The sequence below is a fragment of the Spirochaetota bacterium genome, from assembly GCA_035477215.1.
Classification (GTDB): domain Bacteria; phylum Spirochaetota; class UBA4802; order UBA4802; family UBA5368; genus MVZN01.
In genome coordinates this window covers 1-115,343 of the sequence record DATIKU010000030.1, presented here as the reverse complement: position 1 = coordinate 115,343, position 115,343 = coordinate 1, and the positions used below count along the sequence as shown (strand labels likewise).

General features: G+C 55.0%; 90 protein-coding genes, 5 tRNA genes and 1 pseudogene. 64 read left to right on the top strand and 32 right to left on the bottom strand.

Going from position 1 to position 115,343, the window contains the following annotated elements:
* Positions 1-284 precede the first annotated feature (284 nt).
* Positions 285-1,619 (bottom strand): MFS transporter, encoded by a 1,335-nt coding sequence (locus tag VLM75_06485; protein ID HSV96565.1) that lies wholly within the window; start codon positions 1,617-1,619, stop codon positions 285-287.
* Positions 1,620-1,712: 93 nt separating this feature from the next.
* Here VLM75_06485 and VLM75_06480 point away from each other — a divergent pair, with 93 nt between their 5' ends.
* Positions 1,713-2,669: a hypothetical protein gene (locus VLM75_06480; GenBank protein ID HSV96564.1), complete on the top strand. Its 957-nt coding sequence runs from the start codon at positions 1,713-1,715 to the stop codon at positions 2,667-2,669.
* A gap of 71 nt (positions 2,670-2,740) precedes the next feature.
* Here VLM75_06480 and VLM75_06475 read toward each other — a convergent pair whose 3' ends face one another.
* A complete protein-coding gene (locus tag VLM75_06475; GenBank protein HSV96563.1) occupies positions 2,741-4,414 on the bottom strand; it encodes a long-chain fatty acid--CoA ligase in 1,674 nt (557 codons plus the stop codon).
* Between the two features lie 277 nt (positions 4,415-4,691).
* On the opposite strand from VLM75_06475, the gene VLM75_06470 reads away from it, so the two are divergent.
* The 4 genes from VLM75_06470 (at position 4,692) to VLM75_06455 (ending at position 8,933) form a co-directional block, all read left to right on the top strand.
* A complete protein-coding gene (locus tag VLM75_06470; GenBank protein HSV96562.1) occupies positions 4,692-5,252 on the top strand; it encodes a DUF2889 domain-containing protein in 561 nt (186 codons plus the stop codon).
* 7 nt (positions 5,253-5,259) lie between these two features.
* Entirely contained in the window at positions 5,260-6,588 is a 1,329-nt protein-coding gene (locus tag VLM75_06465) for a radical SAM protein (protein ID HSV96561.1), read from the top strand.
* A gap of 259 nt (positions 6,589-6,847) precedes the next feature.
* Complete coding sequence (locus VLM75_06460) at positions 6,848-8,083, top strand: OFA family MFS transporter (protein HSV96560.1); 1,236 nt, start codon at positions 6,848-6,850, stop codon at positions 8,081-8,083.
* A gap of 475 nt (positions 8,084-8,558) precedes the next feature.
* Complete coding sequence (locus tag VLM75_06455; GenBank protein ID HSV96559.1) at positions 8,559-8,933, top strand: response regulator; 375 nt, start codon at positions 8,559-8,561, stop codon at positions 8,931-8,933.
* A 247-nt stretch (positions 8,934-9,180) separates the two neighbouring features.
* On the opposite strand, the gene VLM75_06450 is transcribed toward VLM75_06455, so the two are convergent.
* Both VLM75_06450 and VLM75_06445 read right to left on the bottom strand, forming a co-directional pair.
* Positions 9,181-9,254: transfer RNA gene (locus tag VLM75_06450), tRNA-Met, on the bottom strand.
* Positions 9,255-9,259: 5 nt separating this feature from the next.
* A tRNA-Met gene (locus VLM75_06445) sits at positions 9,260-9,332 on the bottom strand.
* 170 nt (positions 9,333-9,502) lie between these two features.
* On the opposite strand from VLM75_06445, the gene VLM75_06440 reads away from it, so the two are divergent.
* From VLM75_06440 to VLM75_06430, 3 genes and pseudogenes are all read left to right on the top strand, one after another.
* Positions 9,503-10,474 (top strand): patatin-like phospholipase family protein, encoded by a 972-nt coding sequence (locus tag VLM75_06440; protein HSV96558.1) that lies wholly within the window; start codon positions 9,503-9,505, stop codon positions 10,472-10,474.
* A gap of 4 nt (positions 10,475-10,478) precedes the next feature.
* Positions 10,479-11,066, top strand: a pseudogene (locus VLM75_06435) (uracil-DNA glycosylase).
* Positions 11,067-11,421: 355 nt separating this feature from the next.
* Positions 11,422-12,552 (top strand): hypothetical protein, encoded by a 1,131-nt coding sequence (locus VLM75_06430; protein ID HSV96557.1) that lies wholly within the window; start codon positions 11,422-11,424, stop codon positions 12,550-12,552.
* A 45-nt stretch (positions 12,553-12,597) separates the two neighbouring features.
* On the opposite strand, the gene VLM75_06425 is transcribed toward VLM75_06430, so the two are convergent.
* Positions 12,598-13,536 (bottom strand): phosphatase PAP2 family protein, encoded by a 939-nt coding sequence (locus VLM75_06425; GenBank protein HSV96556.1) that lies wholly within the window; start codon positions 13,534-13,536, stop codon positions 12,598-12,600.
* 507 nt (positions 13,537-14,043) lie between these two features.
* On the opposite strand from VLM75_06425, the gene VLM75_06420 reads away from it, so the two are divergent.
* From VLM75_06420 to VLM75_06405, 4 genes are all read left to right on the top strand, one after another.
* Entirely contained in the window at positions 14,044-15,138 is a 1,095-nt protein-coding gene (locus VLM75_06420) for a CoA-transferase (protein HSV96555.1), read from the top strand.
* Between the two features lie 50 nt (positions 15,139-15,188).
* Positions 15,189-15,977, top strand: a complete 789-nt coding sequence (locus tag VLM75_06415) for a CoA-transferase (GenBank protein HSV96554.1) — start codon at positions 15,189-15,191, stop codon at positions 15,975-15,977.
* 204 nt (positions 15,978-16,181) lie between these two features.
* Positions 16,182-17,252 carry a hypothetical protein gene (locus VLM75_06410; GenBank protein HSV96553.1) on the top strand — a complete coding sequence of 357 codons (1,071 nt, stop codon included), beginning with the start codon at positions 16,182-16,184 and terminating at the stop codon, positions 17,250-17,252.
* A gap of 367 nt (positions 17,253-17,619) precedes the next feature.
* Positions 17,620-18,987, top strand: a complete 1,368-nt coding sequence (locus VLM75_06405; protein HSV96552.1) for an amino acid permease — start codon at positions 17,620-17,622, stop codon at positions 18,985-18,987.
* Here VLM75_06405 and VLM75_06400 read toward each other — a convergent pair.
* Positions 18,976-19,875, bottom strand: coding sequence for a prolyl oligopeptidase family serine peptidase (locus VLM75_06400; protein HSV96551.1), 900 nt, complete (start codon positions 19,873-19,875; stop codon positions 18,976-18,978). The two genes, VLM75_06405 and VLM75_06400, sit on opposite strands and share 12 nt — an antisense overlap.
* Positions 19,876-19,877: 2 nt before the next feature.
* The gene (locus VLM75_06395) at positions 19,878-21,074 is read right to left on the bottom strand and encodes a hypothetical protein (GenBank protein ID HSV96550.1); all 1,197 of its coding nucleotides are present in this window, start codon (positions 21,072-21,074) and stop codon (positions 19,878-19,880) included.
* A 206-nt stretch (positions 21,075-21,280) separates the two neighbouring features.
* Here VLM75_06395 and VLM75_06390 point away from each other — a divergent pair, with 206 nt between their 5' ends.
* The 3 genes from VLM75_06390 (at position 21,281) to VLM75_06380 (ending at position 24,438) form a co-directional block, all read left to right on the top strand.
* Complete coding sequence (locus tag VLM75_06390) at positions 21,281-21,805, top strand: 2-isopropylmalate synthase (GenBank protein ID HSV96549.1); 525 nt, start codon at positions 21,281-21,283, stop codon at positions 21,803-21,805.
* A 156-nt stretch (positions 21,806-21,961) separates the two neighbouring features.
* Positions 21,962-23,170: a DNA polymerase IV gene (gene dinB, locus VLM75_06385; protein HSV96548.1), complete on the top strand. Its 1,209-nt coding sequence runs from the start codon at positions 21,962-21,964 to the stop codon at positions 23,168-23,170.
* Positions 23,171-23,274: 104 nt separating this feature from the next.
* Positions 23,275-24,438 (top strand): aromatic amino acid transport family protein, encoded by a 1,164-nt coding sequence (locus VLM75_06380; protein HSV96547.1) that lies wholly within the window; start codon positions 23,275-23,277, stop codon positions 24,436-24,438.
* Between the two features lie 118 nt (positions 24,439-24,556).
* Here VLM75_06380 and VLM75_06375 read toward each other — a convergent pair whose 3' ends face one another.
* Both VLM75_06375 and VLM75_06370 read right to left on the bottom strand, forming a co-directional pair.
* Positions 24,557-26,164, bottom strand: a complete 1,608-nt coding sequence (locus VLM75_06375) for an amidohydrolase family protein (protein HSV96546.1) — start codon at positions 26,162-26,164, stop codon at positions 24,557-24,559.
* Positions 26,165-26,170: 6 nt separating this feature from the next.
* Positions 26,171-27,343 carry a mandelate racemase/muconate lactonizing enzyme family protein gene (locus VLM75_06370; protein HSV96545.1) on the bottom strand — a complete coding sequence of 391 codons (1,173 nt, stop codon included), beginning with the start codon at positions 27,341-27,343 and terminating at the stop codon, positions 26,171-26,173.
* Positions 27,344-27,627: 284 nt separating this feature from the next.
* Here VLM75_06370 and VLM75_06365 point away from each other — a divergent pair, with 284 nt between their 5' ends.
* Together VLM75_06365 and VLM75_06360 are read left to right on the top strand one after the other, a co-directional pair.
* Positions 27,628-29,124: a Gfo/Idh/MocA family oxidoreductase gene (locus VLM75_06365; GenBank protein ID HSV96544.1), complete on the top strand. Its 1,497-nt coding sequence runs from the start codon at positions 27,628-27,630 to the stop codon at positions 29,122-29,124.
* Positions 29,125-29,561: 437 nt separating this feature from the next.
* Positions 29,562-31,802 carry a PAS domain S-box protein gene (locus VLM75_06360; GenBank protein HSV96543.1) on the top strand — a complete coding sequence of 747 codons (2,241 nt, stop codon included), beginning with the start codon at positions 29,562-29,564 and terminating at the stop codon, positions 31,800-31,802.
* A 45-nt stretch (positions 31,803-31,847) separates the two neighbouring features.
* Here VLM75_06360 and VLM75_06355 read toward each other — a convergent pair whose 3' ends face one another.
* Positions 31,848-32,606 (bottom strand): IclR family transcriptional regulator, encoded by a 759-nt coding sequence (locus tag VLM75_06355; protein HSV96542.1) that lies wholly within the window; start codon positions 32,604-32,606, stop codon positions 31,848-31,850.
* A gap of 222 nt (positions 32,607-32,828) precedes the next feature.
* Between VLM75_06355 and VLM75_06350 the strand changes: the two genes are divergently transcribed.
* From VLM75_06350 to VLM75_06315, 8 genes are all read left to right on the top strand, one after another.
* A complete protein-coding gene (locus VLM75_06350) occupies positions 32,829-33,239 on the top strand; it encodes a cupin domain-containing protein (protein ID HSV96541.1) in 411 nt (136 codons plus the stop codon).
* Positions 33,232-35,355, top strand: a complete 2,124-nt coding sequence (locus VLM75_06345) for an acetate--CoA ligase family protein (protein ID HSV96540.1) — start codon at positions 33,232-33,234, stop codon at positions 35,353-35,355. Before VLM75_06350 ends, VLM75_06345 begins: the two co-directional genes overlap by 8 nt.
* A gap of 41 nt (positions 35,356-35,396) precedes the next feature.
* Positions 35,397-36,227, top strand: a complete 831-nt coding sequence (locus VLM75_06340) for a 3-keto-5-aminohexanoate cleavage protein (protein ID HSV96539.1) — start codon at positions 35,397-35,399, stop codon at positions 36,225-36,227.
* Positions 36,228-36,320: 93 nt separating this feature from the next.
* The gene (locus VLM75_06335) at positions 36,321-36,947 is read left to right on the top strand and encodes an RpiB/LacA/LacB family sugar-phosphate isomerase (protein HSV96538.1); all 627 of its coding nucleotides are present in this window, start codon (positions 36,321-36,323) and stop codon (positions 36,945-36,947) included.
* A 68-nt stretch (positions 36,948-37,015) separates the two neighbouring features.
* The gene (locus tag VLM75_06330; protein ID HSV96537.1) at positions 37,016-38,887 is read left to right on the top strand and encodes a thiamine pyrophosphate-dependent enzyme; all 1,872 of its coding nucleotides are present in this window, start codon (positions 37,016-37,018) and stop codon (positions 38,885-38,887) included.
* A 125-nt stretch (positions 38,888-39,012) separates the two neighbouring features.
* Positions 39,013-39,085: transfer RNA gene (locus VLM75_06325), tRNA-Lys, on the top strand.
* An 81-nt stretch (positions 39,086-39,166) separates the two neighbouring features.
* Positions 39,167-39,248: transfer RNA gene (locus VLM75_06320), tRNA-Leu, on the top strand.
* Positions 39,249-39,254: 6 nt separating this feature from the next.
* Positions 39,255-39,326: transfer RNA gene (locus tag VLM75_06315), tRNA-Gly, on the top strand.
* 30 nt (positions 39,327-39,356) lie between these two features.
* Here the strand turns inward: VLM75_06315 and VLM75_06310 are convergent.
* A complete protein-coding gene (locus VLM75_06310; GenBank protein ID HSV96536.1) occupies positions 39,357-39,614 on the bottom strand; it encodes a hypothetical protein in 258 nt (85 codons plus the stop codon).
* Between the two features lie 268 nt (positions 39,615-39,882).
* Here VLM75_06310 and tig point away from each other — a divergent pair, with 268 nt between their 5' ends.
* The 4 genes from tig (at position 39,883) to lon (ending at position 45,797) form a co-directional block, all read left to right on the top strand.
* Entirely contained in the window at positions 39,883-41,223 is a 1,341-nt protein-coding gene (gene tig, locus VLM75_06305) for a trigger factor (protein HSV96535.1), read from the top strand.
* 134 nt (positions 41,224-41,357) lie between these two features.
* Positions 41,358-41,945: an ATP-dependent Clp endopeptidase proteolytic subunit ClpP gene (gene clpP, locus VLM75_06300; protein ID HSV96534.1), complete on the top strand. Its 588-nt coding sequence runs from the start codon at positions 41,358-41,360 to the stop codon at positions 41,943-41,945.
* A gap of 45 nt (positions 41,946-41,990) precedes the next feature.
* Positions 41,991-43,253, top strand: a complete 1,263-nt coding sequence (gene clpX / locus VLM75_06295) for an ATP-dependent Clp protease ATP-binding subunit ClpX (GenBank protein ID HSV96533.1) — start codon at positions 41,991-41,993, stop codon at positions 43,251-43,253.
* A 90-nt stretch (positions 43,254-43,343) separates the two neighbouring features.
* Positions 43,344-45,797 carry an endopeptidase La gene (lon, locus tag VLM75_06290; GenBank protein ID HSV96532.1) on the top strand — a complete coding sequence of 818 codons (2,454 nt, stop codon included), beginning with the start codon at positions 43,344-43,346 and terminating at the stop codon, positions 45,795-45,797.
* A 65-nt stretch (positions 45,798-45,862) separates the two neighbouring features.
* Here the strand turns inward: lon and VLM75_06285 are convergent, their stop codons facing one another.
* Positions 45,863-46,615 carry a methyltransferase domain-containing protein gene (locus tag VLM75_06285; GenBank protein HSV96531.1) on the bottom strand — a complete coding sequence of 251 codons (753 nt, stop codon included), beginning with the start codon at positions 46,613-46,615 and terminating at the stop codon, positions 45,863-45,865.
* 9 nt (positions 46,616-46,624) lie between these two features.
* Positions 46,625-48,367, bottom strand: a complete 1,743-nt coding sequence (gene ptsP, locus VLM75_06280; GenBank protein ID HSV96530.1) for a phosphoenolpyruvate--protein phosphotransferase — start codon at positions 48,365-48,367, stop codon at positions 46,625-46,627.
* A gap of 429 nt (positions 48,368-48,796) precedes the next feature.
* On the opposite strand from ptsP, the gene VLM75_06275 reads away from it, so the two are divergent.
* The gene (locus tag VLM75_06275) at positions 48,797-49,525 is read left to right on the top strand and encodes a protein-L-isoaspartate(D-aspartate) O-methyltransferase (protein HSV96529.1); all 729 of its coding nucleotides are present in this window, start codon (positions 48,797-48,799) and stop codon (positions 49,523-49,525) included.
* The gene (locus VLM75_06270; protein HSV96528.1) at positions 49,526-50,617 is read left to right on the top strand and encodes a DUF4185 domain-containing protein; all 1,092 of its coding nucleotides are present in this window, start codon (positions 49,526-49,528) and stop codon (positions 50,615-50,617) included. It begins immediately after the preceding gene.
* Here the strand turns inward: VLM75_06270 and VLM75_06265 are convergent.
* Together VLM75_06265 and VLM75_06260 are read right to left on the bottom strand one after the other, a co-directional pair.
* Positions 50,614-51,063, bottom strand: coding sequence for a cytidine/deoxycytidylate deaminase family protein (locus VLM75_06265; GenBank protein HSV96527.1), 450 nt, complete (start codon positions 51,061-51,063; stop codon positions 50,614-50,616). The genes VLM75_06270 and VLM75_06265 overlap by 4 nt on opposite strands.
* The gene (locus VLM75_06260) at positions 51,060-51,656 is read right to left on the bottom strand and encodes a hypothetical protein (GenBank protein HSV96526.1); all 597 of its coding nucleotides are present in this window, start codon (positions 51,654-51,656) and stop codon (positions 51,060-51,062) included. Before VLM75_06260 ends, VLM75_06265 begins: the two co-directional genes overlap by 4 nt.
* 230 nt (positions 51,657-51,886) lie before the next feature.
* Between VLM75_06260 and eno the strand changes: the two genes are divergently transcribed.
* Genes eno through VLM75_06240 form a run of 4 tightly spaced genes read left to right on the top strand, consistent with a single transcriptional unit; the run spans position 51,887 to position 54,800 of the window.
* Entirely contained in the window at positions 51,887-53,185 is a 1,299-nt protein-coding gene (eno, locus tag VLM75_06255) for a phosphopyruvate hydratase (GenBank protein ID HSV96525.1), read from the top strand.
* The gene (locus tag VLM75_06250; GenBank protein ID HSV96524.1) at positions 53,172-53,594 is read left to right on the top strand and encodes a hypothetical protein; all 423 of its coding nucleotides are present in this window, start codon (positions 53,172-53,174) and stop codon (positions 53,592-53,594) included. Before eno ends, VLM75_06250 begins: the two co-directional genes overlap by 14 nt.
* Positions 53,595-53,596: 2 nt before the next feature.
* Positions 53,597-54,145 carry a DUF501 domain-containing protein gene (locus tag VLM75_06245; protein ID HSV96523.1) on the top strand — a complete coding sequence of 183 codons (549 nt, stop codon included), beginning with the start codon at positions 53,597-53,599 and terminating at the stop codon, positions 54,143-54,145.
* A complete protein-coding gene (locus tag VLM75_06240) occupies positions 54,135-54,800 on the top strand; it encodes a Sua5/YciO/YrdC/YwlC family protein (protein HSV96522.1) in 666 nt (221 codons plus the stop codon). The genes VLM75_06245 and VLM75_06240 overlap by 11 nt, the downstream gene beginning before the upstream one ends.
* Here the strand turns inward: VLM75_06240 and VLM75_06235 are convergent.
* Positions 54,797-55,624 carry a hypothetical protein gene (locus VLM75_06235; GenBank protein ID HSV96521.1) on the bottom strand — a complete coding sequence of 276 codons (828 nt, stop codon included), beginning with the start codon at positions 55,622-55,624 and terminating at the stop codon, positions 54,797-54,799. The two genes, VLM75_06240 and VLM75_06235, sit on opposite strands and share 4 nt — an antisense overlap.
* A 494-nt stretch (positions 55,625-56,118) precedes the next feature.
* Between VLM75_06235 and nifJ the strand changes: the two genes are divergently transcribed.
* From nifJ to VLM75_06220, 3 genes are all read left to right on the top strand, one after another.
* Positions 56,119-59,652, top strand: coding sequence for a pyruvate:ferredoxin (flavodoxin) oxidoreductase (nifJ, locus tag VLM75_06230; GenBank protein HSV96520.1), 3,534 nt, complete (start codon positions 56,119-56,121; stop codon positions 59,650-59,652).
* Between the two features lie 438 nt (positions 59,653-60,090).
* Positions 60,091-61,056 carry a class II fructose-bisphosphate aldolase gene (locus tag VLM75_06225; GenBank protein ID HSV96519.1) on the top strand — a complete coding sequence of 322 codons (966 nt, stop codon included), beginning with the start codon at positions 60,091-60,093 and terminating at the stop codon, positions 61,054-61,056.
* The gene (locus tag VLM75_06220) at positions 61,056-62,702 is read left to right on the top strand and encodes a response regulator (protein HSV96518.1); all 1,647 of its coding nucleotides are present in this window, start codon (positions 61,056-61,058) and stop codon (positions 62,700-62,702) included. The genes VLM75_06225 and VLM75_06220 overlap by 1 nt, the downstream gene beginning before the upstream one ends.
* Before the next feature lie 2 nt (positions 62,703-62,704).
* Here VLM75_06220 and VLM75_06215 read toward each other — a convergent pair whose 3' ends face one another.
* Both VLM75_06215 and glpK read right to left on the bottom strand, forming a co-directional pair.
* Complete coding sequence (locus VLM75_06215; protein HSV96517.1) at positions 62,705-62,902, bottom strand: hypothetical protein; 198 nt, start codon at positions 62,900-62,902, stop codon at positions 62,705-62,707.
* Positions 62,903-62,925: 23 nt separating this feature from the next.
* Positions 62,926-64,410, bottom strand: a complete 1,485-nt coding sequence (glpK, locus tag VLM75_06210; GenBank protein ID HSV96516.1) for a glycerol kinase GlpK — start codon at positions 64,408-64,410, stop codon at positions 62,926-62,928.
* 200 nt (positions 64,411-64,610) lie between these two features.
* On the opposite strand from glpK, the gene VLM75_06205 reads away from it, so the two are divergent.
* Positions 64,611-65,639 (top strand): N-acetylneuraminate synthase family protein, encoded by a 1,029-nt coding sequence (locus tag VLM75_06205; GenBank protein ID HSV96515.1) that lies wholly within the window; start codon positions 64,611-64,613, stop codon positions 65,637-65,639.
* 77 nt (positions 65,640-65,716) lie between these two features.
* Positions 65,717-66,199 (top strand): hypothetical protein, encoded by a 483-nt coding sequence (locus tag VLM75_06200; GenBank protein ID HSV96514.1) that lies wholly within the window; start codon positions 65,717-65,719, stop codon positions 66,197-66,199.
* Between the two features lie 235 nt (positions 66,200-66,434).
* Here the strand turns inward: VLM75_06200 and VLM75_06195 are convergent, their stop codons facing one another.
* Positions 66,435-67,205: an IclR family transcriptional regulator gene (locus VLM75_06195; protein ID HSV96513.1), complete on the bottom strand. Its 771-nt coding sequence runs from the start codon at positions 67,203-67,205 to the stop codon at positions 66,435-66,437.
* A 212-nt stretch (positions 67,206-67,417) separates the two neighbouring features.
* On the opposite strand from VLM75_06195, the gene VLM75_06190 reads away from it, so the two are divergent.
* From VLM75_06190 to VLM75_06180, 3 genes are all read left to right on the top strand, one after another.
* Positions 67,418-68,539 (top strand): 2-hydroxyacyl-CoA dehydratase family protein, encoded by a 1,122-nt coding sequence (locus tag VLM75_06190; GenBank protein HSV96512.1) that lies wholly within the window; start codon positions 67,418-67,420, stop codon positions 68,537-68,539.
* A 70-nt stretch (positions 68,540-68,609) separates the two neighbouring features.
* A complete protein-coding gene (locus VLM75_06185) occupies positions 68,610-69,857 on the top strand; it encodes a 2-hydroxyacyl-CoA dehydratase family protein (GenBank protein HSV96511.1) in 1,248 nt (415 codons plus the stop codon).
* 61 nt (positions 69,858-69,918) lie between these two features.
* Entirely contained in the window at positions 69,919-71,637 is a 1,719-nt protein-coding gene (locus VLM75_06180; protein HSV96510.1) for an AMP-binding protein, read from the top strand.
* A 29-nt stretch (positions 71,638-71,666) separates the two neighbouring features.
* Here VLM75_06180 and VLM75_06175 read toward each other — a convergent pair whose 3' ends face one another.
* On the bottom strand, positions 71,667-73,610 hold the full coding sequence (locus VLM75_06175; GenBank protein HSV96509.1) for a SpoIIE family protein phosphatase: 1,944 nt from the start codon (positions 73,608-73,610) through the stop codon (positions 71,667-71,669).
* A gap of 208 nt (positions 73,611-73,818) precedes the next feature.
* On the opposite strand from VLM75_06175, the gene VLM75_06170 reads away from it, so the two are divergent.
* Both VLM75_06170 and VLM75_06165 read left to right on the top strand, forming a co-directional pair.
* The gene (locus tag VLM75_06170; protein ID HSV96508.1) at positions 73,819-75,495 is read left to right on the top strand and encodes a hydantoinase/oxoprolinase family protein; all 1,677 of its coding nucleotides are present in this window, start codon (positions 73,819-73,821) and stop codon (positions 75,493-75,495) included.
* Entirely contained in the window at positions 75,489-76,799 is a 1,311-nt protein-coding gene (locus tag VLM75_06165; protein HSV96507.1) for a histone deacetylase, read from the top strand. Before VLM75_06170 ends, VLM75_06165 begins: the two co-directional genes overlap by 7 nt.
* Positions 76,800-76,876: 77 nt before the next feature.
* Here VLM75_06165 and VLM75_06160 read toward each other — a convergent pair whose 3' ends face one another.
* Positions 76,877-79,045 carry a glutamine synthetase III gene (locus VLM75_06160; GenBank protein ID HSV96506.1) on the bottom strand — a complete coding sequence of 723 codons (2,169 nt, stop codon included), beginning with the start codon at positions 79,043-79,045 and terminating at the stop codon, positions 76,877-76,879.
* 430 nt (positions 79,046-79,475) lie between these two features.
* On the opposite strand from VLM75_06160, the gene rsmA reads away from it, so the two are divergent.
* The 3 genes from rsmA to VLM75_06145 all read left to right on the top strand — a co-directional run bounded on the left by rsmA (position 79,476) and on the right by VLM75_06145 (position 83,610).
* Positions 79,476-80,315, top strand: a complete 840-nt coding sequence (rsmA, locus tag VLM75_06155) for a 16S rRNA (adenine(1518)-N(6)/adenine(1519)-N(6))-dimethyltransferase RsmA (GenBank protein HSV96505.1) — start codon at positions 79,476-79,478, stop codon at positions 80,313-80,315.
* A complete protein-coding gene (locus VLM75_06150; GenBank protein HSV96504.1) occupies positions 80,302-82,752 on the top strand; it encodes a TIGR03960 family B12-binding radical SAM protein in 2,451 nt (816 codons plus the stop codon). The genes rsmA and VLM75_06150 overlap by 14 nt, the downstream gene beginning before the upstream one ends.
* 66 nt (positions 82,753-82,818) lie before the next feature.
* Entirely contained in the window at positions 82,819-83,610 is a 792-nt protein-coding gene (locus tag VLM75_06145; protein ID HSV96503.1) for an SDR family oxidoreductase, read from the top strand.
* A gap of 229 nt (positions 83,611-83,839) precedes the next feature.
* Here the strand turns inward: VLM75_06145 and VLM75_06140 are convergent, their stop codons facing one another.
* Both VLM75_06140 and VLM75_06135 read right to left on the bottom strand, forming a co-directional pair.
* The gene (locus VLM75_06140; GenBank protein ID HSV96502.1) at positions 83,840-86,206 is read right to left on the bottom strand and encodes a pyruvate formate lyase family protein; all 2,367 of its coding nucleotides are present in this window, start codon (positions 86,204-86,206) and stop codon (positions 83,840-83,842) included.
* 161 nt (positions 86,207-86,367) lie between these two features.
* The gene (locus tag VLM75_06135; GenBank protein HSV96501.1) at positions 86,368-87,171 is read right to left on the bottom strand and encodes a hypothetical protein; all 804 of its coding nucleotides are present in this window, start codon (positions 87,169-87,171) and stop codon (positions 86,368-86,370) included.
* A gap of 298 nt (positions 87,172-87,469) precedes the next feature.
* Here VLM75_06135 and VLM75_06130 point away from each other — a divergent pair, with 298 nt between their 5' ends.
* From VLM75_06130 to dnaJ, 8 genes are all read left to right on the top strand, one after another.
* Positions 87,470-88,039, top strand: a complete 570-nt coding sequence (locus VLM75_06130) for a VOC family protein (protein HSV96500.1) — start codon at positions 87,470-87,472, stop codon at positions 88,037-88,039.
* A gap of 84 nt (positions 88,040-88,123) precedes the next feature.
* Positions 88,124-88,408 (top strand): hypothetical protein, encoded by a 285-nt coding sequence (locus tag VLM75_06125; protein HSV96499.1) that lies wholly within the window; start codon positions 88,124-88,126, stop codon positions 88,406-88,408.
* A gap of 138 nt (positions 88,409-88,546) precedes the next feature.
* Complete coding sequence (locus VLM75_06120) at positions 88,547-89,308, top strand: SDR family oxidoreductase (GenBank protein ID HSV96498.1); 762 nt, start codon at positions 88,547-88,549, stop codon at positions 89,306-89,308.
* Positions 89,309-89,561: 253 nt separating this feature from the next.
* The gene (locus VLM75_06115) at positions 89,562-90,383 is read left to right on the top strand and encodes a hypothetical protein (GenBank protein HSV96497.1); all 822 of its coding nucleotides are present in this window, start codon (positions 89,562-89,564) and stop codon (positions 90,381-90,383) included.
* 111 nt (positions 90,384-90,494) lie between these two features.
* Positions 90,495-91,550, top strand: coding sequence for a heat-inducible transcriptional repressor HrcA (hrcA, locus tag VLM75_06110; GenBank protein HSV96496.1), 1,056 nt, complete (start codon positions 90,495-90,497; stop codon positions 91,548-91,550).
* Positions 91,551-91,599: 49 nt separating this feature from the next.
* Complete coding sequence (locus VLM75_06105; protein HSV96495.1) at positions 91,600-92,370, top strand: nucleotide exchange factor GrpE; 771 nt, start codon at positions 91,600-91,602, stop codon at positions 92,368-92,370.
* Between the two features lie 75 nt (positions 92,371-92,445).
* Positions 92,446-94,395, top strand: a complete 1,950-nt coding sequence (gene dnaK / locus VLM75_06100) for a molecular chaperone DnaK (protein ID HSV96494.1) — start codon at positions 92,446-92,448, stop codon at positions 94,393-94,395.
* 93 nt (positions 94,396-94,488) lie between these two features.
* Positions 94,489-95,598: a molecular chaperone DnaJ gene (gene dnaJ / locus VLM75_06095; GenBank protein HSV96493.1), complete on the top strand. Its 1,110-nt coding sequence runs from the start codon at positions 94,489-94,491 to the stop codon at positions 95,596-95,598.
* Between the two features lie 57 nt (positions 95,599-95,655).
* Here dnaJ and VLM75_06090 read toward each other — a convergent pair whose 3' ends face one another.
* The 5 genes from VLM75_06090 to VLM75_06070 form a co-directional block, all read right to left on the bottom strand.
* Positions 95,656-96,141, bottom strand: a complete 486-nt coding sequence (locus tag VLM75_06090) for a ferritin family protein (protein HSV96492.1) — start codon at positions 96,139-96,141, stop codon at positions 95,656-95,658.
* Positions 96,142-96,184: 43 nt separating this feature from the next.
* Positions 96,185-97,660 carry a leucyl aminopeptidase gene (locus VLM75_06085; GenBank protein ID HSV96491.1) on the bottom strand — a complete coding sequence of 492 codons (1,476 nt, stop codon included), beginning with the start codon at positions 97,658-97,660 and terminating at the stop codon, positions 96,185-96,187.
* Positions 97,661-97,843: 183 nt separating this feature from the next.
* Positions 97,844-99,937 (bottom strand): VacB/RNase II family 3'-5' exoribonuclease, encoded by a 2,094-nt coding sequence (locus tag VLM75_06080; GenBank protein HSV96490.1) that lies wholly within the window; start codon positions 99,935-99,937, stop codon positions 97,844-97,846.
* A 30-nt stretch (positions 99,938-99,967) separates the two neighbouring features.
* Positions 99,968-100,306, bottom strand: coding sequence for a hypothetical protein (locus VLM75_06075; protein ID HSV96489.1), 339 nt, complete (start codon positions 100,304-100,306; stop codon positions 99,968-99,970).
* A 76-nt stretch (positions 100,307-100,382) separates the two neighbouring features.
* Positions 100,383-101,123 carry an RluA family pseudouridine synthase gene (locus tag VLM75_06070; protein ID HSV96488.1) on the bottom strand — a complete coding sequence of 247 codons (741 nt, stop codon included), beginning with the start codon at positions 101,121-101,123 and terminating at the stop codon, positions 100,383-100,385.
* A 445-nt stretch (positions 101,124-101,568) separates the two neighbouring features.
* Between VLM75_06070 and VLM75_06065 the strand changes: the two genes are divergently transcribed.
* The 6 genes from VLM75_06065 to VLM75_06040 all read left to right on the top strand — a co-directional run bounded on the left by VLM75_06065 (position 101,569) and on the right by VLM75_06040 (position 107,406).
* Positions 101,569-103,368 (top strand): PAS domain S-box protein, encoded by a 1,800-nt coding sequence (locus VLM75_06065; protein HSV96487.1) that lies wholly within the window; start codon positions 101,569-101,571, stop codon positions 103,366-103,368.
* A gap of 11 nt (positions 103,369-103,379) precedes the next feature.
* Positions 103,380-104,048 carry a response regulator transcription factor gene (locus VLM75_06060; GenBank protein HSV96486.1) on the top strand — a complete coding sequence of 223 codons (669 nt, stop codon included), beginning with the start codon at positions 103,380-103,382 and terminating at the stop codon, positions 104,046-104,048.
* A 117-nt stretch (positions 104,049-104,165) separates the two neighbouring features.
* Complete coding sequence (locus tag VLM75_06055; protein ID HSV96485.1) at positions 104,166-104,486, top strand: hypothetical protein; 321 nt, start codon at positions 104,166-104,168, stop codon at positions 104,484-104,486.
* Complete coding sequence (locus tag VLM75_06050) at positions 104,467-105,321, top strand: phosphatidylglycerol lysyltransferase domain-containing protein (GenBank protein HSV96484.1); 855 nt, start codon at positions 104,467-104,469, stop codon at positions 105,319-105,321. Before VLM75_06055 ends, VLM75_06050 begins: the two co-directional genes overlap by 20 nt.
* Before the next feature lie 268 nt (positions 105,322-105,589).
* Positions 105,590-105,769, top strand: a complete 180-nt coding sequence (locus VLM75_06045; GenBank protein HSV96483.1) for a hypothetical protein — start codon at positions 105,590-105,592, stop codon at positions 105,767-105,769.
* 11 nt (positions 105,770-105,780) lie between these two features.
* The gene (locus VLM75_06040) at positions 105,781-107,406 is read left to right on the top strand and encodes a sodium:solute symporter family protein (protein ID HSV96482.1); all 1,626 of its coding nucleotides are present in this window, start codon (positions 105,781-105,783) and stop codon (positions 107,404-107,406) included.
* Positions 107,407-107,508: 102 nt separating this feature from the next.
* On the opposite strand, the gene VLM75_06035 is transcribed toward VLM75_06040, so the two are convergent.
* Entirely contained in the window at positions 107,509-108,315 is an 807-nt protein-coding gene (locus VLM75_06035) for an SDR family oxidoreductase (GenBank protein HSV96481.1), read from the bottom strand.
* Positions 108,316-108,548: 233 nt separating this feature from the next.
* On the opposite strand from VLM75_06035, the gene VLM75_06030 reads away from it, so the two are divergent.
* On the top strand, positions 108,549-109,925 hold the full coding sequence (locus tag VLM75_06030) for an MFS transporter (protein HSV96480.1): 1,377 nt from the start codon (positions 108,549-108,551) through the stop codon (positions 109,923-109,925).
* Between the two features lie 236 nt (positions 109,926-110,161).
* Here VLM75_06030 and VLM75_06025 read toward each other — a convergent pair whose 3' ends face one another.
* The 3 genes from VLM75_06025 to VLM75_06015 are packed head-to-tail and all read right to left on the bottom strand — an operon-like array spanning position 110,162 to position 112,934.
* On the bottom strand, positions 110,162-111,388 hold the full coding sequence (locus VLM75_06025; protein ID HSV96479.1) for a 2-hydroxyacyl-CoA dehydratase family protein: 1,227 nt from the start codon (positions 111,386-111,388) through the stop codon (positions 110,162-110,164).
* 5 nt (positions 111,389-111,393) lie between these two features.
* Positions 111,394-112,437: a 2-hydroxyacyl-CoA dehydratase family protein gene (locus VLM75_06020; GenBank protein HSV96478.1), complete on the bottom strand. Its 1,044-nt coding sequence runs from the start codon at positions 112,435-112,437 to the stop codon at positions 111,394-111,396.
* Positions 112,434-112,934 (bottom strand): MarR family transcriptional regulator, encoded by a 501-nt coding sequence (locus VLM75_06015; GenBank protein ID HSV96477.1) that lies wholly within the window; start codon positions 112,932-112,934, stop codon positions 112,434-112,436. Before VLM75_06015 ends, VLM75_06020 begins: the two co-directional genes overlap by 4 nt.
* Positions 112,935-113,182: 248 nt before the next feature.
* Between VLM75_06015 and VLM75_06010 the strand changes: the two genes are divergently transcribed.
* Positions 113,183-115,114: a S8 family peptidase gene (locus tag VLM75_06010; GenBank protein HSV96476.1), complete on the top strand. Its 1,932-nt coding sequence runs from the start codon at positions 113,183-113,185 to the stop codon at positions 115,112-115,114.
* Positions 115,115-115,343 lie beyond the last annotated feature (229 nt).

The window sequence follows — 115,343 nt, the reverse complement described above, 5'->3', positions numbered from 1 at the left end:
GGCTATACAGGCTGACATCCAGTGGAAACGCAATGAATATTATTCATATAATGAACTTAGTTCATTATATGTATTCCTGTCAATAAAATTTTATTTTACGCCCGCATTAATAAAGATTTTTACTAAAACTGCACGTCTATCATTAAAAAAAAAGAGGGTGCCCTTTGGTGCCCCCTTTTTTGAATCGCTGAGGTAATCAGCGTATTATCACAATACGCAAGAGTATTCGTTTCCCTGGAGCCGGTGAATGTGAACCAGGAACCAGATGATGTAATCGAGAAGCGTCAATTCCTCATCTCGCGCGCTCGTTGCTTTAACAGATTGTTGAGGGACTCTTCGTCTTTGGGGAAAGTCCATATCATGACGAGCAGCAGCACCCCGCACACCAGCCAGAAGAGGTTCGCGATATTGAACGCCCACAACCTGCCGAAAGCGACGATGAGCAGGCTGATAATTACGGGACCGAAACCCTTCCCGAGGTCATCGGCCAGGTTGAAAAGAGAAAAGATGGACCCCCTGGTCTCGGGCGAATTGACGTTGAGTATAATCGCCTTAACATTTGGCCCGGTAATGGTGATGGTGAAGCCCGTTATGAATCCGATGGCCAGCGGCAGTATCATACTGGGATTCTCAACACCGATCTGCGAAGGGTAGTTAAGCAGAAGGGCCATGGGTATGATGCCGAGCAGGGTCGTTGAGCCGCACAACAGCGGCAGAAGGCGGGGATTGATATTGTACAGCTTGTTGCCCCACAAACCGCCCACAAAAGCCCCGATTATCGCGGCGCCGCCGACCGTCATCACGATTAGCGTTGCGACCTCCACCGAGAAGCCTTTGTCCTGCGAATAAAAGTCGTTGAGAAATATAAAGAACACGCCCCAGGGGACTGTGCCGGGAATACCCTGTAAAAAGACCAGAATGTTTGTCTTGATCTTGAAAATATCTTTGTAAAGTCTCCAGTTAATGCGTCCTGCATACACCTTGCCGCTCTCGATAAGTTCGCGAAGGCTTTCCTCCGCGTTTCCACGAACAGGCTCTTTGACCGTCAGCCAGAACAGAAAGATTAAAAGAAAATTGGGAAGGGCTACGATGATGAAGGGCAGCCTCCAGCCGTATTCCGTGCCTATGAAACCAGCCAGAAGTTGTCCCGCGGCGATCCCCATTCCCTGGGCAAGTCCGAGCCAGGCGGCCGCCGAGGCCCTGTTCCGTGCCGAGAAGTAATCGCCGATCATTGAATAGGTGAGGGGGAGCGCGCCGCCAATACCGATTCCGGTTGCGGCCCTCAGCCAGAAGAGTTGGTCATAGGTTTGCGCAAAGCCTGTAAGCAGGCAGGGGACCTCCCCGAGGAGGATGACCAATATAAAGAGGTTCCGCCGTGAGATCAGGTCGGTGAGATAGCCGATCCCGAGCGTAACAAGCCCGCCGAGCACCCAGAAAACGAAGGAGATGTTGCCGCCGAGCTTGGTATCGCGCTGTAAATCGGTGAAGCCGAACTCGCGGGCGATCTGCGTCAGGTTGGGCGCCATCAGGTTCTGGTCTGCGAATAAAAAGAAATTCATTAGAGCAAGCAGTATGACAGCGTACATCTCTTTGGCGCCGAAAACGGACTTGTTTTCCATCAATGTGCCTCCCGGATTGGATGGTAATTTGTAAAAGTCCTTGCTGAAAAAGGCAAGCAAAATAGTATTGAGGACACGCATGGGCGGGGATCGATGAAAAACATTATAAAACTCGAATCCACAGATTATTCTCCGGAAAAAATCGCATCTTTGAAAAAAAGCAGTGAAATCTGCGTTGTATTTTCAACGTTTGGCGAACGCGAAGCCGAGCTAATCCACCACAAGATCACACTTCTCCGAAAAGAGGCAGGTGACCTGATCGACAGGATCATACTGTCGCATCGCAGAAAGAATGACGCTGATGATAAAACCGAACGCCGTGCAAAGGAGGCCTGGTCGGGAGTGGAAATCGTACCATGCAATTCACTGTCGGTGCCGGATATGGGTCTTGAGCGCGGGAAAGGGGCGGACATGCGGCGCACGCTTTACGCCATCGGTACCGGTCCGGATCGAATAACAAATCCCCGGGACACCGTCATTGTATTTCTCGATGCCGATGTGCTCACCCGGAATTTCAACGCCCATTTCGTATACGGGCTTGCAGGCGCGGTTCTTGAAGGATGTGATTTCGCGAAGGCGAGCTTCTGGCGGGGCCAGGGGCGTGTGAAGAAATTCGTCGCCCAGCCGCTTTTTTCTTCGATAGACCATCCGGCCTTGCGCGATCTGCGTTCCCTGGCGTATCCGCTGTCCGGTGAAGTGGCCGGTACCTTCGATTTTTTCCGTTCCGTTTCATTCTGGCAGATGTATGGCGTGGAGACCGGCATCAATATCGACGCATGTTTCGGGGACTACCGTGTCGCCGACGTCAACCTGGGACTCTACGATCACGATCATCACGGGGATGAAATTATCCAGAAAATGGCCTTTGGAATTATACGCACCTATCTATTACAGCTCATCGATTACGGCATAATCGAGCTTAAGGACGGTGCGGAGATTAACGATCGCCTGGAGGCATCATACATCGACGAACGGGGCGGCAGAAAAGTCATCGATCATGACCTAAGAGAGATAAAATACAGGCCGCTCAGGGAAATTTTGCCTGATTAACAGGCATCAATAAAAACGGGGATGCACTCAACGCGCATCCCCGATATGTGACTGTCGCTACGTCGGCGGGCTCAGCCGGTCTTGTCCATTTTCTTAAGTTCCAGCGCTCGAAGCTCTTTACGGAGGATTTTGCCTACACCGCTCTTCGGAAGGTTCTCGATGAACTCCACCTTGGTCGGCACCTTGTACTTGGCGAGCTTCTGCTTGCAGTATTCCATAACTTCCTCGGCCGTCAGTGATTCGCCGGGTTTCAGCACGACGAATGCCTTTACAGTCTCGCCCCGATACGTATCCGGAATGCCTATTGCGCATGCTTCCATGATTTTCGGGTGCTCGAAGAGGACCTCGTCGATATCGCGCGGATAGATGTTGTAGCCACCGGCGATGATCATATCCTTCTTCCTGTCCACTATGTAGAAATAGCCGTCCTCGTCCATCTGGCCGATATCGCCGGTGAAAAGCCAGCCGTCGCGAATGGTTTTGGCGCTCTCTTCGGGCATATTGTAATAGCCGCTGGTTACCTGTGGACCACGAATGAGGATCTCCCCGGGTTCGCCGGCGGGCATCTCTTTCGTGCCCTCGTCGAGATCGACGATCTTGAGCTCGGTGTCCGAAACGGGCAGTCCGATCGATCCGGCCTTTGTTTTCCCGCCCCAGGGATTGATCGTCGCGACCGGGCTCGTTTCACTCAGGCCGTATCCTTCGCAGATCTGCGCGCCGGTCTTGGCCTCGAACTCCTTTATCACTTCGACGGGAAGTGGGGCCGCCCCGGAAAAACAGCCCTGTATTGAAGAGATATCGTATTTTGCGATATCTGGATGGTTGAGTAATCCAACGTAGATCGTCGGTACCGCAGGGTAGAAGTTGATCTTGTATTTCTGGATCGCCTGCAGAATGGCGAGCGGCTCCGGACGCGGAATGAGAATATCGGTGCCGGCCATCCAGATGGTAAAGTTCATCACGGTCGTCAGGCCGAACGAATGAAAGAAAGGAAGTATTCCGGCCATAACGAGTTCGCCCTTGCCGAAATCGGGGAACCATGCGCGAATCTGCTGCACGTTGCACGAGAGGTTGCTGTGCGTAAGCATAACGCCCTTGCTCACACCCGTGGTGCCGCCGGTATACTGCAGATTGGCGAGACTGTTGAAATCTACGCTGATTTTCGGATCGTTGGCGGGATATTTTTTTAAAACATCGAGCCACTCGTAGACGTCGGCAGTCGCAGGGATGTCCCTGTGCTTGTCTTTCGCCACGATGGGAAGCAGTTGTTTTTTGGGGAATCCCAGATGGTCGCGGATATGCGCTACGATGATTTTTTTCACTTTCGTTTTTGGGCGAAGCGCTATCATCCGCGGGGCGAGAAGGTCGAGGGTGACCAGCACGGTGGATTCCGAATTATTGAGTTGATATTCCAGTTCGTGGTCGGTGTACAGCGGATTGTTCATAACCACGACCGCTCCTGCACGCCACGCGCCGTACGACGCGGCGACGATCTGCGGCATGTTCGGTAAAAGCATCGCTACCTTGTCTCCCGGCTTTACGCCCATGGCAATCAGGGCGGTCGCGAAACTGTTCACCATGTCGTTCAGCTTTTTGTATGAGATTTTGGCATCGAGAAAAACAAGCGCCGTTCTATCCGGAAATTCCGCCGCCGTTTTTCTGAGCACGTCTGAAACGGTAATCTTTTCGTAGTCGAGGTTTTTTGGTATGCCCCCTGCGTACGATTTGAACCAGGTCTTTTCCATTATGCCGGCCTCCTGAAATATTGGTGTATTTCTTTTCCATTGATCCGCACGTACTCGCGAACCGGGGATATCCTGCATCATCAAATGCATAAAGTCAAGAATATATAGTATCACAACATTATTAGGATATTAGTTTGGTATAGTTAAATATCATTATAAAAATTATTGAGTCAATGTCATACCTTATCTTCTTGACAGCGAGGATATCGGCGCTTTTGATGATGAGCCGGGCGGCGGGATCCATCGTCCGCCGTATGCCCCTGACGGAGAACCGCAAATGAGCGCTTTAATGCAAAAAGCCGGAAACCGAATTCACTCACGCGACATCATCATGTCGACCTGGGCTGCCGGTGACAATCAAATTATTATCGAAGGGGAGCTGATGGAAAAGCGCCTGAACGACTACTACCTGCTCTCGGGAGAGAAAAGACCCGCCGGTGTGCTTCACAACATGATCCTCCGTCTCCTGCTCGAGGGGCCCGAACTTGTCATCAGGGAATTGGAGGTGGAAATGCCCGGCATCCCCCGCGAGGAATGCGGCGAACTCCTCAGAAGTCTCGATCCGGTAATAGGGCTCTCCATAAGCTCCGGATTCACCCAGAGGGTCAAGTCGCTTGTCGGCGGCGTAAATGGCTGCCATCATCTCCTCACCCTGCTTCTCGCGATGGCCCCGGCGGCGGTGCAGGGCTACTGGACCCATCGGGCCTCCAGACCCATTCCCACCGACAGGGAAGCCAGGGCGAAACACGCGAAGTATCTGCCAATCAACAGCTGCCGTGTCTGGCGCGAAGACGGGCCCCTCGTCCGGAAAATACGCGAGGAGCTCCACACGCGCTGAGCATACCATGCGCGTCGCGATCGTTATACCGCCGGTAAGGGATCTGTATTTCACGCCGCAGCGAGCGTCCTTTCTCGGCCCGCATACGCTATCGTCCATTCTTGGGAAACACGGCGTTGAGCATGCAATCTTTAACGCCGTACGCGGAAGGGGGCGCCCCGTTCCGCTTCCGGACGAACTTGGCTATCTCGCGCCGTATCTCTGCAGGCGTTATTTCTTCACGGAGTACAGGCGCTACGGAATAGAAGACGATCGCATGGCACGTATCGTGGCGGACTATCGTCCCGATATAATCCTTCTATCGTGCTTCGCCTTCGCCTATGCCACCGACGCGTTATCGCTTTCACGAGCATTAAAGAAGGCGCTGCCACACGCTACGCTGATCGTTGGAGGGGCCGGAGTCAGCGCATACCCCGATTATTTTTTGCGGAATGCGCCCGTAGATTACGCCGTGCGGGGAGAGGTCGGTGATTCGCTTGTCGCCATCGTGCGCGATCCGGGCGCTTTCACCGTCGATGAAGGCCTTGTGGACGCCCCCGGAATGAAAGTTTCAGGCAGATCGTTCGAACCGGTGATTCCGGTGATTGTGCCGATACGCGAAAGCCGTGACACGATCTATTACTCGACGATGCTCTCGAGGGGATGTCCGAACAACTGCTCATTCTGCTCGGTGAAACTGACGTTCCCCTCGTACCAAAGGGCGTCGCTGGACGATGTCGACGATCTCTTCACGACGGTAGCCTGTTCTAATAAGACGGCGCACGTCAATTTCGAGGATGACAACCTTGGCATGGATTTCGACTATCTTTCGCGCATCCTCGACCGCCTCGGGTCCCGGACGGGCGGAAACTTCAGTTTTTCAATGGAAAACGGCACTGACTTCCATGCGCTGGACGAGCGCAAGCTGGCTTTTCTGAAGCGGCGAAATATAAGGCGGCTCAATGTCTCATTCGTTTCTTCAAACGAAAGGGTACTGGCCGAAAACGGCCGACGGTATTCCCCGCGTGATTTTACCGGGTTTGTCCGATCGGCTTTGTCCTGTTCCATACCGGTAACCGCCTATCTTATCGCCGGACTGCCCGGAGAGGATTATCGGTCCATTAACGAAGGAATTGATTTCCTCGCCGGTCTTCCTGTACTGATCGGGATTTCGCCGTTTTATCCCGTTCCCGGAATTTCCGGCTTCGAGGAAAAAAATCGCTTCGATAAAATTTCACCGAACCTATGCAAGGGAACATCGTTCTATCCATGGAACATGTGTTCAACCGATGAGTTGATTCATCTATTTATCCGCGCTCGGGAGAGTAATTTGATAAAGGGAACCTCCATAAATTAGTTTTTAAAGTTCACCTGCGGGTACAACTGCTGGTGATATAAGGAATTACGATTATTTGAATAATGGATGTCCTGATTTTTCGAGGCGGCGTAAAATCAATAAAATCTGTCGTAATGAGTATTAACCATGATGAATTATAAAATGTTGCCGATGAAACCGTGAAAAAATTGACAAATGAAATGAATACTTGTACGATTACACTTCTCGTGGAATCTCGCAAGGGGAATGTACTGATTAAAGAAGGAGGACGTGACACATCATGTCTGATCAAAAGCTATTTGGAATGTCCGCCGAAAAAGGCCGGTGGATCTATATTATCCTATGTTTAATTATGTACCTCTGTCTGGGAAGCGTCTACTCATACAGTATCTTTTTGCCGGAAATAAAAAGCCAGTTCGGAATTTCGGCCTCCATGGGCAATCTTCCGTTCATGCTTTTTCTTTTCTTCTTTTCCATCCTCATGTTTTTTGGCGGAAAGATGATGGGAAAATTCGGCCCCCGAAAGCTCGCCCTCATCGGTGGCCTCATCGTCGGTCTCGGATGGGCCCTTTCGTACGCGGCTACCGAGTCGAAAAGTATCACACTGCTGTGCCTGACCTACGGTGTTGTCGCCGGCGGCGGCGTCGGTCTCGCGTATGGTGCTCCCATCGCAATCGCCGGTCGCTGGTTCCCCGACAGGAAGGGGCTCGCGGTCGGCCTCATGCTCGCAGGATTCGGCGGCTCGGCGCTGATTACCGGAAAACTCGCGGGCATTCTCATTCCATCCGCCGGACTCTCCATGGCTTTCCTCTATTTTGGAATCGCCTTCGCGATCATTCTTTTTCTGCTGGCCTTACCGCTGCGCCTTCCCGAAAACAACTGGAAACCGGCGGGCTGGAATCCTCCCGCGGGATCCGCCGCGGCCGTCGAACTCGAAACAGGCCAGATGATAAAGTCTTCCACCTTCTGGGGCCTCTTCCTCTGCTATGTCATTGGGTGTCTATCCGGCCTCATGGCGATCGGCATATCCAAGCCGGTAGGCAATGAGGTAATCAAGATCGCCGGCGAAGTGGCGACAACACTCGTCGGGATATTCGCGATATTCAATGCGCTTGGCCGTCCACTTTTCGGCGCACTGACAGACAAGATAACGCCCAGATGGGCCGCGATACTGAACCTCTCGATGATGCTGGTCGTATCGCTTATGATGCTGGCGGCGGGTGAAGGATCAGTGATTATCTACGTCGTGGCTTTCTGCGGATTCTGGCTCACTCTCGGCGGATGGCTCGCCATCGCCCCGACGGCGACCGCGACGTTCTTTGGCATCAAACACTACGCTCAGAATTACGGAGTGGTTTTCCTCGCTTATGGTCTCGGCGCCATCCTTGGCGGCATCATCTCCGGACAGGCGAAAGACGTGTTAGGCTCTTACCAGTACGCCTTCTATCCGACGGCCGGACTGGCCATAGTCGGACTGGCAATCGCCCTCCTGTTCATCAAGCCCGTGAAGAAGTAATTTCCCCGTCTTTTGAACAGACGGTGTTTCAGAGAAAAGCGGTCCGGTCAACGGACCGCTTTTAGTGGTCTCGCTGACATTTCAGCAGGCCGTTAAGACGCCTCAGTGGTGGATGCTGCGGATGATGCTTTTCCTGAAGCGATGTTGTAAAATTTCGGGTTTTGCCGGTTGTTATCGACCGGGGCGTTTATCCCATCGTACCGGAATAGTTTATAAAATTTCACACCGCCTCGGTTCTTTTTTTTTCGGAAAACGGAATATCCCATCCTCCGATTAAATGAGCGAAATACGGAACAAGGCGTATTTATTCATACTCCAAGAAAGTCCAAACGTCGATATGCGTTTATATTATTGAAAAGCGTTTGACTTTCAGCCGTGCTTTATAAGACAATCTTGCTTGGCGGTTATGAAAGGCGCTCAAGCAGCTCCGGCAGACCGCACAACGTGATATTTTACACAATCCAGGAGACACACTATGGCCGACAAAAAACTCATTTTCATAATCGATGACGATCCCGATATCCTCGATTCCATTTCCGCCATCCTTTCAGCCGAGGGTTTCGCGGTCGAAACGGCAATGAGTGGTGAGGAAGGCATTGAGAAACTATCGAGGATCAATCCCGCACTGATTTTATGCGACATGATGATGGAACGTATCGATGCCGGCACCAAAGTGGCCGAGGAGATCAAACGTCGGGATAAAGGCGCCCCCATATACCTTATCAGCAGTATCGGTTCCGCAACCGCCACAAATATCGAAATCGGCAAACTCGGCTTCGACGGCGTTTTTCAAAAACCGGTAGCCCCCGCTTATCTCATCTCAACCATCAAGAAAGCTTTGAAAATCTGACTACCATCTTCCGCCGGAGAGTTACCATTCCCCGGCGGGGATTTTGTTCAACCATTGTTACGTACAATTAATAAAACGGTTCCTGATTCAACCATAACAAATCACATCCTCTATCCCTGGTTCATCAATGACAGAACTTTAAAATCCCGCATTATAAATTGTAACTGTTTATTTTAGACCTGTTGGCTCTGCTCCTAAACGACGAACTCCGGAGGGTTTCTCCGGAGTTCCAATTGAGTGCTTCCCGTAGCGGAGGAGGGACTCGAACCCCCGACACGCGGATTATGATTCCGCTGCTCTAACCAGCTGGGCTACTCCGCCATTCTTAGCGCGGGCAGGATTTGAACCTGCGACCTTTGGGTTATGAGCCCAACGAGCTACCAGCTGCTCCACCGCGCGATCATGAAACACACGGTAGTGAAGTACTCATATACTGTCAACAATATTTTAATTTAAACGATATCTGATAAAATGAGGTTGACGAAATAAAATTATTGACTAAGATACATTACGGTTCGAAACACACCGCGCCCGGTATATGCCCGCGGAAAAGAAAGACCGAAAATATCATGATCAGTTTTTTAAATATTTTCCGTAAGAAAAAAGTCGGCCTGGTCCTTGGAAGCGGTGGCTCGAAAGGCATTGCGCATATTGCGGTAATCGAATACCTTGAGGCGCTTGAGATACCGATTTCCATGATATCAGGATCGAGCATCGGGGCCCTGGTAGCCGCCGTTTACGCTTCGGGTTCGCTCAAATCACTGAAAAACGACATTTTGAAAATGGACAGGAAACAGGTTCGATCATACTTTGATCCCGTGTTTCCATCAGCGGGCCTGATTGAGGGTAAAAAGCTGAAGGCGTTTCTGGCGAAATATATTTCGCCAGAAGCTAAAATTGAGGACCTTCCGATCCCCATCGCAGTTGTGGCCACCGATCTCTTCAGCGGTGAGGCGGTCGTTTTGCGAAGCGGCAGCGTGATCGATGCTGTGCGGGCGAGCGTGTCGATCCCCGGTGTTTTTGTTCCGGTAAAATACGGTGATTCGATTCTTGTTGACGGAGGTGTCGCCAATCCATTGCCGATCAACATAGTACAGGCGATGGGTGCGGATCTGTCAATCGCGGTAAATCTTCATCCAAAGATCCACAGCGAAAGATTGAAAAAGATAATTAAAAAGGGAAGCACATTCGAACTCGATCCGAACAGCTTAAGCGATACCGTCGTACCCGGTAACGAAGAAAAGAACATAGGGTTGTCTTTACTGAAGTCGGCGGAAAAGTGGCTGTGGCGCGGTCGTAATGAGAAGCTTGATGCGCTCCCCAATATACTTGAGGTAATCATGCAGTCGATCGATATCATGGGATATGTCAATACGATGATGATGTTGAAATACGCGCGTCCTACAGTGTTGATTGAGCCGGACCTGGTGAATCTTTCAACGCTGGATTTTTCGCAGGCATCGAGGGCACTTACAGAAGGGCATGCCGCAACATGGAAAATGAAACGCGCGATTCTGCGCAGGATCAAACGAAGGATATAAGATAATGAGCGGTATACATTCAAACAAAGACCGCCTCCTGGCGGAGTTGCGGGAACAGATCGGCGACTGCCGGAGGTGCAAGCTGTGCGGTACGAGAACCAATATCGTTTTTGGAGAGGGCAGCCCTGAGGCAAAAGTGATGTTCATCGGCGAGGGGCCCGGCAGGGATGAGGATATTCAGGCCAGGCCGTTTGTCGGAAAGGCCGGTCAACTGTTGACGGCGATAATAGAAAAGGGCATGAATCTCAACAGGCCTGATACGTATATAGCAAATATCGTCAAGTGCAGGCCGACCATCGATTTGAAATTCGAGAGGGATCGTCCACCGGAACAGGATGAGCGGGACGCCTGCGGACCATTCCTCTTGAAGCAGATGGAAATCATCAAGCCCGACGTGATCGTGACGCTGGGGAACCCCTCAACGCAATTTTTACTGGGCATTCGACAGGGAATAACGACTATACGCGGGAAATGGTTTAATCACAAGGGCATTGCGGTCATGCCCACCTATCATCCATCATACATACTGCGTAACGGCGGCGACAGCAGTTCGCTGAAAAAAGATGTATGGGAAGATATGAAAAAAGTCATCGCCAAACTGCAGGGTGGTGTGACTGAACCCGAGTCTGACACTAAGGTGCAGAAGAAGTCCGGATTTGAGAGTCTGCGGGATGTGCAAGAACCCGATAAGGATGTCCAGGGGCGGCTTTTCTGAGGCACAAATAAGGCTTGAAAAAAACAACGTGCGAAAGTAGATGAACACTTTCGCCGTCGTAAGAAGATGCTTTTTATCCGTATCCGTATCCGTTTCTGAATAAATCGGCGTTGGGGGTTGCAGCCAGGCCGTGCGGTCCGGTAAATGCGTACCGGCGCACGGCGTTGTTCAAAAGTGGATGCGGGTTGCCGTTGTAATGATTCAACAATTCCACAGTTTAATTGGAGGTCGTATGGCGTCTCCGGTGATGATAAAACGGGTCGAAAACAAAAAAATGATGAAAGAGTTCATCATGTTGCCATGGACATGCAAGATATACGAAAATGATCCATGCTGGATACCGCCGCTTATCGGCGAGCAAAAAAAATTTTTTGATCCTAGGAAAGGGTATTTTTTTGAAATCGGCGAAGTCGAGTTTTTTCTGGCCTACCGTGACGGGAAAACAGTGGGAAGGATAACCGCCCATATCAATCATCTGTACGAGGAAAAATACGATAACGATACCGGCTTCTTTGGATTTTATGAATCAATTAACGACATCGAGGTAGCGCGGGCCCTGTATGGCGCGGCCGAAGCGTGGTTGAAGGCCAAGGGCAAAACCGTAATGAACGGTCCGCAGAGCTTCTCTGTCTACGATTCCGTGGGCTTCGAAGTTCACGGGGTGGACGTCATTCCGGTGGTCGGACTTTTGCACTTCGCTCCGTATTATCGCGACCTTATCGAAGCGTGCGGATTCGAAAAGTGTATAGACTGGTCCTGCTTCCTTGTTAAGAAAATCGACGACTACAAACCGTACCTGAAGGCAGTGCGCGAAGAGTACATGAAGGGCCAGACTGTCGAGTACAAGATTTTTAATAAAAAGGAGATCAATGACAGGAAGGCGGATATCCATGAAGTATTCAATAAGGCCTGGGAAGGCAACTGGGGGCATCTGCCCCTGACGCAGAAACAGCTCGATTCAATCATTCACGAGCTGATTCAGGTTGTCGTTCCCGAGCTGGTCATATTCGCCGAAAAAGACGGAAGGACTGTGGGCTTTATAATCTCAATACCAGACATCAACCCGGCGCTCCGTTTACTGAACGGCCGGCTATATCCGTGGCGAATTATAAGGTTTCTCCTCGCGGCACGGAAGACGAAAAAGGTCCGCACCATCATAATGGGTGTTCTGCCGGAATATCGCGGCCAGAAAATTGATGATGTTTTTTATCTGCGGACTATTGAGGACGGTATACGGCTCGGTTTCGATTCTTCTGATTGCTCGCTGATTGTGGAGACAAACAAGAAAATGATCGGTGCGCTCAAGCCACTGAAAGCGGAAAACTACAAGACCTATCGAATCTACCAGAAAACCATAAAGTAGAATCGAGACGGACCGGATAAAAGCGGCGCGAGAGCGCCGCTTTTTTTATACCTTGCTGTCGAGCGATTGGGAAAAAATCCTTTCGCCGGGGACCTTTTTATATAAAAAGATATAGCGCTGTACCATCTGTGGATTGAACCGGTAAACGATCATGGCGATGATGAGGCTGGTAAGGACGTCGATAACGTAATGATAACGGAGATAGACGGTTGAAAACAGGATAATGCCGGCCCATACGGCGGCGATCCGGAAATAAGGCCTGTAATGTTTGTATGCCAGCAGGGCGGTCATGATGGAAAGCAGGGCATGGCCGCTCGGATAACAATCCCTGGTAATAAAAGAATATCCATCAAGGAAATTGCGCACGTAGTCGTAAAACAGTACGCCGCTCAGGGGGAAAGTCTGAAGGTGGTCCAGGGTGAAACGGGGGCCGATCGCCGGGAAGATGTAATAGCCCACATAGCATATATAGAACGACAGCATGAGCGTGGAAACGACAACATGAAAGTCCATCCTTCTGCGCTTGAAGAAAAGAAGCAGCATAAGAGAAAAGGGAAGGAAATAAAAACTGGCATAGGCGATCTGCAGAAATTCCGTTAAATAGGGAAGTGTTATGCTTTCGAGAAGGACGGTGGGGTCGATCCCGAGAAAGAGAAAGCGGTCTATATGGATCAGATACGCGTCGATATCATACGGATTTACCAGCGGCACGAGGTGGTGGTGTTCAAAATAGATGAACCATCCGACGATTATAATATTGAGGTCCCTGAAATCGGTGAACCACTGGTTCCGGATACGACGATTAAGGTAACGGACTGAAAGTACGAGCAGGGCCAGAAAAAGATTAAAGATAAATATACCCGCGACATCAATCAGACTGGTATAGACCAGCATAATCGTGTTCATGATGGTTATTATGCCAAGCGTCAGTATCTCCTCGAGATGGAAACGCCGATCATATTCTGCTTTAAAATTCGTGATCATCGGGCCTATTCGGAAAGACAATCGTGTTGATTGTCCTGGTTCCGGGCGGCAAGAGGCCGGCCGAAAATAGCAATCGTTAAATCAAGGTATCATATTATCCGCGTGCCTAAAAAGCAAGTAAAAATGCCCGCTTTGGGGGGGCATCCGTGTTGTGTTTTCGTTCGCATAAGGCTCATAATGCATACCGGGCAGGGCATGCATTATGCTTTCTCAAGCCTGGTATGGGGCGCTTTGCACGGGATTTCCGCCGGCAATAGCGGGATATCATAGCCCGGGCGATAGTCCGGTATGCGTAAAGAAGCGCGGGGACGCCCAGGACATAGACAAAATTACATGCCATATTGTATGACATTATAAATATATAAATATTACTTGACATAATGGCTGGTGGTAAACATTCATTGCAAACAGGTAGTCGGCTCCGAAGGGGATTCAATCCAGTGGGTATGGCGTACCGTGTAAATATTGTTAAGAGGAAAAATCTAACGAAATCGCTGGAGGTACAAGGTGAAGTTCAGTTATAACCAGGAAGCAGTTAAAAACCTTAAGATTAAAGATACCTCAATTCTTGACCGGCTGGTTGACTATCGGCATGCACGTGACTGGCGGCAGAAGAAAGACCACTCTCAGCGGGACAAGCGCATGTCCCACAGGGAAGCGATCGCCGAGTTTGTCCAGAACGGCGATATATGGTACTGCGGAGGTTTCGGTTACGTGCGCACGTCGATCCAGAGCGACTGGGAGGTTATCCGGCAGGGGAAAAAGAACCTTCAGTCAATCGGCTCCCCGAACACCAACCAGTCCTATGGAGTCACTTTTGGCAATATGCCGTTAACGCACGCCTCGTACGCAGGCGCGGAAATGCGCGGTTACGACAAGTACTTCTCGGAGAACATCAAGAAAGGGAAGGTTAAAATCCTTTCCGACTGGAGTCACGGCCTGATGGCGCTCGGCTTCAAGGCGGCCCAGCTTGGCGTAACGGGGCTCTATTCCAAATCCGGCCTCGGTTCAGATCTCGTCAAATATAATCCATATCTCAAGGTGCTGAACAACCCGATGGTTGACGGCAGCGATCCCTGCGTGTTCGTTCCCGCTATTTTCCCGGATGTTGCATGCATACATGTCCATGCGGCCGATAAATTTGGCAACGCGCGTATCGCCGGACCTGCTGTCAACGATATCGCGGCTGCAGCCGCCACGCGCAAACTGATCATTACCGCCGAGGAAATCGTTTCCAACGCCGATATACGGTGGAATAACAAGGGCGTAGTCATCCCCTTCCAGAACGTTGATGCGGTAGTAGAGCTCCCATACGGTGCGCTTCCCGGGTACATGCCCGGCGCGTACTACTGGGCGCGCCGCTGGTGGGAAAAATGCTTCTATATGATGAGTCAGGGCGACGAGGCAATGGAAGCCTTTATTAAAGAATGGATCCTCGGAACCAGGGACATCTATGAAGTCATCAAGAAGCTCGGCGGGGTTGATTTCATGATCAATAACAAGAAGCTGGCGAAGGCGGCGGAAGCGGATAACGAGGATGACGGCGTGAGTTTCAAGTACGAGCCGTGGACTACCAATAGTCCGCCAAACGTGTTTGATTGATCGTCAACCAACTATAACCACAATTGAATACAAAGAAGGAGGAGAACAAAATGGCAGAATCGAAGCCGATGAATCCTTTAGAAATGGTTGCTTATGTACTTTCGAGGCAGGTTAAGGACCAGGAAGTTGTTTATATAGGTACCGGATTGCCGATGGTTGCGGCAATCCTGGCTAAAAAAACCCACGCGCCCAATATTACCTTCGTTTATGAATCGGGCGGGCAGGACCCGATAGCCGGCGGTATGCCATGGTCGGTCGGCGGACCCGAGACGTACAGGAAATCGCCAATGATCATGGAGATGGCTTATTCGTTCGGGCAGGCGGCCGGTGGCCTGGTCGATACGGGCTTTCTGGGATTCGCACAGCTCGACATGTACGGGAACGCAAATACCACGATGATCGGGGACAATTTCCTCAATCCGAAGGTCCGGCTGACCGGTTCCGGAGGCAATAACGACGTGGGATCGCTCTGCGAGAAGATTGTATTCGTCGGGATACAGAGCCCTCAAAAGTTTGTCCAGAAATGCGATTTTATCACCACCACCGGGCACATGGTCGACGGTGTGGGCAGAAAAGACCTGGGAATACTCGGTGGCGGTCCAGTTGCGGTAGTCTCCACCGCCGGAGTGTACGACTTCGATCCGGCGACAAAAAGGATGCGGATTAAAACCCTTCATCCCGGCGTCTCCGCAGACCTCGCACAGCTCGCGACTGGTTTTGAGCTTCTGCGTCCGGCCGGTGAGATTCCGGTGACGGAAGTCCCATCGAAGGAGATTCTCGAGATCCTCAGGCACGAAGTCGATCCGCAGGGTTTCTTCATTACGATGCCCGGCGCGTGATCACACCGCCCGAAGCGGAAAGCATCTTGAAAATCCCCTTCCTTCCGCCGTCAGGCGGGCACGACCAGGGAGGGGATTTTATATTCACTCAATTAACGATGCAGCACCGGTCTGAAAGGCCATCCCGTTTGTTTAATACTTGCACAAAAAATTCCGATGATATAATAGAGTCCGAATCTTCGGGATTTTCGTTAACGGTACTGTATGAAAAAACAATATGTAATAACGGCCTGGTCGGGCGGATGCGCTGTTTCAGTCATTTCAATAATACTGGCGGCGTCGGTTTTCGCACAGGCGCCTGAAAAAGATGCCCCGGCGAATCGTGTCCGAAACGTGGTGGTGTCGAAGTATGCGGAACTTCCACGTCTTACCTACAGGATGCTCCAAAACGATCACGATTTCCTGAAAGGCGAAAAATTCCAGGGGGCGATCTATCCGGTAAAGATATTAAAGATGCCGGCAGGCCTTGGAAAAACCGCGGGTGCGGACATGCGGCTGGTCAGGGCGACTATCGCAAACAGAAAACACTCATTGTATGTCATCATCCCGAAGAACGCCGCTATCCGAGTTTCAGAACTGGCCCGGAAAAAGAAAGTCCTTTCACTTGTGTATACTCCCGTCGGGGTTTACGGAGGTCTGCCTTTAATAAAGCTTATAGAAGAGTCTGATGATGATCCGGCGGGAAGTATCTCGGCAGATTTTTTCAAGACCGGTATTGCACAGTACTTTCCCGCGCCGAAAGATGCTCGATGGACCATCGCCGTCGGCAAAGATATACGATTGCTGGAATATGAGGTCTCGGAAATCCTGAAGGGGAAGGCCAGGGGAATTCGCAGGGAAAGCATTCCAGGCAGGCCCGACTCGGAGAAGATGACGCCGTTCATCGTGGAATACTCCGCGAATTCGATAACCGTATCGGTTGAGGCGCGCGATGGAATGGAGCGGCCGGTGCTGAAGAGTGATGTGCTTATCAGGGGCCCTTTGAAAAATGGCACCCGATGGATATCCGCGGCCGACGGTGTAGAGCGGCAAAGGGAGATAATTTCCACGAACGAAACCGTGATGGCGGGCGAGGTCGAGTACAGAGACCTGCTCGTAGTAAAAGAATTATCGAAACTCTCATCCGGGGGCGATTCTACCTATATCGCGGTGACATATTATTTTTACGCACCGAAAGTCGGATTTATCGGATGTAAAATAGATTCGGCTGAATCCGCGAATTCGATACGGTCACACGCGGAAATATCCGACTGGTTCATGCGCCGTATCGATTGAAAGATTCAGTGGTTTAGAAGATTCTCGTAGCAATCGATGTTATAAAACCTGCCGATATTTCCTGCATCCTGCGCCCCTTGTGCATCATGAACTCGATTGGAAACCGGTTGTACATGCCCATGACGGCCCTCCGCCTTTACCATAAAATAAACATGGCATGGTCGTTTAAAAATTAGGTATAATTCCCGTAAATGTACCGTGGTTTGTTATATTATCGTTTGGGACGCAACAACAAAGCCTTGACAGAAACCGCGAAAAATGCAGTATACACGACTCGATATCCATGGTTTGCTCTCCGGCTTTTCGGGTCTGCCGGATTCTGCCGGATGGGGCGCGCGGTTCAATTATTCAGGACGGGAATCAAATAATGGAATTAAAAAGACAACTTGGATTGTACACCGGTATCCTGATCATTGTCGCCGACATGATAGGAACGGGAATTTTCATGACAACCGGCAATGTTCTCGGAATGACCGGAGACGCGCGGCTGGTGCTGATTCTATGGGGACTCGGGGGGCTTGTGGCGCTTACAGGATCGCTCTGCTACGCAGAACTCTCGACAACCTGGCCGGACGTGGGAGGGGAGTATGTTTATCTTAAAAAGATTTTCGGCAAGTTGCCGGCGTTCCTTACGGGCTGGGTATCGCTCGTGGTCGGATTTTCGGCACCGGTAGCGGCGAGTTCGCTGCTTCTCATACAGTATGTAAACAATTTTGCGCAGACTGTGACAGGCACAGAGAGCGAGGCAGCGGGCCTGCTTTCAGGGCTGTGGACGCAGAAGGGGATCGCGGCGGCGCTGGTACTTTTTTTCGGGGTTCTTCATATTGTCGGGGTGAGGCGGGGAGGGTATTTCCAGAACTTCCTGACGGTTCTGAAAATAATACTGGTCATGGCGCTTATCGGTTTCGGATTCGCGATGGTTGACTGGGAGAACGCGGGCAGGCTCACGCAGCGGTACGGTACGACGGAGTCAGGACCTGGATTGCCCGTCACGGGGCTGGCCCTGCTCATTATCATGTTCGCATATTCAGGGTGGAACGGGGCCGCTTATATTGCGGGCGAGGTTAAAAATCCTGAAAAAAACCTGCCGCGTATTATGCTGTACGGGACTCTGATTACAACGGTTTTTTACATTCTCCTTAACATGGTATTTATTCTGGCGGCGCCGGGCGAGGCCATAATCGGCAGGGACGAGATTGGCGCAATCGCGGCGAAAGCGCTTTTCGGTCCGAATATCAGCGGATTCTTCACGCTGGGTATCGCCGTAGTATTGCTCTCGGCGATTTCGGCGCAGATAATGGTGGGGCCAAGGGTTTATTACGCGATGGCGCGCGACGGCATGATATTCAAGTCGCTGTCAGAGGTACATCCGCGATTCGAGACCCCGGCCCTGGCCATCTGCATACAGATAGCATTTACGGTGTTATATATTTTCACCGGTAGCGCAATGACACTGGTCATATATATGGGTTTCGCGCTGAATGTGTTTCCGGTGATGACGGTGATCGGCCTCATGATCATGCGCCGCAGGGAGCCGGGCCTGTCTCGACCGTATCGCGTACCGTTGTATCCGGTGGTACCGCTGATATATGTAACGCTCTCAATCGGCATGATGGCCGCGGCGCTCATGAACTGGACGACAACATCCCTTTTTGCCATGGCTGTGCTGGCCCTCGGAGTTCCCGTATTTTTCATATGGAGAAGGTTTTCCGGGGCCGAGGCGTCAGCGAAGTGACAGCATAAAACTGAAAGCGGGTTCAAGCTCCGATTGCCAGTAGGAGAAATCGTGCGCCGCATTTTCGGGGGCGCTGAGAACCACGGGCAATGACGGGTGTGCGTCCCTTAGAACGGTATAGAACATGTGCGTCTGCCCGTACGGCACGACGGCGTCTTTTTTACCGTGGCCGAGGTAGATCGGCATCTTCCATTCGGAAATACGGGCCAACGGATTGTCGACCGTCGTCCAGCGTTCGGGGAAACGATCATACGGGCCGTACATGGCGGCCATAAGCCTGTCGCGCTTCATCGCGGCCTGGTCAAAGTCGCCCGAGAGCGCCGCTCCGGCCCTGAAGAGCCCCGGGTTCTCCAGGCTGACAAGGGCGACGCCGCGGGCACCGGTTGACAGGCCGAGCAGATAATTGTTGCCGCCTTCGAGGAAGATGCCGTATTTTCTCATCCCGGGGATGAGAACCTCCCGTATCCACCTGCCGCCGGGGCTTGGTCCCCATTTCATGAGTGTTTCAGGATAATAGCGGGACTCGTAGAGGCTTTTAAGCATATCGGGGAAAACCATGCGCAGTCCGCGTTCTCTCGCGAGGAGCAGGATGGTGGTTTTGCTATGCCACTCCCTCCGCGAGAAATTCCATCCGGGAAGCACCAGTACGTCGCCCGCCCATCGCCCGCCCGGCGGCGGTATGAAAATATCAACAGGAACAGTCGCCGGAAGAGCCGCATCGAGCGAAGCCGGAAGCTCCACGGTCGTAAGCCCGGCATTCAGCGCGGTGAATGTCCGGTCGGGCCTTTCGGCGCACGCGGCGGCCGGCAAAAGCAGAAGCGCGGCGAGAACGAGCGTCCATAGGCGCCGGCCGCGAATGAAGTTATCGCCATTTTCGGGTAACGACACCGCTACTCCTTTTTAATGCGCTCGGCGAACATAAGGTTCGATTCGTTTTCCTTGAAATTGTAACCGTAGCTGAATGGAAGCGGTCCGGTGGAGTGCGTCTTTATCATATTATCCAGCTCGGTCTGGTAGCGATTCGCGAAGAGCGGCACCGGTTTGCTGTATGTGCCATGGAACGTTAGTTTCCAGGTATCGGTCGGGAAGTAGCGGAGTGCGGCCCCGGAATCATCTTGAAGAACATAATCGCTGTGGCCGAGCACGAGCGAGCGAATCTTCGTAAACTTGTCCTCATTGTGCATCAGATATGAGGCCGACTTGAGAATGGTGGCATACCGGCCATAGGTTTCGAGATACGGGATGAAATTGGTGTATATCTTGAGCGAATTGTCGATGACGTTGAGCTGGAAATAACGCACGCGCTTCAGCGGCGATGAGGAGTTCTTCCTGAAAAGGATCTCACTCCCGGCAACGGTCTTTCCGGTTTTTTTAAGAGGTGCGATGTCCGTGAGCGTGCCGTTATCGGCAATCCATACATTCTTGACCTCTATCACTTCGTAATCGCTGCGCGAAAGAAAGAAGAGTATTACGCTGATGATGCTGTTGAAGGAGTCGGTGCTGACTTCCTTTTCCATGCGAACGGTCTTAAAGTAATTGACGTTGAGCACATTGTCGAGCGCCACACTGAGGCCCGAGAGTCCGGCGTTCAGTCGCGCGGGCGGCTGGGCATGAGGATCGGGAACCCTGCCGGGTGATTCCAGGCCGAACAGGACGTATTCGGTGCCGTTTGGAAAGAAGGCGAGGGCGTTGAGGACGTCCGGGCCGCTGAACGGATAGAACACGGTATCGGTGTATTTTTTCGGGAGATGCTTTTCGCGCCATGCCTCAATCTTCTGTAAATTGGCGGTCTGAAGACGGTTCCAACTCGCGTCCATTCGACGGCGGTACGCCTGGTATTCCATTCCCTGGCTGTATGTATGAAGCGTGGAGGTAGTGGGTATCTCTTTACCGGCGAGGAAGAGTGAGGTTTCATCGAAACGGGCGTCGATTTTTAACGGGACCCGGACTGAAGAGGACCGATCACTGGCGTCGCCGGGCTCATGCACGGAACAGAGCAGAAACGAGGCGGCGACAGTCAGTGTGAATAAAAAAGGGCGCAGGCGGAGGAAAACGGCTGGCGCAATGGTTCGATTGGCGATTTTCATTGATTGAGTGTTGACTCCTTTTTAAATAATGACCAGATGGTCATCATTTTAAAAAAATCATGTCAAGGAGATTTTAAAAGACTGACGGATGGCCGCGACGTTTTGTTGTTGAAACACCACATCGAATTCGTTATGTTAAAAAATATTCAATGCTACGGGAGTGGCAGTCTTAATTCCGGATTTAATCAGACTCAAGGAGGGTTTTCGTGAAACAAGCTTTGATTTTACTTGCGGTGGTTTCAATGGCTTTATCGGGCTGCGAGTCCATGCAGAAAAAGACCGGCTGTGTCAATGGCGATTGCGCCAACGGGAAAGGCACGTTTATTTTCCCGGATGGTGCGCGATATGAGGGCGACTTTGTCAAGAGCGTTCAGCATGGCAGGGGAAACTACAGCTGGCCCGACGGAATGAAATATACGGGAGAATACCGTTACGGCAGAATCGATGGCATGGGCACGCTTACCTGGCCGGATGGTCGTAAGTACAGCGGCTCATTCAAGGAAAACGTCATGGATGGCAAAGGAGAGCTCATACAGGCGGACGGTTCGAAATACACCGGTGATTTCAGGCGAGGCGAATTCAACGGGAAGGGAACAATCGTATGGTCCGACGGAAAAAAGTATTCCGGCGATTTTAAGGACGGCACAATGCATGGTACGGGTATCATGTCGTATCCGGACGGAAGCGAGCTAAAGGGAACTTTTCTAAACGGGATTCTGGTGGAAAAGTAATAAAGGTATCCGGAACGGATCGGGATCTTCACCCTCTCGGCTTCCCTGATGGTATATGTTCCGCGTGGTGCGGGTGAGTCGTTTTTATTTTGACATTCCAAACGTGTGCTATATATATGTTAAGTTGTTGCTATTACATTGAAGGAGGCCGCGGCAATGTCGCGCCTGGTTCTTCATGTCGACATGGACGCGTTTTTTACTTCCATCGAACAGCTTGATAATCCTGAATATCGGGGAAAGCCCGTCGTGGTGGGCGCGGATCCGCGCGGCGGACGCGGCAGGGGGGTGGTTAGCGCAGCCTCGTACGAGGCGCGCGTATTCGGAATTCACTCGGCACTGCCCATATCCCGGGCATATCAACGATGCCCGGGCGCGATATTTCTTCCACCTCGATTCGAACGATACCAGGAATTATCGGACATTGTGATGAACGTGCTGGGGACCTTCACGCCGCTCGTCGAACCGATCAGCATCGATGAGGCCTTTCTTGATTGCACGGGGACGGAGGGGTTGTTCGGCAAACCAATGGAACTGGGAAACCGCATAAAGCGGGCGATACGCCGTGACACCGGTCTCACTGCGAGCGTCGGTATCGCCTCGAACAAGTCAGTTGCGAAGATTGCCTCGGACTTGCAAAAGCCCGACGGTCTGACCATATGCGAGCCGGGGCGCGAACGAGAGTTTCTGGCCCCATTGCCGGTCGGACGGTTATGGGGGGCGGGCAGGAAAACCGAAAGGGATCTCGAGTCGATGGGATATCACAGGGTCGGCGACATTTCCTCCGTTCCGCTGGCCCGCATGGAGAAACTGCTTGGGAAATGGGGTGAGCACCTGTGGCTGCTTGCCAACGGTATCGACGACAGGCCTGTCTGCGACGAGTATGAACGTAAATCGTACAGTGAGGAAACGACGTTTGAACGCGACGTCGACGACGCGGCGATCGTGGAACACGTCCTCTTCGGGATCGCCGACACTCTGTCGTACAAGCTTCGTTCGGAAGGCGTTAAGGGAAGAACCGTCACACTTAAAATACGCCTTGAGGGTTTCGAGACGCACACGAAAAGCCTGACGCTTCCAGAACACGTCAACGATATGGAGACCATACGGAATACGGCCGTTCGGCATTTCCGCGGGTTCGACCGAAAAGAAAAACGCGTACGCCTGGTGGGGATCAGGGTGTCGAACCTCGAGCGCGATGGGGAGCGGGAAGAATGCCAGCTGGACCTCTTCGAAGCTACCGAAAAAAACGGGGACCGTGACCATCGCGGGAAAGACGCCGAACGCGTTCTCGACAGCATGAGGGACCGTTTCGGGGGGAAGGTCACGCGGGCGACGCTCCTTCATCATCGTTCGAAAAACGAGTAAGAGCGGACCGTCCCTGCTTTCTGCTTGACCGGCTCTCCGGAACACCGTATCCTGCGTCCATTCCATCACCCTTGCGGTGAATATCCTCTCAGGGAAGGAACCCCATGCAGCAGAAAAAAACGCTCACCTTTTTCGAGGCCTCTTCTATCGTTACCGGTTTCGGCGTCGGAGGCGGCATAATGGCGGTACCGTACCTGGCATCGCTCACCGGCCTTTCGGTATTTTTCGTACTCCTCGTTTCGGCCTACCTTCTGAGCATGCTGATCCATTTAATGATCGCCGAGACGCTGATGCACGAGTCGTCGTCAAGCCAGCTGGTGGAGCTGTTCAGCCGGTATCTTTTCCGCGGCAAGGGCGGATTTATCTTTACCTGGGTATTCTTTGTTCTGATAATACTCGCGTTTTATGCGAACCTGTCGGCCTATCTCGCCGGGGGCGGCGAGATCATCGCCGAACTAACCGGCGCGCCCGTCTGGATCGGACACTGCATCACCTATGCGGTCGCGGCGGGGGTTGTTTTTTTCGGCCTGAAGGCGGTCGGTATCAGCGAGAAATATGCCGTCATCGCCATGCTCATCTGCGTGGGAGTTCTATCGGTTGCGACCCTCCTGAAACCATTCTCTCTCGACTTCGTCGTGAAAGGGACGATGAATGAGGGACTCGCCCTTTTCGGGATGATCATGTTCGCATTCTCGGCGCTTTTTTCGGTGCCCCAGGCCGTCGAGGGGCTGCACTGGAACCGCAAACTGGCGCCGAAGGCCGTTATCCTCGGCATGGGCATCAACCTTTTTATCACCCTGATAATAACCGTCATGGTTACGGGAATCTCGACCGAGGTGACGCGCGTGGCGATGATAGGGTGGGGCAGGGCGATCGGGGACTGGGCGTTCATCTTCGGAAACCTGTTCATCCTGCTCGCGCTTCTCACCTCCTACTGGGCCATATCATTCGCGCTCGCAGTAGTGTTTAACGAACGGCTGAAGCTTGGAGACCGCGTGTCGTGGCTGTGCGCGACGCTTCCCACGCTTGTCATCGTGCTTGCCCAATTCACCGATTTTATCGGCTTCATGGGGATAGCGGGGTCGGCGATCGCCCTTCTTGTGGCGATACTCGTGGTGCCGACGATGCGTGGCGCGCGAAAATACGGTGATGTTAAAAATCCGGAATGGACGCTTGGGTTTTTTGGGAATACGTTCTTCCAGGTCGGGGTGATCATCGGCTTTATCATCACCGCAATCGGGTCGGCGATAATTCCGTCAATCAGGTAGCGCGGGAGTCCGCACTCGCCGCTCCCGTTCGAAACGAATGGGGCCGTGCTCGTTTCGGCGGCCTCACGGCGGGGCCCCCGTCTTGTCTTTTCGGTTATTTTCCGAATCAATTTTGTAATCACGTGCGCGAATAAATCACCTCGCCGCCGACTATCGTTTTGAGCACCTTAATCGACAATATTTTATCAGGATCGACGCGTACGGGATTTTTATCCAGCACCACGAAGTCGGCCCGTTTGCCCGGGCTAATGCTTCCCTTTATATTTTCCTCGAACTGTGCGTATGCGGCGTTTATAGTATACATGCGGACGGCCTCCGCGGCGCTTACGCACTCCTGGGTCTCGAATCCTTCGCGGGTAACGCAGCACTGGATGGCGTGAAGAACGTCCGCCGACTCCACCGGCGTGTCCGAGGACCCGGCGAGCGGCACGCCCGCTTCCATGATGGATTTAAAGGGATATGTCCATTTTGCCCGTTCGGCGCCCAGGCGTTTGCGGAGCCAGAGCTTTTCGGAATGGATGAACATCGGCTGGGACGAGATGACAAGGCCCAGGCGTCTGACATCGGCGATCATGGCCTGATCGAGGATCGAGGCATGTTCGAGCCGATGCCTGTGGTCGGCACGGGGGTGGGCCGCCAGCAGGCGGTCGTAAAGGTCGATGCAGGCGCGGTTTGCGGCGTCACCGATTGCGTGGATGGCGAGTTGGAAGCCCGCCAGGTGGGCCGCCTCCATCCGACGATAGAGCTCGTCCTGGGAGATAACCAAGAAGCCTGACTTGTCGGGCTGATCTGTGAAGGGCTCGCGCATGAAGGCGGTGCAGGAGGCGAAGGTGCCGTCGGAGAAGAGCTTGATCGCGCCGATTCGGCGCACGGGGCCGGGACCATTGTGATGAAGCGGGGGCGTCATCATCAAGCGCACGCTTCCCGGATCGGGAGAGGCCATGATTCCGTACATGCTGATTGGGATGCGTTCCGCGAGCGCCTGCAGCACCGGTATGTCGAATGCGCCGATATCGCCGCCGGGACCCTCGTTGCCGGTCTGGAGTATGACTCCGGCCGAGGTGATGCCGTACGAGGCGAGTTTGCCGAAAGCGCCGGCGGATGCCTTGGAAAAATCGTCTTCGCCGGGAAGAGGAATTTTCCCGAGGATGAGCGCGACCGCGTACTCCCGAAAGGGGCCGGCCGGGTAGCCGTCATTCTCGCGGTCGATCACGCCGCCCGGAGGGTCCGCCGTCTCTGACGTAACGCTTCCCGCCTCGATCGCCCTGGTGTTCGCGATGAGCATATGGCCATCGTGCTTAACGACGATGGTCGGGATGTCGGGGCATGCGGCATCGAGGTCGAGGCGCGTCGGGAGTACCGGGTTCTCGAAATGCTGCTCGTCGAAGTTAAGGCCGATCACCCAGGCGCCTGGCGCCTTTCCGGCGGCCGCCGCGCGCAAAACCCGCTGGAGCTCGGGGAGGGAATGAATCGAAAACAGGTTGACGTTCATATCGAAATAGATCATGAGGACCGGGTGCATATGGGAATCGATGAAACCGGGAAGCATCGCCGCGCCCGCCAGATCGACGAGTTCCGGTTCCGGGCCAAGGAGGGCAGCGCACTCGGCGCGGATCCCCGTAGCGAGGATGACGCCGTCGCGCACCGCGACCGCATCGACCGTGGAAGTACGCTCGTCCACAGTGTAGATGTCGCCGTTGAAGTAGAGCCTGTCATTGTGTGCCATTCGGTGTCACTCCATTATTGTAGTGGTTTCCGCGGTCCTGTACTTTTCGAGCGCCGCCGGGTCGGGTTCGACGCCCCAGCCGGGGCCGCCGGGCAGTTTAGCGATACCGCCGGTGTAATCGATCGGGGATACGATAAGGTCGTTTTCGAGCATTGCATGGCCGAAGAGCTCCACCGCATGGCCGAGCGAGTGATATCGCGCGGCCGCAAGGTGCAGATGCATGGCCGACGCGATGCCGAGCGGCTGGTTATGGATCACCACGCCCATTCCGCGCGACCAGGCGAGCGCAATAGCGCGTAGCGCCATCGTAACACCGCCGGGACGCTCGGAATTAACGCCCAGTACGCGCACCGCGCCAAGCTCGGCGAGCGTTATAAAATCCCTCAGCGAAAAACATCCCTCGTGCGCCATGACGGGAACGGCGACCTGCCGCTGGACCTCGGCCATGCCGATATAATCCGCGGCGCGGACGGGCTGTTCGGCGAAATCGATCCGGTACGGCTCTATGGCCCGGATGGCCCGAACCGCGTCCGCCACGGAGTAGGCCTGGTTGTAATCGATCCGAAGGCGTATGTCGTTTCCGAGTGTCTCGCGAAACGAGCGGACCTTCTCGATGTCGTCGTTGATATTCATACCGAGCTTGAGCCGGAAACTGCGATAGCCCTCGTCGTAGAACATGCGGCCGATGCCAAGCATAGAAGCCGTATCCATAAGCGGGACAAGCGCGCAGAGCGGCAACTCCCGCGTGCACGCGCCTCCCATAAGCTCGCATGCCTCAACACCGGCCGTCCTCGCCGCAAGGTCGTAACAGGCCATGTCAAGAAGCCCTTTGGCCGCTTCGCAGCGCGCGACGTTCGATTCCATCCGGTGCATGATTTTCTCAACGTTGAAGGGACTTTCTCCGATCACGTATCTTGACAGCGAGGCCCGTATGATGTCGATGATCTGGCCCGGAGAAACGCCGGTTTCGGGGAGCCAGACGAACACCTCGCCCCAGCCGACACGTCCCTCGTTGTCGTGCAGGGCGCAGAGGACGAAATCGCCACCCAGCCATTCCTCTTCCGCGGGGATGGCCATGCCCAGTCCACCGGCGCCCTGCGCCATAAGATCGCGGACGTGCCGGTGAAACGGGACATGGAGCGCGGTAAGATCGATTCGTGTGATCCTGGTTTTTCCCATTCTGCTCTCCCGGCATGTTGCCGGTCATTCGACATGATGTTGGGATGTTGCGCGAATTTTAAAGTAAAAAACGCGAAACGCGATTTTTCGGCCCGGTGATGGGCTTGTTGTTAATAATCTATGGAATAGGGGAATTATGGTTTTACTTCGTTTAAACAGTGAAGTCCCGGCAAGCTGGAGCGGTCGGACAAATTTTCCTGTTATGGCCGTTTATGATTGACAAAATGTATACGTATTATACAATTTTATTGCAAAATAAACATACACTTTTATCACGGGGGGATATGAGCACGATCAATGTCGGAATAATAGGCTGCGGTCGCATTGCGGATCTTCACTATCCCGGCTATAAAAATAACCGGGACGCGAGAATCTACGCCATATCTGACTGCGACGATCCGACAACAGCCCGGAGAAAAAAAGAGTGGAAGGCCGAAAAGGCATACGCGGACTACCGCGATCTGCTTGCCGACCCCAAGGTGGACGCCGTCGAGATCCTCACCCCGCAGCTTCTTCACGAGGAGATGGTCCTCGAAGCGGCGCGCGCAGGCAAACACATCGCCATACAGAAACCAATGACGATCGACCTGCCGGGCGCTGACCGCATGATAGAGGCATCGGTAAAATCCGGAAAGATATTGCGTGTCACCGACAACTATCTTTTTTATCCGCCGATCGTCCTTGCGAAAAAAATGATCGATTCGGGGGAAATCGGCGATCCGAACAATATGCGCATCAAGTTCATCAGCGGCGGCAGCGGCGGCTGGGCTGTACCCGACTCATCATGGGCGTGGCGCTTGAAGGAGAGCATGGAGGGAAGGCCCATGCAGACCTTCGACCACGGCCATCACCTGTGGTCCGTGGCTTCCTTTCTGCAGGGAAAGGTCGAACGGGTCACGAGCTGGATCGATTCTTCGGACGGAGTGATAGATTCGCCGGCGGTCATCATGTGGAAGTGCGAGGGAGGCGCCCGGTACGGCACCTGCGATTACGCAAACGCGTCGGGCCTTCACATCCCGTCAAAATATTATGGGAACGATGAATGGTTCGAGATCACCGGGACCCGGGGTATAATCATGGTCCACCGCTGCACGGGAAACGTGCTTGGAGGGCCGCCGGTCAGTTTCTTCAACGGGAAGCGATGGAAGCATTTTGCCGGCGTGAAGTCGGACTATAGTGAGGGATTTATCGGCGCGACAAAAAACTTCATCGCGGCGATAAAGGGGGAGGAAGCGCCGCTCCTCTCGGGCGAAGGCGGGCGCGAGATACTGCGACTCGACCTTGCGATACAGCGATCGGCCACGCGCAGGCGTGAGGTATACGTCGATGAGATGGACTCCGCGTTTCCCGCTTTTTATTCATACAGGAGGAGGATGGCCGAGGTGCGCGCGAACCCCTATCGGAAAAAACGGTTTACATTCTTTTCCGGCGGCGATTACCCGGGGTATGCCAAACGAGCGGTGGAGCTCACCGAAGGGCTGATGGCCCGGTTCGACGAGCGTCGCGCCGAAGGGTGGAGTGCCGTGATCGGGCTGCGCCTGCTCGCTGACGGCGGCTCTCCCGAAGAACTCTTCGGCCTCGAGATTGATAACGGGAAGGCGCGCCTCACGCGCGGAACGATCCCGCGCGACGCCATTCTCGTGGTAAAAGTGCCGGCGGGAGTGTGGGCGGCCATACTTATGGGGAAAAAGCGCATCGAGATGGCGCTGATACAGGGCAAACTCAAACTGGAAGGCAGGGCGGAAGAGGGATTGAAACTGAGGAACGTTTTCAAGCTGTAGATTGGGGAGGGTGCGCGCTTTCGCCCGCATTCCGCGCAGGTCTCGCCACTTTCAAGCTACACGTGCATAACGGCCGTCGGCCCGGAGGTTGCGTCGATACGCCTCGAATTCGGGATAAGCGACGCGGCAATTGGCGATCGGGGATCGCGGAAGGAATTCGCATGCTCATTGCAGTCGTACTTAGTCTCGCGTTTGCGACATGGGGATCGCCATAAAAGGATACCGACTTCGCTAAATCTCAAAATGCCCGCCGGGTTCGATCAGGTTCGGATTAAAACGTCTCGTTGCATCAAGTGGACAAATTTCCCATCACAGGATGCCGTTTGAAATTTACGGAATAACTTCTTGCGCAAAATTGACTTTCCTCGAAACTGGTATTTCGAATTTAATTCAAAAAAACTAATGCGATAAAATGCCGCCGGCCGTAGGGGAAAAGCATGTCAAAAAAGCGCGTACTGATAGTTGAGGACGAAGCGCTCATTGCCGCGGATCTGGCGGCCCGTCTCGATAATCTCGGATATGAGGTTTCCGGTATCGCCGTAAGCGGGGAAGTGTCGCTGGAGTTGTCCGTAAGCACGAAGCCCGATATAGTGCTGATGGATATAACCCTCTCCGGTAAAATGAGCGGCATCCAGGCGGCGGAGGAGCTGTACGCCCGGCGCGGGATTCCGGTGGTCTATATTACTGCGCATGCGGACCCCGACACGCTTAAAAGCGCCCGCGAGACGGACCCTTACGGCATCTTAATGAAACCGATACGGGACCTGGACCTGTTCTCGGCCCTCGAAACGGCGATGCGGCGGCACTGCCTCGAAACGCGCCTGAAGGAGAGCGAGGAAAAATATCGCCGGATGGTGGAGGATATCAGCGATGTCATCTACGAGGTGGACCACGAAGGACTGGTGACCTATATCAGCCCCGCTATCGAGGCGATACTCGGTTATTCAACTGATGAGATCACAGGGGCGTCTTATCTGGGCTTTTTCCATGATGAGGACATCTCCCGCGTTAACAAAGATTTCGTCGAATCATTAGAGGGAAGATCCCGCCCGGGAGAGTATCGGGTCGTCACGAAGAGCGGCGATGTCCGCTGGGTAAGGATTTTCGACAACGTGGTGCGCGTTAACGGGAAGGCTGCAGGGTTACGCGGGGTACTCACCGATATAACCGATATCGTCGACTCCAGAGAATCGCTCCGTAAATCCGAGGAGAGGTACCGAATACTTTCGGAAATTGCCATCGACGCGGCGAGCAGTCTCCGGCTCAATTCCGACGGAAGTTTCGAGAGAGAGTGGACGGCGGGTAAATTTATTCAAACTATGGGCTATCCGCTCGATCGCCTTGGTTCCTTCGATTTATGGCTCGAAATAGTTCACCCCGACGATATACACCTTTTTAAAAAAGCGATACCAGAGCTATTGAAGGGCAATATCGGGACGGTGGAAGCAAGGATTTTCGCGGCCGATGGAAGCCTGAGGTGGATCAGGGACACGGTGTTTCCCTATTGGGACGAGAAAGAGCGGCGCGTGGTGCGACTGGTCAGCGCCGTGCAGGACATCACAGAGCGCAAAGTGGCGGAAACGGCGCTTGAGGCCGAAAAAGCGAGGCTGGCGGTTACGATACGGGATATTGCCGACGGCATTATTACCGTCGACCGCGAAGGGCGCGTGATTCTTTTCAATCCGGCCGCCGAATCGTTTACCGGCTGGTCCTCGGGCGAAGCCGAGGGCAGGCCAGTTGACGAGATTCTTACAATGATCGACGAACAGACGGACAACCCCGTACCGGACCCGTTCGGAGAAATGCCGGATAGAGAAAAAGGCGCGGGCTCATTGCGCAGGGCGAGCCTCATCGCACGGAACGGCGCCGCGAAAATCGTGGAATATTCGGCGACGACCCTTCGCGGGCGTTTCGACATGCCGGGCGGGGCGGTACTGGTGATTCGCGATATTACCGGGCGCGTGAGGCTCGAGGATGAGCTGCGGAAAGCGCAGAGGCTGGAATCGATAGGCGAGCTGGCAGGCGGTATTGCCCACGATTTCAACAACCTGTTGACCACCATTCTCGGGAATGTCTCCCTTGCGAAAGTCCGGTCGGACGAAAAGATGGAAACGTACCGTTATCTCGAAAACGCCGAAAGGGCGATAACGCAGGCGCGCGATCTCACCCGCCAGCTCCTCACCTTCGCGCGCGGAGGCGAACCGGTAAGGGAAAAGATTGAAATCGGTCCGCTTATCAGGGAAGCCGCCAATGTCTGCCTGGACGGCAGGGGCGTGCTCTGCGAATTCGATTTACCCGATGATCTTGGCGACGTAATGGCCGACAGTGGTCAGTTGATTCAGGTGATACAGAACCTCGCCATCAACGCGGAACAGGCCATGCCCGCAGGCGGCCTGGTGAGGTTCGCCGCGCAGCGGGTTAAAATCGGAGAGGGGGACGCATTTGCGCTCGCCCCCGGAGATTATATAAGGATATCCGTGGAGGATTCCGGAGTAGGCATACCGAGGATGTTGCGAGAGCGCGTGTTCGATCCGTATTTTTCTACCAAGCGGAAGGGGAGCGGCCTGGGGCTTGCGATTGTGTACTCGATAGTAAAAAAACACGGCGGGACCATTGTGCTGGATTCGGAAGAGGGTTCAGGTTCGAGGTTCAGTATTTACCTGCCTTCCGCCGGTTAAAAGCCCAAAAAGAAAACAACTCGAAGCGGACGGTCCCAAAGCCGGTTACTGGGGATAGCCGAGGAGCAGCGACGCGTCGATACCCGACTGTCGTACGATCTCCGCATAACTGTCGGCCTGCGGCCGTATGAGGTCGGACGGGCCGGATATTCCGATTGAAAAAAGCGCCTCCTTCCGGTGATTGAGGACCGGCGAGGCGAAACAGACGATACCCTTCTTGTATTCTCCGTCATCGATGGCAAGCCTGCGAGCGCGGACGGAGTCGAGAGAGCGCATCACCTCTTTGGCGGAACGCGGCGATTTTTCGGTATATCTGCGATATTCGGCGGCGGAAAGCGCGCTTTCGACGGTGTCCGCGTCTCTGAACGCGAGGAGTGCCCTGCCAAGTGCCGTGACCGTCGAGGGCTCGCGCATGCCGACGGATAGATTGAGCGAAATCGATTCCCTTGGCTGTTCAACGGCGACAAAGACCACCTCGGCGCCGTCCAGTATTGCCAGATGGGTGTTTTGCTTCGTCGACGCGAGGATCCGCCGCATGATGGGTCGTATGAGGCTTTCCAGATGCGACTGCTCACCATACAGGCCGGCATACTCCAGCATTCGGAAACCGAGCGAATAGCGCTTTGTGTCGGGGTCTTGAAACACAAAATTGTGCTTCGCCAGCGTGCTTAAGAGGCGAAAAACCGAGGACCGGTCAATCGAAAAGCTCTCCGAGATTTCGGTAAGCGAGAGCGGGCGTCCGGCCCGCGCGATCACTCCCATTATTTCGAGGCCGCGCTCGAGTGATTGTATTGTCGCGCCCATTTCGCACTATGCAATAATAGTGCATGCCCGATTGTCAACGAGAAATAGCGCGGAGAAAAAAAATAAATTAGTGTGAAATTGTTGACATAGATGCAATATAAATGTATATTACGCAAAACGCGGGCGGCGTTTTTAATAAACGGTCACACGCGCCAATCCCCCAATGTTAAGGGATATCTTACGCCCCTTCGACGATGGGGCGAATTTGAAAGAGGAACACTCATGCCGATCGTGGATATGAACAGTATACAGTCGGCGAAAGTCGATAAGCCGTTCGAGCGTGAGCTGAAGGTGATCATGTCGCCCGATACGGACGCGGCGGTGCAGGGATTTTCGCTCATCGAATCTATTCTCGCACCCAACGGGGGGTGCACCGATTTGCACGCGCATCCCGTTTCGGGCGAGCTCATGATCATCATGTCCGGAAGCGGCAGGGCCTGGATGGATGGAAAGGAATTTGAATTGAAGCCCGGTGTGGCGATGTACGCGCCTCCCGGGGTGGAACACAAGACGTTGAACACGGGAAGCGAACCGGTGCGCATCGCCTGCGTATTCGTGCCGGCGATCGATACATCGTACATCATGGAAAGCGTAAAGGCGGCAAAATCCGCGGGGGAAAAGAACAATGGATGACATGATGGATTCCTTCGCAGAGCGCTGCAGGGATCTCTCCGGGAGGGGTGCGCGCGCTGTGCCCGAACACGAGATGAAGGCCATGCTGGCCCGGCGTGGAGTGCCGGTCCCCAGAGGTATTCTCTGCGCTGAACGGAAAGAAGCGCTTGGCGCGGCGAAGACGCTCAGGTATCCGCTGGTGCTCAAACTCGCTTCGGACGGCGTGCTGCATAAGACCGAGCTCGGCGGAGTGCGCACCGGAGTAAGCTCCGAGGAAAAATTGCTCAAGAATTTCGACGAGATGCATGGCATGTTCGTTTCGAAAAAAGTACCGGGCTATCTCGGCATCCTTATCGAGGAGCAGGCCGAAAGCGGGATCGAAATCATAGTCGGTCTGCAGAACGACCCGGTATTCGGCCCGCTTATAATGGTGGGACTCGGCGGTGTCTTCACCGATCTATTGGAGGACGTCGCGTTCCGGGACCTGCCGGTGTCGCGCGGAGAGATCGAGGGGATGATTGCGGGCCTGAAAGGCCGCGCCCTGCTTGACGGCTACCGCGGCGCCGCGGCAATTAAAATGGAAGCGCTGGTCGACGCCGTCGTGCGTATCGCCGACCTCGGTATCGAAGCGGCGGAGCTGTACGAATCGGTCGACTTCAATCCCATCATCGCCACCGCCGCGGGCGTTTCGGTGGTCGACGCCAAGATGGTGCTCGTGAAGGAAGTTGCGGGAACAAAGGGGGAATACGAAAAACCGCGCACCGAAAGGCTCGCGTCTTTTTTCAAACCTGCTTCGGTCGCCGTGATGGGTGCGTCATCGACACCGGGCAAAATCGGCAATGTCATCCTCGATTCGCTCGTCAACTATGAGTATGCGGGGAAAGTGTATCCCATCAATCCCAATTCCGATTCGCTCATGGGCCTCAGGAGTTATCCCGAACTCGCAGCGCTCCCCGAAACGCCCGAGCTCGTGGTGGTCGTGGTGGACCTTGCGCGCATGCCTGAGATACTAGACGAGATGGCGCGCCTGGGCTGCCATAACGCCCTCATCGTTTCGGGAGGAGGCAAGGAGCTCGGCGGCGAGCGGGCGGAGCTGGAGCGCGAAATCGCACGAAAGGCACGCGCGCTCGACATACGGCTAATCGGCCCCAACTGCATCGGGTCGTTCGACGGTGCGAGCCGCTTCGACTCGTTCTTCCACAGCCACGAGCGCCTCGCGCGCCCGCCGGCGGGCCCCATGAGCTTCATCACTCAGAGCGGCACCTGGGGCTGCGTCTTTCTCGAGGAGGCGCGCATCACCGGCGTTTCGAAGATGGTGAGCTACGGCAACCGCGTTGACGTGGACGAGGGCGACCTCATCGCGCACCTCGCGGACGACGCCGAAACCAGGGTGATCGGAAGCTATATCGAGGGACTGGGGAACGGGAGAAAATTCATCGAGGCCTCATCGATGGCCGTGCGGGCGGGCAAGCCGGTGGTCGTCTTTAAGACGGGACGCAACAGGCAGTCGGCCCAGGCCTCGGTTTCGCACACTGGCGCCTTCGGCGGAAGCTACGAGGTGTACGAGGGCGTGATGCGCAGGCACGGAATCGTGCTCGCCGATTCGTTCCACGAGCTCTACGCCTCGTGCGAGGCGCTTGCGCTCCAGCCGCCGGCGCGGGGGAACAGGGCCGCAATGCTCTCGAACGGGGCGGGGCCCATGGTAAACGCGCTCGACCATTTTCCGCGTACGGGCCTCGAGCTTGTAACGCTCGGCCGCGACTCGGTAAAGGCCATGCGCGAGCATTTCAGCTTTTTTTATATAGTGGAGAATCCGGTCGACGTAACCGGCTCGGCCACGGCGGCCGACTACGAATACGTCATTAAAACTCTCATGGACGATGATAGAGTGGACATCATCATGCCCTTCTTCGTATTTCAGGACACGCCGCTCGATGAAAGCATCGTCGGGCGCATCGGCGCATTGAGCGCCACACGCGCAAAACCCATCGTCTGTTGCGCCGCAGGTGGCGGCTATACGGAAAGGATGTCCGACGCCCTTCGAAGTGCCGGCGTCCCCGTGTTCCCGGATGTCGCTCGCTGGGTGGCGGCGGCATCGGCGCTCGCCCAATGGGGACGGACGATTTGGAATCGTTGACATTTTAAATGGTTCGGTAAAACCAACAGAGGGGTACGGACATGGATAAACTGATAATAACGGCCGCCCTCACCGGCGGCATCCACGGCAAGGAAGCGAACCCGGCCCTGCCAGAGCAGCCCGACGAGATCATCCGCGAGGCCCTCCGTTGTTACGAGGCCGGCGCGGCCGTGGTCCATCTCCACGCGCGCGACGGGGCCGGGAAAGGAGTGGCCGATGCGCGCATATTCGCCGAGATGAACCAGGGCATCCGCGCGCGCTGCGACATCATCATACAGAACACAACGGGCGGCCCGGGACTTCCCATCAACGAGCGCATCACCAGCCTCGACGCCGGCCCGGAGATGGCCTCGCTCAACATGGGCTCGGTCGTCTTCTTCCACCAGGGGAAAGAGCTGCCCTTCATCAACCTCAGATTGGAGATCGAAGCCTTCGCGAAAGCGATGCTCGAGCGCGGCATCAAGCCCGAGATGGAGGTCTACAATCCATCGATGTTCGGCGAGATCGAAAACCTGATAAAACAGGGGCTGCTCGCCGCGCCGTATTACATCAACTTCGTAATGGGTGTCGGCGGCATGGGCGGCTATCCGGGGACACTGAAAAATCTCGCGATAATGATCGACCATCTGCCGCGGGGCTCGGTCTTCAATGTGTCCGGAATCGGCCGGGCCCAGTTGCCGATGAATACGATGGCGGTCCTCTCCGGCGGCCACGCGCGCACGGGCCTGGAGGATTGCGTAAACTACCGGAAGGGCGAGCCGGCAAAATCGAACGCACAACTCGTCGAGCGCATTGTCAGACTGGCGCGCGAGCTTGGAAGGGAGGTCGCGACCGCAGGCGAGGCAAGGGCGATACTGGGAATGAAGCGGTGATGGTTCCATGTCGTAGCGCCGGATCGTTTTTGTGCTGATGCGGTGAAATCACAACGGCCGTACGAGCGGCCCGGATACCGGGGAGGGTGCATCATGAAGATAGCGGTGATCAATGAAACGAGCGCGGGCGACCGCAATGCGGACGTTATGGCGGCGCTCGAGGGCAGGGGCCACGAGATCCTAAACGCCGGAATGACGAAGACCGGCGGACAGCCCGAGCTTACGTACATACACGCGGGCCTGCTCGCGGCCCTGTTGATTAACGCCGGCCGGGTCGATTACGTGGTCGGCGGCTGTGGAACGGGCCTTGGTTTTCTCAATTCGGTCGTGCAGTACCCCGGTATCGTATGCGGCCTGGTCGCCGATCCCATAGCGGCCTGGCTCTTTACCCAGATCAACGGCGGCAACTGCGTCTCGCTTCCCATGCTCTACCAGTTCGGCTGGGCGGGCGACGTCAACTTCAGATTCATATTCGACCGCATCTTCAGCGTCGAGCCCGGAGTCGGTTACCCCGCCCACCGCCAGGCCTCGCAGCGCGAGAGCCGAAAAACGCTTTTCGACATCTCAAAGCGAACGCATCATTCGATGGCCGAAATTCTCGGGCGACTCGATGCACAGATAGTAAAAACGGTCCTCTCGTTTCCGCGCGTGATGGAAACGCTCGACCCGGCCACGCTTGCCAACGGGGAACTGAGTAGCGCGATAAAGAAACTTGCATAGCTCCCCGGCGGTCCGGGGCATTGGCAATACCATACGACATGTTGTTTGGGGGAAAACGAGGCAATGATATGAACGAACGAATGAATCGTGCACGATTGATCGCTGAACACGGGTCCATATCCGCCGCCGTCGAGTCGCGGTCAATGCCGCAATTCCAGGATATTTCGCTCTCCGAAGCCCTCGTGCTGGGCCTCTATAACCAGGGAGTGAGGAAATATGTCGGGATATTCGGGCATGGCACGACCGACATCGCCGAGGTGCTGCGTGTTTACGAGGAAGAGGGGCTGGTAAAAACCTTCAACGTGCGTCACGAAACGGCCGCCGCTCACGCCGTGACGGCGCTGAAGATGCTGACCGGCGAGACCGCCGCGGTCATTACTTCCATCGGCCCGGGGGCCTTGCACGCGTTCGCCGGTTCGCTCTGCGCCGCGTCCAACGGTGTCGGAGTGTACCACATCTACGGCGACGAGACCACTCACGACGAAGGCTTCAACATGCAGCAGATTCCCCGAGACGAACAGTACCAGTTTTTGAAACTGACGGGAATCATGGGAAACGCGTACTCTCTTCAAGAGCCGCGTTCGATCTTTACCGCGCTCAGACGCGGGGCGGTTCATACAGGGCAAATTGGTTTCAGCGGTCCGTTTTTTCTGCTGGCACCGATGAACACCCAGCCGGTGATTATTAAAGACTGTAATGTTCTCGAATTTCCCGGAAGGTTCGAATCGAGCCCGCCGGCCTGTACGGATGCGGGCGTATTCGAACGGGCGAGCGCGCTGGCCGGGAGGGCGAAGCGCGTAACCATCAAGATCGGTCAGGGGGCGAGGGGCTGCGGACCGGAACTGGTCGAGCTCGCCGGGCTGCTCGACGCGGCCATCGTCGCCGGTCCGAGCGCCTCGGGCATCGTCCCCAATTCAGAGCCACGCTACATGACCGTCGGAGGGTCGAAGGGTTCGATCTCGGGCAACTACGCAATGAACGAGGCGGACCTCGCGGTGGTGGTCGGAGCGCGCGCGGTGTGCCAGTGGGACTGTTCGGGAACGGCCTGGAAAAAGGCCGATGCCGTAATTAATTTCAACATGGAACCACAGCACGCCGCACACTACAACCGTTCGGTCGCGGTTATCGGCGACGCCCGGCGCAACCTGCGCGCCTGGATCGATCACCTGAAAGCCGAAGGGTTCCGACCGGTCGACGGGAGCTCGGAATGGGCGGTGGCGGTCTTCGGCAAACGTGCTGAATGGGAGGCCTTCAGGCGTGCGCGCTACGACACGCCCGCGCTGTACGACGTGGTATGGAAAAAGGAAGTACTCACCCAGCCGGCCGCCATCAAGGCGGTCTGCGACTGGGCCGACGAAGCCGGCGCCGTCAAGCTCTTCGACGCCGGCGATGTGCAGGCCAACGCATTCCAGATTGTCGGGGACGAGCGCGAGGGACAGACGCTCACCGACACCGGCTCCTCGTTCATGGGTTTCGCCGCCTCGGCGGTGCTTGCCGCTGCAATGGCCGAGCGGCCGTTTTATCCGGTGGCCTTCTCCGGTGACGGCAGTTTCACGATGAATCCCCAAATACTCATCGACGGCATCGAGCACGGCGTGCGGGGATGCGTGGTGATCTTCGACAACCGGCGCATGGCAGCCATTTCGGGGCTGCAGAACGCGCAGTATTCAAAGACGTACAAAACGGCCGATTCGGTCGAAGTCGACTATGTCGCGATGGCGAATTCGGTGCGTGGCGTGCTAAGTATTTCCGGTGGGACATCGATAAGCGAGCTGCGTGCGGCGCTTGTGCGTGCGCGCGCGCATGACGGGCTTGCCGTTATTCATGTGCCCGTGTACTGCGGCGAGAACGAACTGGGCGGCATGGGCGTATTCGGCGACTGGAACGTGGGCGACTGGTGCGTTCGCGTGCAGGAGGAGCATCACCGTATCGGCCTGTAAGAGGCGATACTCTTAAACAATCACGGCCGGCGTACCGGTGCGCGCGCGTTTATTACAGTACACGTTTTTGGGCAGAAAAAAACTTGACAGCCGCCGCGCGTTTCTCCTATTGTAAGCGACGCCGAGGGTTGCTAGCTCAACTGGCAGAGCACCTGACTCTTAATCAGTAGGTTCCGAGTTCGATTCTCGGGCAACCCAATCCGCCTCTCCCCGGGCAGGCCGGGCGCACGGAGAAAAGTTGTTGAAAATAACACCCTTGCGCCGATATTTGACTGGAGGGCGAGCGTGGCGGAACTGGCAGACGCGCCAGACTTAGGATCTGGTACCGTAAGGTGTGGGGGTTCAAGTCCCTTCGCTCGCAAACAACGCGGGAATAACTCAGTGGTAGAGTGCAACCTTGCCAAGGTTGACGTCGCGGGTTCAAATCCCGTTTCCCGCTCAGAAGCCCCTGGATAAACCGGGGGTTTTTTTATTGGGCCCTTTTTACCGAGCGGATGTATTCCGGCAGCGAACCGCGCAATGATTGAATATGAACAATGATCCTGATATCGCTGTTTACCCGTACCGGCCGGAAATTCTTATCCTCCGCCTTTTCGAGTTTGTGAAACCGCAGGCCCGGACTGGCGGGGTTGAGGCGTTCGATAACGGGCCGGTTTAGATAGCGCAATTCCTCTTCGCCGAGGGTTTTGATGAAGTCTTCGATTTTTCCTGTGATCTGCGGTTCCATCGAAAAGTAGTCCCCAGTATGCTTTCAAATATTCTTTGATACTCGTGGCGGCATGTTGAATATGAGAGGCTCAACCTCAAATTTTTCTTATTGAAATATTATCCCGATGTATAAATAGTGGATTTCGGTTGATTTGCGGTAAGCTGGAGTCGATAAAAGCCATCCCGGCGTTTTATGCCATCAATATCGGAACATACCGCGTGGAAAGAGAACAGGGAAGCGGCCCCCGGCCGCCTCGGCATAACCATAGCGTGAGGGAGAACATACCTTGATTATTTCGGAAAAGAAGCTTGAGAACGCACAAATGGAGATCCGTGTAGAGGTGCCGGAAAACCGCGTGGAGACTGAATACAAGTCCGTTTACGAAAAAATCCGCGGTAATGCCAAGATCGACGGGTACCGCAAAGGCAAGGTCCCGCTTGAACTCATAGAGCGCAAGTTCGCAGCGATGGCGGACCAGGAGGTGGCCGAGAACCTGCTGCGTTCGGTCTACGTGGACGCGATGACGGAAAAAGGCTACAGGCCGATAGCGCCGCCGCGTTTCGATTTTGACTCGATAAAACGCGGAGGCGCGTTCGCCTTCACCGCCGTTTTCGAGACGATGCCGGTCGTCGAGGTCGGGGATTACAAGGGCGTCAAAGCCTCCGAGCGGGCATGTAAGATCACCGACGACGACGTTAAACGCGAGATCGAAACGCTTCGCGAGCGCCACGCGAACGTATCGAAAAAGGAAGGCGACGACGCCCGCGTGGCAAAGGGCGACATGGTGAAGATCAGGATCAAGCGGATCGACGACGTGGAGCCTGACCGGGTCGACGGCGTTGAGTTCAAGGAATACAACATGATCGTCGGCAAGAGCAAGGCCGACTACGGTTTCGACGGCGACGTTATGGGCATGAAATCCGGCCAGGAGAAGGAAGTAAAGATAAAGTATCCCAAAGACTACGAGGTCAGGGACCTCGCAGGGCAGAACGCGCGTTATATCGTGCGGGTCGAGGAGATCAACCGTATGGACCTTCCCGCGCTTGACGATGATTTCGCCAAAGATCTGGGGGAATATGGTTCACTCGAGGAGATGAAAAACGGGATCCGCGCGAACATAGAGAAATTCGTCGCCGAAAAGGCGAAATCCGAGGCCAAGGGAAAGCTCTTAAAAGAGGTCGTGGAAAAAAGCACGTTCGACCTGCCGCTCTCCATGATCGAAAAGGAGATGGAGGCGCTTTTCAGGCGCGTCCAGGAGCGGACCGGATATTTTTCGGAGGACATCAACGAGTTCAGCTCGACCATCGGGATCAACGCGGAAGAGTTTTCGGGCAGGCTGCGCGCCGAGGCCGCTTCCAATATCAAGTCGACGCTGGTACTCTCGAAGATAGCCGAGAAGGAGGAGCTTAAGGTTCCCGAGGACAAGTATCGCGAGGTGCTCGAAAGCATCGCGAAAAGGAACAAACGGAGCGTCGAGGAACTTGAAAAGATAATCGACGAAAACAATTCGCGGGAAAGCATCGAGTCTGATCTGGTGATGGAGAGCGCGCTCGATTTCATTTACGAAAACGCAAAAATAGAGAAGGGCAGGCCCCAGAAACTGGACGAATTCATCAAAGCTGAATAATATTTGAATTTTGTCGGCGGATGAGCTATATATACCGTATGCCGGTCCAAAAAGGATTGGTGTAACCGGCGGCGGAATGCCGACACTAATATTGAATCCGTCCCGTAAAGCATGCCATCGAGGAGATCTGCGCCATGAGCCTTGTTCCGATAGTCGTAGAACAGACGTCGCGGGGAGAGCGGTCGTACGACATATACTCGCGCCTTCTTAAAGACCGTATCGTCTTTCTTGGCGAAGCCATAGACGACCATATTTCGAGCCTGGTGATCGCCCAGCTTCTGTTCCTGGAGGCGGAGGACCCCGACAAGGACATCTTCCTCTATATAAACTCGCCGGGAGGGATCGTCACTTCGGGGCTTGCCATCTATGATACCATGCAGTACATCAAGCCCGACGTTGCGACCATCTGCATCGGGCAGGCGGCGTCCATGGGCTCGCTGCTCCTGACGGCCGGGGCGAAGGGCAAGCGCTCGACGCTTCCCAATTCACGCATCATGATACATCAGCCGTCGGCCGGTTTTCAGGGTCAGGCGACCGATATCATGATCCACGCGAACGAAATCATTAAGACCAAGCAGCGATTGAACGAGATATACGCGTATCACACCGGGCAGAAAGCCGAGAAAGTCGACAAGGATCTCGACAGGGACAACTTCATGTCACCGCAAGACGCGCTCGATTACGGACTGATCGACAAGATCATTGAAAAAAAGAAGAAGTAACGGAATAAGAGGGAGAGGTGCGCATAGATTTAAAGCGAGGTTACAATGGCCACCAAAAAGAAGGAAGGAAATGAAAAGCTGAGCTGTTCTTTTTGCGGCAAAAGCCAGGAAATAGTCAAGAAACTCGTCGCGGGACCAGGTGTCTATATCTGCGATGAATGCATAGAGCTCTGCAACGAGATCGTTTCCGAGGACTGGGAATCCAACAGCATCGAAAAGAACTTCGGAAACCTTCCCAAGCCGCACCAGATCAAGGATATACTCGACCAGTACGTCATCGGCCAGGAACTGGCCAAAAAGACGCTGGCCGTGGCGGTCTATAATCATTACAAGCGCATTGCCAGCAACACCGGGCTCCATAAAGATGACGTGGAGCTCGAGAAAAGCAACATATTGCTGATCGGGCCCACGGGTTCGGGGAAGACGCTGCTGGCGCAGACGCTTGCGCGGATTCTGCGCGTGCCCTTCGCCATAGCCGACGCCACCTCCCTTACCGAAGCGGGGTACGTTGGCGAGGACGTGGAGAACATCCTCCTGCGCCTCATCCAGAACGCCGACGGCGACGTGAAAAAAGCGGAGATAGGCATAATTTACCTCGACGAGATCGACAAGATCTCGCGAAAGTCCGAGAACCCTTCGATCACGCGCGACGTTTCAGGCGAGGGCGTTCAGCAGGCGCTCCTCAAGATCATCGAGGGGACGGTCGCCAGTGTTCCGCCCCAGGGCGGCAGAAAACACCCGCACCAGGAATTCATCCCCATCAACACCAAGAACATCCTGTTCATCTGCGGCGGGGCCTTTGTCGGTCTCGAGAAGCTCGTCCAGACCCGTGTGGGCAACAAGAGCATGGGCTTCGGGGCGAATATTCAGTCCGTAAAGGAAATCAAGATCGCCAACATCCTCGGCGAACTCCACACGGAAGACCTCATAAAGTTCGGGTTGATCCCGGAGTTCATCGGACGTATTCCGATAATCTCCGTGCTCGAAGAGCTCGACATCGAGGCGCTCAAGCGCATCCTAACCGAGCCCAAGAACGCGCTTATCAAACAGTTCAGGAAGATATTCTCGTTCGAAGACGTGGACCTTGTGTTCACAGAAAGCGCGATACTCGAGATCGCGACCATCGCGATGCAGAAGGAATCGGGCGCTCGCGGGCTTCGGGCGGTGCTTGAAAAGATCATGTTAAACCACATGTATGAAATCCCGTCCAAAGGGGGCATCTCCCAGATCATCATCACCGACGAAATGGTGCGCGGCGCGGCCGACGCAAAGGTTGTTTACAAGGTGGGGGAAGAGAAAACGGCTTAAACTCGGTCGACCAGCGGCACACCCGGCTTACAGACAAAAAGCCGGCGGAAGTTTTGTTCCGTGGTCCATTGCACAAACTACGAGGTTCACATGAAGCGTATCATCGATTATAATAAAAAGTACCCGTTGCTTCCCCTGAGGGACGTGGTGGTGTATCCACATATGGTAATTCCGCTTTTCGTCGGCCGTGAGAAATCGATAAGCGCGCTCGACGCGGCGATGAAGGGCGACCGTCTCATCGTGCTTGTCACTCAAACGGACGCACAGATTACCGTTCCGGCGAAGGGTGATCTCTATGAGGTTGGCACAATATCGGAGATCCTCCAGCTCCTCAAGCTTCCCGACGGCACCATCAAGGTTCTCGTAGAAGGGCTTTCACGCGGATACCTGGCCGATTTCGAGGACAAGGGTGATTTTTTCGATGTTGGAGTCAAAGACATAGAGAGGCCGATCGACGCCGACAAGGAGACGGCGGCTCTCAAACGCGCACTTCTCGAAACCTTCGAGAAATACATCAAGCTCAACAAGAAGGTTCCCCAGGAGGCGCTCACCACGGTAAACGGCATCGAAGACCTGTCGCATCTGGCGGACGTCGTGGCGTCGTACATAAATATGCGCCTCGACCTCAAGCAGTCGCTCCTCGAGATAGGCAAGGCCGACGAGCGGATAGAAAAACTGATCGAGCTCATCAACGGCGAGATCGACATCATGTACATAGAGAAGAAGATCCAGGGTAAAGTCCGCAAGCAGATGGAAAAAACCCAGAAGGAATATTACCTCAACGAACAGATGAAGGTAATCAAGAAGGAGCTGGGCCAGAACGACGACACGGCGGATGAAATAGAGGAGTTCACCAAATCGATCGAAGATGCGCGGATGAGCAAGGAGGCCAAGGCCAAGGCAATCAAGGAGGTCAAACGCCTCGAGAAGATGCCGCCGCTTTCGGCCGAGTCCGCGGTGGTGCGCACCTATATCGAATGGCTGCGCGACGTGCCCTGGCACAAGAAAACCGTGGACAACCGCGATATCGACCACGCCCTGGACGTTCTAAACGAGGACCACTATGGTCTCGATGAAGTCAAGGAACGCATAATCGAGTTTATCGCAGTGCGGCACCTTTCCAAAAAACTGAAAGGGCCCATTCTGTGTTTCGTCGGGCCTCCGGGCGTCGGAAAGACGTCGCTCGGCCGTTCGGTGGCGCGAGCACTGGGAAGGAAATTCGTCCGGATGTCGCTTGGCGGAGTGCGCGACGAGGCCGAGATTCGCGGACACCGCCGCACGTACGTCGGCGCACTGCCGGGCCGCATCATCCAGATGATGAAAAAGGCCGGTACCGTAAACCCGGTCTTTCTGCTCGACGAGATCGACAAGATGTCAATGGATTTCCGCGGTGACCCGTCTTCGGCACTCCTCGAGGTGCTCGACCCGGAGCAGAACAACACTTTCGTCGACCACTATATGGAAGTGTCATACGACCTTTCCGACGTGCTTTTCATCACCACGGCCAACGTGCAGCACCGCATACCGCTGCCGCTTTTGGACCGCATGGAAATCATCGAGATCACCAGCTATACCGAGCCTGAAAAGCTCAACATAGCGCTCAAATTCCTGCTGCCCAAGCAGATAATCGAGAACGGCCTGCACCCCGAAAACATAGAGTACTCGGAAGACGTTATGCTCTTCACGATACGGCATTACACCCGGGAATCCGGCGTCAGGAGTCTCGAACGTGTGCTGGCCAAGGTTTGCCGAAAGGTTGCCCGCGATGTCGTACGATTCGGCAAGGAATACAGGAAGGTCCTGGACGAGGCGTCCATTGTCATGTATCTCGGCGCGAAAAAGTTCAAGTACGGCAAGAAGGAGCTAAAGAACGAGGTCGGCCTGGCGAACGGTCTGGCCTGGACCGAAGTGGGCGGCGACATACTCCAGGTGGAGGCGTCGCTCATCAAAGGGAAGGGAACGCTCATGCTTACTGGCCAGCTCGGGGACGTGATGCAGGAGTCCGCCAGGGCGGCCTTTACCTATGTTAAAGCCAATCAGCAATTTTTTACGATCGAAGAAGAGACCATCAAGCGTAACGACATACACCTGCATGTCCCGGAGGGCGCCATTCCAAAGGACGGGCCTTCGGCGGGTATAACCATGGCGGTCGTGATGGCGTCGCTTCTTTCCAATCTTCCGGTTCGCTGCGACGTCGCCATGACGGGGGAGATCACCCTGCGCGGCAAGGTGCTCCAGATAGGCGGGCTCAAGGAAAAGATACTTGCCGCCCATCGCGCGGACATCAAGCACGTCGTCATCCCCAAGGAAAACGAAAAGGATTTGGAAAAGATACCTGAATATGTCCGCAAGCTCATGGTCTTTCATCCCGTGAGCAGCATGGAGGAGGTCCTCTTCCTGGCGCTGGAGAATCCGGCGGATTTTTTCAAGAACCCGGAAACCACAAAGATGCTTTACGATAAGTGGAAAGAGACCATGGACGAGAAAAAGGTCGATATTGTCGAAGAGGCAAATTGGAGCCGTGAGGGGACCGCGCAGGCATAAAGCGGTCGTGACAACCCGTATTTAACTACAGAGGGCGCCCGGCGTAAAGTGCGCCCTCTGTGCGTTCAGGGCTTTTCGAAATGTATGAGGATCTTGTTGGAAGTCTCTTTATAAGGCTCTTTACGCGAGTTGGAATAGAAATTCTTCATCACGAAGCCGTTTCCGGTTATGAAGGCGGAGATTTCGTCTATGGTAAAGGCCCTCATCACGTGCCGGTCTCGAAAAGTTTCCGTCGCCCCCATGCGCGTTATGGTGTAGTTATAATTAACGTCGACGACCGTTTTGCCGCGGGTGCCGTGAATGGCGAATCCCCGGCGGCGCTCGATAATGGACCCTCCGTATGATGTTTTCGAGACGAGGTCCATGTCCTTTTTTTCTATCCAGCGCACCGGGATCGCGTTCCAGATTTCGAAGAGTCCGATGCCACCGGGAACGAGCGCCCTCCATGTGTTCCAGAAGACCCTGTCCACATCGCCGTCCTCTATCATGTAATTGAACGAACCGAAAAGAGAAACCGCCATGCTGAAGGATTCGAAATAATCGAAACGAAGCATGTTCATTTCGGTGAATTCTATTCCGGAAGGGAAGCGCAGACGCGCTATCTTCAGCATTTCAGCGCTGGAGTCGATGCCCGTACAGCGGACTCCGCGTTTCGCCAGAATTGCAAGATGTTCCCCCGTGCCGCAGCCGAGGTCGAGGAGCGACGGATCGGTTTTGCCGGAAAGCAGTCCGCCTATGATGTCGACATCGTCCAGAATGTCCCTGTGGTTGCTCTCTATGGCGAAATAGTATTCCGCCAGTTGACGGTAGAGCCTCATCGCCGTTTTTCAGATAAGCATGGTCGGGAATTTCCGGCCGAGATAATCGAGCAGGGTTTTTTCTATCTCCTCGGTAATGTCGTGCTTCATCATCTCCTCGACCACCTCTTCGCATTCGCTTATATTTACGGAGCGGATAATGCGCTTGGTCTGGTACATGAATGCCGTTCCCATGGAAAAATTCCTGAAACCGAGCCCAAGGAGCGGGACCGTATAGCGGGGTTCGCCGGCCATCTCGCCGCAGATGGAAAGAGGTATCTCGTATTTTGTCGAAGTGTCGACTATATGCTTGAGAAGGCGCAGCACCGACAGGTTGAGGGGATTATACAGGTAGGCTATTTTTTCGGAAAGCCTGTCGACGGCGATTGTGTACTGGACGAGGTCGTTGGTGCCCACCGAAAAAAAGTCCGAGTGGGCGGCGAGGCGGTCCGCGTTTATGGCGGCCGAAGGGACCTCTATCATTATACCTATGGGAATTTCGGCATCGAACTCCTTTTTCTCCCTGCGCAAATCGTCCATGGTCTCGTAAAGGATGTTCCGCGATTTGATGATCTCCTCGACGGTGGAAATCATGGGGAACATGAGCCGGGTGTTCCCGTACACGCTCGCCCGAAGTATGGCGCGGAGCTGGGTGCGAAACAGCGGCACGTTTTCAAGGCTGAAACGGATCGCACGGCATCCGAGGAAGGGATTGCGCTCCTTAACGGTCTTATAGTAGGCGTAGATCTTGTCGCCCCCCACGTCCAGCGTGCGTATGGTTACCGGCATGGGCTTGAAAAATTCCAGAACCTTTTTATAGGCCGCGTACTGTTTGTCCTCGTCGGGAAGCGCCCGGTCGAGAAAGAGGAACTCCGAGCGGTAAAGGCCGATACCCTGCGCCCCGTGCTCCTTCAACACCTTCATCTCTTCCGGCATCTCGATGTTGCCGTATATGTGGCAGACCTCGTTGTCGAGCGTTGTGGCCGGCAGGTGCGTGAGCTTGGCCAGTTCCGCGTCAAGTAAAAGGAGGTCCTCCTGGTATCTTTTGTATTCATCGATCTGTTCGGCGGTGGGCGCGATTATGACCTTGCCATGAAGGGCGTCGACGATCACCATCTGTCCGTCCTTGACCATGGAGGTGCCGTTGAGGGTGCCGACGATCGCCGGTATCTCGAGCGCCCGCGCCATGATGGCGGTATGCGAGGTGCGGCCCCCCATATCGGTGACGAAAGCGAGCACATACTTTTTATTCATCATGGCCGTATCGGAAGGGGTAAGGTCGGCCGAGAACAGTATGACCTCCTTCTCGATGTTGGGCAGGGACGGTGCGCTGGCATTCTGAAGATTATTAATGAGGCGCTTGTGGATGTCCGAGATGTCGACGATGCGCTCCCTGAGGTAAACGTCCTCAATGGACGAAAGGCTCCGGATCAGCTCCATCGAAATATCGTTTATGACCCATTCGACATTGCGGCGGTTTTCGCGGATGTTGCGCACCACCTTTTCGGTTATCATGGGATCCTCGAGCACCATCAGGTGGCTCGAGAAAATATCGGCCATATCACGGGAGAGGCTTTTTGAAATCTGCACTTGTATGGATTTAATGTCGGCTTTCGTCTTTGCAAGCGTTTGCCTGTACCTGTCCAGTTCGTCATCGACCTGGTCGGGTTCGACGGTATATTTGGGTATTATGAGATTGGTGCCGTGATAAACATAGGCTTTGCCGATCTTTATTCCGGGGGAGGCTATGATGCCGGTGATGATCTGTTGCATTGCTGGACTCTATATTCGAGAGAATGGCGGCCGCGAATGATATTTACCTCATTACCGGAGGGTTGCGGACATTCTCGGAACATTCGTGAATATGCCGCTTATTCCAGCGTTTTGCACACGCCTATTTTTCAGCTATTAGCCGCAAAGCGAATGTAATGTCAAGAGTAAAATATCGCGCCCGAGCGACGCTTTTGCCGTCGGAAGTGTCCCGATAGTCGCTTTTTTATGCCGGCGTTTCGTTTTCGTAATGGTTTTATCATTGATACGAGCGATATGAATGTTTACATTATGCTTGTTGTTCGGGCGGAAGCTACGGCGACGTCTGCACGAGGCGAAGGGACTGCCGTATGCCCGGGATGGATGGGTGGATATGCGGCGCGGAAATAAGGCGCGAGGAGCATTCTTTCGAAACGATGGTTGGGTGACATTATGCAATTATTGGAAAAGATACTGAAATTAGGCGGTTCCCGCCTGCTGGCGCTTTCTGTCTGCATATGCTTCGTCTGCAGCGCGGGGAAGGAGGCTTCGTTGGAGAATCTCAGGGACGCTATGGTGAAAAAACAGATAGAGTCGAGGGGGGTGACCGATAAACGCGTCCTTGCGGCCATGCGCTCGGTGGAGCGCCACCGTTTTGTGCCGGATGGGCAGATCGGGGCCGCGTATGAGGACCATCCTCTGCCCATAGGATACGGACAGACCATCTCCCAGCCGTATATCGTCGCGTTGATGAGCGAGCTGTGCCGCCTCGGCGGAAACGAAAAGGTGCTGGAGATTGGAACCGGGTCGGGCTACCAGGCGGCGGTACTGTCGCTGCTCGCGAAGGAGGTTTATACGATAGAAATCGTCGAGCCGCTCGGAAAAGCCTCGGCCCTGCGCCTGAAGAACCTGGGTTACGCCAACGTGAGTGTGCTCATCGGAGACGGGTACGCCGGTTGGCCCGAAAAGGCGCCGTTCGACGCTATAATGCTTACGGCCAGTCCTCCGAAGATACCTCAGACACTCATCGACCAGCTTGCTGAAGGGGGCATCCTTGTCGCCCCCGAGGGGGAATTCAATCAGGAGCTTGTCGTCATTGAAAAGCGCGGAGGGTCGATAACTCGTAGAACCATCACGTATGTGCGTTTCGTACCGATGGTGCGCGGGGAGAAGGAGCGTTAAATGACTCATCGCCGATCAAGGGCCTTCGCGATTATATCGGTGTCGTTGTTTTTTCTTTTCGCCTGCTCACGCGGCACGGAGAGTCTGGGCGTATTCGGAGCGTCGAGGATGGAATCGGTCCTCGGCCAGGACGGCGTTACGCCGATCCCCTTCAACGACACTCTCACGATGTGGACATTCGGCGATACGATACTCGGTCAGTGGAAAGGCCGGGTTTCCGCGTCGGCCACCTTTTCCGAAAAGGCCGACGTGCATTCAATGATCTCCAACTCGCTCGCGTTCTCCCCTTCAATTTCGAACGAAAACGTGCGCGATCTTCGATTCAGTTTTCATCGCGAGGACGGACGTGTCGCGCAGTTTTTAAAATTAAGGCCGGGTGAACGACCGGAGCGGGACCGCCTGTGGGCCGTTGACGGCCTGCGGAGGGGTGAAGACCTGTACGTTTATTATTTCCGCATACGCATCACTGAACCGGGGAAGCCGTTCGGCTTCAGGATGGAAGGGGTCGGGATCGCGCACTGGAGCGTCCCGCCGGCGTGGAGACCGGGGCAGGCGATAGAATTCCGGCGACTCCCCGACCTCTTCGCGGGCGGTTATCCGGCCTTCGGCGCGAGCGTGATTGAACGCTCCGGAATGGCGTATACGATCGGTCAGTATATAGACAGGGACGGCAGCTCGCCGGTCAAGCTGGCCCGCTCGCCGCTTGAAGGTATCGACGATCCGCGCGCGTACGAGTTCCTCGCCGCCGATGGCTCATGGGTCCGCGCTATTGACCGCGCGCACGGCTTTTTCGGCGATGTGGCGGGCGAGTGTTCGCTGTCGTACAACGAAAACACGGGTGAATACATCATCGTATATTCTCGAACTGGGACCGGCGCCATCGTGGTGGTGAGGTTCAGGGAATTCGCTTCAATCGTTTCGGCGCCGGCATTAACCGTCTATGATCCGCCCGCGCTACCGGGCGGGGAAGGCGGTCCGCGGGCATGGTACTATTCGGGGAAAGAGATATTTTCGGAGGGTCGGGACCTCTACGCCGTTTACATGCACCCGCTGGAGTACCAGCCGTACCTTGTGCGGATACGGCTGCCTTAACCCTTAAAGATGATCATCTCGACTCCCGCTTCACGGATCATATCCTGCGCGAGTGCGTCGTCGTACGGGTCTCGAATGATGAATGTGCGGATTCCGCTGTTGATGAGCATCTTGGTGCATATGGAACAGGGCTGGTTGGTGATGTAAATCACGGCGTCCTTTATCGATACTCCATGGTACGCCGCCTGAATGATGGCGTTCTGCTCGGCATGGAGTCCGCGGCACAGCTCGTGGCGCTCGCCCGATGGAACGTTGTAGATGGTGCGCAGGCAGGTTTCGGGAGTGCAGTGGGTGATGCCGGCCGGCACCCCATTGTAGCCGGTCGTAAGCATGCGCCGGTCCTTGACTATAATAGCCCCCACGCGGCGGCGCACACAGGTCGCCCGCGTGGATACATCATCGGCGATCTTCATGAAATACTCGTCCCACGACGGTCTGGCGGTCACCGTTCGACCTCGTAGTTAAAATTGAGCGTCGTCGATATCTTTCGCCCGGTATTGATCGTAAGCCGGGCCTTCAGCGGGATGAATTGTTCGCGGGAAAAAATGGTCCTTCTCGGCGGAACCAGCGTTTCGGGGTTCGCCTTGCTGAATTCGAGCAGTTTCGCGTCGGAGATTCGTTTTACGAAGTTTCTTGTTTCGCCGGGATGAAGCGCGAGGCGGGTCGTGGACTCTCCGAGATCGAATCGGTCGACTACGCCGTCGTCATGCAAAATAGAGAGCTCGGCGAGGGGTCGTCCGAATACGATGGTTCTGTGCTCGCCGGACGCCGATTCGACGCTGAGAGAGGCGTTATAACCGCCGCCCCTGGTGTCGCGGACCATGGACAGCCGGTACAGCGCACCGTCGAACTCGATGCTGGTGGTGTGGTAGGTGCGATCGACCGGACGCTTGAAAAAGAATATCATAACCACCAGGAGTATGATATTGATCAAAACCAGTGCGCGGGAAAACTTGCGCTTTTTGGCAGTTTCTTCGGAAGGAAGTCCCTGTTTGTATCGATCGATACGCCGCCGGATTCTTTCGCTTCGGTTGTCCATGCGCTGATTACGATTCAAGAGCCGCTTTATGTCAAGAAACTACGGGGAAGGAGCCGCTAAAATTTACTTGCCTAAAACGAAAGTTTATAAAACCATGCAGCCGTGGTCTATTTAGTCCATGCATAATCGGAAAGGGCATTTTCAACGCCCTGCAAGGTTCTGTTAAATACAATCTTTAAGTTTTTCGGCGCCGCATTCGCGGTATATCAACCGGTTAAAGGAGAAGGGTCATGACACTGATCAGCGATATCAACGCCCGGGAAATCCTCGATTCGCGGGGGAACCCGACGATCGAAGTCGAGGTCGAGCTCTCGTCGGGCGTATTCGGAAGAGCGGCGGTCCCCTCCGGCGCTTCGACGGGCGATCACGAGGCCGTGGAGTTGCGCGATGGAGACAAAAAGCGCTACGGCGGGAAGGGGGTTTTAAACGCGGTTAAAAACGTGAACGAGACCATTTTCGGCGCGCTTATCGAGATGGACGCAATGGACCAGATTCTCATCGATACAACGCTGATGGAACTTGACGGTACGCCGAACAAGGCAAAGCTCGGCGCCAACGCCATGCTGGGCGTGTCGCTGGCATGTGCGCGGGCGGTCGCAGAAACGCTGGGCATGCCCCTTTACCGCTATCTGGGCGGGGTGGGGTCGTGCGAGCTTCCGGTGCCCATGATGAATATTCTGAATGGGGGGTCGCACGCCGACTCAAATGTCGATCTACAGGAGTTCATGGTCATGCCGGCGGGAGCTTCGTGTTTCGCGGAAGCCCTGCGCATGGGGGCTGAGGTTTTCCATGCCCTCGCGAAGGTGCTCAAGGCCAGGAAGTATTCGACCGGGGTGGGCGACGAGGGTGGTTTCGCTCCGTCTCTGAAGTCGAACGAAGAACCGCTTGAGCTGATAATGGAGGCCATAGCCGCGGCGGGCTATAAGGCCGGGAGCGACATATTCATCGCGCTCGACCCCGCTGCAAGCGAATTTTACGACGAGACAAAAAAGAAATATATCTTCGCCCGCAGCGACAAGAGCGAGCGCACCGGCGCCGAGATGGTGGACTTTTATGAAAAACTGGTCGGAAAATATCCCATTATTTCCATCGAAGACGGGCATGCTCAGGACGACTGGGAGTCATGGAAGATAATGAAAGACCGACTCGGTGGAAAGATACAGATTGTAGGCGACGATATTTTCGTTACGAATACCGAGAGGATTCAGCGCGGAATCGAGATGGGAGTCGCAAACTCGGTGCTTATTAAACTGAATCAGATCGGCACACTGACCGAGACCATCCGCGCGATCGAGATGACGAAACGAGCGGGTTATACCTGCGTCGTTTCGCACCGTTCCGGCGAAACCGAGGATACGACAATCGCCGACCTTGTGGTTGGTCTCAACCTTGGCCAGATCAAAACCGGATCGGCGTCGAGAACCGAACGGATCGCGAAATACAACCAGCTTCTTCGGATAGAAGAAGAGCTGGGAGAATCGGCGGCGTTCGGCGGAAGGGGAGTGTTCTACAGCATTGGCAAACGGTGACAGAATAACATTTATTCTTCTGGCGGGCTTCCTCTGCGCCGTTTATGCTTTCGTTTTCGGCGAAAGCGGGCTCATCGAGCGGGCGAGGTTTGTACGGGAGCGGGAAAGTCTTCAGGTTCGAATTGAAGCGCTCGGGGACGAGAACGCCGCCTTGCAACGGCTGTACGAAAAGCATAAAAGCGGCCGCCTGCTTCGCGAGGAAGCCCATCGGGCCGGGTTTATAGAAAACGGGGGAAAGGTCGTTTTTTTTCGCCACGGAGACGGGACCGCCACTGGTGGGATGAAAAAAGCGGAAACGCCCGACGGAAGGACCATCGAGACATCCCACCTTCGAATTCTTTGGATCGTGGTATCGATGCTTGCGCTGTTATACTATTTCGCGCGTGGAACGAGAAAAGAGGAAATGTAACCGTGGTCGATTATTCTTACAGTGATGAGGATATAGGCGCAATTCGCCGCCAGATAGGAAGAGAAAATATTTACGCTGAAGGAATTGTAGAGCGCTGTGATTACGGATATCCACGGATAATGCTCCTCAACCCGGATGCCGGCGGCGGCGAATGGAATTACGATGCGGTTTCCAACATGCTCTGGCTGACCTGTCCGTGTCTCAACGAGCGCATCCACGATATCGAGCAGGCCGGATATATAGAAAAAATCGGGAACTTTATACTGCAAAACAATTCGCTTAAAATGAAGATGGAGAGCGCCAACGCACAGATGTTCTTTTTACGGAAGCGCGTATGCCATTCACGGCCCAAAGCAACGTTCCCGGAAGAGATGCGCCGCGTAATGAACGCGGGCGTGGGCGGGGCGCGGGACACGGGTTCGTTGAAGTGTCTCCACGCCCATTTCTGCCATCACCGTATTTGCTCAGACAACATTGCCGGCCTGGTAACGGCACGGTTGCTGGACGACCGGTTCAATTGTGGAGAGGTGCGTTGCCGAAATGCAATATAGAGAATCAGGCACCATCTTTTTAAAAAAGCTTAAAAAAAACGGCTCCCTCCCCGGCGAGGTAATCGGCAGGATAACGGAATCGCTCAGCGCCAACGCGCTGGTTCTTTTACCGGTCGACAATATTTACGCCATAGCGGCGATTGCTTCCCCCGAAAATGAAAAGAGAATCTCCCGGGCGGTTAAAAACCCGCACAAACTCTACGTAAGACTTATATCGTCCTTTAGAATGCTCGACGACATGGCGAGTCTTTCGAAAAAGGATTACGATTTTTTAAACCGTGTATGGCCGGGCGAGATAACCGTCATATTGAAAAGAAAAAACGCCGAACGGGTCGGTGAAACGATCGGGGTCCGCTTCCCGAAAAGCAGGTTCCTTCAGTCAATAATTACGACTGTGGACGCCCCACTCATCTTCTCGCATCTGTACCGGACTTTTACGAAGGGAGCGCTATATAAACGTGAGGACATCGAGAAGGCATGCAAGGGCCACGTTGATCGGGCGCTCATCGTAGATGAATTGTGCAGGAAGCATCCTCCGGCAACCGTCATCGATATCAGCGGTCAGGGTATCTCGGTCGTGCGGGCGGGGCGCGTATCGGTCGAAGAGATAAAATCGCTTTTCTTTCTTCGAAAAAATGAAGACGAGGAGTTTTAAAGCAACAGGCGCGCCGGACCGTTCGGATGAATAAAAAGGTGGTTTCGTCCGAAAAGCCGGAGGGAGCCGCGCGAGAGCCCGCCGCGAGACACGTTCCTTAGCGCCGGCGAGATGATGTCCCGCCTCGACAGTATCTTTTTACCGATACCGGAGGCCGCGTAACACGCGGGGATGCCGTCCAACCCGACGATGACGAAAAATGCCGGCCTGGTCTTTGCCGACGTCGTCGACGCGAAGATGTCCCTCACTTCAAGCGGCGCACCGTCGCGGTGTAGCGAGAAACCGTTCATCCCGGGATCGTTCCTTAAATCGGCCTTGCGGTACTCGATTATTTCGAGTCTGTCGTACGGTACGATAAAACACGAGCCATTCCGCTCGAAGGTAACCCATCGATGTTTTACCGTTATGGTCTGTCCGGTGACCGCTGCACCTGCGTCCCTGTCACAGGACGAATGGTCGAGACTCGGAAATCCGCTGAAACTTGTATTGCGAAGATCCTTTATCTTCGAATGAAGAAAGTAGAGCGCATTGAAATTGATTCCCTCCAGGGAATACCGGTTCTTGTATTCGCGCATGAGCGCCTTAAGCCGCAGGACATATTCCCGTCCCTGTATTGTATTGACCCCGGCGTAAATGGCGGCCAGCGTATCGATTCGGTCCATTGCCTCGTTGTACAGCGAATCGAAATCCGCGTACTTTTTTTCAAGGAGTGCCAGGGATGATTCGAGCGAGGCCGAAACCTCCTCTACTACCTGCAGGCCATTTTGCCAGAACTCCCGATGCTTTTCGTATTCCGCCAGACGATCCCTGGCGGCGCCGCCCATGCTCACATCCATCATACGCGTATATTGTTACCGGGCGGGAGAAAAGTCAATAGATTTGCAGACTCGTGATTTTACGATTTTCGCGGAAAAAAACCGGAATCGGAAAATAGCTTCCGGGAATACCCCACTCTAAAAAAAGGAACGGACTAAAAATAGTTTTGATAAAATACATTGTTTTAGGATGGCCTACCCCGACTGGCAGGTCAAGGATGTATGGTCATACCGGGACTGGTTGTCGGGACAGTCAAAAGTGCATGACCTTCGATACAGTCTGCGTGGGGTGGATGCATTTTAGATTTGAATTTTCCAGTTGCTACGATTATAGTGGCGTAATAAGAGAAGAACACGATTATAATTCGGAACGCTAAACTTTGGCGATGCGAATTCGATTATACCTTGCCGGGAAATAACGCGTACTCCCCGGGACTCACAACAAGACGGTTTTTGAAGACTCCGTCATCACCTTGATCTAAAAGGAGAATACTATGGCTTCAATGACAAAAAAGCGGGTTATGAAATCCATGGACGGCAATATGGCCGCGGCTCATGTAGCCTATGCCTTTACCGAGGTCGCCGCGATATATCCGATCACTCCGTCGACGCCGATGGCGGAGAATACCGACAAGTGGGCGGCCTACGGCATGAAGAATATTTTCGGCGACCAGGTGCATGTCGTAGAGATGCAGTCCGAGGCCGGGGCCGCCGCTGCCATGCACGGATCGCTCCAGGCCGGGGCGCTCACGACAACCTATACGGCATCTCAGGGATTGCTGCTCATGATCCCGAACATGTATAAGATCTCCGGCGAGCTTCTGCCGGGCGTTTTCCACGTGAGCGCTCGATCCCTCTCGGCGCACGCCCTCTCTATTTTCGGCGACCATGCCGACGTTTACGCAACGAGGCAGACCGGTTTCGCCATGCTTGCCACAGGAAGCATCCAGGAGATAATGGACCTCGGTGCGGTGGCGCATCTCTCCGCCATAAAGGGCCGGGTTCCATTTATGCATTTTTTCGATGGGTTCCGTTCATCGCACGAGATACAAAAGATCGAAGTTCTCGAATTCGACGAACTGGCCGGCCTCCTCGATAAAGACGCTCTCGAGCGGTTCAGAAAAAACGCCCTCAATCCGAATAAACCGGTGACGCGCGGAACGGCCATGAACCCTGACATTTACTTCCAGGTTCGCGAGGCCTCCAACCGGTGGTACGACGCCATCCCGGACATAGTCGATGAATACATGCAGCATATAAGCCGCTTAACGGGCCGCCAGTACCATCCCTTCGTTTATTATGGGGCGGATAATCCCGAGCATGTACTGATTGCAATGGGATCGGTCACCGAAACGATCCATGACGTAATAGACCACCTCGTATCGAAGGGTGAGAAAGTTGGACTTCTCAAGGTTCATTTGTACCGGCCGTTCTCCGAAAAATATTTTTCCAAGGCCATTCCTAAGTCGGTAAAACGCATAGCCGTCCTCGATCGCACGAAAGAACCGGGCGCCATGGGCGAACCCCTTTACCTTGACGTTAAAAACCTGTTTTATCAAAAGAAGGACGCCCCGGTTATCGTTGGCGGGCGTTACGGTCTCAGTTCCAAGGACACCACCCCCGGTCAGATACTTGCGGTATTCGAGAACCTCAAGCACTCCGATCCAAAGGACGGGTTTACCATCGGTATTGTCGATGACGTCACCTTTAAGTCGCTTCCGGTCACGGACGATGTGGACGTGGTCCCGGAAGGAACATTCAGCGCGCGCTTTTACGGGGTAGGTTCGGACGGCACCGTCAGCGCGAACAAAAATTCCATCACAATCATCGGTGACAACACAAATCTTTTCGCACAAGCCTATTTCGCATACGATTCGAAGAAATCCGGCGGCGTCACGGTATCCCACCTGCGTTTTGGGGAAAAGCCCATCAGGTCCACATATCTGGTCACCAGGCCCGATTTCGTGGCCTGCCATGTTTCGGCATACATGGAAAAGTACGATATGCTGCGCGGGATCAAGAAGGGCGGCACGTTTTTACTGAACAGCATTTGGGACGCCGAGGAGACAAAAAATCGCCTTCCCGATACGGTCAAAAGAACGCTCGCGGAGAATGAAATACGGTTTTTTATAATCAACGCAACACAGATCGCCGAGGATCTCGGCATGTCTGGTCGCACCAATACGATTATGCAGGCGGCGTTTTTCAAAGTGGCCAACGTAATCGCCTATGAGAAGGCCGTAACGGACATGAAGAATGCCATTAAAAAAACCTATGGCAAGAAAGGCGATGATATCGTCAACCTCAACAACGCCTCGGTCGAAAAAGGCGGAGAAAAGGTGATGGAGGTCCAAATCCCCGCGGAATGGAAGAACATCGTTCCGAAGAAAAAGCAGTCGGATGAGCAACTCCCCGAATTCATCGAGAAAATCGTCTATCCCATGAACAGTCTGGAGGGCGATCTGCTGCCGGTCAGCGCTTTTATTGACCGTGCAGACGGTACGTTTCCGCCCGGTACCTCGGCGTACGAGAAACGGGGGATTGCCGTCAATGTCCCGGAATGGCAGAGCGAGCATTGCATACAGTGTAACCAGTGCGCCTACGTCTGTCCGCACGCGGTCATCCGCCCCTTCCTCCTTAATGAAAAAGAGCTGAAAAATATGCCCGTGGGCACGGTGACAATCGAAGCGAAGGGCAAGGAACTCGACGGACTTCACTATAAAATCCAGATAAGCCCGCTCGACTGCACGGGCTGTGGAGTCTGCGCGGATGTCTGCCCTTCAAAGCAGAAGGCCCTCATCATGAAGCCGCTCGAAACGCAGCTCGCCGAGGCTCCACGATGGGAATACTTTGCGCACAAAGTCTCAATCAAGGACAATCTGATGAGTAAGACCACCGTGAAGGGCAGCCAGTTTGCCAAGCCCCTGTTCGAGTTTTCGGGCGCGTGCGCGGGGTGCGGCGAGACTCCCTATATCAAACTCATCACCCAGCTCTACGGAGATCGGATGATGATCGCCAACGCCACCGGCTGTTCCTCAATTTACGGGGGCTCGGCGCCGGCAACGCCCTACTGTGTCAATGCCGACGGCTGCGGTCCGTCATGGGCCAGTTCGCTCTTCGAAGATGCCGCCGAGTACGGGTACGGGATGTTCCTCGGGGTGGGCAAGATGCGCAACAGGATCGTTATCGCCGCCGAAAAATATCTGGCCGGCGGGGCCTCGGCGGAACTTAAATCGGCGCTTAAGGAATGGATGGAGGGAAAGGACGACGCCGAGAAATCGAAGGCCGCCGCCGCAAAACTGGTTCCTCTTCTGGAAAAAGACGGCGGCGAGCTTGCCGCCGAGATGCTTTCTTTTAAAGATTACCTGGTAAAACGCTCAATATGGGTGTTTGGCGGAGACGGCTGGGCTTACGACATCGGTTTCGGCGGTCTTGATCATGTCATCGCCTCCGGCGATGACATCAATCTGCTGGTAATGGATACCGAGATATATTCCAACACCGGCGGCCAGTCGTCGAAGGCGACACCGACGGCGGCAGTGGCACAGTTCGCCGCGGCGGGAAAGCGCACTCGCAAAAAAGACCTGGGCCTTATGGCAATGAGCTACGGATATGTGTATGTAGCCCAGGTGGCCATGGGGGCAAACCAGAACCAGTTTATAAAAGCGCTGGTGGAGGCCGAGGCCTACCCGGGACCATCGGTGATTATAGCCTATTCGCCCTGTATCAGCCACGGACTTCGCGCCGGTATGAGCAAGTCGCAGGAGGAGTCCAAACGTGCGGTTGAATCCGGTTACTGGCAGCTCTACCGTTACAATCCGATGCTCGAAAAAGAAGGCAAGAACCCGTTCGTACTCGATTCGAAGGAGCCCAAATTTGAGCAGTTCCGGGAGTTTCTCATGGGCGAAATCCGTTATTCCTCGCTCCAACACGAATTCCCGGCCGCTGCCGAAGATCTCTTCAAGGCGGCGGAGGATAACGCGCGCTGGCGGTACAAGACATACAGTCGTCTTGCCGCTCTCGATTATTCGAGTTAAACCGGATATTTCCTGCAGATAAAAAGACAGGCCGACTCGAAACAGGGTCGGCCCTTTTTCTGTCTTTCAGTTTTTTAAAGGCCGGCGCTCTATTCATTTTCGGGAAATTGCGGGCTATGGAAATCAACCCTCACTCCATGCCTGCTTTTTCAATATCACGAAGCAGAAATCTTCGGACCCCCGCTTATGCTCTGCATGTCCGAAGACCGATTCGACAACCGACGCGATGAAAATAAACCGTTTTCTTTGATTTTAAAGCCTGCATGTCCCGAGCCATAAAATTTACACAAAACGAACTAAAAGTTCAGGTTTCTTTCTTGACACCCGTCGGCATAGGGCGTTTCAAGTAGAGATACCGCGATGATCGGTTTTACGGAAGACGGGCATGGTCAACGGTTGCCGATCGCGGTAAATATAAAGAGAACTAATGAGGTGGCTATGGTCAACTATAAAGAGTTGGGACTCGTAAACACCCGCGATATGTTCAAGGCGGCCGTAAAGGGCGGATACGCCATCCCCGCGTATAATTTCAACAACATGGAACAGCTGCAGGCGATAGTCATCGCGTGCGCGCAGACACGCTCCCCGGTGATCATTCAGGTGTCCAAGGGAGCAAGGGAATATGCCAACGAGACTCTGTTGCGCTACCTCGCTCTCGGCGCCGTGAAAATGTCGGAGGATATGGGCGTGCGCCTCCCGATCGCTCTGCACCTCGACCACGGGGACAGCTATGAGTTGTGTGTGTCGTGCATAGAAAACGGTTTTTCCTCGGTGATGATTGACGGCTCGCACCTGCCGTACGAAAAGAACGTCGAGCTTACCACGCGTGTCGTGGAATACGCCCACCGGTATGACGTCACCGTGGAAGGCGAGCTCGGCGTGCTCGCCGGAATAGAAGACGAGGTCTCGTCGGAGGTTACGCACTATACGAAGCCCGACGAGGTCGAGGACTTCGTACAAAAGACCGGAGTCGATTCCCTGGCAATATCGATCGGGACAAGCCACGGCGCGTACAAGTTCAAGCCGGGCGCCGGCGTCCCGGAACTGCGGTTTGACATCCTCGAGGAGGTCGAGCGGCGCATTCCGGGCTTTCCTATTGTGCTGCACGGGGCGTCTTCGGTAGTGCAGGAATATGTCGAAATGATCAACCGGTACGGAGGGAAGATAAAGGACGCGCTCGGCGTGCCGGAGGAACAGCTGCGCAGGGCCGCGGCCTCGGCCGTGTGCAAGATCAACATCGACTCCGACGGCCGTCTCGCCATGACGGCCAGGATCCGCGAGGCTTTGGCGAAGGATCCGTCCAATTTCGATCCCCGCAAATACCTGGCGCCGGCGCGTGAGGAGCTTATAAAGATGATCAAACAGAAGAACATTAGCGTGCTCGGCTCCAGCGGAAAGATGTAATGCTTACAAAACCGCAATTCGAGCTTGCAATGGCCCTCCTTGGCGGGGCCTCGAAGGCTAAGGACGTCGACGACTATCTGAAAACTTGCGTCGATGCCATCCAGAAGGAGATGTCGCCGCTTTCAACGGCTGGGTACATATCCATAGAGTCCGAGGAAAAACTGGTGCTGGTGGGGGAGGCGGGCGGTAATTTCGACCGGCATATCGGCGCATTCCCCAACTTCTCGCTCATGGTGCGCAGGGCCATCAAGAAAAAGAGCGTCATATATCTCCCCGCGTCCGAGGCCGAAGCACGCGAAGGCCTCGCAGTAACGGCGGTTCTCGTGCCGCTGGTCGGCGGTGATAAAACAATGGGCATGATCGGAGTAGTGTTCGATATCGGTGAGCTCGCACGGCAGAGACAGAACGTCAATTTTTATCAGCTGTCGGGCAGAATCATCGGTTCATCGGCGCTCTTCAGGGAGCAGATCGCGGAGCTGCAGGGGATGGAAAAGGTGAATCCCGAAGAGATGTATTCCGAAAAAATTACGAGCCTCGGAGTGCTCTCCTCGAGCGTCGCACACGAGTTCAACAATATATTCGCGGTGATTCAGGGATATGCCGAGCTCATCAACATGCAGAGCCCGGAATCGAAATCGATTCAAAACGCCGTCTCGGTTATCGACAACCAGACCGAGCGGGGCGCCCGGCTCATCGAGAGCCTCAATGTCTTTGTAAAAGGCAAAAACGCGAAGTTGCAGCACCACCAGCTTGGCGAGATCGTGGGCGAGGTCGTTTCGATGCAGAGGTCAGTCATGGAAAAGGAGGGGATCGAGATAACCGTACGAAACGGACATATCCCCCGGGTCCTCGTCGACCGCGAACAGGTGAAGGAAGCAATACTCAACGTACTGCAAAACTCCATTCACACCCTGGACCGGGACGAGCCCGGTCTCATTGAGATCTCGACCGAATACCTGGACGAGAAGGTGGTTCTGACCATTCGGGACAATGGAAGCGGCATGACCCGCGATCAGGTCGACATGGCGATACATCCATTTATGGGCGGATTAACACCTACGGACGGGCGCGACATCCGCGGCGGGAAGGAGGCCACCGGCTTGTGGCTCGCAGTGGCGTATGGCATCATGCAGAGCCACGGAGGTCTGCTCACCATCGCGAGCGATAAGGATAACGGCAAGGAGATATACCTTGTGTTTCCGCGCACCGAACTGGGCGACGATAAGGGCGCGCGATACGAGCAAAGCGAAGTGGTGTTCTTCGGGGATACGCGGATTCTCATAGTCGACGACGAGGATCCCATACGCGAATTCCTCTCGCGGGCGTTCGACGCGGCGGGCTACCAGGTAATTGCCGTATCAAGCGGAGAGGAGGCCGTCGAGATGTGCGGGTTCGAAGACATCGATATTGTGTTTCTGGATTACCTCATGCCCGGTATAAAAGGTGACAAGGTTTTCGAGATGATAAAAAAGGTGAGCCCCTCGACCGACATCGTCTTCATCACCGGGGTCGACGAAATTCCCGGCGTGAACACGCTGCTCGACCAGGGGCTGGCTTATATTCTTAAAAAGCCGTTCAAGATAGACAAAATACTAAAAGTTACCAACGACCTGATTTACAAAAGAATAAATCACAAGCGGATATAGTACTACTCCGATTTCACCACACGCTCGGCCTGCACCGCGAGAAATTTGACCAGCGTCTTCTCGGAGATAAAGCCGATGTTGACGAGAATGATGCCCATGAGTCCGCCTTCTTTTTTCTGCACCTCGAGCGCCTTGTCGAGCTGCTCGCGGGTTATCTCCCCGTTTTCGAGCAGCATTTCTCCCAGCAGCGGCTTTGCCATAGTATTTCCTCCAGGTTGTGTTCTTACAATAATCGATTAACGGCGTCTTTCCAGAGCTTTCTCTGGGCTGATCGTTCCTTTTCGGAATATTGAGGAATGTATCGCGTAACGATCCGGTTCTGCTTGGCGACCTCGTCGATCGAATTATACAGTCGGGCCGAAAGCCCCGCGAGGTACGCCGCGCCGAGCGCGGTCGACTCGATCACCTCCGGCAGAAGGACCGGGATGCCCAGTATGTCGGCCTGAAACTGCATCAGGTACGACCCTCTCGTCGCCCCGCCGTCCGCGCGCAGTTCGTGAATGGTCTTACCCGAGTCCTGCTGCATCACCTCGATGACGTCCATGGACTGGAACGCGATGGACCGCAGGGCGGCGCGTATGATCTGCTCGCGCGTGGTGTCGCGGGTGAGACCGAAGATGGCACCGCGCGCGTCCATCTTCCAGTACGGCGCTCCCAGCCCAACGAAGGCCGGGATCATTACCACCTCGTCGTCCTTCTCGAAGGACATGGCGAGCCTGTCGGAATCCGGGCTTTGCTCGAAAAATTTCATGTAATCGCGCAGCCACTGCACCACGGCCCCGGCGACGAAGACGGAGCCCTCGAATGCATAAGCCGGCTTGCCGAGCGGGTTGCAGGCGATCGTGGTGAGGAGGCCCTTGTCGGAAAGAATGAAGGAGTCGCCCGTGTTCAGCAGCATAAAACAACCGGTGCCGTAGGTGTTCTTGATGGTCCCCTCGAAAACGCAGTTTTGACCCACCATGGCTGCCTGCTGATCACCGGCGATTCCGCCGATCGGGACACCGTCGGGAATACCGGGGGCGCCGAGCGTTTCACCGAAGAACGAGGACGAATCGCGCACTTCGGGAAGGATGTTCACGGGGATGCCGAGTATCTCGAGCAGCTCGCGGTCCCAGCGTTTGTCGACTATATTGAAGACGAGCGTTCGGGAGGCGTTGGTATAATCGGTCTTGTGCGATTTTCCTCCGGTGAGTTTCCATAGGATCCAGGTATCGATGGTGCCGAAGAAGAGTTTGCCCGATTTGGCGAGCTCTTTGACGCCGGAGACATTGTCGAGCATCCACTTTATCTTTGTGCCGGAAAAATAGGCATCCACCAAGAGGCCCGTTTTTTTCTTGAAGCTTTCCTCGAGGCCCCCACTCTTTAAATCGTTGCAGATTTCGGTCGTCCTCCGGCACTGCCATACGATGGCGTTGTATACGGGCTTTCCGGTGTCCTTGTTCCAGAGGACGGCGGTCTCGCGCTGGTTGGTTATGCCGATGGTCAGAGCGTCGGCCGGGTCGAGATTTCCCCCGGCGATGGCCTCGGTGATCAGACCCGCGATGGATGACCAGATTTCCTCGGGATCGTGCTCGACCCATCCGGGGCGTGGAAAGTACTGGGTGAACTCGCGGTAGGCGCTCGAAAGGGGATAGCCAGCCTCATCGAAGCAGAATACGCGGTTTCCGGTGGTGCCCAAATCAAGAGCGATGATAAACTTCTTACCCATGCGCAAACCCCGAGAATTTATGATATTTCGACTGGACCAGAGCGCCATGGAAGATTAACTTGTTTTTGGTCTGTGTCAATTAAAAATACCGGCCCGATGCCGAAAAATACAGTAGGGTCTTTGAATCACCTGGGGCTGTCCAGTACACGCATGAACGATAAGGCATTGCCGGGGAAAGGCGGGGAGGCGGGATGAACCGAATGGAGAAAGTGCATAAAGGAGACGCGACGTTTTTTATCGCGGAAATCGGTATTAATCACAACGGAAACCGCGACGAAGCGCTCTCCATGATCGAAGCGGCCGCGGGGGCCGGGGCCGACGCCGTCAAACTCCAGACCTTTGTTCCGGAGGAGATGTACTCACGTTACACGAACTCGATGCTGCGGGGAGAAAAAAACCTCGTGGCGGATACCGCGCAAATCGATTTTTTCCGACGCTTCGTTCTGGGAGAGGATGACTATCATGAGCTTAAAAGAGCGGCGGAGGCGGCGAACCTTGTCTTTTTTTCCTCCGCCTTCGATATTCAATCTGTCGAAATGCTCGAGCGGGTCGGCATCCCCCTGTACAAGCTCGCCTCTTCGGAGGTAACGAACACTCCGCTCCTCGAGCGCGTATCCGCCACCGGCAAACCCGTCATCATGTCCACCGGAATATCCACCGGCGATGAGATCGGGCGTGCCATCGACACACTCCGGCGGGGCGGAACGAGCGGCATCATCCTGCTTCACTGCGTCGCTCTATATCCGCTCCCTTGCGACAAGGCCAACCTTTCGCGGATATCGTCGCTTCGCGAACGCTTCGGCATTCCGGTGGGATTTTCGGATCATTCAACCGACGGGAGGGGCTGCGCGCTCGCCGCGATGCTCGGTGCGCGCGTTTTCGAGAAGCACTTCATGCCGGAAGAGGGGTATGACTGCCCGGATGCGGCCGTGTCGCTTTCCCCGGCGGAGTTTCGCCGCATGAGGGGCGATGTCGAGACGGCGATGGAAATGATGGGCGATGGGCGCATCGACTATGACTTTTCTGAAAAAGAGGTTGCAAATTCGGCACGCAGAAGCCTCTTTAGCAGAAGGCCCCTTCGCGCCGGCGAAGCGCTGGACCGGGACGCGGTTGCGGTCAAGCGACCCGGCGTGGGAATGCCGGTCGCGGATCTGAGGCGAATGCTGGGCCGCACGAGCCGGCGTGACATCCCGGAAGACTTCCCATTGCGTCTGGAAGATTTCGAATAAAGGATATTGATCGAGAGATGAACATGAAATGGGTGTTATTGCCGTTGGTGCTGATATTCGCGGGAGGGTGTGCGTTAATGCCCGTCCGCGACGACTCGATTTTTTCGCCGGCGCAAAAAAAGATGCTCGAGAAAACCAGCGAGGCGCTCGATTACGGATTCGGCTTCGATGATGAGATAGAGATCGATTACATCCACTCGCATTCGTTCAGCGAAACGAACATGCCGGCAAGGGAGAAGGCGCTGGCGGCGGCGCTCCAGGATTTTAGTCCGGACGATATCCTGGAGTTCTATAAAAAGCTATACCGCCTCGGGGCGATGATGCGTCACAGAATGTCCGCATACGAGATTGAAAGAGACTGGAAGCAGTATACCTATGTCAAAAACTATCTGATCCCCCCTCTTGATACCTTTACCGGCCATATCAGAAAGCAACTGCTTGCGAAAAACCCTTTGATAGAGCCGCGACTGCCGAAATTACACGCCTCGATCGAAGAGGCCGTAGCGGAGTATTATTACGAACTTGAAATGGAGGTCCTCCGCGACCAATGGCGGCTGTAAAAAAATCCCCATGTCGCCATGGGGATGTGCTTGAAGTATATCAGCCGGCATCAGCCCGCCTGATATTAGCACTCACTGGTGCTGAGTGCTAATAAACTATACCCAATTTCTGGACATTCGGCAAGCATTTTTTATTGATATGCGCAGACTGGTTAGTACGTAGGCGCAACAATCGGCCGAACAAGGGGGTGCAGCCCCTTGTTCTGAGTTAAGGCAAAGCTGTTTTTCTGCTGTTTTAAGGCGAATATCCCAACTGTGCCGAAACCTGGCCGGTCGTATAGCGTACGGCGGTTATCATCTTTTCGCGATTTTTCCGGATATTTTCCGCTTTGCCGGTGATGACAAAAGCGGCCACGGCCTGTCCTGTGTAATTGAAAATCGGCCCGCCGATGCCCGCCAGTCCCACTATCGACTCCTCGTTGTCGAACGCGACACCTTCGTGTTTCACCCGGTCAAGCTCCGCAATAAAGCGCTCGCGATCATCGATTGTATTCGCCGTAAGCTTCTCGAAGGAGTAATTCTTGAGGAGGGCGCCTCGCTCGTCTGGAGACAGATGGGCGTGGAGAAGCTTCCCGATGCAGGTGGTATGGACGGGTATTACCGAGCCGGCCTGCGGAAAGACCATAAATCGGTTTTCAGGTTCGACCCTGAGCACCACGATCACCTTGTCTCCGACCAGCATGCCGACGTTCACCGGCTCCATGAACTGAAAGCACAACCGTTCCATCCAAGCCCGCGCGATGATGACCAGGTCCATGTTGGTGGCGTATTTCATCCCCAGTTGGAAAAGCGCGGGGCCAAGGCGGTATTTGGAGGTGATGTGGTCCTTTTCAAGGAACTTCAGCGCCTCCAGGGTCCGGACGATGCTCGAGATGGTGGTTTTAGGCAGCGCGAGGCGGTGGGCGAAATCCGTAATACCCATTGTACGCTTCTCCTGGATAAAAATGCCGAGTATGTCCGAGGCCCTCTTGATGGATTGAATGAGCCTTCTTTGCTTTAACGTCATAGACGCCCTTCCTCCGCCCGCAGGAAATATTTTTATTTTAATGCGCTTATCTTATTGACATATTAGCAGAGATGCGAAAACAATAGAACAGTGTACGATATTATCGTACACTGTCAAGTACGAAATTTCGTCGCCATACTGTTGCCGGGATGGCACGCCCGGAGCCGGTGCGGTCGGCGTCCTCGTAATTCCAAACGAAAGGGTGAGAATGCATGAATACGATCCGGCAATTTCACGACGTAATCAACGACAGCGACGGATACGCACGGCGTCTTAAAAACGACTCGGGGAAAAAGATCCTCGGATACTTCTGCTCATATACGCCCGAGGAGATCATTCACGCCGCGGGGATTCATCCACTCAGGCTTTTCGGGACCCGCTCGGCCATCGCCCACGCGGACGCCCATTTGCAGGCATACAGTTGTTCGCTGGTGCGCGGCGTACTCGAGGAGGCCCTTGCGGGAAGACTCGAGTTCCTCGACGGTGCGGTGTTCCCCCATACCTGCGATTCAATCCAGCGACTCTCGGACATCTGGCGTCTCAATCTGAAGTTCAGTTTTCATTCCGACGTGGTGCTGCCGGTGAAGCTTGATACGTCGAGCGCGAGGCAATACATGGGGGATGTATTGCGCAAGTTCAAACGCGAGCTCGAAATGGACCTTGGCCTCAGTATTACCGACGCGCAGCTCTCAAAGTCGATCAAAACCTTCAACACGATAAAGCGCGCGCTCGGGAAAATATACCGTCTGCGAAGCGCGAATCCCGGGCTGATAGCGGGAGCGGACGTCTACGCGCTCGTAAAGAGTGCAATGATCATGGACCGGGCGGACGCCGCGGAAAAGCTTACGGCCGTTGCTGACCAACTGGAAAAAACGAAGGCCGCGGGGGCCGATTCAGGGAAGCGTATCGTTTTAAGCGGCGGGCTCTGCGACCATGCCGACATCTATTCGATAATCGAAAAATCGGGCGGCGCGGTGGTCTGGGACGACCTTTGCACAGGGTCGCGCTATTTTGAGGGCCTGGTGTCCGAGGGCGGCGATCCCATCGAAGCGCTCGCGGACCGGTTTACCGAACGCGTCGTGTGCCCGGCGAAGCATTCGTCCATCACGGCCAGGGGCGACGGTATAGTGGGCATCGCGAAGGAGCACCGCGCGTCGGGCGTCATCTTTTTGCTGTTGAAATTCTGCGATCCGCACTCCTTCGACTATCCGTACATGAAGGAGATGCTGGACCGGGAGGGCGTCCCGAGCATGCTGATGGAGATCGAGCAGGACCTTCCTTCTGAGGGACAGCTCTCGACGCGCTTTGAGGCCTTTATCGAGATGCTGCGTTAGGCAAAATCATAAGCCGCTTCCGGGCGGCGGCTGGCCGGATGTCGTTCGATATCAATCGAGGAGAAAAATCATGTCTGAAGAACATTTAAAGAAGGACCCCGAGAAGGAAAAGATGAAGGTCAAATCCATCAAGAAAATGAAGGAGATAATGACCGCGTACTATATAGACGCAAAAACCGCCGCGCAGAACGGAAAGAAGGTCGCCTGGATCACCAGCGGCGGTCCCGTAGAGCCACTCATCGTTATGGACGCAATACCGGTCTACCCGGAAAACCACGGTGCCATGATCGGCGCTTCCAAGATGGGAGTGGACCTCTGCGAGAAGGCCGAGGACATGGGATATTGCCGCGACATCTGTTCGTACGCCCGCTCGGACATCGCGGCCTCCACGGTAAACGGCGGTCCCATAGGGGGGCTCCCCGCCCCGGATTTCCTGGTGTGCTGCAACAACATCTGCGGCACGGTGCTCAAATGGTACGAGGTGCAGGCCCGCTACTACAAGGTGCCGCTTTTCATCTTCGACACGCCGTTCTGCCACACCGAGTTTTCGAGCGAAGCAAGGAAGTACGTCCGCAGCCAGATCGATGAGTATATAAAATTCCTCGAGGTGGTATGCGGTAAAAAGTTCGATATGGATAAAATGAAGGAGGTCGGCAGGCTTTCCCTGCAGGGCCAGCGCCTCTGGCAGGACGTGCTTGACACTACAATGAACAAACCGGCGCCCATGTCGGCCTTCGACGCGTTTTTCCACCTTGCCCTCATCGTGACGCTCCGGGGGACGCAGACGGCGGTGGACTACTATACGATGCTGCTCGAAGAGATGAAGGAGCGCGCGGCGCAAAAGATCGGCGCCGTCCCGAACGAACGCTACCGCCTGCTGTGGGACAACCTGCCGGTATGGTTCAAGACCAAGTGGCTCTCCGATAAGTTCGCCTCGTACGACGCGTGCCTGGTCGCCGATACCTACACCTCCGCGTGGTGCGGCTCGCTCGAATACCTCGACGAGAACGATTTCCTCGGCTCCATGGTCGAAGGCTACACGCGTATCTATCTCAATATCGGCGTGGACGAGATGCTCAAGATCATCAAGAAAATGATCAAAAAGTACGACGTGGACGGGATCGTTATGCATTCAAACCGCAGCTGCAAGCCGTACTCGCTGGGCCAGTACGACATCATGAAATCCCTGCAGCGCGATACGGGCCTGCCCAGTCTTATGATCGAGGCCGACATGGTCGACGAACGCGCCTGGAGCGAAAGCCAGATCGAAACCCGCATCGACGCGTTCATGGAGATCATCAAACAGAAAAAGGGATGAACAACCGATCGACGCGACCGTCAGGACGCGCCATAACCATTCAATAAAAGGAGTGCTCACCATGTACGAGAAGAAACCGTGGCTCAAGTTCTATGGCAATGTTCCCGAATCGATCGATTATCCGAGGGTAAGCATGTACCGGGCGGTGATGGACACCGCGGACAAATACCCCGATACGATAGCCTACGATTTTCTGGGATACACGTCGACCTACCGGCGTTTCGCCGAGGAGATCGACAGGTGCGCGGACGCGCTCGCGGCAATGGGGCTTAAAAAGGGAGACCGCGTCACGATCTCGATGCCCACCAGCCCGCAGGGTATCATCTGCTTCTATGGTGTGAACAAGCTCGGGGCCGTGGCGAGCATGATTCATCCTCTCTCGCCGCCGAAGGAGATCGAATTTTACCTCAATATAAGCAAGAGCGTCATGGCGCTCACCATCGACGCGTTCTACGGCAACTTCAACCAGATCATGCACAAGACAGACTGCAAGAAGCTCATCCTCGCGCGCATTCCCGACTACCTGGGCCTGGTCAAGAAGATCGGCTTCAACCTCACCAAGGGGCGCAAGATTCCCAAGGTGCCCAAGGACGATCGCGTGATATGGTGGAACGAAATGATGAACGGCTCGTACCCGTCGGTACAACCGGCCGAAATGGGCCCGGACGAGATGGCGGTCGTTCTTTACAGCGGCGGGACCACCGGCGTTCCCAAGGGGATCATGCTTTCCAACTATAACTTCATAAGCGAAGGCCTTATGGTCGCGCATTGGGGCGGGCTGGACCGTACCAGCTCGATACTCGCGATTATGCCCATCTTCCACGGTTTCGGCCTGGGCGTCTGCGTGAACGCGGCGTTTATGGGCGGCGGCAAGAGCATCCTCGTCCCCACCTTCACTCCGGAGGAGGTCGCGAAACTGATTAAATCCAAGCGTCCATCCTTCGTGGTGGGCGTGCCGACGCTCTTCATGGCCCTTTCCAATAACGAGAAATTCAAAAAGACCGACCTTTCATGTCTCAAGGGCTGTTTCAGCGGCGCGGACACGCTGCCCCGAGTCGTGAAAGAAGAATTCGAAGCGATAGTCAGCCGGCAGGGCGGCAACGTGAAGCTCCTGGAGGGATACGGCCTCACCGAGGCCGTTACGGCGATCGGGGCCATGCCCATAAACGAGTACCGCGAGGGAAGCATCGGGGTGCCGTTCCCTGACATGGACGCGAAGATCGTAAAGATGGGTACCGACGAGGAATGCGCCCCGGGAGAGGAGGGCGAGATATGCCTGTACGGCCCGGCGGTGATGCTGGGGTATCTCGACCAGCCCGAGGAAACGGCGAGCGTTTTGAAAAAGCATTCCGACGGCCGGGTGTGGCTGCACACCGGCGACATGGCGAACATGGACGAGGACGGCTTCATGTACTTCAAACAGCGTATCAAGCGCATGATAAAATCTTCAGGTGTCAACGTCTATCCTGGCCAGGTGGAGGATATTCTGCGCCAGCACCCGGCGGTGGACATGGCATGCGTCATCGGTGTCCCCGACAAAGCGCAGATTTCGCGCGTTAAAGCGTTTATCGTGCTGAAAGACAAGTCCAGGGCCTCAACAGAGCTCGCGAACGAACTCATCAACCACTGCGCCGAGCACCTGCTCAAGTGGAGCTGTCCGCGCGAGGTCGAGTTCCGCAACGATCTTCCCAAGACACTTGTGGGCAAGATCGCGTTCAATACGCTTGAAGAGGAAGAAAAGGCTAAACTCCGCGCGGCGGGACAATACGCGGGAGACTGATCCTGGAATATAGGGGGCCTTCGGGCCCTCTATTCGTTTCCATCGAGACCGATAATCAGCAGTGTAATATCGTCCTCGAAGTCAATGGCGGGTTTGCGCCAGGCCGTAAGCCGTACCCCGAGCAGTCTCGCGAGTTCTCCCCCGGGCAGATCCCTCCACTCGCGGAGGCACGAGGCGAAACGCTTCTCGCCGAAAAGCTCCCCCCGCGCGCTCCGGCATTCCGTTATTCCGTCGGTGTAAATAACCAGCCTGTCTCCCGGTCGAAGCGGAAGGGTGTGCTGTGCACAGCGGATGTCGTTCGTCCAGCCCATTGCCCGGCCTTCGGCATCGGCCACGATCGGTTCGGCGGCGTCGCGGGGCAGGATGAAAAAAGGTGGATGGCCCGCGTTCGCGTACACGATTTTCCGGGCATCGAGATCAATGTACGAGTACGAAGCCGTAATGAACTGACTTATGTTCCTGCCCACCAGCATGTCGTTCATGGCCTGCAGCAGCGTGGCCGGTGAGTCGGCCCTGTCCCTGACGAACGAAAAGAGGACCTTCAGCGTGGACGCGATCATGGCGGCGGAAACGCCGTGTCCCACTATGTCGGCGGACAGTATGCCGATACGCCGACTGTCGATAATGTGCCAGTCGTAATAATCGCCGCTTATGCCCTCGGGAGGAAGGGTGAAAATATGCATGTCCATACCGTCCATGACGGCCGGCGACACGGGCAGGATCGATTTCTGGATGCGACGGGCGACCTCGAGCTCCTGGCGAAGATCTGCCAGGATCAACGCGTCAGCGAACGCGCCCGTGGACCGTCGGGAGAGTATGAAGGATTGCAGCAATACGAAAATGAAAAGTCCCGTGGGCAGCATGTAGCCCGTTCGTATGACCAGATTGGCGTCGAGGATGTCGTTGATCGCGGTACCCATCAGGATCAGCAGCCCGACGAGTACGAGCATCGCGTCAGCGCGCCTGCGGAGAACGGCCCGCCATGCCGTGAAGAGGAGGTGGGCAAACGCGGCCAGGCTCACGATATGAAACGGCGTCAGGAAATGGCTGTAAACGCGCAATGGAAATATCAATACGGGGATGGAGAATAAAAGACCTATCGCGAAATAGATGTAACGCGCGATCCCGGGCATTTCGGACGGAAAGAGCGAACGGATGAATCCGGCGAATACCGGCAGCCCCACATAGATGGTGAGAAATTCGATCTTCATCTCCAGTTCCCAGTCGATTCCGGGGAAGAACCGTACGAGCATGAACTCCCCCGTAAGTGTCAGCCTGAGCGCGATGATCAGGCTGAAGACCCCGAAATAGAGAGCGGACCGTTCGTTACGCCGCAGGAGAAAAAGACCCAGGTGATAGAGGCCCATCACGATGAGCCCGCCCAGCAGAACATACTCGTATAAAAGCCGGCGGTCCCGGAGCATCATGATTTCGGTTTCCGTCCCCAGGTGGATGGAGTTCCAGGGGCCTCCCTTGTCCGAGCTGAAGTTGGAGATGTGCATTACCATCTCGATCATGTTTCCGGTGAGTTCGAACGAAGCGGTTTTCGGATTGTACTCCGCTCTTGTGGACTCGGGGGATGTTGAAACGATTCCGTTGACGGCAAGAAGGAGTCCGTTGGCGTATAACCGATATGAAGTTGCCATAACCGGTATCTTCAAAGTGCGTATGCCCTCGCGGCCGTCGGTCAGGATAGTGAGGCGAAAGGTGGCGTACCCGTCTCCATCGATGATCGTATCTCCGGCCGAACGATTGTTCCAGACGCCGGGAACGGTGAAGAATTCACCTGGGGCCCCGCGATTGCCGGTTCGGAAGTAGGCGGGCTCCAGTATCTGCCGCCAGTAGAACTCCCATTCACCGTCCAGTCTGACGGGTTTCATGCGCTCCAGGTCATACGAGCGCAGATCCATCACGCCGCCGACCGCGCGCGGTGGCTCCGGGGCGTTCGCGCGCAGATGCACTGTGGCGGCCAATAAAACGGCCGCTGTCGCAAGTGTCAGAGGTATGGTTTTTATCAATGGTCTGTGGTTCTCACGCATGACTGAACCTGTTGTGATTCATTCTGGTAAAGTTCTCGAATTTTGTAAACAATGAAAATGCCCCATTCGGGGTGGCATATCATTCTTGACAGAGGACTGTACCTGAGCTATGCTCGGGCACTTTCTACCGGTGAGGTGTTGCATGCTGCTTGGTATTGACGTGGGAGGCACCCATACCGACGTGGTCGTTATCGACGCCGGTGGCGTGCGTGCGGCCGCCAAGGTGGCAACCAACCATGAGAACCTCTTCGAGTCGGTGAACGACGGAATAGCGGCTATGCTTCGCGAGGTCGGCGCCGCCGATATCCACCGTATCAACCTCAGCACAACGCTCTCGACGAACGCAATCGTGGAAGGCACGACCGAAAAGGTCGGTATGGTCGTAAGTGCGGGGCCCGGAATCGAACCGAATCTTTTTAAAATCGGGGAGCACTATCATCGTGTCGATGGCGCGCTTGACCACCGGGGTACCGAGATTCTTCAGCTCGACCGGCGACAGCTGGAAAAGGCGGTCGCGGCGTGCAGGAAATCCGGAATCAGGTCTTTCGCCGCGGTCTCGAAGTTTTCACCGCGCAACCCCTCCCACGAGAACGCGATAAGGGACTCGCTGTCGGGCGATTCCGATTATATCACCATGGGGCACACACTTTCGGGTCACCTTAACTTTCCACGGCGCATAGCCACGGCCTATTATAATTCAGCGGTGTGGCGTCTCTACAACCGGTTCGCCGACGCCGTGGAGAAAGCGCTGGCCGCATACGGAGTCAACGCTTCCGTAAACGTGCTTAAAGCTGACGGCGGCACCATGCCGCTGGCCGTATCGCGCATACTGCCGGTTGAGACCATTCTTTCGGGGCCGGCGGCAAGCGTGATGGGGATACTCGCGCTCTGCGATATCTCCACCGATTCGGTGGTCATGGACATCGGCGGTACGACCACCGACATCGCCGTATTCGCGTCGGGGGCCCCGATCATCGAACCGGATGGGATCGCGCTTAACGGAAGACCCACGCTGGTGCGGGCGCTGAGAACGCGCTCGATAGGGATAGGCGGCGACTCACTCCTCAGGGTGAACAACGGCGCCGTCGATGTGGGTCCCGAGCGGCTGGGCCCGGCGGTGGCCGACGGCGGGGTTTTTGCGACCCTGATCGACGCCTTCAACTTCAGGGGGAGCGTCACACACGGGGACGTTGAATCGTCGAAAAATGCGATTGCAGAGCTTGCGAAAAAGTCGGGGATGCCGGCGGACGCCCTTGCTGAAGCCGCCGTATCGCGGGCCATTGCCGCCATCAAATCGGCGGTCGATACGCTTGTCGATGAAATAAATCAAAGGCCGGTGTATACCATACACGAAATGCTCGAGGGAAGAAAAATCACGCCCGGACGGATGTATGCCGTGGGGGGGCCGGCCGAGGCCTTCGGTCAGGCCCTGGCCGCGGTCTTTTCGCTCGGGGTGACGGTGCCGCGCAATTATTCGGTTGCAAACGCGATCGGCGCCGCGCTTGCGCGAACGACCATGAGTATCGAGCTCCTCGCCGATACCGAGAAGGGCATGCTCATCATCCCCGAGATAAGCGTATCGCGCGAAATTCCGGGTTCGTATTCACTTGAACAGGCGGGGGAAGACGCTCGGCGATACCTCATCGAACATCTCGGCAAAACCGCCCCCGGAGAGCGCGTACAGGCCGAGGTGGTCGACGCGGCCTCCTTCAACATGGTGAAGGGGCATTTCACCACCGGAAAAAACATCAGGGTGCGCTGTCAGGTAAAGCCGGGCATACTGGAGGAATACGGAAAGGGGGTGCGCCAATCATGCTGAAGGCGAAGAACAAACTGGGTCTCATTTTCTTCCCGGCCTTCGACTGGGCGATAAGTCCGACGCATCCCGAGCGTCAGGAGCGCCTTTTGTATACGCAGGACCAGCTGGTGGAGGAGGGCGTGTTTGACATCCCCGGAATCAAGGAATACAAGCCGGATATCGCGACGATAGAAGATGTGGAACGCACGCATTTCTGCTTTCCCGACGTAAAAAGTATCCTGACCGAGTCGCACCTCGTCTCGGCCGGAGGCGCCATCAAGGCGGCGAAGCTGGTGATGGAAAAGCGCGAGGACCGTGCATTCGCGCTCGTGCGCCCGCCCGGACACCATGCCATGAAGGTGGTGCACGGTTCCCGCGGCTTCTGCAACATCAACATCGAGGCCGTTATGATCGAGCACATCCGCGAACACTGTGGGAGGAAGCGCATCGCCATCGTCGACACCGACTGCCATCACGGCGACGGCACCCAGGACGTCTACTGGCACGACCCCGATACGCTGTTTATTTCGGTGCACCAGGACGGAAGGACGCTGTATCCGGGCAGCGGCTTTATCGAAGAACAGGGAGGCCCCAACGCCATCGGGAAGACCGTAAACATCCCCCTGCCGCCCGAAACCTCCGACGAGGGCTTTCTGTACGTTCTGGAGAAGGTGATCCTGCCGATCCTCGACGAATTTAAGCCCGATCTGGTCATCAACTCGGCGGGCCAGGACAACCATTATTCCGATCCGATCACCAATATGCACTTCTCCGCCCAGGGTTACGCCCGGTTGAACGAGCTGCTAAAGCCGGATATCGCGGTGCTCGAGGGAGGCTATTCCATACAGGGCGCGCTTCCCTACGTAAACCTCGGAATAGTACTCGCCATGGCGGGGTTGGATTATTCCTACGTGCGCGAACCCGACTTCGACAAAGAGGCGATCCGCCAGGGGGCTGAGGTAACGCAGTACATAAAAAAGCTCTCCCGAGAAATACTCGACCGGCACCGACGCGCGCGCGATCTGGTGATGCGCACAATGCCGGGCAATTATTTCGTGCGCAAAAAGTCGATCTACTACGACACCGACGGCATTCATGAAAACCAGGTCGAGTCGATCATGGTCTGCGACGACTGCGGCGGCGTTTTAAAGATCGAGACGATATCGTCGGTCAACCCGCTCTGCCTCGGTGTCGAGGTCCCGCTGGGGGCCTGCGACAGGTGTAAAAGCGAGGGCTATCGCATCCTCGAAGAGTCGCGTGAAAAGGGCAGGCATTCGCATATCCAGTTTATCAACAGGAGGGACCGGGAATACCTCAGGTTTTGATGCTACTCGCTGCGCGAAAAAAAAGCGCCCCATGAATGGAGCGCTTTTCGTTTTTTTACCGCTTTGATTATCGGAAATCACTTGATAAACAGCATCTCCCAGAAGCGCGGCAACGGCCACAGTTCGTCATCGACCATGAGCTCGAGCTCGTCCACCTTCGCACGGATGGCGTTCATCGTCGAGCGAACCTTCGAGCCGAAGGCGGTCGTTTTCTCCTCTTCGCTTCTGAGGGATTCGGCGCTTTCCACGGTCTTCTTCAGTTCGGCCACCAGCAAATGGGTTGAACCGATAAGCCCCACAAGCGACGAGAGCACGGTTTTCTGCGGTTCGAGCGACGCGGCGTTTCCGAGCGCCTGGGCCGCGAGCGATATCGACGAGGCGAGCTCCTTCTGGTAACGGATCGCCGCCGGCAGTACCTGGCTCTCTACCATGTTGCAGAGCGTACTGGCCTCGATGCCTATCTCCTTGATGTATCGTTCGAGGCGGACGTGATACCGCGATTTGAGCTCGACCGATGAGAGAACCTTGTACTTCTCGAAGAGGGCGACGGCCTTGTTCGTGGCAAGGTCGGGAAGAGCCTCGTACGAGGTCTTTTTATTGGGCAGCCCCCTGCGTTTGGCCTCAGCCTCCCACTCCTTCGAGTAGTTGTCACCCATAAAGAGCACATTCTTAACCGCCTTGATCTCGTCTTTCAATACATCGAGCGTCGCCTGCCTGGTGTTCTCACCCCTGGCGGCGATTTTTCCGGCGAGCACGTCGAGGCTTTCGGCCACGATGGTGTTGAGAACCGTGGCCGCGAACGAGATTGACTGCGAGGAGCCGACCGCGCGGAACTCGAACTTGTTGCCGGTGAAGGCGAACGGAGAGGTCCTGTTACGGTCAGTGTTGTCCCTGGAGAGCAGCGGCAGCTTCGATATCCCCATGTCGATGATCACTCCGTTGGTGCCGTTGGTCACCACGCCCTTTTCGATGTCCTCGAGTATGCCGCTGAGTTGTTCGCCGAGAAAGACCGACATGATCGCCGGCGGCGCCTCGTTCGCTCCCAGCCGGTGGTCGTTCCCGGAGGAGGCGACGGATGCCCTGAGGATATCGGCGTGGTAGTAGACCGCGCGGATGGTCGCGACCAGGAAGACCAGGAACTGGATGTTATCCTGGGGGGTTTTGCCGGGATTGAGCAGGTTGTTCCCCTGGTCATCGGCAAGCGACCAGTTGAGATGCTTGCCGGAACCGTTGATCCCGGCGAACGGCTTTTCATGAAGGAGCGCCGCCAGCTTGTGCTTGGACGCGACCGAACGAATGGTTTCCATAAGAATCTGGTTGTGATCGACCGCGAGGTTGGCCTCCTCGAAGAGGGGCGCGAGCTCATACTGGCTGGGGGCCACCTCGTTGTGGCGCGTTTTGGCCGGGATTCCGAGCTTGTAGAGCTCCTCTTCCACGTCGTGCATGAACGAGAATACGCGCTCCTTGATGCTCCCGAAATAATGGTCTTCGAGTTCCTGTCCCTTCGGGGGGGCGGCGCCGAGCAAAGTCCTGCCCGAAAGGAGAAGGTCCTGGCGCTTGTAGAAATAGTCCTGGTCGATAAGGAAGTACTCCTGTTCGGGGCCCAGCGTGGCGTAGATTTTACGGACCTTTCTGTTGCCGAGCACTTTAACCAGGTTGAGCGCGCTGGTATTTATCGCTTCGATGGAGCGCAAAAGCGGCGTTTTTTTATCGAGCGCCTCACCGGAATACGAAATGAATACGGAGGGAATGCACAGGGCGGTGCCTATGCCCCTTTTCAGTATGAACGCGGGGCTCGAGATGTCCCACGCGGTATAGCCGCGCGCCTCGAAGGTTGACCGGATGCCGCCGCTCGGGAAGCTCGATGCGTCCGGCTCCCCCTGAACAAGCTGCTTGCCCGAAAAACGTTCTATGGGCGCCCCTTCGTCGGTAAACTCGATGAATGCGTCGTGTTTTTCCGCGGTCGATCCGGTCATCGGCTGAAACCAGTGACAGTAATGGGTGGCTCCTTTTCCGATGGCCCATTCCTTCATGGCGTGCGCCACGGCGTTTGCCGTTTCAAGGTCGAGCTTTTTTCCCCTTAAAGTGGTATCCTGAAGCCGCTGAAAAACGGTCGCGGGGAGCTTTTCCTGCATGGTCCCGGAGCTGAATGTGTCTTCTCCAAAATACTGGGAAACCGGAACGTTTTTCTCTCTTTCCGCGACATAGCTTCTATCGGCTGCGATGATCTTCTCAAAGCGTCTCATGGTTCCTCCGAAGAATGGTTATCTGCGTTAGCTAAATTCCCCGGTACAAATTTGTCAAACAAGTACAGCCTTAAAACCCGATTTAAAAGACTTATTTAACATTGATTTAATATAAATTGCCCATATAAACGTACGGTCGCAAGCATCCCGTATGCGCTCATTCTTATCAAAGAATATCCTGATACTCATCCAACCTCTTCCAGGCGGGCGGTCAACAGTCGGCGCGACCCGGAAGGCCATTGGGGCGGGAATTTTACACGGCCGAAACGGAAATGGACTTTGGCGAGAGTGGTTGACAATATCCTGCGCTTCTGGGCCAATCGGTTCAGGCTATGGTTTGAGTAAATATATTTACTTTGTTGCGGCGGTGTAAAATAATCTTCTGAGCCACCGTCCCACGAACCGGATCGAGGGGATATGGACGCATCGAATGAACAGAAGTGAAATAATAGAAACGGCCCGGGCGCTGGGGCTTTCACCTAATAAGAAGCTCGGGCAGAATTTTCTGTGCGACACCGGCACTGTTGGAAAGATCCTCGGCGCGGCCGGCGTTGCGGTGACCGATACCGTCCTCGAGATAGGCCCGGGGCTTGGCGCGCTCACCGGAGGCTTGCTTGAACGTGCCGGCTCGGTGACGGCGGTGGAGATCGACGCCGGCTTTGTGCGATATCTTTCGGACCGTTTTTCAGGAAACGGGAAGTTGCGGCTTATCCATGGCGATTTTATTAAGATCGCTCCTTCCGGCGTTTTTACGAAGGCCGTATCGAACCTTCCATACTATTGTTCCTCGGAAGTCCTCTTTAAACTTGCGACGGAATACCGCATACCGTCGGTATATGTCATGCTGCAGAAGGAGATGGCCGGGCGGATCGTGGCGGCTCCGGGAACAGCGCAGTACGGAGCGCTCTCGGTCGCACTCGGGATATATTACCGGGCAAGGTCGCTGTTTGGCATACGGCCGGAGTGCTTTTATCCACGACCGGATGTCGTTTCGGTATTTATAGAGCTTGCGATGAGGGACGACGTCGGTCTCGACGAAGAGGGGCTTGCATTGTTCCACCTGCTGGTGAAATCGGCGTTCTGGGGCCGCAGGAAAACGCTGTCGAAGGCGCTGGCGGACTCACCTCATATCGATCTGGACCGTAAAGTGGTGCTCGGTGTTTTAGGTGAAATGGGAATGGATGAGAGGATACGGGGGGAAAACATGTCCGTTGCGGAATACACGATTTTGACCGCGCGCATTCAGGAGGCGATCCGTGCCGGCAATTAAGGATTCAGTCATAACCGAACTCGTCGCCGCGGTGCAGAAGCCAGCCCGATATACCGGCGGCGAATACAACCAGGTGATAAAATCCGGCGCGGACCTCCGGATGGCCGTCTGCTATCCCGACCTCTACGAGGTAGGGATGTCGAACCACGGGATACGCATACTGTACGATATCGCCAATTCGATCGAGGGCGTGGCATGCGAACGAGTCTTTTCGGTCGATACGGGCTTTGAAAAGCGCCTGCGCGAACTCGGCCTTCCGCTTTTCACGCTCGAAAGCCGCACCCCGCTTGGCGAGCTCGATATGCTCGCATTTAATCTGTCGCACGATCTTCTTTATACGAATGTTCTTCAAGTCCTGGATCTCGGTGGGATTCCGTTTATGGCACGCGAACGGGACGGTTCGCAGCCGCTCGTGATTGCCGGGGGCGAGGCGTCCTGCAACCCGGCGCCGATGGGGGATTTCGTCGACGCATTTTTCCTGGGCGACGGCGAGGAGGGCATAGTGGAGATCGCCGAATGCCTGCTGGCGGCAAAAAGGCGAAACCTCCGCCGAAACGAAAAGCTCGCGCTACTCGAAGAAATCGAGGGCGTGTACGTCCCGTCGCTGCATCGCGTCGTCCGCAAAGACGGCAGACTTGCCGCGATCGAGGGGAAGCTCGTTCGAAAACGGTCGTACCGGGCGCCGGTGCCGCACTTTCCGCTGCGGCCCATCGTTCCGAACATTCGCGTGGCCCAGGACAGGGCGATCGTCGAGGTCAGCCGGGGCTGTTCGAACATGTGCCGCTTCTGCCATGCGGGCTATTACGACCTCCCCTGTAGGGAGTATTCGCCGCAACTTCTTTCCGACGGCATCACGACGGTGCTCGAAAACTCCGGATACGACGAGCTTACCCTCGCGTCGCTTTCCATCGGCGATTACCGGCACCTGGCCGAGCTCTTAAACGACATCCTTCCGCGCCTCAATGAGCGCGGAGTCTCGATCTCGCTTCCGTCGCTTCGCGTGGACATGGGCACCCTCCCGATAATCGAGAGAATCTCCTCGCTGAGAAAAGCCTCGCTTACCTTCGCCGTCGAGTCGGCCTCGGAGGAGATACGCGCTTTGGCCAACAAGAGGATATCCACCGACGATCTGCTTTCGATCGTGGCGCACGTATTCGAGCGCGGCTGGCGGACGCTGAAGCTCTATTTCATGATAGGGCTCCCAGGCTGCGAAAGTGTCGACGAGGCCGAGGCGATGATCGCCCTGCTTAAAAGGATCGCATCGCTCTCGAAAGGCAAAAAGGAGATCAATGTCACCGTCTCGCCCTTCGTGCCCAAGCCGCTGACTCCTTTTCAGTGGGCGCGACAGATGGACGCGGCGTATTTTTACGATATCGTCCGTCGCCTCAAGCGGGGAGTGCCGCGATCGGTAACGATAAAGAACCATAATGTTGAATCGTCGGTCCTGGAAGGTGTGCTCGCCCGCGGCGATGAGCGCCTCGCTACGGTCATACTCGGTGCATACCGCGACGGCGCGCGGCTCGATTCGTGGAGCGAGCATTTCAATTACGGGACATGGGAGAAACGGCTGAACGAGGATTTACCGGGATGGAGGTCCCTGTTGGATTCTCGCCGCGAAGACGAGGTCTTTCCGTGGAGCGCGGTCGAAACGGGCTTCGAGCGTCTCGTTGGGCTCCAGCGCAAGGCGCCCGCGGATACGTCGGTATTAAAGAAAAAATTCCCGCGCCCCGCGGGCGTCCTGACCGTCGATGACCGTTCGGTCGACGCGTTCGAACGGAAATACGCGGTTGTGCTGCGGGTGCGGCTTCGCCTGTCAAAGAACGGTTTCGCACGCTACATTCCGCACATCGATTTTATCGAGATCGTAAAGCGCTCTCTGCGCATGGCCGGAATTCCCGTTTCCTTCTCGCAGGGATTCAACAAGCGGGAGCGCATCGCGGCGGGCTATCCCCTGCCGCTCGGCATCGAAAGCGCCTGCGAGATGCTTGACGTCGATCTGTATGATGATGTTGATATCGTGGAATTACCGGGAAGGATGAACGACCGCCTCCCCCGGGGGGTACGAGTCGAGTCGGCCCGCCTTATCGCAACAAAGGAATCGCTGATGGCCATAACCCGCGCCATGGAGTATTCGGTCGAAACTGACGATACGGAAATTGTTGAAACGATGAAACGCGGTATCGAAGCGCGCATCCCCTTTCAAAAGGAGACCAAGAAGGGCCACTCGACGATCGAGTTCGGCGAGGCGATCCTCGATGCCCGTATCGACGGCGCAAACGTAACACTGGTTCTTCCGGCGGGCGACGAGCATTCGCTTCGTATCGACAGGGCCGTCATGGCGCTCGCGGAGATGCCAATGGAAGGGCTTCATCGAATACGACTTACGCGCCTGCGACAGTTTCGCAGGACGGACAGCGGTCTCGAGGAGATTGAATAGTCATTATCGCGGACTTGACAACGCCGTCCCATTCCTTTACGTTTTAATCTTGCTGGAGGTATCGGTATGGACCTTGGACTGAAGGGCAAAGTGGCGGTCGTAACGGCATCGAGCAGGGGGCTCGGCCGCGCCGTGGCCGGGGCGCTGGCGGCCGAAGGCGCGAAGCTCGCGCTCTGCTCCCGAAACGCCGAAGCCGTCGGTGCAACCGCCGATGAACTGCGCAAAAAATACGGGGTCGAGACCTTTTCCGCCCCCTGCGACGTCGAGGACCGGGCCCGAATCGCTGCTTTCGCCGCGGAGGTGCGGGAGCGTTTCGGTGCGGTGCATATACTCTTCGCCAACGCAGGCGGCCCGCCGCCGGGGACTATAGCGGATTTCGCCCCGGCCGATTTTGAAAAGGCCATAGGCCTCAACCTGCTCAGCGTGATCGGCCTGGTGCATGCCTTCCTTCCGGCCATCAGGCTACAGGAGTGGGGCCGTATCATCGCCTCCACATCCATCACGGTGAAACAGCCCGTTCCGAACCTCGCGCTTTCAAACGTGGCGCGCGTGGGCGTGGTGGCCTTTATGAAGACGCTGGCGGGCGAACTCGCCCCTTTCAATATAACCTGCAACACCGTCGCGCCCGGCTATATCATGACCGACCGGGTCGAAAGCCTTATAAAAAATAAAAGTTTGAAGGATGGGATGGCGTATGACGCGGCCGAGCGCGAGATCACGGCGGGAATCCCGGCGGGGCGCATCGGCTCCCCGGAGGAATTCGGCGCGCTTGTCGCGTTCCTTTCGTCAGAGAGGGCGGGGTATATCACCGGCGAGACCATCCTCATCGACGGCGGGGCGTACAGGGGGCTGATGTGAATTCATCAGCGCGGCAAATGCGATCGGCTTCGGCATGTTTATCGACTTGATGACGGCCGCACTTCGCGTCTGGAGCCGGGAATTCTCCCGAATTAAAAGCGCCACCACTTAGTGCGGGGTTTCCCCGAACTATCCGCCACGCGGCGTCTTTCAGGATAAGCGTCGATTCTTTCATCAAAAGGCTCAGGAATTCATTTACCATCGCCGGGGCGATGAAAGCGCTGTAATCTTATAATACAAGCCGTGTTCGTGCGATGATCTCGCCCTTCGCCGAGTCGGGCAAATCGTCAAAATATGCGCAATATCCCGCCACCCGCACCACCAGCCCAGGGTGGGAGCCGGGATTGCGACGGGCTTCCTCCAGTGTTTCGGGGTCCAGTATATTGAATTGCATCTCCATCCCCCCGGAAATGAAGAATCCCTTCATCAGGGCCGTAAGAAGGCTCAATCCCCTGTCCCCGGCGACGGTATTGGGATCGAAGCGCAGATTGAGGGCGTACCCGTTTGGCGCGAGGTCGGAATCGACCTTCGATGCGGAATTGAGCAGTGCGGTGGGGCCGAGGCGGTCCCGCCCATGGGCCGGATCGAGGCTTGCGGCAAAAGGCGCTCCGGCCGGCCGGCCCCCGGGCAGCGCGCCGGTACGACGTCCGAACCCCACGTGCGATGTCGATGAATAAAAACCGGGCACGTACGGGCCGCCGCGGGTATTCCGGTATTGCGCGAGAGCCGTGTGAAAAATCTGTACCACCATGGCTGCGTACCCGTCGGGAAGTTCGAGGTCGTTTCCGTATTTGGGCGCGTTAAGCAGCTCGGCCCGCATAACGGGATCCGAAGCGAAGTTTGTCCGCATGGCGCGGATAATCTGCGTCAGCGCATAGCGGCGTTTGCGATATACGACGTAATCCAGCGCCGCCAGGGAGTCCGCGGTATCCGCGACGCCCACTCCCTGGATGCCGCTGGAATTATACAGCGCCCCGCCGGCGGTCGTGTCACTGCCGGACTCGATGCAGCCGTCAACCAGCATTGAAGAAAACGGGGTGGGGTGATGATCGCGGTTGCCGCGTTCGATGACCTGAATATCGGTGATAAACCGTTCAACCATATGGGACACCTGTAACCGGAACGCGCCGATTACGTCTTCGATACCGGCGAGGCTTTCAGGGGCCGGCGTCTTCGCGCCGACGCGGGCGCCTCCGCGCAGACGCCTTCCACGGTTGAGCGCGAGCTCGAGGCAAACCGGCAGATTGAAAAGCGCGGCATCGGTTGAAAAGAAACTCTTTCCCGGAAGGGCCAGCTCCACGCAGCCGACCACGCCGTAATTACGCGCTTCATTCAGCGGATAACCATGGCGCAGCAGCGCCGATATCGACGCTTCATCGTTAAAGAGGGCCGGAACGCCGTTTCCCTTTCTTGCCACGTCCATGGTTCGTCGGACGTAGCGCTCGGGGGCTTTCGGATGGATGCGCGCCTGGTAATTAGGGTCGCGGAGCCCCGATTCCTCCATCACGTCAAGAAAGAGGTATGTGAGATCGTTGACCGCGTCATTCCCGTTTTTATCAACCCCGCCGACAATCGCCGCCTGCACCACGAGATATCCACCGTGATATTCGCTGGTGCGCTCGGAGAGAAGAAAGACGTGTTCCGTCGTCTTGGCCGAAAAGCACAGGAGCAGTTCGCGCGCACGCTCCGGGGTGATCCTTCCCGCTTCAAGGTCGTCGCGGTAATAGGGATAGAGATACTGGTCCATCCTGCCGAATGAAATCGCCGAGTTGATGCTTTCGAGGCAGACGCCCATGTGGGCCAGCCAGAGGGACTGGAGCGCCTCGTGGAATGTTCCGGCGGGCTCGAGCGGGACCTTCGCGCATATACGCCCGATCTCCTTCAGTTCGGCCCGGCGCTCCGCGTCGCATTCGGTTTCGGCAAGGCGCCCGGCTTCCGCCGCGAGTTTACCCGCGAAGGCAACGATCCCATCGCACGCGATTATCGCCGCGCGATGAAAGTCAGTTCCGCCTTTCCCGAGTTCCTCGAGATATCCTCTGATACCTGTCTTTAGAATTCGCTCATAGTTCGGAAGGAAATGCCCTATGCCACCGGCCTCGTTTATCAGGTAATACGTCGCGTTGAGCTGTTCGGCCGCGTAGCGCAGGAAACGGCCAAAACGCGGGTAGAAAGCGCGGAACACCAGGTTGCGGAAGCTCCAGTACGGAACCACACGGGTAAATAGTTTAAGACGGTCGCGCCGGGATATCCGCATGGGGTTGGTGCTTCTTTTCTCGATGCGAGCGAGGTCTGTGATCATCGAAATAACGCCCGAGAGCTCCGGCTGGATTATGGCGGATTTTCTGCGGGTCCCCATGTTTCCCGCTATCAGCTCGTCGGGGAAGATGATCGCCGACTTGGACCGCATGAGGTACCGGAACGCTTTCGCCTTGCGGACTATCATAGCCTCGGCGGGCGAATCGTGCTTTTTAAAATAATCGGTGATAAGATATGCCCGCTCGGGGCACAGATGCATGGGCTCGGCAAGAAGCCCGCTTTTTATCCGCTGGAACCGTGCGGAACGATAATCGACGACTACCGTACTGTCATCGTACACGACAACCCTTCCTCCGCGGACTGATGGGTCCGCTGTTTGATGGTCATCACTGGAATCATGATAACGCAAACCGCTCGCCTGAGCAAATATTAAATCCCGATAACGCCGCCGGGTATCCGGTGTCTCCTGTCGCAATGGGGCGGGCCGATGGAATATCCGCCCTATTTGCCCTTGTCTGCGTTTATTTCCGAAATACAGGTATAGTTATACTTTGTCCCCTTGTACACGGACAGAATCTCAATGGCAAGAAACGTGCTGCCTTCATATTTTAAAGCAGGTTGCCCGTTTTCGATAACGGACTGGAAGGCCGGCCTTCTGCGGGCCGGAAGGGGGAGTGGTTGCCAGCCGTTCAGGTCCTTCAAGGTGATTTCATGGGAGCCCACCACGGTTATGTCTTCGTAAGCAATACCTATATCGTACTGGCCGATCGCCTTTTGTGCCTTTCCGGCCTGTAAGGCCCATACCCGGATTTTCTGGGCACGGTTGTTGGCCTTATACAGGCTGTCGCTCGCGCCCAGTCCGTTCCATATTTGCACGGGCTTTCTCGTGTCCGCCTTTACGATCAGGATTTCCCCGATCCCCTCGTCCTGCTTCCCCTCGCACCATGCTGTTTTGTAATTACCGTCCATGGCGCTCCAGGCGCTGTACATGCACTCCCAATTTTCCAAATCCCTATAGTATTCCCTTTCAACATCATCGGGGTCCTGATCTGCGGTCGGGACAGGCTTTGCGGGGCCTGTGCCGGTCGCTTTAAGGTGTGACGTGCTCCAGTTGCGGGAATATTCCCCGATGTTTTTTCCTTCCCACCAGGTCAGCTCGCCGATGTAGCCTTTTTTAAGCAGGGATGGCAGTCTGGCATTGCCGGCCTTTTCGCCGGGCGATGCCGTGTCTAACGTAGCAAGAACGAATGATGCCGCGACGAGCAGGGAAAAAATGCTAAGATGTTTTTTTACGAAGGCTCCCATTCTGTTCACCTCGCCTAATTGAGGGAAGGCATGAGTTAAACGGCCGAATGCAGTGGATCATAGTGATTTCTTCTTGTCAAACAATAACAATCGAACGCGATGATTGTTCGGGGGGTATCCCCCCGGCAGTCGGCGCCGCCGACGCGGTACAGGCGTGTCTTGTCATCATGTGTGAATTTATTAAAAAGATGGGGAGGCGGGCTCAGGGTTAAAAACCGAGCGGCAACATGGGATATAATTGGATTGACATTCGTTGAAAACAATGCATGATCGAAGCACCTTATCGTGGAGAGCGCCAATGGAAACTGACACTGCAAAAAACGTTGGCGGCGGAATGGTCTGCCGCGGGAAAGTAAACCAGCTCGGTATAGTCGTACACGACGCGGCCAAAGCGATGAGCCGCTATGCCGAAACGCTCGGCATTCGTCAATGGTACAGGGCGAACAGCATCGGCCCGCTCGAAGTGACAGTACGCGGGGAAAAGACCATCATAGACGTGGAAATTTACCTCGCGTATATGGGCAGCGTCCAGGTGGAGCTCATTGAAAGCCGCGCCGGGTCGGGAGGCATTTATGCCGAACAGCTTGCCGCCAGGGGCGAAGGACTACATCATGTGGGCTTTTTCGTTTCAAACCTGGATAAAAAACTCGACGTGCTCCGAAAAACGGGCATAGAACCGATCCAGAGCGGAGAGATACGCAGCCGCGGCGGTGCGGTGACGCGCTACGCGTATTACGAAACGGGCGGGCCGGGAAATATCATCGCCGAATTTATCGAAACTAAACTGGCGGGCATCCCCGTCGGCATGTCGCATTTCATGATGAAAATAGGCTGCCTTACCGGCGACGCCGAAAAAATCCGGTTGTAAAATAATGTTGAACGGATTGAAATACTCACCATGCGCTCGGTTGACGACCGTTTGCCGCGTCAGGCCCGTTGGGAGATGCGGCGTATGCTGACTGCGCAGTTTATTAATACGGTGATGGCGGTCGCCGCGGCGGCGATTGTGCTGTTCATCATCTACTATATCATAAAGGGCATAATAAAGCTGGCGGCCATCGTGCTGCTGCTCCTGCTCCTTTATGCGGGATATCTTTCGTACACGGGAGAGAAACTTCCATGGAACGGAGGCGAGACGCTGAAGCACCTGTGGGAACGCGTGGAGTTGGTGCGTGAAAAAAGCAGCGAGATAATTAAAACGATACCGCGTATCGCTCCCGAACCCAGGGGGCGATAACGCGGGGGCGTAAAGAACTTAAATGTCGTATCCGCCGCGAAAAACAGCATAACAGAGGCGATCGCGCAGTGTGCGGCAAATCGTTATACCGCTCGCACGACGGCCCGATAAAACTTTGAATATTTATGGAGATTGCCAATGAGTACGGTATGGTATGGACTTGAGGACAAGGTCGTGGTCGTTACCGGCGGCAGCCGCGGGATAGGCCTGGAGCTCGCGAAGGCGCTTGCGGCCCAGAAGGCGAAGGTTGTAATCTGCGGACGCAAGAAGGAGGGCCTGGACGCGGCCGTGGCCGCGATCAACGGAGGCGACAGGGTACTCGCACTGCCCGCGCATATAGCGAAGGAAGAGGACGTCAACACGCTTTTCGAGTCTGCCGTCAATACCTTCGGTCGGGTGGATGTACTCGTAAATAACGTAGGGATGAACCTGCTTACCGCTTCAGTTATCGATACGGAACCGGCGACCTGGACTAAAATAATAGAGTCTAACCTTACCGGTACCTTCCTGTGCTCCAGAAAGGCGGCTATGATTATGCGCGAACAGAAGCACGGGCGCATTATTAGCATATCGTCGATCGCCGGAAGAAAGGCCGCGCCCGCAATGGGCATATACGGCATCGCCAAGGCCGGAATCGATATGCTCACCAGGGTGCTGGCGTTCGAACTGGCGCAGTTTAACATTCAGGTAAACGCGGTCGCGCCCTGCATGGTGAAGACCGATTTCAGCAGGCCCTTCTGGTCAAACGACGCCCTGCGATCGCAGATAGAAAAAGGGATACCCATGGGCAGAATAGCGGAGGTGGACGACGTGATCCATCCGGTGCTCTTTTTGTGTTCGGACAAAGCGGCATTCATTACGGGCCAGGTGCTCGTGGTCGACGGCGGATCGCTGTCTTGACGAGGGTGAAAAATAGCAACTTTTACTTGTGTAAAATGTCGAAGTGTAGTACTATAAACCCGACTGAAATGTGCGGGAGGGAGTCATGGAGGCTCAGGCTATTACCGGTCCGGACATAATTCCGCGCGGCTTTTCGGCGCGCAGCGAAACGCCCGTCGCTTCGGAACCCGTCGAGGAACGGCGGGAGGAGCGGACAGAGACGCGGGTTGAGGGCAGAGGCGCCGTTATTGATGCTTATGCGTAGGGTAGTGGAATGGCCATAACCAAGGCGGAAAAATCCGTTTATAACGATTACACCAAAGACTTCAAAACACAGAAAGACGCATCGTATAAACGGATCACCGAGCTCGAAAAGAAAAGGAAGGAAATGCCCCGGATCAAAGGCTACCTCGCGGTGGAAACCGTGATCGAGCTTTTGAAGATTATCATGTTGGATCTCAACATGAACGACGCATCGTTCGAGATTCTGAAAATCAAGAACGAGGCGGCGTTAAAAAACGCCCGCAAGGAATTTTTCGCCGTTTTACAGAAGATGGAGGAACTGGTCGGCGACCAGGTGGACCGCTCCCTCAAAGAGAACGAGGAATACCTTGCGGCGATCGACCGCATTAATCCGCAGCAGATGCTGAAAATCATTCAGCGCATCAATTACGTTCTCTCAACGCTTATAGACAGGATCGGTGAAACATCCAAGTGGAAATGGTCCTTCGTCGACCTGCAGGGACGGGTCGCGGCGGTGACCAAGAACGGCATAAATTTTTCGGAAGTGCAGAAATACCGGGATCCCCGCACCGAGTTTTACCGGGAGCGCCAGCAATTAATGACGCTGTGCAAGCTGAGCCTGCGCGACGCGGCCCAGCAGTACCGCACCAAATATGAACAGTCAACCAAGGTCCCCGGGGACATGTTGAAATCGATCGAATTCCTGTCGGTCCTCAGGCGCATACACATTCTCTTCGGTGAGTCCGATGAGGCTTCCAGGCTCAAAACGGCGATTGACGCAATGCGGGCGCGGCTTGAGGCCGATGAGAAAGAAAAAGAAAAAGAAAAAGAGAAAAAAAGCGGTAAAAAGTAGTCCTCCAGCACCCTCTCTTTCGCATTTTCATTTTTTTTGACTTGACGTCGTGGATTATTTTATGTACGTTATTAGCACTCAATCGCATAGAGTGCTAATAACGGTAACTTGATGGATACCGAAGAAAGAATAGACAAGTCTTTGAACGAACGAGAGGCGGCGATTCTCGGCGCCATTGTTTATGAATATATCACCACCGGTAAACCGGTTGGCTCGAGGTCGTTCGTGCATAAGTATTCCTTCACCCTGTCGCCGGCGACCATGAGGAACGTGATGTACGACCTCGAAATGATGGGATACCTCATGCAGCCCCATGCGTCGGCAGGGCGGGTGCCGACCGACAAAGGCTATCGTTACTACGTCGATTCCCTTCTGGACACCTACGAGTTCGTGATGAATGAAAAGGTGAGCGTTCGGGATGAGATGATCAAGCGCGAGATGCAGCTTGATAAAATATTCAGTTCGCTCACAAAAACCATGTCGCTGGCGTCCCAGTATGCAGGTGTGGTCCTTACGCCGCGACCTGATTTTACGGTGCTCAAGCACATCGAGCTCGTCCTCCTGGACAACAACGAGATACTGGCGATCCTGGTAACGCGAAACGGTATCGTAATCAACAAAAAGGTGGTGGTATCGACCAACATCACACAAGACGAACTGTACAGGTTCAGCAAGTTCCTTACCGGCGAGCTGGGCGGCTATTCGCTCTTCGAGATCAAAAAGGACATGTTCGAGTCGCTGCGCGAGGTGAAGGGGACGGAAATAAACAGGGCAATGGCGCTGGATATAGCGGAGCTCGCACTGTCGGAAAGTAACGACCCCGATCTCTATATAGACGGGGTGCAGAACCTTCTCCACATTCCCGAGATGATAGAGGCCGACCGTCTAAAGGGACTATTGCGCCTTATCGAGGAAAAGAAGGTGCTTCGGGGGATCATCGAGAAGACCATGGAGCGTGATGGCGTGCAAACGCTTATCGGCGAGGAGATAACCGAGGTCGAGGTGTCCGGCTGCAGTATAGTGACATCATCGTATAAAATTGGAAACAAGCGGGTGGGCGTCGTCGGCATTATCGGTCCAACCAGGATGGATTATAAAAAGGTGGTCCCGCTCGTGGATTATACTGGAAAGATATTTTCTGAATTTTTAACGAAAATGTCGAAATGAAATCAGTCTCGTTGTTGCTGATTGGAGAGCATTGCGGGGAGGAGAGAGGATGATACGGGACTCAAAAAACGACGCCAGAGAAACCGACGGGAAGAGACGGGAAACTCAGCAGGCTGCTGACGCATCGCGGCCGCAGGAGGGCGGTTCGGGCGGCGAAGACGAAATGAACGGACATCTCAAGGGAGTGGAAGGCCCTCCCGGGACAGTAAACGCGGAAGACGAAATGATCCGCCTTGGCCCGGAAGATCTGGCCGAAGTGATCAGAAAGAAAGATGAGGAGATAGTGAAGAAAAACGAAGAGATAGCTGCGCTGAAGGACATATTAACAAGGCGGCAGGCGGACTTCGAGAATTACAAGAAGCGCGTGGTGAAATCGCAGGACGAGTACAGGAACCTCGCCATACGTGATATGTCCCGGGACATCATCAACATTAACGACGATCTCCTTCGCGCCGTTGAGGCCGCGGGCGCGGTAAGCGAGAACTGCACCGTCGCCGAGGCGCGGGCCTCCTTCCTGGAGGGGATCTCGATGATCTCGAAGCAGGTTGAGGAAGTGTTGAAGAAGTATGGAATCGAGGAGATTGAATCACTCAACAGGGAGTTCGATCCCGCCTTCAATGAGGCGGTTGAGATAGATGAGAGCGCGGAAGTCGAACGCGACACCATCACCAGGGTCTATCGGAAAGGCTTTAAGATGGGCGAGTCAGTAGTTCGCGCGGCAAAGGTGAGGGTGAGTCGTCCGGAGCGCCGTGCGGGGAAGGATGGATGCGAAGGCTGTGGTTTGCAGAATGGATCGCAGACCAACGAATCCATGAATTGAAGAATGAAAATCCAGTTCGGCCTTTGTATTATGCGAAAGGCTAAATGGAAATAACTTAATAACGCAATAAGGAGCATGACAATGGGGAAAATAATAGGAATCGATCTGGGAACGACAAACTCGTGCGTTTCGGTAATGATGGGCGGCGAGCCGGTGGTGATCCAGAACTCCGAGGGTCAGCGCACGACCCCGTCGATGGTGGCTTTTACCGACAAGGGTGAGCGGCTGGTGGGGCAGGTGGCGAAGAACCAGATCATCACCAACCCTGAAAACACGATACGTTCGATAAAGCGTTTCATGGGCCGCAATTATTCGGAGATACAGAACGAGATCAAGATGGTGTCGTACACCGTGCTCGATGATGGCAAGAGCGGTCTCAAGGTAAAGACCATGGCCGGTGAGTTTACACCGCAGGAGATATCGGCGCGTGTCCTCCAGAAGATGAAGCAGACTGCCGAAGATTTTTTGGGCGAACCGGTGACCCAGGCGGTTATTACGGTGCCCGCCTATTTTAACGATGCGCAGCGACAGGCCACCAAGGACGCCGGGAAGATCGCCGGACTTCATGTCGAGCGCATCATCAACGAGCCGACGGCCGCGGCGCTTGCCTACGGTCTCGACAAGAAGAAGAAAAACGAAAAGATAGCCGTCTACGACCTCGGCGGCGGCACTTTCGATATCTCGATTCTCGAGCTCGGCGACGGCGTTTTTGAGGTGAAGTCCACCAATGGGAACACCCATCTGGGCGGGGACGACCTCGACCAGCGTATCATGAACTGGCTTATAGCCGAATTCAAGAAGCAGACGGGAATCGACGTGACGGGTGATAAGATGGCACTCCAGCGCCTTAAAGAAGGGGCCGAGAAGGCGAAGATCGAACTCTCGAGCAAGGCGCAGACGGAGATCAACATCCCGTTCCTCACCGCCGACCAGAACGGCCCCAAGCACCTTATCATGACCCTCACAAGGGCCAAGTTCGAGCAGCTCGTAGAGGACCTCGTCGAGTCGACCAAGGAGCCGTGCGTGCGGGCGCTCGAGGACGCGGGACTCACCCCGGGAGATATCGACGAGGTCATCCTCGTGGGCGGTTCGACCCGTATCCCGGCCGTACAGGAACTGGTCAAACGCATTTTCGACAAGGAACCTCACAAGGGAGTGAACCCGGACGAGGTGGTCGCCATCGGCGCCGCCATTCAGGGCGGTGTTCTCGCCGGCGACGTACACGATGTCCTGTTGCTCGACGTAACCCCGCTTTCGCTGGGAATCGAGACCCTCGGCGGAGTAATGACCAAGCTTATAGAGCGGAATACGACCATTCCGACGCGCAAGAGCCAGATTTTCTCTACCGCGGCGGACAACCAGCCGGCGGTGTCAATACACGTTCTGCAGGGCGAGCGCGAACTGGCGTCTCAGAACAGGACGCTCGGACGTTTTGACCTGGTGGGCATTCCTCCCGCGCCGCGGGGAATCCCGCAGATCGAGGTGACCTTCGACATCGACGCGAACGGCATCGTGCACGTTTCGGCGAAGGATCTCGGCACCGGCAAGGAGCAGAAGATACGCATCGAGTCGTCGAGCGGGCTTAACGATGAAGAGATAAAGCGCATGGTCAAGGACGCGGAGGTGCATGCCGACGAGGACAAGAGGCTTAGGGACACCATCGAGGCGAAAAACGAGGCGGATTCGCTCATCTACTCTCTCGAAAAGCTCGTCAAGGACAACGAGGGAAAGATAGAGGATTCCGAGAAGCAGGCCATAGAGTCCGAGATTGCAAATCTCCGCAAGGCCATGGAAGGCAGCGACGCGGGCGCGATTCGCGCGGCAAAATCCAAACTGGAACAGGCCTCGCACAAGTTCGCCGAGCGGATATATCGCGATACCGCGCAGCAGCAGACTGAGGGCGGCCCCAAGCAGGGAGCGGGAGCCGACTCATCGGCGCGCCAGGAAGCCGGAAACGCTGAAGGAAAGACAGAGGATAATGTTGTTGACGCGGACTATGAAGTCGTGGATGACGATAAGAAATAACGTGTAATCGCTTATGGAGGCGGGTGGACTCACACCCGCCTCCGGCGGTTGGAAGAGACTGAAAGCCATGCCGGTTTATGGTAAGAGGACTGTGTGAGTACGAAACGAGATTATTACGAAATTCTGGGCGTGCAGAAAAACTCCTCCGAGGACGAGATAAAGCAGGCTTACAGGAAGCTCGCCCTTAAATATCACCCCGACAAGAATAAAGGAAACGCCGAGGCCGAGGAGAAGTTCAAGGAAGGTACCGAGGCCTATGAGATTCTCCGGGACCCCAAGAAACGGGCCCAGTACGATAAGTTCGGTCACGAGGGCGTCGCGGGCCTGGAGGGATTCGGCCGGGGCGCGTACACGGACTTTTCGGACATTTTCGGTGATTTTGACCTCGGGGACATCTTCGAGGGTTTCTTCGGCGCCGGCTATAGCGGCAAGGGGCGCGCGAAAAGGCCCAGGCGCGGGGCCGACATCCAGTACGACCTCATTATTGAGATGGAGGAGGCCGCAACGGGCAAGGAAGCGCAGATAGAAATTCCCCGGAGCGAGTTGTGCGCCACGTGCGGGGGAAGCGGTTCCGGCGCCGGTTCAAAGCCCGCGGTGTGTCCGGTTTGTAACGGGACCGGCCAGTTGCGACAGACCCAGGGGTTCTTTTCGATCACTCAGACGTGTTACAAGTGCCGTGGCGAGGGCAAGATTATCACATCACCCTGCAAAACCTGCAGCGGTTCAGGCCTTGTTACGAAGAAGCGCAAGATTACGGTGAAAATCCCGGCGGGAGTGGAGTCCGGCTCCCGTCTTAAAATCAGCGGAGAGGGCGAACAGGGCCCGTCGGGCGGACCGAGGGGAGATCTCTATGTCGTCATGCATATAAAGAAGCACGCGGTGTTCGACCGGCACGGGAACGACATCCTTAACGTCGTCGAGATATCCTATTCACTGGCATGCCTTGGCGGCGAAATAGAGGTGCTGACGATTACCGGGGGCAAGGTCAAGATGAAAATTCCGGCGGGCGCCGAAAACGGCCAGGTGTTCCGTTTGAAGGGAAACGGAATTCCGTATCTCGGCTCTTACGGCCGCGGGGACCAGCTGGTAAAGATAAACGTACGCGTTCCCAAGAAACTGTCCCCGCGCCAGAAAGAGCTTCTTCAGGAGCTCGCGCGCCTCGAGGGCGAGGAGGCGGGCTCGTTGACGAGGCAGTTCTACTGATTTCAAGAAACGACAACGTCCGCGCGGTAGCTTTATGCACGGACGCGCCGGAGTTTCCTACCGCGACGAAAGTTCCAGCTTTTCCTTTAATTCGAGAATGAGCACGATATGCCTGCGTTCCTCGTCTATAAGCCTGTTTAAAATCTTCAGGGCGTCCTTGTCCTTTTCGTGCATGGAGAGGAGTTCGCTGTAAAAGAGGACCGAATCCTTCTCCGCGGTCATTGCGACCTTCAGCACATCAAACACCGATTCCATCTCTTTTACCACGGCGTCGACGTCATCGTTGTTTTTGAAAACGCGTTCATCGCCAAGCGCCTTGAGGTACTGGTAGTAATCCTCGCTGAATACACCTGAAGTTTCTTTCAGTTCGCCGAGCATCTTCTCGAAAAGCTCCTTGTGTCGGAGTTCCTCTTCGGCGAGAAAGGTCAACAACTCCGTGAAATACGGGTCGTCGAACTTCTTTCTGCACTGTGTATAAAAGTAATAACCCGACTCCTCGATGCCGATGGCCATGTCGACCAGTTCTTTTGTTGAAAATCTCATCGTGTCTCCTTTGGCGCGCCGGTTTGTCCGGGCGCAGTTTACTTTATATGGCGAGGGTTTTTATCACCTCAATAAAAAGCCGTACGCCGTAGCCCGTCGCGTTCTTGGGTCGGTAGCCCCGCTGTTTGGATCCCCACGAGGTCCCCGCAATGTCAATGTGCGCCCACGGTGTGGATTCGACGAACGCGTTTAGAAAGGTCGCGCCGATGATAGTCCCCGCGTTCCTTGTGGACGACACATTGGACATGTCGGCCATGTCCGATTTTAAATCTTCGGCATAATCCTTATAAAGCGGGAGGCGCCAGACGCGCTCACCGGTTTCCTCGCCTGCCTTGCGAACCGCTTCGGCGAGTTCATCGCTGGGGGAGAGGAGTCCGGCGATGATTTCACCGAAGCAGACGAGGCAGGCCCCGGTGAGCGTGGCGATATCGATGATGAAATCGGGCTTCAGTCTCTTTTCCGTATACGCCAGCGCGTCGGCGAGGATCAGTCGTCCCTCGGCGTCGGTGTTGCCGATTTCGACCGTAATTCCGTTAAAGGCGCGGTAAACGTCCCCGGGGCGATAGGAGTTGCCCGCCACCATGTTTTCACAGAGCGGAATCACGGCATACAGGTTTTTCTTCAATCCCAGCTCGGCCGCCGCCTTTATGGTATAGATGCAGGCCGCGGCCCCGGCCATGTCGCTTCTCATGTCTTCGATATGGCCTGACGGCTTGAGGTTCAGCCCCCCGGAATCGAAGGTGATTCCCTTCCCGACGATGGCAAGCGATTTTTTGCTCCGGGAATTGCCCCTGTATCGCAGTATCGCCATCCGGGGCGGATGCTGGCCGGCACGACCCACGGCGAGAAGAAGACCCATTCCGAGCTTTTCAAGCTCCCGGTGACCGAGAACGGTGCACGAGACTCCCTTCATCCCGGCGAGCTTTTTGGCCTCGGCGGCGATCGAGGCCGGGTTGGCCCGTTCACTCGTCTCGTTGATCAGGTCCCTGCACAGGAGTGTATTGGAGCAGACGATTGCGGTTTCGTGGAGAATCCTTGCGGCCCCGGGAGTACCGGTTACGTAAAAATTGACCGTATCCAACGGAAGGTCGATATCATCCGGCCTGGTCTTATATCGGTCGAACCCGTAATTGCCGAGATACATACCTTCAGCAAGCGCCGAAAGCACCTCCTTTTCGTCGTGACCTTCCGGTTGAGGAAGGAGCACATGCAGCGTGCTTATTTTCTTCTTCCTGCAGATATCGATGATGCCCGCCGCCGCGTTTCGGAGCGATTCGCGGGAAATCTCATCGGCTTTTCCAAGTCCGGCAAATATGAGAGACGGCTGGTCTGACAGGGGGAGGAAAAGCGATTCACCGCTTTTCGCCCTGAAAAATCCGAGGTTCGCCGTGCTCGTAATATGCGAAATCTGGTCGGGGATTCCCGCGCCTTTTTTCAGCGCGAAATCCTCGGACAGGAACAACGCCAACGTGTCCCGGACCGTAAAGTCGAATTTCGCTTCCCTTGCCGTAAGTTTCATCAATGTGGTATGCTCACTCCTTCAATTATCGCGACTCGTTTCCGGCCGCTGACCGCAGCCGCACCGCGGATTCCTGCAAGGAAGGAAACCGGTCATGGACGATTATTTCAACAATAATTTAGCACGTCGGGGTGTTTTTAGAAAATCGCTTCAAGTTATCGGCGGCGATATGGAGGCTCGTACTCAGGCCACCTCGAAATCTATCCTCATCGTCTCTATTTCCACGCTGACAATCCGTACCCGCACCCTGTCGCCAAGCCTGAATCGTTTGCCGAGCCTGCGGCCGATGATGGTAAAATCGTCCTCGTTCACCAGGTAATAGTCGTTGGTGAGGAAGCGAAGCGGAACCATGCCCTCGATCGGGCGCTCCAGCAGTGTTACGAAAAAGCCGTAGCGCGAAATCCCGCTTATGACCGCGTCGAACAGCTCGCCGATACGGTCGTACATGAGGCGGCAGGACTTGAGCTTGTACAGATCGCGCTCGGCGCTTTGTGCGACCCGTTCCATCTCCGAGCTCTTCTCCCCGATCGGACGGAGTGCCTCTACTGCGTACGGAGACGGCTCGTGCTGGATAAGCGCCTTCAGGCACCGGTGTACTATCAGGTCGGGATAACGCCTGATCGGAGACGTAAAATGGGTGTAGTCCGTAAACCCCAGCCCGAAATGTCCCAGCGGCTCGACGCCGTAATACGCCTGCATGAGCGATTTGAGTATGATATAGTTGACCACCTCCTCGTCGTCCCTGCCGTGTACGCGGTCGATCACCTCCTGGAGGGATACGCCGATATTATCGCGGTTCCTGAAGGGAATGGAAAGGGTCTGAAGAAATTTTTCGAGCGCCGCGAGCTTTTCCTGCGATATGTTTTCGTGGATGCGGTAAAGGGTCGGTACGCTGTTTTCGCGAAGGGCCTTCGACACCGCTTCGTTTGCGCTCAGCATGAATTCTTCGATAATGATATGGCTTTTAAGGCGTTGTGTGGCGATGAGGTCGATCAGGGTGTTGCCCTCGTAAATGAATTCAGAGTCGGTCAGGTTGAGGTCGAGCCGCCCCTGGAGCATGCGCCTCTCCTTGAGCACCAGGGCGAAATCGTACATGCCGAGAAGGAGACGGTCGAGCTTCTTCCTGCGTCCGCTCGTTGCGAGCTCGTGGGCGGACACGTAGGTGAGCCGCCTGTCCACTTTGATGATTCCCCGGTGAAAGCTCTGCGAGGTCAGCCTGCCGGTCTTGTCGAACCCGAGCTCCGCGGAAAGCGATAATCGTTCGACGCCTTCCTTAAGCGAACATAATTCGTTGGAGAGGATTTCGGGCAGCATCGGCACGACGTGGTTCCCAAGGTAAAAACTTGTGCCCCGGCGCGCCGCTTCGAGGTCGACGGGGCCGCCCTTGCGCACGAAGGCGGAGACATCGGCGATATGGATGTACAGCCTGCATCCGCTCCTGGTGGTTTCGAGCGATATGGCGTCGTCGAAGTCTTTGGAGTTTTCGCCGTCGATGGTGACCGTAAAGAGCCTGCGATAATCCTTTCGTCCCTTTTTCTCGCGGGAAAGGAAGGCCTTGTCGAAAGCGTCAAGCTCTTCGTAATGCGGGTGCGGATCGGGGACGGAATGTTTGATCATGATACGGCGTAGATCGTATTCCTGCGCGTCGGTTGAAAATGACTGCTCCACCACGCACTCGGTCATGCCCGATACGGTCTTTCCCGTCAACTGTATGATGCAGAGCTCGCCTTTGCGGGGCTCATCGGAAGAGCGCGCGCCGCGGACCTGCACTCCTCCGGGGAGATCGACCAGACGGTAGATGATGTGGTCTCTCAGCTTGTTTTCGACCCGGGCGATATAACGTTCCTTTTTGCGTTTGCTGACGGCCTTTACGCGGGCATAACACGCACCGTCACGGCAATCGTCAAGTTCGGCTTTGACCCTGTCTCCGGAGTGGGCGTTGCCGGTGTAATCCTTCTTTATCGACAGTACGTCCCCATTGTCAGTCTTAAGCGTGCCGACACCGTGTCCGTCGATGGTGATGACGCCCTCGGGCGTGAACGATTCGGCGCGCGTGTAGGATTTGCCGCGCTTTACGAGGAATCCGGCGCCGGTAAGCTCGCGGAGGGTTTCTTCGATACGCGGCAGCTCCCTGCCGCTCTTTTTCGCGGGCCGACGGGTCTTTTTCCTTTCATGCCCGGCTTTTTCGTCACCGATTCGCGAGAGTAAATCCGCATGGGTAAACGGGCCTTTAAATGCACGTATTGCTTCAATAATTCTTTTGGATGATATTGGCATGTTTGTGGAGTGCGGGCCCGGTAAAGCGGGCTATTCCGCGGTCTTTCCGTGATCGGCGGGTCCGCTCGCGGAGCGTGCCTTTTTTATCTCTTCAATCTCTTTTCGTCTAACATCGATGGTTTTCCTGTTCTCCATGATGTTTTGATGCCTAATTTTGATTGTTTCATCATCAAGGTTTAGATTCTGAGCGCCCTCTCCGATCTTTCCTGAAACATACTCGCCGATCTCTATATGATTCTTCTCAATCATGTATTCAAGACGCTTTATCTCGAGACTGAGCTTCGCCAGCCGGGTGTACTCTTCGGTCTTGTCGATCAGCATTTCGCTGTATTTAAGGAACGACCTGCTCGCGTCTTTCAAAAAACCCATACTCTTCCCCCGTTTTTATCCTAAAAGAACGATACTACGCGGAACCGGCATTTGTCAACGATAAATGGGCGGCCCTTCAGGGGAGTTCTTCCCAACTAATTTTTGCCGCGATTTCGTCGAGCGGGATATCGGGCGAAAGGCGCGATGCGATTCGTTCCGGGAGCTTCGAATTGATCGCTATCGGGATTTTCAGGGTAGGATGAATGAAACGGAGATGGCATGAGTGAAGCCCGATGGCATCGGGGTCGCCGGGGTCGTGTGCGCCGTAGCGGAGGTCACCAACGATGGGACAACCGATGGCGGCAAGCTGTGCGCGTATCTGGTGTTTGCGGCCCGTAAGAAGGTGGACGAGAAGGAGCGCGTAACGATCATCGTGACCGAGCACCGAATATCGCAGCGAGGCATCCTTTGTTTTAATCCCTGCCCGTTGGGCGATTTTTGTCGTGTCCCTCTTTCGCTCGAGATGATGCGAGAGCGTTTTCCATTCCGGCGTACCGGCGCTTTTCTCTCCGGCACCGGCGGGATTGTGCACGAGTGCCGCATACAGCTTGAGTACCCTGCGATACTTGAATTCATCAAAAAGGCGACCGGCGGCCTTCGAGGTCCGCGCGAAAAGCACGGGTCCTGAAACGGTGCGGTCCAGTCGGTGAACGGCGCCGAGAAAGACCTCGCCGGGCTTGTCGTATTTTTCGCGGATATACTCCTTCACCATGTCGATGAGCGAAAGCCTGCCGGTGCTGTCGCGCTGGGTGATGATGCCGGCGGGCTTTTCGACGGCGATCAGGTGGTTGTCTTCGTACAGTATTTCAAGTTTCATGCCATGAATCCGGATACGAGTGTATGGGCGGTCGTGCAACCGGTAATGCGAATGGCTTCACCATTTATCGCAACGAGCCTGTCGATTATAGTCATAATGGCCGGAGTCCTCGCGGAATAAAAGCAGAATATAAATAATAGTCCGGGCATCGAGTTAAATGAAAAGCCTGGAGTGCGTGTAAGAAAATCTGTTAGAACATATATAAGGGTTTCCCTTATTGCACGGCGATTGAACCGTGATATCATAGTGGGCCATAGGCCGTCTTCGAGTTGAGGCGCGAAACGAATAATCGACGTACTATAGTAAAATGATTAAAAAAAATGAACGCGCCATCATCATCATAATCGCCGGCGCGAATATTTTCGCCCTTGAGGTGACGATGAAAAACAGGATACAACAGTAGCGCCCCGCTCAGGCAGCGGTGTGGAAATGCCGGTATAAACACGTGAATGCAAGAATTCTCATCGTCGAAGATGAATCCGTAATCGCGCTCGATATTAAAGGGCGTATAGAACGGTTCGGTTATGAGGTGGCGGCAATCGCGGTTACGGGCGAAAAGGCGGTCGAAAAGGTTCTCGAGCTGAACCCGGACCTCGTTCTCATGGATATAATGCTTCCGGGGGAGATGGATGGCATCCAGGCGGTTGAAGCCATACGGGAGCGCGCGGATGTGCCGGTCGTCTATCTTACGGCCCATACCGATCTCGCGACCTTTTTAAGGTCCAAATCGACGCTTCCCTACGGTTACATCGTAAAACCGATCCGCGATATAGAACTGCATTCCGCCGTGGAAACGGCGATACAGCGGCATCGCCTCGAACGCCAGCTGAAGGAAAGTGAGGAGCGTTTCCGTACCCTGGCCTATTTCGCCTCGGACTGGGAGTACTGGATCGGTCCGTACGAGGGTTTCATCCATATATCCCCTTCGTGCCTCGAAGTGACGGGCTACTCGATCGCCGAGTTCCGGAGCGACTCGAATTTGCTTGGCGACATAATTCATCCCGAAGACCGTGATCTGATGTTACGGCATTTCGGTGAAGAGATGAAAAGCGACAGCGTGCTTTCGATCGATTTTCGCATAATTTCGAAGAAAGGAGAGCTTAAATGGCTCTCCCATATATGCCAGCCGGTTTTCAGCGCCGAGGGGACTCCAATCGGCCTGAGAGTAAACAACCGCGACATCACCCGAAGAAAGACGGCCGAACAGGAAAAAGAGGGGGCCTTCTCGGAGTTGTTTCAGATTTTCGAGTCGTCCGCTACGGGCATGTGCGTTATAGGGCGTGATTACCGGTACATGCGGGCGAACAACACGTTCCTGTCCATGTTCGGCCTGAAAAACGCGGCTGTACTTGGCGCCAGGTGTGATGATATACTCGGTTTTCCGTTTTGTCGAACAAAAGACTGCCCGCTCGAACGGATACTGAAGGGAGAGAAATTCGTGGAATTTGAAATCGACAGGCGCATCGAAGGAAGGGCGCTGCATTGCATCGTGCGATCGGTGCCGTACGTGGATCCCTCGGGCGAAACTGTAGGAATCATCGCGAGCTTTATCGATGTAACGGAAACGCGGGAGCTCGAGGCGGCCATGCTCGACCTTATCCAGAAGGAGCGCTGGCGGATCGGGAGGGATCTGCATGACGGCCTGGGTCAAAAACTCACCGGGGCCGCGTTTCTCGCCGAGGCCCTACGGCGCGGGCTCAAGCAGAAATCACCCCGACTGGCGACGGAGATTGAGGAGATCGGAGGGTTGATCGGGGAATCAATCGAGATGGCAAGCGCAATCGTCAGGGGACTTTGTCCGGTGGCGGTCGAGTCCCACGGACTTGTGGCCGCGATCGAGGATCTGGCGAACAATACAGGGCGACTTTTCGGCGTTAAATGCGATGTTATCCGAGTGGGGGAATTAAACCTGACGAATATCGAGGCCGCAACACACCTGTATTATATCGTCCAGGAGGCGGTGACGAATGCCGTGAAGCACGGAGGAGGATGCGCCATCCGAATCGAACTCAGCGACGAAAATGATGAGCTGTATGTGAAAATTGAGAATGATTCGAGTGCTGACAGGTCGTTGGAGGCGGTGCCAGGGGGGCTCGGCCTCAGGACAATGCGTTACCGGGCGGGCATTATCGGCGCCGATTTTGAGGCCGGTAAATTAGGCGGCGTATTCATGGTGACGATATTGATGAGGCGCGGTGAAGTTGATTCATACAGGACTGCACGAAAAAAAACCGATAGGAAATAAAGGGATACTCGATGAAAAAAAGAAAGGACGCCATTAAAATCGTAATAGTGGACGACCACCCGATAGTACGGCAGGGCATTAAAAAAGTCATTGAAAAGGAAAGCGATATGATCGTGTGCGGAGAGGCCGGCGGCACAAATGAGGCGATTTCGGTGATCGCCCGCGAAAAACCGGACATCGTTGTGGCTGATATTTCGCTTTACGGCGGGTCGAGCGGTTTAGACCTGGTACGGGCAATACAGGCGCGTTTCAGCGACGTTAAAAGCCTCGTGCTCTCGATGCACGAGGAATCCTTATATGCCGAACGGGCGATTCGCGCGGGCGCGCGGGGATATATTACGAAGAATGAAGGTCCGGCGAATATCGTATATGCCCTGCGCTCCGTGCTTAAGGGCGACATATACTTAAGCGGAGCGATAAGCACGCGCCTGATCTCAAAATTATTTCACGGCAATCAACCCAAATCCCAGCACAGCATCATCGAGACCCTGACGAACCGCGAGCTCGAGATTTTTCAGCAAATCGGTAACGGTTTCACCACCGGCGAGATCGCCCGCCAGCTCAACCTGAGTCCCCACACCATCGAGGCCCATCGCAAGAACATCAAGGACAAGCTGGGTCTTACGAGCGGTTCCGAGCTCAACAAGCAGGCCATTCATTGGGTACTCAACTCCAGGTAGAGGGGTCGAGCCACCGACTTACCACCATTGTAACCGGCTCACCGCCTGGCTTTTTCCCCATTGTTATATCATTAATACAAACGCATATTGCGTTCAACCGGACGAGTGCGCAGGTAAATGTTCACCATGGCCATGGTCTGTCCGTTCAATGTTGCATTGAGCTTTGCGCTGGTGTTTCACACCACTCTCGGCTATCGTGGAATAGCCCTTTCGGCGGTTTTCAGTAATATCGTCGGGGCGTTTTTAGAATCGTTTCAACCGAAAAAATGGTTTACAGGCGCGTCAGGCCGGTCTTTTGCTATAATAAAACAGCCGTCACTGCTTGGTCCGTCCGCAATCAGGTGGTCCATGAATGCCTCTATTTTCGTCCGTGCCGTTCTTATCAGCGTTCGATATTTCAGAAAGGACTGGTTGATTGATGCGAAGCGAAAAACTTGATCTGGGCCATCTCGATATCCTATATTGGCCTCTTAAAGAGACCGGCGTTTCCATTTCCGAGTACAGCTTCTCCAACCTCTTTCTGTTCAGGATGGTCCACGACTACGAGGTGCTGTTCGACCATGAGATTTTCATACGCGGAACGACCTATGACGGGGTCCGCCATCTTATGCCGCTCCGCGATCCACGCGGCATGGACCCCGCTTACCTTCTCGCCATGGCCGGCGAAGCTGACATGTTTTACCCCATTTCAGAACAATGGCTCGAGGCATTCGACCGGGACCGTTATGATATCACATTTCTTGACGGAGATATGGATTATGTTTTCACCTCTGAAAAAATCGCGACCTACAAGGGGAAAAAACTTCACAACAAGCGAAACCTGCTCCAGCAATTCTACAGTCAATACCGGCACGAGGCGCTTCCCCTCGGTCCCGAGCGTAAAGCGGATGCTCTGCGTGTGCTCGACGCCTGGCAAAGGGAAACGGGACTCGAACCGGCGGAAACCGACTATCAGGCCTGCATTGAAGCTCTCACGCTCCAGAACGAGCTTCTTTTATGCGGAGGTATTTATTATGCCGACGACGAACCGGTCGGTTTCATCCTTGGAGAGGGGATTAATAACGACATGTTTGCACTGCATTTCGCCAAAGGACTCAGAAGCGTGAAGGGGGTATACCAGTTCATGTACAACAATTGCGCGTCTGTGCTGCATCAGCATTACACCTATGTCAATTTCGAGCAGGACCTCGGAAAGCTGCCGCTACGACAGGCGAAAGCCTCATATGTTCCCGACATGATGATCAGAAAATACAGGGTCCACCCGAAAGCCTGAACGACGTTACGCAGGCTGCCGGATTTATCAATGGCAATTTTTCGCTTCCACGCACTTCCTGCCATTTTATGCTTGACAATTATTAAATTACGATCAACCTATCCACTATTTTTTGAAGGGTTATAAGCCTACATTTAAAAATATTTTTCCATTTTTAGCTTGTTCACGCGAACGGAATTTTGCTCCTTCACGATCGTACGCTGGGGCGGCCACAAGTTTCGGTTAAATTCCGGACGTAACGGCAGATTACTTTTAAGGGAGGATATCGATGCTTGGAATACCGGATGTCTGGATCGTCACGGCTTATCTCGGCTGCCTTGCGGCCGCGGGGCTTTGCTTAGGGTACGGTATCTTGAACTGGAACAAGGGATCCGAAAACGAAATGCAGCAGGTTGCCGAGAAGCAGATGTGGCAGCAGGCGGAAAACGAAATGGATGAGAAGATGTAGGGGAGAGACAGATGATATACACTATAATCGTCACACTCGTTTATTTATTCGCAGTAGTATACCTCGGGTTGATTGGCTACCGCCAAACCCGTACCTCCGGTGATTACCTCGTCGCCGGGCGACAGATTCACCCTTTTATAATGGCCCTTTCATACGGCGCCACCTTTATCAGCACCTCCGCAATCATCGGCTTTGGTGGGGCCGCCGGAAGTCTGGGGATGGGTGTATTATGGCTCACGTTCCTCAATATATTTTTCGGCATTTTTATCGCGTTCGTTATTTTCGGCAAACGTACGCGTAAAATGGGCCACAACCTCGAGGCCCACACATTTCCCGAGCTCCTGAGTGTGCGTTACCGTTCACGTTTTATGCAGGGTTTCGCCGGCATCATCATTTTCCTTTTTATGCCGATTTATACCGCCGCCGTCATCAAGGGTGCGGCCGATTTTATACAGTCGTACTTTTCGATCCCGTTCGAAATTTCGCTCCTTTTTTTCGTCGCCATCGTCGCCCTCTATGTCTGGATGGGTGGTCTTAAAGGCGTTATGTACACGGATGCTTTCCAGGCCGCCATTATGTTCGTCGGGATGTTCGTTCTCCTTATTTTCTCATATTACCGGCTGGGGGGCATCACTGAAGCCCACCAGCAATTGACCGATCTCATCAACAACGACGAAGTGCGCCGGCAGGCCGCCAAGCTCATTGCAGGCGGTTTCCGCGGATGGACATCGATGCCGGAATGGGGCTCCCCGATATGGTGGAGTCTGGTCTCGACGATCGTGTTCGGTGTCGGAATCGGCGTTCTGGCCCAGCCGCAGCTTGTGGTACGGTTCATGACCGTACGAAGCAACCGCGATCTCAACAGGGCCGTGGTATCGGGTGGTGTTTTCATTCTCATGATGACCGGCGTGGCGTTTACCGTCGGTGCGCTCAGCAATGTATATTTCTTCAACAGTACCGGAAAAATCGCACTGCTGGCCGCGGGCGCGAACGATTCGATCATTCCGGCATATATCAAAAACTTTATTCCGCCCTGGTTCGGAACCCTGTTTCTATTAACGCTTCTGGCCGCGGCCATGTCGACACTGAGCTCCCAGTTCCATACCATGGGAACTGCCGCGGGACGAGACATCTATGAAAAGAGTCTTGGCGGTAAAGGAAGTACCATTTTAATCACTCGATTCGGAATGCTTGCAACCGTAATTATGAGCACTATGCTGGCATGGCTCACGCGTCACCTTGACGTAAGCATGGCAATCATCGCGGTCGGAACGGCGCTTTTCTTCGGCCTGTGCGCCGCCACTTTTCTGCCTGCATATATTGGAGCCCTCTATATAAAGAGCCTTCCGCGCGCCGCCGCCAAATGGGGAATGATCGCCGGGTTCACCGTAAGCACCTTCTGGATCTTTTTTATCCACGAAAAGGAATCCTCGAGCCTTCAGATCTGCAAGCTGTTAACCGGCAAGACGTCCCTGGTAAAAGATACATCCCTTGGTTATCTGGCGATGATAGATCCGATATTCATTGCGCTTCCTGTCTCATTTTTAGTTACTTTTACGATATGGGTCTTCTACCGGGCCATGAAAAAGCACGACCTGGAAGACAGCCATCTTGATCGCTGTTTCAAGGGCATATAGACTTCGACAGCATCGAAGCGTGGAAACGCCTGCCCCGAGGGGCAGGCGTTTCCACGAAAATTCAATTGTCGTGACCGGCGCACTGCGTTGGAAGGTGATTGTTTATACTTTATAATGTCCGGCGGTCAGCTTCATGAATAACCCGTCCGGCAGCAGCTTTCTCGCCGCCAGTACGAACGCGGCTCCCCTGGCCACCGGGTTGCGAAAGGGCGATTTGCGCGAATCCATTATCCTGATTATTTGCGTCGCCACATTGGCCGGAGAATCCGCCGCGGCTCCCATTTCATTTTCTTTAACTCTTAGGAACCTCACAAGCGGCTGGCGGTATTCGGATTTGTCCACCGCGCTTTTATCCGTCTGTTCCCATATGGACGTGCCGACGTCGCCGGGTTCCACCAGCACTACACGAATACCATACGGCTTCACCTCGTGGTAGAGCGCTTCGGTAAGTCCCTCCACTGCGAATTTACTGGCACAGTAATGGGCCTGAAACGGGAGAGCGATTTTCCCTGCGGCCGAACTTACATTGACGATGAGTCCATCGCCCGCTTTTCGCATATGCGGAAGCACCGCCTGTGTGGAACGCACCATTCCCCAGTAATTGGTCTCGAACACTTTCTTCGCAGCGTCAATCGTGGTTTCTTCCACCGGGCCGCACTGGCCGATGCCGGCATTATTAATTAATACATCTATCGACGGGTTTTCCCTTAAAATGCCGTCTATTCCCTTCTTGACCGAGCGCTCATCATCAAGGTCCATGGCGATATAGATAAACAGCGATCGATCGCCCACGGGCGCCTTCCTTCCCGTTCCATAAACCTTATCGCCTCTTTGCGCAAGTTTGTTTGCAAGGGCGAACCCTATACCGCGGGTTGCGCCGGTTACCAGGATGACCTTGGGTTTATTCATGAAACTACTCCGGTTTCAAATTTAATGAATATGTTATATTCTATGAACGGCATTCAGTTTTGCAACATCTTTATAGAATTTATCATATTTCATTTAATTGTCTCCAATTTACTTTGCGGTATCACCCTGATTGGCCACAAACACGATATTCTACTTGATTAATAATCAATTAATATGTATATGATGCATATAATTTTCGTTTAATACAAACATACCATAGGGCAGGAGGGATCATGAGCGACAACAAGCTTCCCGTCAGCGTCAAGCTCGGATATGGAGTTTGCGATCTGGGGGGGAATCTATTTTTCACGGTAATCGGATTCTGGCTCCTCAACTTTCTGACCGATACGGTCGGTCTCGCCGCCGGGCTTGCAGGGTTGACCATCGCCATAGGGAAGATATGGGACGCCGTAACCGATCCCATGACCGGGTATCTCTCCGACCGTACGAAAAGCAGGCTCGGCAGGCGGCGCCCGTGGATGCTCTTTGGATCGGTCCCACTCTTCCTCGGCATGATCCTTATGTTCACGAACCCGGCGCTGTTTGCCGGCGCCGGATGGAACCCGGCCGAGCAACAGACATTTCTTTTTATCTGGGCGACCGTGTTTTTCTGCCTGTTGTGTACCGCATACACGGCGGTCAATATTCCATATAATTCGCTCACGCCCGAACTCACCCAGGACTATCACGAGCGCACATCCCTTAACGGTTACCGTTTTGGTTTTGCCGTAATCGGCTCACTGCTCGGCGCGGGCGCGTCGCTGCCGATCGTTATGGCGTTTCCCGATAAGAATATCGGATTCTCCGGCATGGGTTTCATTTTCGGCGCGATTATGCTTATCACCGCGCTCATTACGGTGATCAAAGTGCGCGAACCGATGTCCCCGTTTGTGGCCGACGGCAAAGGCTTCTTCGGAACCTACCTCAAGGTCTTCAAGAACAGGCCCTATGTCCTTATCCTTCTCACCTATGCGCTGCACATTACCGGCCTTACCGTGGTTATGGGGATCGCCATCTATTATTTTAAATATATCCATAACAACGAGTCTTATACGACCATCGCCATGGTCATTCTTCTGCTCACCGCCATGGCCTTCATTCCCATAAGCGTGCTGCTTTCAAAAAAGATCGGAAAGAAGCTCGTCTATGGCATCGGAATGGCGATCTTTGCCATCGGGATCCTGCTGCTTTTCGCCTTCGGTCACCGGTTCCCGGTGTCATTCTCGTTCATTGTGATGTTCTTTACGGGTACGGGTTTCGGCTTTACCTTCGCCATGCCGTACGCGATCGTCCCCGACGCCGTCGAATACGATTACCTGCTCACCGGCGAGCGGACGGAAGGGGCTTTTTATGGAATCTGGACCTTCGGAATCAAGATAGGGCAGGCGCTGGCGCTTGCCATCAGCGGGCTTGTGCTGTCGCTTTTCGGCTACATGCCCGAGGTCGCGCAGAGCGAATCTTCCCTCCTCGGGATACGGCTGCTGCTCGGCCCGATCCCGGCGGTGATCCTTGTCCTTTCGATTGTTACTTTATATCTGTATCCAATCAACGAGAAACGTTATAACGAGATTCTCGCCGCTATACAGGGGAGGGAGGCGGGTGGCCGCTGAAAGGGGATGTATGCCCTTTATACGGATAGACGGTTTAAGCGGGATGGTGTACGTCTCTGAATTCCAGGACGCCCGTGCAAAAAACATGATTGTCCTGATTGTTCGTCCGGCCTGCGCTGCAGCGGTGAGAAGTGCGCCTTGTGCCTCACTGACTCGCCTGTTCCGGAGATGAGAACGCCTGTGTATCAGGACAGCCCTCCGATAGTGATCCCGGTCCCGCCGCGCGGGGAGGGCGACTAAGCCCACGGCGACGGCCGGGACTGCATCATCTCGACGAACGCCTCGACCCGTGTCTGGAACTGGCCGGGGGTGAATTTCCTTGGGTCGACGCAATCGACCTCGAGGTTGAGAACCGGAATGCCGATTTTCCGTAGTCCGTCCTCGATGAGACCGCGCCCGCCCGTCCCCTGGCGGCATCCCCAGTTGCATGGATTGATGGCGCCGTGGATCTGATATTCCCCGGCCAGCTTCTGTAAGTGACCGATGCGTTTCTCGACGGGCCCGTTGAACGGTATGGATATCGAGCGCCTGGCCATGCCCTCGAAGGGAGAGCCGGGATCGATGGGGTCCCAGGTGATGTCATTGAGCTCGTCGATGACGATCCTGGCATGGTAATGCTCCTCCAGCATCTTCTCAAGCGGGTGCTTGAACTGGATCCGGTTCTGTATCCACAGGATACGGAATTTTTCCGGCAGCGGGGCCATTGCGCTGTTCGCGACCCGTTCGGCCAGTTCGTCGCGGAATGCCTCGGCGACCGAGATGGCGGACTCCCTGCCCTGGAACAGCGACATCACGATCCCGAAGTTGGCGAGGTCCCGGCTGGCGACGGGAGAGGGGACCAGTTTCGCCAGATCATACACTTCACGGATGACCTCCCAGACGCGATTCGAGTTCAGGATGGTCAATTTCAATGTGTCGTGATCGAGGGGAGTTCCTGTGATCCGCTCCGTGAAGCGGACCAGGTCGCGCATCTGGTCGGCCAGAAAGCGAACGCTGCGCCGCGAATCGTCCTGAGGAATGTGAAGGACGAAGAAGTCCTTTCCGAAATGCCGCGCAAGGTTTTCGATTACGGCGAGCCCTCCGCTGCAGGGATTGGTGGTCCCGACGAGGAATTCCGGCGCCGGCATGATCCCCTTCATGGTCGCGCCGGTCACGGCGCGGTGATAACTGCACGAATCGGAGGAATAGCCGGCATGGTCAGCCTCCTCGAGGAATTCGCCCACCATCCCGGTGGAGGCGAGCATGGCGCCGATGAATTCAACGAAGCAGGAGGTAACTCCCATCGAGTTCAGTAGATCGAAGGGCGCCGCAATGCCGCACCAGGCCACTTTATCGGTCCCCGAATACAGCCTGCCGCCCAGGCGGGCGATCTCCAGCGAATAACGCTTGCGGGCGCTCGGCTTCCCGGTGCGGATGGCATCCGTGAGGCCCTTTTCAAGCTCCTCGAAATATTTCTTCATCATGTCGCTCACCCCAGCATTTCGATAAAGGCTTCGATTCTTGTGCGATGCTGCCCCATGGAACGCATGGTGCAGTCACCTTCGAGATGGAGGAAGGGGATTCCCTCCTTTTTTAAAAGCTCGCGGACATGGGGCATGCGGGCGATATACGGGTCGCAGAACTTGACTGTATAGCCGATGATACCCCGCGCGCCGCATTCACGGGCCATCATTACAAGGTCGTCCGCGATCCTCCCCGGCCGCCGCTCGTCCATGGTTCGCGCGCAGGGCCGGTCGCGTATAGTGTCGCGCGCCATGCAGTACAGCGCGTCTTCGCGGTCCATCGTGATCCGCGTGAAGACCCGCGAGCCGGTGCACATGTCCTCGCACACAATCCGCGCGCCGCATTCCTCGATCAGCGTGAAGGCTTCCGGGTCGGGCATGACATTGCCGAACAGGTACAGCGGCACGCCGCGGCCGTTGTTCGCCGCCGTTTCCGCGAGCAGTGATTCCAGGAACGTAATCGTCTCCTCCATCGGCCCGGTGGAGGCCCGGTTGTAAGCCTCCTGCAGGGCTGCGGAGCCGTTTCTTAAAGTTCCGGCGCGCTGGCGGTCGCGCAGAGCGCTCAGCGATTCCGCGATCGCGTTGTTCAGCCCGATGCCGCGCGTGAGTGATTTTCCGTCCGGCGCGGTTCCGCCCCAGTCCACGAGTGTCCCGGCGAGTCGGTCCAGTTCGTCCCGGAAGAAGCCGACGGACGCGTCATTCGTGGTCGGGGGAAGATCGATAAGCACCGACCGCGTGCCGGGCCGCGCCTTCATCCACGCGTCGTGCAGGCGGCGCATGGCGTCGCAGCTGTTTAAAAACACCATGCCCGCGAGGTCCGGAACCCTGTCGCTCATCGCGCGGTCAAGGATGCCCTTGATGTGCGGGCACAGATTGTCGTGGAGCAGGCTCCCGGCCTGGTCCGGGCAGTCGGCGTCGGGGAGGACGCGGTAATGGGAGAATCCCGCCGCGTTGATAAGGGCGAGGGGGGTATAGGAACAGGCGAATCCTACGACTTGTTTTGTGTTCATGGCTCGAGGCTCCCTTTGCTGGCGTTGACGAGGACCGTTCTAAGCACATCCTTCGCCGCCTGCATGCGGTCGGCGGGTATGTTCCAAAAGGCCTTGCTGATTGTTTTGCCGACGATATCGATGACATTCTTCCTGAGGTCATGGCCGCGGTCGGTGAGGCGGATTATGTGGGCCCGGCGGTCGGTCGGGTCATCGGTCCTGTACAGCAGACCGTCTTTTTCCATGCGGTCGATGAGGCCCGTCATGCTCGACGGCTCGAGCCCCGCGCACCTGCCGAGGTCCACGAGCCTCATGCCCTCTTCCTTCCCGACCTTGCCGAGCGTATCTCCCATGCAGTCCTCCATCCAGAGGCACATGAAAACGCCAAGGTACGCGGGCTTTACGTCCCCGAGGCCGGCATCGGCGAAACCCAGCTTCATGGCGGAGGTTATTGCCAGAGAGGCCCTCGTAATAAGATAATATGGGCAATCGGTGGGATTGATGAATACATCAGTCATGTCTGATTACCATAATAATTCTTTCGGTATAATATATTAACAGTGAGTATATTACGCATGCGTATTATTGTCAAGCGAAATAGTATACCATGCTGACTTTTAACGCATATCGGCTGATAAAGCGTAAATATGAAAAAAAGAGTTGACTGATAATAAATTGGACGTTACCTGCATACGACAGTCTTACCTGCGCCCCCGAGTTGTAAAAAAAAACAAACACGCAATCACTATTTTTCAGAGGTATTTTAATGAAAAAATTTACCTGTCTTTTCGTGCGTGTTTTTTTTGCGGCACTGGTGATGACGTTCCTTGCGGGATGCGGCGGCGGAGGAGGGGGCGGAGGGGGAGGTTCCTCTACAGACGTGATTGCCCCGGATCCCGCGCATACCGGCAACGATTGCAGCTGCGGCGGTAAAACATCGGAGGGATCGGGCATGGCCTTTTCAACTTCAAAGGCCATGTTCCCGGCACTTGAACGAGCTGAATTTGTTCCGGGGGAAGTGCTGGTCAAATTTAAGGATGGAACGAGCCAGGCCAGGGCCGGCCGGATCATGAACAAGCTCGGCAATGATGGCGTTAAAAGTCTTTTTACCCTTAAAGAGGGCGATAATTCCCTTCTTAAAAAAATCACTCTGAAGGGACTCAAATCCGTCGAGCAGGCCGTAAATGAGTATGAGAGCCTGCCTGAAGTGGAATATGCCGAGCCGAACTATATCTACCGGGCGATGGCAACGCCTGATGATCCGAATTATACGCTCCTCTGGGGCCTTAAAAACACTGGCCAGGAGGTTAACGGAATATCGGGGACATCCGGAAAGGACATCAATGCCGAGGCGGCCTGGAATACGGTGAGCGATTGCGGCAGCGTCGTCGTCGCGGTTCTCGACACCGGCATCAACTACAATCACCGGGATCTGGCCGGAAACATGTGGAACGGCGGCCCCTCTTTTCCGAAACATGGAAATGATTATATCGACGGCGATAATGATCCCATGGATCTGAACGGTCATGGAACCCACTGCGCGGGGATCATCGGCGCAAGGGGGGATGACGGCATCGGACTTGCCGGGGTGTGCTGGAAAGTCAAACTTATGGCGGTCAGGGTGCTCGACGCGACGGGCAGCGGAACACTTGATGGAATCGCGCAGGGGATATACTTTGCCGTCGCCAACGGCGCCCATATCATAAACGCGAGCCTCGGAGGCCAAGATAGCGAAACTCTGAAGAACGCGGTCTTAAACGCCCGGAACAACGGCGTCATCATCGTCGCGGCAGCCGGAAACGAGGCAACCAATATTACAACGAACTCGTATCCCGCCGCGTATGGTGCAGGGACATATAATTATCCCAACGTCATCTCCGTTGCCGCTGTGGACCAGAACGGCAATCTGGCGGGCTTTTCCAATTGGGGGATTTCGTGGGTGGATATAGCCGCGCCGGGAGTGAATATTCTAAGCGCATGGCCGGGCCAGAGTGTCCTCACCACCGAATCGTTTGCCGGCTGGACAAAGGAGAGTGGCTGGGGCACGGGCACCTATACGTACGGGCCTATTGATATAGACATGCTGACCAATCCGTCGCCATTTGGCTTACCCGCCACCTATGCCGCCAACCTGGACAGTATGGCGTACAAGGTATTCGATCTCAATGCCTTCGGCGCGGTTTCCGCTGTCGCCTCGTTTTATGCCGATATAAACACTGAATTAAATTATGACTATCTGTATTTTGTAATAAACGAAAATGGAGGGAAACCCAATGCCTATATCGAAGTATATACCGGCGATTACGGAGGGCTCGGCTATGCAGGCGAATTCGATTTTACGTCCGTAATTACAAAAAATGTAAGCCTGGGTTTTTATTTAGAAACTGATGTTTCGATAAACAAAAAAGGCGCGGGCATCGGATTGTTCGATATGCAAAGGCTCCACCACAACACCACCGCCTGCCTCTATTCGGACGGCACCTCGATGGCGGCGCCGCACGTAGCGGGAGTCGCGGCCATGTGCATTCAGCGCTACATGAATAATAACGGTGGCGTGTATACGAAAACGGTTAATTATTCCACCATCATAAACGCGGTTTTAACCGGCGCCACTCCATACACGAGCCTTGACACAAAGGTCGCTTCAAAGCGAATGCTAAACGCGAACGGCGCGCTGGAGAAACTTCCCCCTCCGTAAACCGTAATCACCCGCCGAAGAGGCCGCCTTTCGGGCCCAATCTTCGGCGGCCGGTTTTCTTCCGTTACCGTCAACACGGTGATATCGTGTCCCTGTTTGCACGATTACCGCCGCTTAGTCTCCTAATTTCAGCTTTCCCCGTTTTCCGGGCGGGCCCGTTTTGTATATATAGTTGGGCTCGGCATATTCGATGGCGCCGCCGTTTTCTGCTATTTCCCGGATCATCTCC

Coding starts and splice junctions, on each gene's coding strand:
- VLM75_06485 (HSV96565.1), bottom strand. CDS start 1,619: ATGGAAAACAAGTCCGTTTTCGGCGCCAAAGAGATGTACGCTGTCATA.
- VLM75_06480 (HSV96564.1), top strand. CDS start 1,713: ATGAAAAACATTATAAAACTCGAATCCACAGATTATTCTCCGGAAAAA.
- VLM75_06475 (HSV96563.1), bottom strand. CDS start 4,414: ATGGAAAAGACCTGGTTCAAATCGTACGCAGGGGGCATACCAAAAAAC.
- VLM75_06470 (HSV96562.1), top strand. CDS start 4,692: ATGAGCGCTTTAATGCAAAAAGCCGGAAACCGAATTCACTCACGCGAC.
- VLM75_06465 (HSV96561.1), top strand. CDS start 5,260: ATGCGCGTCGCGATCGTTATACCGCCGGTAAGGGATCTGTATTTCACG.
- VLM75_06460 (HSV96560.1), top strand. CDS start 6,848: ATGTCTGATCAAAAGCTATTTGGAATGTCCGCCGAAAAAGGCCGGTGG.
- VLM75_06455 (HSV96559.1), top strand. CDS start 8,559: ATGGCCGACAAAAAACTCATTTTCATAATCGATGACGATCCCGATATC.
- VLM75_06440 (HSV96558.1), top strand. CDS start 9,503: ATGATCAGTTTTTTAAATATTTTCCGTAAGAAAAAAGTCGGCCTGGTC.
- VLM75_06430 (HSV96557.1), top strand. CDS start 11,422: ATGGCGTCTCCGGTGATGATAAAACGGGTCGAAAACAAAAAAATGATG.
- VLM75_06425 (HSV96556.1), bottom strand. CDS start 13,536: ATGATCACGAATTTTAAAGCAGAATATGATCGGCGTTTCCATCTCGAG.
- VLM75_06415 (HSV96554.1), top strand. CDS start 15,189: ATGGCAGAATCGAAGCCGATGAATCCTTTAGAAATGGTTGCTTATGTA.
- VLM75_06410 (HSV96553.1), top strand. CDS start 16,182: ATGAAAAAACAATATGTAATAACGGCCTGGTCGGGCGGATGCGCTGTT.
- VLM75_06405 (HSV96552.1), top strand. CDS start 17,620: ATGGAATTAAAAAGACAACTTGGATTGTACACCGGTATCCTGATCATT.
- VLM75_06395 (HSV96550.1), bottom strand. CDS start 21,074: ATGAAAATCGCCAATCGAACCATTGCGCCAGCCGTTTTCCTCCGCCTG.
- dinB (HSV96548.1), top strand. CDS start 21,962: ATGTCGCGCCTGGTTCTTCATGTCGACATGGACGCGTTTTTTACTTCC.
- VLM75_06380 (HSV96547.1), top strand. CDS start 23,275: ATGCAGCAGAAAAAAACGCTCACCTTTTTCGAGGCCTCTTCTATCGTT.
- VLM75_06375 (HSV96546.1), bottom strand. CDS start 26,164: ATGGCACACAATGACAGGCTCTACTTCAACGGCGACATCTACACTGTG.
- VLM75_06370 (HSV96545.1), bottom strand. CDS start 27,343: ATGGGAAAAACCAGGATCACACGAATCGATCTTACCGCGCTCCATGTC.
- VLM75_06365 (HSV96544.1), top strand. CDS start 27,628: ATGAGCACGATCAATGTCGGAATAATAGGCTGCGGTCGCATTGCGGAT.
- VLM75_06360 (HSV96543.1), top strand. CDS start 29,562: ATGTCAAAAAAGCGCGTACTGATAGTTGAGGACGAAGCGCTCATTGCC.
- VLM75_06355 (HSV96542.1), bottom strand. CDS start 32,606: ATGGGCGCGACAATACAATCACTCGAGCGCGGCCTCGAAATAATGGGA.
- VLM75_06350 (HSV96541.1), top strand. CDS start 32,829: ATGCCGATCGTGGATATGAACAGTATACAGTCGGCGAAAGTCGATAAG.
- VLM75_06345 (HSV96540.1), top strand. CDS start 33,232: ATGGATGACATGATGGATTCCTTCGCAGAGCGCTGCAGGGATCTCTCC.
- VLM75_06340 (HSV96539.1), top strand. CDS start 35,397: ATGGATAAACTGATAATAACGGCCGCCCTCACCGGCGGCATCCACGGC.
- VLM75_06335 (HSV96538.1), top strand. CDS start 36,321: ATGAAGATAGCGGTGATCAATGAAACGAGCGCGGGCGACCGCAATGCG.
- VLM75_06330 (HSV96537.1), top strand. CDS start 37,016: ATGAACGAACGAATGAATCGTGCACGATTGATCGCTGAACACGGGTCC.
- VLM75_06310 (HSV96536.1), bottom strand. CDS start 39,614: ATGGAACCGCAGATCACAGGAAAAATCGAAGACTTCATCAAAACCCTC.
- clpP (HSV96534.1), top strand. CDS start 41,358: ATGAGCCTTGTTCCGATAGTCGTAGAACAGACGTCGCGGGGAGAGCGG.
- clpX (HSV96533.1), top strand. CDS start 41,991: ATGGCCACCAAAAAGAAGGAAGGAAATGAAAAGCTGAGCTGTTCTTTT.
- lon (HSV96532.1), top strand. CDS start 43,344: ATGAAGCGTATCATCGATTATAATAAAAAGTACCCGTTGCTTCCCCTG.
- VLM75_06285 (HSV96531.1), bottom strand. CDS start 46,615: ATGAGGCTCTACCGTCAACTGGCGGAATACTATTTCGCCATAGAGAGC.
- ptsP (HSV96530.1), bottom strand. CDS start 48,367: ATGCAACAGATCATCACCGGCATCATAGCCTCCCCCGGAATAAAGATC.
- VLM75_06275 (HSV96529.1), top strand. CDS start 48,797: ATGCAATTATTGGAAAAGATACTGAAATTAGGCGGTTCCCGCCTGCTG.
- VLM75_06270 (HSV96528.1), top strand. CDS start 49,526: ATGACTCATCGCCGATCAAGGGCCTTCGCGATTATATCGGTGTCGTTG.
- VLM75_06260 (HSV96526.1), bottom strand. CDS start 51,656: ATGGACAACCGAAGCGAAAGAATCCGGCGGCGTATCGATCGATACAAA.
- eno (HSV96525.1), top strand. CDS start 51,887: ATGACACTGATCAGCGATATCAACGCCCGGGAAATCCTCGATTCGCGG.
- VLM75_06240 (HSV96522.1), top strand. CDS start 54,135: ATGCAATATAGAGAATCAGGCACCATCTTTTTAAAAAAGCTTAAAAAA.
- VLM75_06235 (HSV96521.1), bottom strand. CDS start 55,624: ATGGGCGGCGCCGCCAGGGATCGTCTGGCGGAATACGAAAAGCATCGG.
- nifJ (HSV96520.1), top strand. CDS start 56,119: ATGACAAAAAAGCGGGTTATGAAATCCATGGACGGCAATATGGCCGCG.
- VLM75_06225 (HSV96519.1), top strand. CDS start 60,091: ATGGTCAACTATAAAGAGTTGGGACTCGTAAACACCCGCGATATGTTC.
- VLM75_06220 (HSV96518.1), top strand. CDS start 61,056: ATGCTTACAAAACCGCAATTCGAGCTTGCAATGGCCCTCCTTGGCGGG.
- VLM75_06215 (HSV96517.1), bottom strand. CDS start 62,902: ATGGCAAAGCCGCTGCTGGGAGAAATGCTGCTCGAAAACGGGGAGATA.
- glpK (HSV96516.1), bottom strand. CDS start 64,410: ATGGGTAAGAAGTTTATCATCGCTCTTGATTTGGGCACCACCGGAAAC.
- VLM75_06205 (HSV96515.1), top strand. CDS start 64,611: ATGGAGAAAGTGCATAAAGGAGACGCGACGTTTTTTATCGCGGAAATC.
- VLM75_06200 (HSV96514.1), top strand. CDS start 65,717: ATGCCCGTCCGCGACGACTCGATTTTTTCGCCGGCGCAAAAAAAGATG.
- VLM75_06195 (HSV96513.1), bottom strand. CDS start 67,205: ATGACGTTAAAGCAAAGAAGGCTCATTCAATCCATCAAGAGGGCCTCG.
- VLM75_06190 (HSV96512.1), top strand. CDS start 67,418: ATGAATACGATCCGGCAATTTCACGACGTAATCAACGACAGCGACGGA.
- VLM75_06185 (HSV96511.1), top strand. CDS start 68,610: ATGTCTGAAGAACATTTAAAGAAGGACCCCGAGAAGGAAAAGATGAAG.
- VLM75_06180 (HSV96510.1), top strand. CDS start 69,919: ATGTACGAGAAGAAACCGTGGCTCAAGTTCTATGGCAATGTTCCCGAA.
- VLM75_06170 (HSV96508.1), top strand. CDS start 73,819: ATGCTGCTTGGTATTGACGTGGGAGGCACCCATACCGACGTGGTCGTT.
- VLM75_06165 (HSV96507.1), top strand. CDS start 75,489: ATGCTGAAGGCGAAGAACAAACTGGGTCTCATTTTCTTCCCGGCCTTC.
- VLM75_06160 (HSV96506.1), bottom strand. CDS start 79,045: ATGAGACGCTTTGAGAAGATCATCGCAGCCGATAGAAGCTATGTCGCG.
- rsmA (HSV96505.1), top strand. CDS start 79,476: ATGAACAGAAGTGAAATAATAGAAACGGCCCGGGCGCTGGGGCTTTCA.
- VLM75_06145 (HSV96503.1), top strand. CDS start 82,819: ATGGACCTTGGACTGAAGGGCAAAGTGGCGGTCGTAACGGCATCGAGC.
- VLM75_06135 (HSV96501.1), bottom strand. CDS start 87,171: ATGGGAGCCTTCGTAAAAAAACATCTTAGCATTTTTTCCCTGCTCGTC.
- VLM75_06130 (HSV96500.1), top strand. CDS start 87,470: ATGGAAACTGACACTGCAAAAAACGTTGGCGGCGGAATGGTCTGCCGC.
- VLM75_06125 (HSV96499.1), top strand. CDS start 88,124: ATGCTGACTGCGCAGTTTATTAATACGGTGATGGCGGTCGCCGCGGCG.
- VLM75_06120 (HSV96498.1), top strand. CDS start 88,547: ATGAGTACGGTATGGTATGGACTTGAGGACAAGGTCGTGGTCGTTACC.
- VLM75_06115 (HSV96497.1), top strand. CDS start 89,562: ATGGCCATAACCAAGGCGGAAAAATCCGTTTATAACGATTACACCAAA.
- hrcA (HSV96496.1), top strand. CDS start 90,495: ATGGATACCGAAGAAAGAATAGACAAGTCTTTGAACGAACGAGAGGCG.
- VLM75_06105 (HSV96495.1), top strand. CDS start 91,600: ATGATACGGGACTCAAAAAACGACGCCAGAGAAACCGACGGGAAGAGA.
- dnaK (HSV96494.1), top strand. CDS start 92,446: ATGACAATGGGGAAAATAATAGGAATCGATCTGGGAACGACAAACTCG.
- VLM75_06090 (HSV96492.1), bottom strand. CDS start 96,141: ATGAGATTTTCAACAAAAGAACTGGTCGACATGGCCATCGGCATCGAG.
- VLM75_06085 (HSV96491.1), bottom strand. CDS start 97,660: ATGAAACTTACGGCAAGGGAAGCGAAATTCGACTTTACGGTCCGGGAC.
- VLM75_06080 (HSV96490.1), bottom strand. CDS start 99,937: ATGCCAATATCATCCAAAAGAATTATTGAAGCAATACGTGCATTTAAA.
- VLM75_06075 (HSV96489.1), bottom strand. CDS start 100,306: ATGGGTTTTTTGAAAGACGCGAGCAGGTCGTTCCTTAAATACAGCGAA.
- VLM75_06070 (HSV96488.1), bottom strand. CDS start 101,123: ATGAAACTTGAAATACTGTACGAAGACAACCACCTGATCGCCGTCGAA.
- VLM75_06060 (HSV96486.1), top strand. CDS start 103,380: ATGAAAAAAAGAAAGGACGCCATTAAAATCGTAATAGTGGACGACCAC.
- VLM75_06055 (HSV96485.1), top strand. CDS start 104,166: ATGTTCACCATGGCCATGGTCTGTCCGTTCAATGTTGCATTGAGCTTT.
- VLM75_06050 (HSV96484.1), top strand. CDS start 104,467: ATGCGAAGCGAAAAACTTGATCTGGGCCATCTCGATATCCTATATTGG.
- VLM75_06045 (HSV96483.1), top strand. CDS start 105,590: ATGCTTGGAATACCGGATGTCTGGATCGTCACGGCTTATCTCGGCTGC.
- VLM75_06040 (HSV96482.1), top strand. CDS start 105,781: ATGATATACACTATAATCGTCACACTCGTTTATTTATTCGCAGTAGTA.
- VLM75_06035 (HSV96481.1), bottom strand. CDS start 108,315: ATGAATAAACCCAAGGTCATCCTGGTAACCGGCGCAACCCGCGGTATA.
- VLM75_06030 (HSV96480.1), top strand. CDS start 108,549: ATGAGCGACAACAAGCTTCCCGTCAGCGTCAAGCTCGGATATGGAGTT.
- VLM75_06025 (HSV96479.1), bottom strand. CDS start 111,388: ATGATGAAGAAATATTTCGAGGAGCTTGAAAAGGGCCTCACGGATGCC.
- VLM75_06020 (HSV96478.1), bottom strand. CDS start 112,437: ATGAACACAAAACAAGTCGTAGGATTCGCCTGTTCCTATACCCCCCTC.
- VLM75_06015 (HSV96477.1), bottom strand. CDS start 112,934: ATGACTGATGTATTCATCAATCCCACCGATTGCCCATATTATCTTATT.
- VLM75_06010 (HSV96476.1), top strand. CDS start 113,183: ATGAAAAAATTTACCTGTCTTTTCGTGCGTGTTTTTTTTGCGGCACTG.